The organism is Tropheryma whipplei str. Twist (assembly GCF_000007485.1).
Classification (GTDB): Bacteria; Actinomycetota; Actinomycetes; order Actinomycetales; family Microbacteriaceae; genus Tropheryma; species Tropheryma whipplei.
The window spans coordinates 807,403-922,745 of the sequence record NC_004572.3 but is presented as its reverse complement, the minus strand read 5'-3'; the positions used below and the strand labels follow the sequence as shown (position 1 = coordinate 922,745).

Below are 115,343 nucleotides of genomic sequence, written 5' to 3'. Positions count from 1 at the left end.
ACCCTCACTGGGGTGTGCTTTTTGGTTTCACGTGAAACTGGGCTCACGTGAAACTGTGCTTCATAGGGGGTGTGCTTAGTAGATGTGTCAAGCAAATCGTGCGCTGGACACCCCCGCGCTGGACACCCCCATTGCAAACGAAGTGGCCGAGCTTCGCGTTCGTCGCAGGCGAGCCGATGCCCTTCCATACCCCTTGCCCCGCTCAACGAGAATTATTGCCGTGAGCAACCAAAAGGGTGGTGTGGGTAAAACAACAACTGCCGTTAATGTGGCCGCCGCCCTCTTGAAGTCGGGTGCGCGTGTTTTGTTGATTGATTTTGACCCACAGGGCAATGCGTCTATGGCGGCTGGCAGCACAAACAACCCCACCTCGGGCAGCATCTACGATGCTATGCTGGGCACTAAAGACCTTGACGAACTGGTGCGTCATGACGCTCTCGACTATATTCCCGCAAATATAAGCCTTTCTGCCGCCGAACTCGAACTCGCAGGCCTGCCGCGCGGAGAATTTCGATTGAGCGACGCGCTGTCGGAATATTTTTCATCTCACCCGGGCAGTTTTCACTATGTCATTATTGACTGCCCACCGTCCCTTGGGATGCTGACAGTGAATGCCCTCTGCGCCGCAACGGAGCTGTTGATCCCGGTTCAGTGTGAGTATTATTCCCTCGAGGGCCTCCGGCAACTTTTGAACACAATAGGTACAGTTCGGTCAAGGCTAAACTCGCGGCTTGCCACCTTCAACATTGTGCTAACTTTGTTTGATTCTCGCACAAAACTTGCCAGCGATGTTGCCAGTGAGGTTTGTAAACATTTTTCCAATAGGGTGTTAGCAACAAGAATTCCGCGGACAGTTCGCCTTGCCGAAGCTCCGGGATGGGGAAAAACAGTTATAGACTTTGATGGTAATTCCTTGGGGGCGATTGCATATCGGGAGCTCGCCTCGGAGTTAGCTTTGCGCGATCCGGAAAAAAATGACTTCTAGGCGCAGCGGTTTGGGAAAAGGTCTTGACGACCTTACCTCTTCCGCGCCTGCAGATCGTGGGCCTATTGAGGCATTTTTTCCATCGAATTCACCGTTTCGTTTCTCGGGGGTCATTAATGTTCCCATTACGGACATTTCTCCAAACCCAAGACAGCCGAGAAAGGTTTTTGACCCGAACAGCCTGTCAGAACTTGCATCAAGCATAAAGGAAGTCGGGTTCATTCAGCCAATTGTTGTCAGAAAAACAAAGCTTGGCTATGTGCTTGTGATTGGAGAAAGAAGACTGCGTGCCGCCAAAATGGCCGGGCTCAGTCACGTACCAGCCATTGTAAAGACCCTGGACAACAGGGATATGCTCAGGCAGGCGCTTTTCGAAAATATACACCGTGCCGAGCTAAACCCGATTGAAGAAGCGCTTGCTTACAGCGAGCTTCTCAGAGAATTTGATGTAAGTCAAGACGAGCTGGGTCAGACCCTGGGGAAATCGCGGCCATATGTAACAAACACAATCCGTCTTCTTCGCTTGCCTCCTGAGGTGCAAGATCTTCTAACGAAAGGGAAGATAACTCCGGGCCACGCAAGGCCGCTGTTAGCTTTGGAGAACAGGGCAGAAATGATTAGACTTGCGAAAAGAATAGCCGATGCGGGTTTGTCTGTGCGTCAGGCCGAGGCTCTTATAACAACAAGCTCCCCGAAACGGCTTTTTGTGGCGGGCTCTGTCCGAAAGGGCTTGGATGCCGCCGCCGCGTCCCTCGGTCGAGAGTTTGACACTAAAGTTAGCGTAAACATAGGGCAACGCAAAGGCAAGATTGTTATTGAGTTTACTACGGTGGCCGACCTTAGGCGGATTCTTCTTAAAATGGGTGTGCCACCCTCGGGCCTGTGATTTGCCCCCTGATTTGCCCCCTGATTTGCCCCCTGATTTGCCCCCACGCGAGCCCGCGCCGTGGGATTGGGGTGTGCTACCGCCTCTCAGATTTCCACCACAATAAGAGCTTTCTAGCTGATTCCTGTTTGCCAATGGGTCCATTGTCCAGCCTGAGGTCGAGAAGGTATTTATAGGCCACCCCAACTTCTTTGCCAGGCTTTAGATCTAGGAGGCTCATAATCTCTTCACCATTTAATTCAGGTCTTATCGCGTCTAACTCTTCTTGTTCTCGAAGTTTGGCAATTCGCTCTTCGAGGTTGTCATAGGCGGCCCTGAGGCGCCGAGCTTTATTCTGGTTTCTGGTGGTAACATCGGCGCGGGTCAGTATATGTAGGCGCTCCAGTTGGGGGCCAGCATCTCTCACATAGCGCCTCACAGCGGAGTCGGTCCACGATTGGTCACCGTAGCCAAAAAAACGAAGATGAAGCTGAATCAGGCGAGTGACCGCAAAGATAACATTCTTGTCAAAACGCATTGCCGCTAGGCGCTTCGAGGCCATTTTTGCACCAACCGTATCGTGGTGATAAAAGGTCACAGACCCGTCCGGATGTTTACGACGGGTTGCAGGCTTGCCAATATCGTGCATGAGCGCCGCCAGACGCAGGACCAGGTCGGGCCCATTACGGAAGCGCTCCTGTTCCAATTTGATTGCTTGGCGGAGAACAATGAGGGAATGTTCATACACATCTTTGTGGTGGAAGTGCTCATCAATTTCCAAGCGCAGAGCGGATATCTCTGGCAAAAAATGATTAATCAAACCGGTATTGACGAGCACCCGTAAACTGCCCGTGGGATCTGCACAGCAAAGCAGTTTTTCAAACTCACCCCTTACACGCTCTGCCGAGACGATTTTTAACCTCTTGGCACAGTCTTTCATGGCAAGAAGGCTGTTCTCCGATATTTTGAAACCCAATTGAGAAGACAATCGAGCAGCCCTCAACATGCGCAGGGGGTCGTCTGCAAAAGATAGTTCCGGTTTTATAGGGGTCGCAAGTCTTTTGTTGGCAATGTCTTGAAGACCGGAACTTATATCAACCAGTTGCCCGCTAGGCACCCTGAATGCCATTGCGTTGACCGTGAAGTCGCGCCGAATTAAGTCTTCTTCAAGGGAGCCTCCAAAACTTACCTTAGGTTTGCGGGTATTCGCCGAGTAGTTGTCGCTTCGATATGTGGTTATCTCAACCACCCTGCCCTTCACGCGAGCAGAAACGGTTCCGTAGCGTGCCCCTGTTGTCCAACAGCCCGAGGAAATGGGTTTTACAAGCCTCAGAGTCTCCTGCGGCGTTGCGTTTGTGGCAAAATCAAGGTCAACAACCGGCCTGTCAAGGAAACAATCTCTAACCGGTCCACCGACCAGGGCAAGCTCATAATTCTTGGCACAGAATGCCGCTGTAAGAGCAAGGACCGAGTCTTCATGTGACAGTTTTTGCAGGCGCGATAGCGCTAATTTAAACATGCTTGTATACTTCACAAGAGCGCTCCAAAACAACCCGTTTGTACTTCATTTGAAAAAAAACCTGATTTCCCGGCAGCGGGTTATAACAAGAAAATACGAGTATATTGGCAGCATAACCAGTGCTATCATCACAACGGTTATGATGGAATTCACCGGATTCTGGAAAAAAAATCCGGTAAGACCTACAGCCAATCCAATCCCCACAAGGGAAGCCAACAAACCACTAAGTGTGTATCTAGCAAGCTTTTGGCCTATTTCACGGACGGAAAACCCACCAAGCTTTACCCTGATCGCCAAGAAGGCGAGCGCACATTGAAGCACACTCGAAAGACTGACTGTAAGCGCAAGGCCCGGAGCGATATATTCCGCGGGAAGCAGGGCGCACAGCAAAGCGCCGATAATGATAACCCCCGAGCATATGGCCGCGAGAAAGAACGGTGTGCGCGTATCGCACAGTGCATAAAAAGCTTTTTGCAATATATAGAGCGTGCTAAACGCAACAAGCCCCAGGGAGTATGCAATTATGGTCAGAGCCATTGAATGCACAACATGCTCCTGGGTGGCGAAAATACGCGCGAGCGGAAAGGCTGAGACCATTAGAACAGCTGTGCCCCCCACCAGTGCGAGGCATACGATTCTTATAACCTCTGACAGCGAGGTCCTGTAACCGTGCATATCTTTGTCAACAGCTTTCTCGCTAAGCTTGGTGAAATACGGCGTCATTATACTTACGGTCACCAGTGAGTGCGGAAGCATAAACAAAAGCCATGCTCTTTGCATGACCGCAACAGATGCGTTGTGATTGCCTGCAAGGGTTGATATATTCGTTTCCACCAGGCCCGCTATTGTAGTTATCACCACCATGAAAAATGTCCAGGAGAATATTTTTCCGAGATTTGTTATCTGTATACCGCGCCAGTTAAAATCCGGCTTGAACCGGAGTCCTGCGGATTTCCAGAAAATCAAGAGAAAAAGAGCTTGACATGCTATGCCAAGAGTTGCAGATCCCCCCAGGATTGCAATGGCAAACGGGGGCCACGCACCCCTAGAGCCCTCGGGGTCAGCGCCGAATACAAGGATGAACAACAAAATACCGGAGATAAAGACAATATTGTTTATAGCTGGAGTCCAGGTAAATGGCCCGTATACTTTGCGAGCATTGAGCACCTCTCCAAGGACGCTATAGATAGCGTAGAAAAAGATCTGCGGTACACACCAATAAGCGAATGATATGGCCACAGCGGTGGTTTGCTTATCGAACCCCGCCCCAGCAGTGATTTTTACGAGGGTTGGCGACAAGAAGGCGGCTACTAGGGTTATAAAGGCGAATAGCACAATAGCCAGAGTTGTGATTTTGTTTATATACCTCTCATTTCCCGATGCAGAGAACCGAACCACTTGAGGAATCAGCACCGCATTAACCGTTCCTCCGGCAACAATGGCGTAGATCATGTTTGGTAAATAATTTGCAACGGCAAATGCGTTTGCCCCGCTTCCGATAGATCCTGTAGCATAGGTGAGCAATATCATGCCAAGAAACCCAATCACCCTCGATACCAGTGTTCCGAGGGCCATTACTGCACTTGCGCGTCGGGTATCCATACAGGCACTACATTACTTTATGTTTTTAGGCTATGGGGCTACCGCCTCTCTGATAATTGGTGTACGTGGCTAGTCTGTTTACATGTGAAAGCCGTGCGCTGTTTGTTGCAGCGCATCCCGATGATGAGACCCTCATGTCTGGTGGGCTTATGGCAACACTTGCGGATAGGGGTGTTGACGTGAGCCTTATATGTGCAACACGTGGCGAGCAAGGAAGTATATTCGGCGAGACCGGTGATGTTAGCTCTGTTCGGGTTTCTGAGATTGGCTGTGCCGCGCAAGCTTTGGGGGTTAGGCGTTTCTGTTTTTTGGGAGAGGGGTTTGCAAAACGCGCCAACCTGCCCGATCGGTTTTATGAGGATTCTGGGCTACAGGATGCCCCGTCCCATACGGGCAGAACTCTTCTATCCTCGTTTTTAGAAGCAGTTGACGACCTAATGCACGCAATAACCGAGTTGCGCCCACAGATTGTTGTCACCCATAACCAATATGGGGGGTACGGGCACAGAGACCACGTTGCGGTACATAATGCTGTACGTCAGGCCGTGCGCAATGTAGCGAATGCCGATATGAGCCTGTGGGTTGCAAGTACGGAGCCGTATGGTGGCCAATCAGATGGTCAACCAGATTTTGTGTGTGATTCAATGTTTTTGGTAAAACTTGCTGCTTTGCGTTGCTATAAAAGTCAGTTTCGTATTCTCCATACAAATTCAAAGAGGGCAAAAATTCAGGTCGTATCCGGGGAAGGGTACTCAGTTCCAGATTTGGAGGCGTACAGGTGTATTGCCTAACCGCCTGGCGCGCCTTATACGAACTGGTGGTAAAGACTTAGTATTTGGGCCGCTGTTTTTGTCCAGTCGTGGTCTTGTGCATGCCTGACAGAGGACCGTGATAAAGACTTGTGTCTGTTCTTATTCATAAGCAGATTGGCAATATTTTTTGCCCAAATATCGGGATTTCGCTCGGCAATGAGAATTCCAGTTATGTTCGGAACAATCGCATCAATAAGTCCATCTGTTAGACTTGCGACAACCGGCGTCCCACTTGCAGCGGCCTCCAGAGTTACGAGACCAAATGTTTCCGAATGCGATGGAACGAGGAGAAGTTGTGCGTTTCGCATAACCATAGCAACCTGCTTGCGGCTTATGACTCCGGTAAAATGCACAAGATCCTCAACTTGTAGGTCCAATGCCATGCGCCGCAGCGATGCAGCATAGTTGTTGTATTTCTCAGATTGATCACCCGCAATGATCAGGCTTGGGCATTTATCAAACATGATTTTACGCAAGCTCGCCAAAGTGCGGATAGCCAGGTCTTGCCCTTTTAGTGGCTGGATTCTGGAAAGAACAGCTAAAAACCCCGCTGGATTGGTCGCAACCGGGGCCCAAAGATGATTACCCCCTTCATTTTCTTGAGTGCAATTTCCCTTCGGGTAAAAAACTGTAGTATCAACACCCGGCGATACAACCGCAATATTTTCGAATCTTATTCCGTAATATCTCGAAACAGCCGACGCTTCGGTCAGGGTGGATGTGATAACTTTTGAGACCTTCCTGGCCAGGCGTTTCTCGCTCTCAAGTCGAATGGGGGGTTCTGGATCATCGCCCTCTGCTAGCAGGGTGTTTTTGACAGCACCTATTGTGTGCATGTTCAGAATATGTGGCGTATCAAGCTGCGAGCTCACTATATCTGAGGCCATGCCGCTCAGCCAGTAATGTGAGTGAAATATATCGTACGGCTCATGCTCGAGAATTTTCTGCGCAAAGCCCGGAACATGATTCAACATATCAACCATCTGTGGGCCAATCCGTCCTGACGGTTTGATTCCAATTAGTCTAACGCCACGAAAAATATCTTGTGAATAATCCTCATTAGATAGGGTAAAAAGATCAACCATGCATTCAAGTTCAGCAAGACGCTTTGCAACCTCGGTGATATAAACATTCATTCCCCCAGCATTACTGGTTCCAGGCTGCGCAAGGGGGTGGCTGTGCATTGACACCATGGCAATGCGAAGGGTCACCGCTCAACTCGCATACGCAACATGTGTTTTAGTCTCCATTTCTTCAGCGCCTGCTGTCTGTACATTTCGATTCGGTGTACTGCGTATGGCCTGGCCCTGCATTCCGCCGATATATCTGCAAACACTGATATAAACTTGCATTGTGCACTGTCCAGATCTCTGGGTGGCTGGGGTATCGTGAAAATAATCATCGACGTAATGCCAAAGCCCGGCTTGCTTGACCCGCAGGGCCGGGCCATAGCGTCCGTACTCACAGAGCGTGGATGGGATAATTCTACCCGCATTAGGGTTGGAAAAAGATTTGAGTTATGTGTGGACCCTGTTTCAGAGACGTGCGAATTGGATTTTATCCGTGATCTTGCCAATGACCTGTTGATCAACCCGGTCATAGAGGATGTTGTTGATATCAGGATCGAGGATGACTGAAACTTGGTTAGAGTTGGCGTAGTTACATTCCCGGGATCGCTTGATGACAAGCAGACCTTGCGTGCCCTTTCTTTTGCTGGGTGTGCAGCTGTTCAACTTTGGCATGCAAGCGATACGCTGTCTTCGGTTGACGCCGTTATCCTCCCAGGGGGTTTTAGTTATGGCGACTATCTGCGCCCCGGCGCACTCGCAAGCCGCTCAAGGATTATGGTCAGGATTATTGAAGCTGCACATCAGGGTATGCCTGTTTTGGGGATATGCAATGGCTTTCAGCTCTTGACTGAATCAAGATTGCTTCCGGGGGCATTTGTTGCAAACAAAGCATCACGGTTCGTATGTCTGGAACAGAGTCTAATTGTGGAGAATAATTCCACTCCATTTACCATGAATTTCTCTAAAAATCAGAATGTTATTATCCCGATAAAAAATTCGGACGGATGTTATTTTGCTCAAACCGAGGATCTTGATCGTATTGAAAATGAGGGGCGGGTTGTTCTTCGGTATGCTGGGTCTAACCCAAGTGGTTCGTCAAGAAATATTGCAGGTATTTGTAATGAACAGGGGAATATTGTTGGCATGATGCCACATCCAGAGTATGCTGTTGAACCTGGCTTTGGTCCACCCGGGCTACACGGTGCCCCTGTTTTTTCTGCCATTTCTTCATGGATTAACAACGCCCGATAGGCATTGCATGATTTGTGTTAGACAGGAGAATAGCTTTTGCCGTATACCGCGACCGCTCCTCGGCCAACATTGTTTCTGGTCTATGAGCCCGACTGAGGGTAGTATGAAAACATGTGGACTAGCCCCGGGTCCGCGCTGGCATCGTATTCGCGTGTTTGGGTTTCACGTGAAACATGTTGTCTACTGAAAACATGTTGTCTACTGAGGGGTCTTGATTTTGGAGCAATGTTATCCCATGTGGAGCTTCATGCGAAGCATTGATCGGAGTTTTGACCAAAATTGGTTTATGTTTTATACCTCGGATGAGAGTGGCGTCGCTTACCGCAATCCAATCGGGTTATACAACCACCGGATATGGGGTATTGTGATCGTTTTGCGCTCCGCCCTGACCCTGCAATCGCCCGGTAAGCCCTGCGGCATATGCTGTCTTTTACCCCAAGGATTGGCAGTCGCGATTACAGTTGCGAGGCAGGCTATTCGGTGAATATGAGCCTGCCAGCAGATCGAGATACCGCAAAAAAGCCTAGCGCGCAAAAGCCTAGCGCGCACGCACAGAACGCGACTGCCGCCGTGGACGTCACAGCACTTGGCTTGACGGAGTCTGAGTATACACAAATTTGCTCGCTGCTAAAACGCTCTCCAACAAAAAGTGAACTCGCGATCTATTCTGTTCTATGGAGCGAACATTGTTCCTACAAGTCTTCCCGTAGACACTTACGACAGTTAGCTGACCTAACAGAGGTAACAAAAAAACATTTGCTTGTTGGAATTGGTCAGAACGCCGGAGTTGTTGATATCGGTGGTGGCTGGGCTGCAGCCTTCAAGATAGAAAGCCACAATCACCCGTCTTTTATTGAACCCTTCCAGGGTGCCGCAACGGGCATTGGCGGTATCGTGCGTGACATTATTGCCATGGGTGCAAAACCTGTTGCACTAATGGACTCGTTGCGTTTCGGCGCTGCGTCCGATCCAGACACACAGAGGGTTGCTGATGGCGTTGTCTCTGGGATCTCATTCTATGGAAACTGTCTCGGTGTGCCCAATATAGGAGGAGAAACGGCATTCGATCCCGTATATCAAGGCAATCCTTTGGTGAATGTTTTGTGCGTTGGGGTTATGCGACGGGAAAATATTCGCTTGGCGAATGCCAGCGGACCGGGAAACCTTGTAGTTCTATTTGGTGCCCCCACGGGAAGAGATGGCATTGGCGGCGCTTCGGTCCTCGCCTCAGATTCTTTTACATCCGATGCCAAAGCTAATCGGCCGGCCGTACAAATTGGAGATCCGTTTGTAGAAAAACTACTTACCGAATGTTGCCTTGAATTGTATGCCGCTGATCTTGTGGTTGCTATTCAAGACCTTGGTGCTGCGGGTATATCTTGCGCGGCGAGTGAGCTGGCACACAACGGCCGCGTCGGTATCCGTCTGGACTTGTCTGCAGTTCCTCTCAGGGATACAACACTAGCACCTGATGAAATACTTGTATCAGAGTCTCAAGAGCGCATGATGGCCATTGTGCATCCGGACAATTTAGAAGCATTTTTTGAAATAACAAACCGTTGGGGTATCTCAGGGGCTGTTATTGGAGAAGTGGATAATTCACAATATCTGACCGTTGTGCATGAAGGCAAAACACTGGTTAGGCTGAATCCAAAAACACTTACCGGCCCATCGTATAACCGTCCTGTCAAAAAGCCAGCATACCTCATTCGCAGGAGCGCAGCCAATAGACTGCCTGTTACAAATGACCCACACCTACTTCGAGAAGATATTTTGCAGGTTATTTCTTGCCCAAATCTATCTGATAAAAGTGTGATTACCAATCAGTATGATCGTTATGTCCAGGGCAATACCGCACTTTGTCATCCTGATGATGCGGGGGTAATCAGGATGTATAAGAATACCGGGGTTGCACTTTCATGTGATGGTAATTCGCGATACTCTTATCTTGATCCACACGCGGGGGCCCAGCTTGCAGTTGCGGAAGCTTACCGCAATGTATCGGTTGTTGGGGCCACGCCCCTTGCGGTAACAAACTGTCTCAATTTTGGTAACCCAGAAAACCCAGAAGTTATGTGGCAGTTTAGGGAAACCTGTAGAGGGCTTTCTGATGCCTGTAAGCGGCTTGAGATTCCAATTACGGGGGGTAATGTTTCCTTTTACAACCAGACCGACGGTAAAGACATATTTCCCACTCCGGTGGTTGGCATTCTTGGCATTGTAGATAATCTGACCCAAACACTTACTTCCGGATGGAATGCGCCAGATCTCTTTATTTATCTTCTGGGTGTTACGCGACCCGAGTTTGGCGGAAGCGTTTGGGCTGATACCATGTACGGCCACATTGGCGGGGTGCCACCTAAGCTAGATTTAGCGAGAGAAAGTCGCCTGTCTAATTTGTTGGTTGCGGGTGCAAAGAAACGGGTTTTTGAGTCTGCGCATGACCTATCGGAAGGCGGTCTTATCCAGGCAATAGTTGAAAGTTGCCTTCGTCACGGTTTTGGTGCTGATATCGCTCTTGATACAATCCGTGCAACGAGCCTAACAGAGGCACTTTTTAGTGAAAGCGCTTCGCGTGTTCTTGTGTCTTGTAGATCTCAGGAGGATTTGCGTGACCTTTGCAGGAGAAATAGTTATGAATACACCCTAATTGGCACAACACGTCACACCGGAGAGCTTACGATTTCCGAGATCGGCAAATTCACTCTGAATGAGCTCAGTGATGCTCGCCAAAAGGTCACTCGTGTCCTGTTTAGGGGATAAGGGTAGGTTTTCCCGGAAGATACCTTTATGCACTGGCCACTAAACGGTGCGCTGTCGGCGTTTTGTTTCCGATATGATCGTCTCGAACAGGGAGCGTACAAACCCTGACTCAAGGTCCAGCTCTTGCGCTAGGCCCTCCAGTCGGCTGTATAGATATTGCTCGCGTACAAGATCTTCGGCTTTAAGACAGTATTTTTTCTTCAATGCCCCTATTTTGTCGGCCTCTCTAAGACGATCTCTGAGTAAAATTAGGATCTGGCTATCGATTGCATCGATTTTATTCCTTAGTTTCGCAAGCTCCCTGGGCAGGTTCCCGCAATTCTCGCTCATCTCACTATTTAACCCAGCGCTCCGCACATACCCGCCGAGCAGCTAAGGCCACCTGTCCCACGCACACTATCCTGGGCAGAACATCGGCGGTATTGCCCTGGATAGATCCTAACACTCTCGATGCGCTTATCTAGAAGATGCCCAGCGGGTGCCTAATGATTATATTTTCCCGCTCTGGACCTGTTCCAATGACTGATATTCGTGCCTTTATAAGATCCTCCAGGGCCAAGACATAGCCCCTTGCTTCCGGAGGAAGACTGTCAAAACTTTCGCATTCGGAAATATTGCACTGCCATCCGGGCAGATCCTCGTATATGGGAACTGCGTGGTGAAAATCACTCTGCGAGACAGGCATTTCCCGAAAGACAGAGTCTCCAACTTTATACCCGACGCAGATAGGTATTCTGTCAAGGCCCGTCAAAACATCGAGTTTTGTCAGAACGTAGTCCGTTATCCCGTTTATACGAGTCGCATAGCGGGCGACCACACCGTCAAACCACCCACACCGCCTCTTGCGTCCTGTAGTTGCTCCTACCTCATAACCTCTTTTTTGTAGCCACTCCCCATATTCGTCATGCAATTCAGTTGGAAATGGCCCTGCGCCTACCCTAGTTGTGTACGATTTGGCCACTCCGATAACTTTGTTCACACGAGTTGGGCCAATCCCTGCCCCTGTTATTGCCCCTCCGACCGTTGCATTGGACGAAGTGACAAATGGGTAACTTCCATGATCGACATCAAGCATAGTCGCCTGACCCCCCTCGAATAGGACATGTTTTCCGCAATCCAAAGCATTATTTAGCAAAAGTGATGTGTCCGCGATCATCGGCCTCATACGCTCAGCAAAACTAAGTAAATAATCCAGCATTTCCGTTACAGACACAGATCTGCGGTTAAAAACTTTTACGAGCATATGATTTTTATTACTCAAAGACCCCTCAATTTTTTGTCGCAGTACGCTTTTATCAAATAAATCTTGTACCCGTATACCAATGCGGTTTATTTTGTCTGCATATGTGGGGCCTATTCCTCTTCCTGTTGTTCCCAACTGTCTTTTGCCCAAGAAACGTTCCGTCACAAGATCTATAGTTCTGTGAAAGGGCGCAATAATATGAGCGTTGGCGCTTATAACAAGCTTGTCCGTGTTTACGCCTCGTGAATTTAGAGTAGCAATTTCATCAAAAAGCACCTCCGGATTGATTACAACACCATTTGCAATGACCGGCACGACATTCTCATTGAGTATCCCGGAAGGCAGAAGGTGCAGAACGTACTTATCACCGCCTATAACTACGGTGTGACCCGCATTATTACCGCCGTTGAATTTGACGACATAATCTATATCTTTTGCAAGAAGGTCTGTGGCCTTTCCCTTGCCTTCATCCCCCCACTGGGCACCAATAAGAATTGTTGCTGGCAAATCTATTCCTCCTCAGGCTTGAGCAACCGAAAGCTTGCCATAGTTTTGCAGGCAAGCATTTTCACCCAGCACCTGAGCTATTTTTGGTGCCCCCAGTGCCAATGCTATTTTTGGTGCCCCCAGTGCCTGAGCTATGTGCCTGCACCATGCGCTCTGCCAAGCCAGTATATTTGCTTGGTGTTAATTCTAAAAGTCGTTTTTTTGCATGCTCGCTTAGGTCCAAGTTAGTTATAAATTCATCGAGAGTGTGTTTCGTAATTTTCTTGTTTCGTGTGAAATCTTTGAGCCTTTCATAAGGGTTAGCCTCATTGCTTTTACATGCCAGTATTTCGGCGCGGATGGTTGTTTGTACCGCCTCCGCAATTACTTCCCAGTTGTTATTGAGGTCTTCAGTTAGGCGATTTTTATTCAGGCGAATACCAGCAAGACCTCTTTTCAAGTTATCGATCGCTACAAGTGAATGCCCCAGGGCGACACCTATATTTCTCTGGACACTGGAGTCGCTCAAGTCCCGCTGAAGCCTGCTTGTAGACAGACTTGCAACAATGCATGAGATTATTCCGCAAGCCATTTCCAGATTTGCCTCGGCATTTTCAAAGCGGATGGGATTGACCTTGTGTGGCATAGTTGAGGAGCCAACAGATTCTGATATAAAGCCTTGCTGAAAATATCCGAATGAGATATAGCTCCACATATCGGTTGCCAGATTGTGGAGGATTCGACAGATATGCCCCACTCTCTCAAGCAGCTCGCATTGCCAGTCATGTGGCTCAATTTGAGTGGTAATGGGGTTATAAATGAGGCCAAAACTGTTCACAAATTCTTTTGCCCACTCTTGCCACGGGTAATTTGGGGCGGCTACGCAATGAGCTGAAAATGTCCCGGTCGCACCAGAGAATTTCCCAAGAAATTGCACATCTTCTAGATTTTTCCGTTGCCTTTTCAGGCGGTAGACAAACACCAATAGCTCCTTTCCAAGAGTTGTTGGTGTTGCGGGTTGTCCGTGTGTGCGCGCGAGCATTGCATCTCCCGCATATTTCTGAGACATCTTTTCTAGGTGTCCTATAAGTTCATCAATCGAGGGCAGGATGACTTCTGAGAGAGCTGCCTTCATGTTCAGTGCGTACGCCAGGTTGTTTATGTCTTCACTTGTGCACGCGAAATGTAGTAGCTCGACTATATTGCCCAGACCCTGCTGCGTAAATCTCTCTCGCAGGAAGATCTCGACGGCTTTCACATCGTGCTGTATCCGCTCTTCAATCTTCTTGACCCGCGGTATGTTTTTATGCGCATCATGCACTATCGATGAAAGAAACCTCTCATCTTCCTTTGTGGGTTCTGCAAGTCCAAAAACCGCTTTCCTCCACAAAAAAAATACCCAGCCGATTTCAACCCTAATACGCTCGCGAATAAGCGCACTCTCAGACAGAAAACCGCGCAATGCTCGCACAGCTGGGCCATACCTGCCATCTAAGGGAGACAGTGAATCATATTCATCCTCTGACACCCCTACATTTTACTTTTATTTGTCATGTGTTCTTATCTGTAATGTTTTCTACATCTTCCTTAATGGGGATTTTACGGATTACGGCAACTGTAGAGTAGTCTTACAGGTGCCCGAGGTGTTACGCGTGGGCTGCGCTTGGCGATTTTTATGCGGGTGGTTTTCCGCTTTTGTAGAGACAGACCCGCTGCCCGGGTGGGTTTCCTGGAGGCGAGTTGAAGGACAAAGGATATCCTGTCGTGCAATTTTTGCGCCCTGATGGATCATTTTGCCCTTCTGAAACTGCCGAGCCCTTTTTGAGCCATGCACAGTCATTGGATGTCGAGGATATTCAGCGGTTTTATCGAGACATTATCCTGGTTCGGCAAATTGACCATGAGGCTGCCCTCCTGCAGCGCCGCGGCGAGCTGGCGCTTTGGCCGCCGGTTTATGGACAAGAGGCCTCACAAATAGGTGCAACCTATGCGTGCAGCGAAAACGATATGATCTTCCCTTCTTACCGCGATCATGCCGTGATGCATGCCAGGGGGATTGATCTTGTGCATATTGCCAAATTATTCAGGGGAGCGAGCAATAACGATTGGGATGTTAGACAACATAAGGTGTGGGGGTACACCCTTTGTATCGGTGCACAGGTACTACATTCCACCGGTTATGCAATTGGGATCGTATTAGAACGCCAAATGTCATGCACTGATGATAACTCGGGGTATCCCGAAGCGGTTATGGTGTGGTTTGGTGATGGAGCGAGCAGTCAGGGGGATGTTAGTGAATCAATGGTATTTGCCGCGCGATATCAAACACCCCAGGTATTTATGCTGCAGAATAACCAATACGCTATTTCCGTACCTGCATCCGTTCCCTCTGCCGCATGTCCCCTTTATAAACGCGGTTATGGTTTTGGCATTCCGGGTATTAGGATTGACGGCAATGATGTTATCGCAGCCTATGCTGTGGTTCGCGAATACATGGACCGTGCGCGATCCGGAAAAGGACCCCATCTGATTGAGGCTTTTACATATCGCCTTGGCGCTCATACAACAAGTGATGATCCAACGAGGTACAGGAGCGAGGATGAACATAGGGAATGGTTGGCCCTTGACCCGATTATCAGGCTCGAGCGGTATCTATTTAGTCTTGGGGTAGAAAAGACCTGGTTTGACCGCATCCGCGCAGATATTCAACTCTCTGTTATAGGTTTTAGGAATGCCGTCTTATCAATCCCCCAGCCTGATACGAAAAAGATATTTGATAACGTTTATTCCGCTTATCACCCATTGGTTTCTTCACAGAGCGCCCACCTCCTTGGCCTCACGGAATCGCGATGAGTACGCCATCTTGGAATCGCGATGTGGATTCCCGTCGTGAGGCTGATCTGACACTGGTCTCGGCTCTTAATCTAGCTCTCGATGACGAGTTAGCTCTTGATCCAAAATTGCTGCTTATGGGAGAGGACCTTGGTGCACTTGGTGGGGTTTTTCGCGTTACAGACAGATTGTGTAAGAAGTATGGTAAGAATCGTGTGATTGACACCCCGCTTGCTGAGTCTGGAATTGTCGGTACTGCAATTGGATTGGCTGCCAAGGGGTTTAGGCTTGTACTTGAGATCCAATTTAATGGGTTTATTTTTCCTGCATTTAACCAGATAACAACCCAGCTTGCTCGGCAAAACTTTCGAAACAAAATTCCCATGCCGGTAGTCATAAGAGTTCCACATGGGGGTCATATCGGGGCCGTTGAACACCATATGGAAGCCCCAGAAGCTTACTTTGCACATACTCCTGGTCTGCGAGTTGTGAATTGTTCGACACCGTCGGACGCGTATTGGATGTTACGTCAGGCAATCCGTTGCCCGGACCCCGTCATTTTCTTTGAACCCTTGTCCCTGTATTGGAATAAGGGAACAGTGAGTTTTTCTTCTCCTGATTTGGATTTGCACGCGGCCTCCATTGTACGTAAAGGGAATGATGTGACCCTATTGGGTCATGGTGGCATCACGCGCACTCTTATTGCCGCTGCCGAGCATACCCGAGATGTAAGTGTTGAGATAATTGACCTTCGTTCTCTTTCTCCCGTAGACTACGAAACAATTCTTGCCTCGGTCAAGAAAACCGGAAGATTGGTTATAGCGCAAGAGTCGCCGGGCTTTGTTAGTTTGGGTAGCGAGATTGCCGCTACAGTTTCAGAAAAGGCCTTTTACCATCTGGAGGCACCTGTTGCGCGTGTTAGCGGGTACGACACCCCCTTTCCTCCGGCAAAACTTGAGAAGGTCTATTTACCGGATGTTGATAGAGTCTTAACAGCAATTAAGGGTGTTATGTCCCATTAGGATGAGAAGAACCTAATATGCCAGAAGTTACTTTCCTTTTAACCGATCCGGGCGAAGGCTTGGTCGAGGCCGAAATTGTCTCCTTGAGGGTTACCGAGGGTGATGCGGTTGATGTGAATCAGATTGTTGTTGAGGTGGAAACAGCAAAGTCTCTTGTTGAGCTCCCGTCACCCTTCAAGGGTGTAGTTAGGAAACTGCTTGTCGCTGTGGGTGAACTTGTCAAGGTGGGCTCGCCGATAATGCTGATCGACACAGACGAAACCCCGCCTGCCGGGCTACCGAAGACCGGAAAGATGCCTGTTTCTGATGTGCGTGATGGCGGGCATGATACTGCCAAAAACACTCATCCCCGCGATACAGGCTCATCTAAGGATATTCACGATGCATTCGGGAAAGAGGATGGTCGTGAGATTGATTTCGGGCGGAATGTGCTTGTTGGGTATGGCCCGTGTGAGGATAATGCTAGGGTGCGAGGTGATGATATTACCGGGAGACCTTCACTTGATGAAACCCTAGAAAGGCCAGTCGCTAAGCCTTCGGTCAGGAAATTTGCAAAGGAGCTTGGTGTCGATCTTTACGGTGTAAAACCGACCGGTATTGGTGGCACCATAACACGACGAGATGTTCTTAATGCTACTTCCACTCAGGAGGAAGCCACCACTCGGGTTCCTGTGAAAGGCCTGCGCCGACAGACAGCGCAGAATGTTACGCTCAGCGCATTTAGCGTTCCGCATGTAAGTGTATTCGTAGATGTTGATGTGACCCGCACAATTGAACTGGTTGATCGCCTAAAAAGAGATCCGCTGTATGAACAGGTTAGAATCTCCCCGCTTCTTATCTTGTCTCGTGCCGTTACCTGGGCTGTCAAGCGGAGTCCAATTGTCAACTCAACCTGGAGCGAACAGGAAATTCTTCTTCATAAGAGTGTCAATTTGGGAATTGCAGTTGCAACAGACAGAGGTCTTGTTGTTCCCAATATAAAAAATGCGCAGTGCCTCTCAATGCTGGACCTTGCAAAGGCTATAGAGAGTTTGGTTGATGATGCAAGGTCATCACGCATTCGGCCCGAGGATACCCTGAATGGCACAATAACAATTACCAATATTGGGGTCTTTGGGGTGGATTCGGGTACTCCAATTTTGAATGTTGGCGAATCGTCCATTGTTTTTATTGGAGCCATAAAGCCCAGACCTTGGGTGGTTAATGGCGAGATTTCCGTTCGGCGCGTTGCAACTATCGGGGGCAGTTTTGACCATCGTGTAATGGATGGTGACACCGCAAGTCGTTTTCTCGTGAATGTTGCCTCGATTCTTGAGGAGCCGGCACTTCTGGTCGAATAGCGGTGCGCCTGGCGACAAATTTCATAACAACAGTGCATCCAAAGCTGCGGTATCCTCGAAAATTGTGTTCAGACGCAAAACGGGTATCGTGCGCTAAATTGCCGTCTTGCCTGATATTTGTCAAGTAACCTCAGCGGCTTACACACAGGCAGAACATCTTGTACTCGACAAGTACCTCCACTATTCAATCAGCCGCAGTCAATCAGCCGCAGTTACTGTGAAAGCGGTCATAATAGAATTTAACTCGAGCGAGTGACGGGAATCGAACCCGCGCCGTCAGCTTGGGAAGCTGAAGTTCTGCCATTGAACTACACTCGCACGTGGCATAAATTCTACCGGAGGGCAAAATGCTACTGTCAGATGTTGACATACAAGCCGCACTGGAAGACAAGCTGATACAGATCGATCCATTCGATCCCCAGATGTTGCAACCGGCCAGCTTAGATATCAGACTCAGTAGGTATTTTAGGCTTTTCAATAATCACACGTATGCCTATATAGACCCGGCAGAGCCACAAGAAGCGCTAACGCGTCTTGTGGAAGTTGCCGAGAATCAGGCGTTCGTGCTGCACCCAGGCGAGTTTATTCTTGGCTCAACCTGTGAAACGGTATCTCTTTCAAATGATCTGGCCGCGCGATTGGAAGGCAAAAGCTCCCTTGGCAGGCTCGGTTTACTAACACATTCTACGGCCGGCTTTATAGATCCCGGATTTTCGGGGCAGATTACGCTCGAGCTTGGTAATGTTGCGACTTTACCCATAAAACTGTGGCCAGGAATGAAGATTGGCCAATTGTGTTTTTTTCAGTTATCTTCACCGGCAAAAAATGCTTACGGTTCGCCCGTATGTGCCTCTAGGTACCAGGGACAGCGCGGCCCAACCGCGAGTCTTTCGCATCAGCATTTTTATCGCGCACGTTTTACAGAAATAGGATTATGAGCATTATTAGATCTGAGCGATATTCGGCAATTTTTCTTCTTTGCTCGGCAGCGCTAGCAATTATATTTGCTAATGTTCTTGACCCGGACACATGGCATGCCGTGCACAGCGCTGTAAGCGAATACCACATCTTTGGACTGATAACCCCCCATGACATAGTTGCAGATTTCCTTCTTGCAGTTTTCTTCTTTGCTGTTGCAATTGAGCTAAAACACGAGCTTGTAAAGGGCGAGCTGAGTAGCTTTTCCAAAGCAATAATCCCTGGGGTGTGTGCAGCAGGTGGGATACTCGTTCCAATATCTATTTATTTGTCCGTTGCAAGTGTTTTGCCAAACGGATGGCCTGTTCCGACGGCCACAGATGTTGCATTTTCTCTTGGCATTTTGGCTATTTTTGGCTCTTCACTTCCTTCTAAGGTGCGAATATTCTTATTGGCTCTTGCTGTCTTGGATGATCTGGCCGGAATAGTGATAATTGCCACGGCATTTAGCGTCTCGATAAGTTACTGGTGGATTATTGTTGCGTGCATTACAGTTGGGCTTTTTGGGTTTTGCAGCTATAGGCTAGCCAGATGCAAGACCTCAAAGACATTTCTGATCATCCCTGCAATGTTGCTTTGTGCGCTCGCGGCATGGGTTTCTGTTTACCAGTCCGGTATTCATGCGACTATCGCTGGCGTTATGCTTGGCATCATGCTCAATCGTAAACAGGGTGCGGCTATTGAACACGCTCTTGAGCCGTATATAAACGGGATTATTCTGCCCGCGTTTGCTTTTCTTGCTGCAATGGTTCGGGTACCACATTTACCTCTGGATGAGATAAGTCCGGCGCTATGGGGAATTCTGCTTGGTCTGTTATTTGGCAAACTCCTCGGAATAAGCGTTTTTGGCATAATAGCCCTGAAGTTCTTCAGAAAAAAGAGTATTTCATTCTTCAACTTGCTTGTGGTAAGTGCTCTTGGCGGAATTGGATTTACGGTGTCTTTGCTCATGAACGAGCTAGCTTTTTTGGGAACCCCTGTTCATGAACAGGGGGTTATTGCCGTTTTGATTGGTTCGCTTTTGTCTGCCATATTGGCAATTATTCTCATGAGGTGTTATAAAGGCCGTAAATCTAAGTCATTGCCAGGTACAAAGGGCCGGGTCAGCCATTGAAGATTGTTCCTCCGCGAGGCATGCAGGACTTTCTCCCGCATGAGAAAGAACATCGCGATCGTATTACTGAGGTCATATATAAAAGCTACATATCGCACGGCTTCAACCCAATCGAGACACCCTCTCTCGAAAATATTGAACGTTTGGCCTGCGGTGTCGGTCAGGAAAATGAAAAACTAACCTACAAGATCATTCGGCGTGGTCTTACCGGCGCACAAACTGTGCAGCACCCGGATGAGCTTATTGATTTAGGGTTGCGATTTGATTTGACTATTCCTCTTGTTAGGTTCTGGAATACAAACCGGGCGCGTCTTCCCAAGATATTTCGCTCGCTTCAGATTGGCCATGTCTGGCGCGCTGAAAAGCCACAGAAGGGCCGCCGCCGGCAATTTATTCAGTGCGATATAGACATAATTGGGCAGCCAGAGATATTGGCCGAGATTGAGTTACTTGTGGCAACCCTTTCTACACTCGAACAGCTTGGCATACGAACACCGAAACTTCATATAAATGACAGAAGAATTCTTTTTTCTATGCTCAATAACCTTGGCGTTCCGCACAGTTGTCATGTATATGTTTCTATTGTTCTTGACAAATTGCGTAAAATTGGCCTCGATCTTGTCAAACAAGAGCTTTGTGAATTCCCTGCACTTGTTGCGTATCTGGCTTCTTCTGTCAATTCAAATACCGGTAGTACGGATCTTTGTTTTGATGTATCAAGTACAAAGGATATTACACATATCAGACGTACGATTCAGTCAGCCCTCCCGCACGGTTGTAAATTTGACTGTGAGGATTTGTGCAGAATAATTGCTTCGGTCAACGAGTTTACACAAACTGGTGTATTTTTTGACCCGCTCCTTGTACGAGGCATGGGATATTACACGGGTCCTATTTTTGAGATATTGCATGATGATTATTCCATTGCTGGAGGTGGAAGATACGATGGCCTGGTCGAACGCCTCGGTGGGTTACCAACTCCGGCATGCGGGTTTTCAATAGGTTTTGAGCGTGTACTGGGCCTGATCAAGGAATCAGTGTCTTTGGATCCGAAAAAAATGATTCTTTTGTATGACCCCAAAGTTGATCCGAACCTGGTTGTATCCGTCAAATTGGAGTTCATTTCGAAAGGTTTTATTGTCCGTCCAGAGCTTGCATCCCGCAGTCGACGTAATCAAATCGAGCTTGCCAAACGAGAGGGCTTTGGTGCGTTTCTCTACCTTGATCCCCTATCGCCACCCGATGGCCTTTTAGCAAAAGTAAAGCCGATCTTGTGATTATGATTTTGTGCAATCGCACGGCGCTGGGGGCTATAGATGACACAAAGGGTATGCACGACGCGCCTCATTCGGGAGGTTCATGTCCACTTGCGCTGCTACTGGCTAATGCTCGCTCAGTCTGCACCAATCGTGTTCTGTTAAAGCGTACAGTTCTGTTAAAGCGTACAGTTCTGTTAAAGCGTACAGTTCTGTTAAAGCGTACCTTGGTCGATTGACGTAACAGCTTTGAGGGTGCGACTCTCTCAGTACACCCCTCGCGATATACTGAGAGACATGTGTATTCATGCACGGGCTTCTCACGCCGGGTGTGTACGTGGTGGAAATCTGTCATGTGTCTAATAGATTCTGTACATGCAAGGCAGATCCTCGACTCTAGAGGCACTCCGACCGTGGAGGTTGAGGTAACTCTCGAAGATGGATCTATGGGAAGATCCGCAGTTCCATCTGGAGCTTCTACCGGTGCGTTTGAGGCGCACGAATTGCGCGATCAGGATAATAATGAATACCTCGGTAAGGGCGTCACGCGGGCTGTTCGTTCTGTTAATTCCGAGATAGCACCGGTTCTTATCGGTTTTGACGCATTCGATCAGGTTGGCCTTGACCACCGTATGATTGAGCTAGATGGGACTAACAACAAGAGTAGGCTTGGCGCAAATGCCATTCTTGGCGTTAGTTTGGCCTCCGCGAGCGCTGCGGCACGCGCCGCTGACCTGTCGCTTTTTAGGTATTTAGGCGGTCCATCCTCGCGCATATTGCCGGTTCCAATGATGAATATAATAAACGGCGGTGCGCACGCTGATACAGGTGTTGATATTCAAGAGTTTATGATTCTGCCGGTCGGCGCACGTAGTTTTTCGGAATCCTTGCGCTGGGGCTGTGAGGTGTATCACTCTTTGAAGGTCCAACTTAGAGAGAGCGGACTTTCGTCTGGTTTGGGTGATGAGGGGGGTTTTGCCCCTGCTTTGCGCAGCAATCGCACGGCGCTGGATTTGATTTTATCTGCTATTGAGAAAGCTGGTTTCTCCCCGGGGATCGATATAGTGCTTGCCCTTGATATCGCGGCGAGCGAGTTCTGTAAAGCACCTGGACACTACAGATTTGAAGGGAAAGATATAACATCTGACGAGCTCATTTCATACTATGAGGGCCTGTTATCTTCATATCCGCTTGTCAGCATAGAAGATCCGCTTGATCAAGACGATTGGGAGGGGTATCGCACCCTAACCACCCACATTGGTGATAGGGTGCAAATTGTTGGCGATGATCTCTTCGTAACTAATACCTCGAGGTTATCCAGGGGGATTCAGTCTGGTGTGGCAAATTCTATTCTTGTTAAAGTAAATCAAATAGGTACTTTGACCGAGACGTTTGACGCAGTCGATATGGCAGCTAAAGGGGGATATACCGCAGTTCTGTCTCATCGCTCGGGCGAAACCGAGGATACAACTATCGCAGATATGGCGGTTGCAACAAACTGTGGACAGATAAAGACTGGCGCGCCCGCTCGCGGCGAGCGTATTGCAAAGTACAACCAGCTCTTGCGAATTGAGGAAAAGCTTGGAAGGTCTGCTCGTTATGCTGGGTGGCTATCGTACCCACGATGGCAAGGCAAATGAATAGCGTCAGACGCTCTAATATCAGGGTCTATTTAATTATCCTGATCATTCTTGTCCTCGGCACTCCGGGCATATTTGTTACAATCTCCCAGATATATAGTCAGCACCAGTATGTTTTGCAACTCACAGCTGCAAACAGTGCCTTACGCAAGGAAATCGATAGCCTAGAGGCGTTGAGACGTAATTGGGATGATCCTAATTATGTCTCAACGCAGGGAAGAAAGCGGTTTTATCTGCTAAAACCGGGAGAAGTTGGATTTTTACTAATCAATGATGTTCCGCAGCTAGCTGATGAAAAGCGTGTGGTAAACAAGGAAATTGTTCTCAGTTCTGTGAATTGGGGGCGCATGTTTTTGGAAAGCATAATAAATGCGGGCCCCTCTAACGCTCATTATGTTCCGAAATAAAGTGCCCACGCGAATTCGGGGAGTTTCAAAGAGTGATGTTGATGCTCTCACTCGGCAACTGGGTCGCGCACCAAGGGGGGTAATGGCTGTTATCCTGCGATGCGCCTGCCATGCACCGGCAGTTATAAAAACCGCCCCGCGATTGCCTGACGGTCAGCCCTTTCCAACACTGTACTACCTGACGCTCCCAAGGGCTGTTGCAGTTTTTTCTCAACTTGAGTCAGAAGGTTTTATGCGTACCATGAATGATGAGCTTGACAATAACGCCTCGCTCAGGAAGCAGTACATGGAGGCGCATCTGAGTTATATCTCGCTGCGCAATGATGTAAGAATAGTACCCGAGATTGCAAATGTGTCTGTTGGTGGTATGCCGTATAGAGTAAAGTGTTTGCATGCCCTCGTGGCACATGCCCTCGTGACAGGTGCCAATCCCGTTGGTAATATGGCTTTATCAGCGGTTAACTGGTCGTTGCGTTACTGTGACTGTTAGGTACAGTAACGCTTGTGTGTGTGCGATGCAGACGGTGAGGTTTGCTCGCCGCGATTTTGAGAGGTAAGAGTTTTAGCTCATGGCAGAAAAAGTATTGATAGTTGGCGGCGGTTTTGCGGGCTTCGGGATTGCCCGGATTTTGAGAAAAAAACTCAGATACTTCGAGGTTTCACTTGTGGACCCGCTTCCGTATATGACCTATCAGCCATTTTTACCGGAGGTCGCAGCCGGGTCGATTGAACCCAGAAATGCTGTCGTGGGCCACCGCAGGCATTTAGCGGGGGTTCGCATTATTAGTGGGAGTGTCACTTCTGTTGATCATACGAAGCGAGTTGCGCTTGTTACTCCGCGCTGCGGCGAGCCGTGGGAGGAGGCATATGATCAGATAGTTATAACCGCCGGTGCTGTGTCGAGAACTTTCCCTATTCCGGGCGTATCAGATTGCGCAGTTGGCCTAAAGAGCATAGAAGAGGCTGTGTTTGTGAGAGACACTCTGTTGAGTAATTATGAGCACGCGGCGGTTTTGCCCCCTGGCCCGTTGCGTTCAAAGCTTTTGACGCTTACGGTCATAGGCGGCGGTTTTGCGGGCATTGAAGCAATTGCAGAATTAAGGTCATTGGCCACTGCCAAGGTCAAAGGCAGCACGAATATAGACCTCAGTGAGACCCGTTTTTATCTTGTTGAGGCGGCGAATCGGATAATGCCAGAAGTGTCTTTAAAGTCCAGTAAGTGGGTTATTGATAACCTAACGCGCCGAGGTGTTGACATTCGTCTTGAGACCCAGCTTAAGTCTTGTGTCGATGGCAAGATTGAGCTGTCAGATGGCCACTCGTATGAGTCTGGTCTGATACTGTGGACAGCGGGTGTTATGGCAAATCCGGAAGTCGCAAAGGGAAGCTCTATGCCTCTTGATAATCGTGGAAGGATTACCGTATTGCCAACGCTTCAGATATGTGATGGGGACAAATTGATTCCACATGCCTGGGCTGCTGGTGATATTGCCGCTGTTCCAGATATGTCTGGTGGTGGCGTACAGGGCTTCTGTGTACCTAATGCGCAGCACGCTGTGCGACAGGCAAAATGTCTTGCAAAAAATCTGTGTCTTATGCAGTCCGGCCGTATGCCGAGGAACTACCTGCATGTTACAAAGGGGAGTGTTGCCGGGCTAGGCGTTGGCGTAGGTGTCCTTCAATATGGCAGAATTGCCGTGAGAGGCTTTTTCGGCTGGTTCGTGCACAGGGCATATCACAGCTTGGCTGTCTCTGTCGTGGAGCGCAGAGTGCGGATCACCCTTGACTGGTTCTCGGGTTTTGTATTCAAGCGCAACACAGTCGGACTAAGGAACCTAGATAGCCCCCGCGCAGGCTTTCAGCGCTGGGCGGCAAAAGGCGGAAAGAAGCCCTCGTAGCCCAATCGGCAGAGGCAGACGACTTAAAATCGTCCCAGTGTGGGTTCGAGTCCCACCGAGGGCACGTCTTGGCTAGTAAGGCTCGGTGGGTAGGAAGGACATAAATAACACTAGGGATGCAATGTACAGCAATACACCAATGATAGCGATAATCAATCCAGCCTTCGAGAGGCTTTTGGGCAGGCCCTCATTCTTTGCCTTAACAAGGCCAATAATTGACAGCACAAGACCAATAATAAGCAAAGGCCAGAGAAGGAAACCAATAATTGACAGCACAAACCCCGCCGTCCCAAGAGGGTTACCGCCCTTATTTTCATACCCTGACATATACACAACTCCAATCGAATAACCCGAGTAAATCCTGACTCTACCTTATCAGAGCAGGAAAAACAACTACAAGGCGCGCGATATTAGTTTGTTGATGCTGGCGAAGTGTTTGTGCCACTGTTTGATCGCTCGGGCGCCCCTGAAGGATTTGAGCTTTCTCGGCTCATGTCTTGTTCTTTGTCGCTAGGGGTTGTGCGAGTATTTTGACTGTTACTCGTCTCGGTAGGCAGTTTTTCTACTGAGCTCGACGATGTTGCACTCGAGGAAGATCTGCTTGGGCGTGATGTTGCACGCGGCGCTGTGCTTGCAGTGGTGTTTGAAGTACTTGCCCCCGAACAGGTCTCCAGCGTAATCTCAGTTTCCTGTGGCACAATCGATCCGCCTGCGGGCTTTTGCGCGTTTACGGTATCCCCAGAGCAGATCTTCTTTACCTCGAGACGCAGTTCAGCAAGTCCTCGACGTGCCGCTTCAAATCTGGCACCCACAAAATTTGGCAGCTCAAGCATTCCGTCAGATAGGCTAATTGAGACTTCGGTATCACTGTCTACAACCGCTCCTGACTTGGGGGATGTCCCTGTAACATAGCCGACTGGCATTGTCGCAGAATGCTCTGTGTTTATTCTGAATTTTACCCCCAGATCATTCAATTTCTTTATTGCCTGCTCCTTGTCTATTCCTATAAGGTTTGGCATTGACAAGTTGCTTAACGGTGCACCGACCTGCGCCTGTTTGTTATCAGGCAGATTTGTTGTAATTAGCGCTGCACTTACGGTAATGACTGCAGCAACAGCACATATTGCAAGAGCGATAAACGCAACCGCATTGCTATGCTTACGCTTCGGATGGCTTGACTTGTGGGGCAGATTAACCTGCGCAAGGATCTCGTCCTTTATACTGAGAGGGTCAATTTTCTTCTTAGGTTCTATCGCCTTACGTAAGGCATCACTCATCTCGACTGCACTCGAGAATCGACTCGTAGGCTCTATTGCAAGCGCCTTTCGCAAAACACAATCTATTGCCTCATTTGTGTCTGACCTATACCGTGTGGTGCACACTTGTTCGCCCGTAATATAAGTTGTTCCTGTAAGCAACCAGTACAACAGTCCGCCCAGAGAGTACACATCACTTCTATATGTGATCTGTCTTGGTTCTGCTTTATAGGCATTCAGAGATCTGTCAACCAGTAACTCGGGTGCAAAAAATGCCTTACCATCTTCCAGCGGAAGAGCTGCATCATTGACAGAAGTTGCAATCGCAAAATTGATAACTTTCAGAGACCCATCATGACACGTAATATTTTGTGGACTTATACTGCCATGGGGTAAATTGCCCTGTCGCCCCGCTTCCAAAGCAAGTGCAACCCCGTCTATTACTTCGGCTATGAGTCTTATGCTTTTACTGATGGTAATGAAACACCCCTCAAGGGATTTTTCTTCGTGATGGGTCGATTCGCTCGCGATAAATTGTCTTATAGAATCGGAAAAATAATCTTCCCCGCCATCAAAGATGGTTGCGATATGGGGACTGTCAAGTTTTACAGCCTGACGCACCCTAGTATCCAGAGCCAAGGAAAATTCCTTTTTATCAGACACCTCAGTGTCAAACAGGACCACATTTACGTTTCTCTTAAGTCGCCTATCGTAACCTTGATACATTTTGTAGTACCGGGCAACCCTCAGGCACTTTACAAGCTCATAGCGGTTGTTGTGCGGCATGGGTGTGGATATATCTGACAAAGCGCTATCCGGAAGATGCGATACTTGGCGTATGTGAGCCGTTCGTACTTATTTTCAGGACGTCAGAAAACCCGGAATTGAATGTTTGATTTTTTCCGGGAACACTGCAGTCTGCACTGTATTTTACAGACGCCTCATTTTGTATGAGGAGGAGTTCTACCTGAGTTGTATCTGCCCCTACGGTGCCTGGCCCTTGAAGCACTGCGCCATCGACTGAAATCCTATAGAGGGTAACTTGACTGCCAGCTGGACAGGAAGTGTAAACCGGCCAGGAAACATATACACTGCCCCCGATTTTTGGGGTACCGATCAGTCTTGGTGCAAATGCAGGCGGAGTCATAACCGGTGGGCCATAGACCTTCACATCGATTACTGCAGGAATTGTCAGGGTCCCAGTTGGCGAAATAGATTCAACCAAGCCTGCTTTATCAGCCGATGGCGCAGGGCCGGCACTTAGACGTTTTATCCCTACCCCGAGAGCAAAAAGAGCCTTCTGGACACCATCAAATGAAAGCCCAACATACTTGCCGGGATCTATAACAACTGTATTGCCTGCGGGCCTTGTATTCGGTGATACGATTGTTGGGATATATGATGCAGCCGTCTGTGTGACATCGTGCGTCGAAACTCCGGTCTTTGTCTCGGTAAGCCCCCCGCGGTTTCCGGTTACAATAATTGCCAAGGCACCACCCCCAACAATAACCGCTAAAGCCGTGATTGTGCCCACAACCGGTAAAACCCACTTGCCCCTTGCTGGCTTAGATTCACTACCACCATTGAACTCCATGGTCTGTCCAAGCAGACGTGTGTCGAACTGACCAAGTTTGCTGTACAGGCTAGTAGTTGTTGATATTGCTTTCGTTTGATTATCAAGCACTTGCCCGGAGCCGTTCTGTTCACCGGACGCCGCGAGTGGCGGATAAGCCCTTGCGGCCTCTGCAAGGTCATCTTTCAACAACGCACTTGCTGCATCGGCTAGATTTCCTGCTGATTTTGGTCTCCGCTGTGGCTGCTTCTCAAGACATCCAAGCACGAGTCTCGCAACTGGCCTTGGAATATCTTTCGGTAAATTGGCAGGGGTATCTCCAACATGGGCTACCGCTATGGCAACTTGCGAGTCCCCAACAAAAGGACGCTTGCCAGTCAGACATTCATACGCCACAACCCCAAGTGAGTATACGTCGGTCATTGCATCAGCTTTTTTGCCAGCCGCCTGCTCTGGTGATAGGTAGTGAACCGTGCCCATTACCTGCCCAGTAGTTGTAAGCGGCACCTGGTCTCCGATTCTTGCAATTCCAAAGTCCGTTATCTTGACAAGACCGCTTTCTGATATCAATATGTTGCCGGGCTTTATGTCCCTATGAACTAAGCCAGCAGAGTGTGCTGCCTGCAAGGCGCGTGATATCTGAACCACTATCCTCAAGACTTCTTCCACCGGCAGCATGCGTTCGCGCTCTAGAACAGCCGACAGGGGTTCACCATCAACGAGCTCCATAACCAGATAAGCAATGCCCTTCTCCTCGCCATAGTCAAAAATATTAGCTATGCCGACGTGATTTACGATTGCTGCATGCCTAGCTTCTGTTCTGAAGCGTTCTATGAAATCGCGGCTACCAACGTATTCTTCCTTTAGGATTTTTATCGCTATATGCCGCTGAATAACCTCATCATGGGCCTTCCAGACCTCGCCCATGCCCCCGATCGCAATCCGAGCAATCAGTCTGTATCTCTTGCCAAGCACCGTACCGGCGTCAAAACTCACTGTCTACCTCTCGTTCAGAGCTTCTTCTATAAGTTTTTTGGCAATCGGTACGGCAATCGTACCGGCGTCACCCTTTTGCTCCTCAAGAACAATGCTAACAGCCAGAAACGGTCTGTCAACCGGGGCAAAGCCGGTAAACCACAGGGTGTTTCTTCCTGTACCATCCTCCGCGGTACCCGTTTTTCCCGCAATCTGTATTCCTCTAATTTTGCCCCTCCTAGCCGTACCGTATTCCACCACTGATTCCATAGCCTTTGAAAGTTTTTTTACAGTCTCCTGGGTTGCCACCCGACCCAGCATCTCTGGGGTAAATTCTTTTATCGTATTTGCATCGGGACCTTTAACACGTTGCACAATATTCGGCTTCATAAGCTTTCCATTGTTTGCAATGGCAGCACTTATCATGGCGATTTGGAGTGGGGTTGCCCAGATTTCCCATTGACCAAAACCGCTTTGGGCGAGTTGTGCAGAGTCACCTGTTACAGGATATTCAGATGCCTGAAATGGTATCGGAATAGTAATTTTTTTCCCAAAACCGAATCTTTCAGCCATCTTGCTAATCAACTCACCACCCAGATCGGTGGCTATTTTTCCAAAAGTGGCATTACACGAAAATGCGAGGGCTTGTTCCAGGTTAATTTTGTTTCTCCCGCTACACGCTCCTGAGTTTTCTATAAAAAATCTGCGACCCGGAAAAGTCAGGAGGTTACTATCCGTTACTTCTTTGTCTAGGTCGTAGCGTCCGGTCTCAAGCGCTGTAGCCATGGTTATTATTTTGAAAACCGATCCAGGATGATACAAGCTTGCCGCTCTGTTTATAAGAGGCTTAGCCGGGTCTTTAAGGAGCTTCTTGTAAGACTCTTCTACATTCGTGTCATTTGAGAGTTTGTTTGCGTCAAATCCAGGACGGGATACAAGGGCCAGAATTTTCCCGCTTGATGGTTCAATAATTACAGCAGACCCTCTAAACCCCTCCAGTGCTCGCCATGCAATTTTCTGCAACTTTTCGTTTATCGTAAGAAGAACGCTTCTTCCGTTTTCAGCACCTTCAAACATTCTGCTGAGTCCCACAGGATTTGCGCCAGACAGTTCTGAATTGAGATATTTCTCCAGCCCCGACCTGCCATGCACATTGTTGAAGTATCCCGTTATTGCCGAATAGAGTTCCGGATGAGCATAAAACCGCTTGTAGGACTTTCCTCGCTTTTCGGAATATGCCACCCTCTCATTTCCAACAAAAATCGGCCCGCGATAAACGCGTTCGGCCGCGTACAACACTCTCGAGTTGCGGGGATCTTTCAGGAAGTTATCAGCAAAAAGACCTTGAATCCCGCTTGCAGACAGCATTATCATTAGGAACATTGCGACAACGATATAACTTATAACCCGTAGGGCCGGGTCGATTGCGCGCCCGTCACGGTTTTTTTTGTCTACATGTTTGACCGATAGCATGTTGGACATATTGTTACTACCTATGCCGCCAGGGTTGTTGTATCTGGACCTTCATGTCTTCCATTCATTCAACGCGGGAGAGTTGCGCAGGTTATCGGATATACGGATAATCAGGCTAACAATTATCCAGTTCACGAATAAGCTTGACCCTCCCGATGCTAAGAATGGCGCGGTAAGTCCCGTAAGCGGAATAACGCGTGTTATTCCGCCGGCGACTATAAACACTTGTACAGCTATGATGCACCCTAAACCCGCGGTGAGGAGCTTTGCAAATTCATCATTTGCCTCCAGAGCTACTTTTATAGCTTGAAAAAAAATTGTCATATACATAATCATTATTAGGCTAAAACCGGCTAATCCAAGCTCCTCACCCAGGCTAGCCAATATGTAGTCGCTTTGTGGTAACGGGGTTATGCTTGGATAGCCTCGCCCGAGACCTGTGCCAAGTAATCCACCGAAAGCCATCCCGAATATTCCTTGTACGAGCTGGTAGCTTCCACCAAAGGCGCGTTCGAATACAGACTGATCAAACGCATTGAGCCAAACATCAATGCGATATCCAACATAGGTCATAATTCTCGCCGCAAAAAATGTTCCAGCAAGCAACATTACGCCGCCAATGATTAATAGCCGCATCCTGGAAAGGGCCAGATATGTCAGGATAATAAACAATGCGAAGTAAAGGACCCCCGTCCCAAGGTCTCGCTGGACTGCGATAATCAGAACACACAGAATCCATACGGAAAAAATTGGCGCAAAATTGCGTATTTTGGACAGAAAGATTTTGGCTGATTGTTTTGCAATCAAAGTCTCGCGATGTGAATACAGATAGCTTGCAAAAAAGATTGCCAAAGTGATCTTTACCAATTCGCCCGGCTGGAACGAAAGACCGCCAAGCTTTATCCATATTCTTGCACCGCTGACAGATTCGCCAATCCCCGGCAGGATTGGCAGCAAAAGCAATGCGCATGACACAAGCCCCAGTAAATATGTATAGCGCTGCAGAACTCGATAATTCCGTATGGTAACAATAACCACCGATGCGACCAGGAGACTAAGTATTGACCAGATAATTTGCTTAGTGCCGTAAGAGGTTTTATTCTCAATATCAATTCGGTATATCTCTGCGATTCCGAGGCTGTTTAGCAACAATGCGATTGGAAAGATAAAAGGTTCTGCATTTGCGGCGTAGAATCGGATCACGGTGTGCATGATTATGGCTGCGCAGTAAAAAATCCCCGCGAAGATAAACACATTAGCGTGCAGGCTTTCCGACACCCCAAGCTCAACCAGTACCAGACATGCATTACCGATGAGAATGACGATTATTATCAGGGCCAGCTCGATATTTCGTCTTTGACGTATTAGTTTTGACATACCCAAATAAAGCCTATACATACTCTGTTGAGTGCTCTATGCGAGCTTGAAATTCCACACGAATCAATGCCCCGAATGCGGACTCCATTGGGTGAGAATAGGCGCGTAAAATCTTGTTTCACATACAGCCTGCACGCGCTGACTTATATTGCATTGTCGTGATTAGAGCACGCATAGACCCGTTCAGGACAATCTGATAGCGCTGCTACCGATTTTAAGCTCCTCACCAATCCTCAGGGTAATTGCCTGCCCTGATGGAATTCGCTTCCCGTCAACAAATGTCCCGTTACTGGAACCAAGGTCGCGAACTTTCCATCCAGATTCCGTGAGAACTAATTCTGCGTGGTGCCCAGAAGAGAAACGATCAGACAGAGCTATTTGACAGTCAGGGGTTCTACCAATTAGCATCCTCGGTTGCTTGATTGGTATCTTTTGTTCCGAGCATTCCGTTTTGACAGTCACCATTTTTGCCCCAACGCTTGGGGAAAATTTCTTACTGCTTATCCGGGGTGTCGCGAGATTATCCCTCCCCTTCGGCAGGCTTTTGTACAAAATAACAATTGAGCACAAAACAAAGATCCACAGAAGCCCCAAAAATCCGACTTTTAGTGTAAAAAATATAAACTCGTTCATTATCTAAACCAGATGCCCAGCATGCCATAGCATGTGACCTGGCACGAACCCCATGTTTATTTGTTGTTTAATACCTAAATTTCGTAGCGCAGATCTCCAGGTGCTTGCCCTTTCTAAGGATAGTCCATGCTGCTTTTCAATACCCAAAGCAGACAATGTCGCAGTCAACAATGTCGCAGTCAACAATGTCAGATGCGCTATTGGCACTGAGTTTACTAATCAAAGATCGGCAGAAAAACAAATAGAATTTTTTGCCTGCCAAGATTTATTAGTGAGTTATTTTTTAGCGTAGCCTTGGTGCACCTTTTGCCATTTACTTTGAATCCATTAGATGAACCTATATCAACAATCATTGCTTTTTCTCCGTCAACGTCTATCTTGGCGTGCTGCCTGCTAACAGACGAATCTGCAAGGCGAACATCAGCACTTAATCCCCGGCCTATGATGACGGATTGTTCTATTGGATATCTCTTATCACCGATTATCAGGAATGCTCGCCATGCAACAGACCGGTTTACCACCTCGATCGTAAACCCTCTTGAAAGATTCTTGCTCGGCACGACAGTTACGTCTATTCCGCCGGGATACCTGTAACCTTGCACCCTGACATGCTCTTTCGCGAATTCACTGAGCTCTTTGGCAAGCTGGTCAGCGCGTGACAGGATGTGCTCGCCACCTCGTGGACTCACCTCAATCACATAATGACTGGGAGCATCAGACGATCTTCTGTTGGGCACAAGGCACGCCGTCGAGTCTATTTTATGCTTTAGAGCGCTCGTCAGCTCTGTGGGCTGAATCTGGGAACGAAAAGTTTTTGTAAAAACTAAGTCAACAATTTTCGCTATACTCTGCTCAATTCTTTCTAAAATCCCGATACCCACACGCATGCTCCATTCCTGCGGGTCTATTGTATTGTTTACTATTGCGAACTTATTCCGAGGGTTGATTTGGCCCGCGCGAGTGGCGGAATTGGTAGACGCGCACGGTTCAGGTCCGTGTGTCTGCGAAGACATGGGGGTTCAAGTCCCCCCTCGCGCACAGCAACAGACTTGCAGCACCGGCGCATATTGACCCTTATGAGACACTTGACTGGGATCAACAGGCGCGCCCAGCGACGTATAAGTGAGATTCACTGCCCAACACCAGATAATCCAGGTTTTGTTAATACAGCTTTGTGTACCTGACTGGATTTTCTGACAGACTCCGATCTATTCTCAATTTCATTATTTTCACGGCTTGAGGACTGTTGTCAATCAGAACAAATTTACGACCCAATTTGCCCGCAACAATCCCAGTGGTTCCGCTGCCAGCAAAAAAATCAAGCACCCAATCATTTGGACGGCTGCTTGCTTGAATTATACGCCTCAAAACCCCCTCGGGTTTTTGCGTTGGATACCCAGTCTTTTCTTTTCCGGTTGGTGACACTATTGTGTGCCACCAAACGTCTGTTGGTAATTTTCCACGTTTCGCTTTATCAGGAGTTACAAGCCCTGGGGCCATGTACGGCTCCCGATCAACATTTTCGCTATCGAATAGATATTTTCGTGGATCTTTGGCGTATACGAGGATATTGTCATGCTTTGCGGGCCATCTCCTTTTTGTCTTTGCTCCGTAGTCATACGCCCAAATGATCTCGTTTATAAATGAATCGCGCCCAAAGATGGAATCCAGTAGGATTTTTGCATAGTGCACCTCCCGGTAATCAAGATGTAGATAGAACATCCCTTCCGGCTTGAGGAGCCGCCATGCTTCGTGCAGTCGCGGTTTTAGGAATCCCAGGTAATCATCGAACATATCTGCATATTCGGTCCTACTCTCCGAGAGTATTTTGTACCTGTTTCCGCAAAATCCGATCTGTTCACCGTAGGGTGATCTGACCATCTTGCTGCATTGTCTGGTTTGTCGTTTACCCGTGTTGAATGGTGGGTCTATGTATATGAGTTGGAAGGAGTCATCAGGTAATTTGTGAAGGAAGTCAATGTTATTACCTTGCACCACAAGGTTGTCTCCGTCTGGACTCCAGCAGGTACCACCGTTCCGCACCCGATCATTCTAGTGGAGGCGCTTCTTTAGCCCAGCGTGAGACATACGAAGATTGATCTGACAGACCCATTGAGCATGCCCGTTATGTGCCACTGTCTTATGTCCATACAGCCGAGCGTGTTCTGCGGAGGATAGGGGATTCGAACCCCTGAGGGCTTGCACCCAACGCGCTTTCCAAGCGCGCGCCATAGGCCACTAGGCGAATCCTCCATTGCACCCGCAATCGAGTTTACTGCAGATTGGTAAGGTGAAAGTCAGACCAGCTTAGTGCAGGGCCTTAAAGGGGGCTAAGCAAGGCGGAAGTTAGCTGTTCTACATCATCCACGACAAACTTTTCCTTTGCCAATTCCTCTTTGCTCGCGTACCCCCACGAGACCAGTATCGCGGGTAAGCCGTTTGCCCTAGCACCGTGGGAGTCATAGCATCTGTCGCCAACCATAACAGCCCGACTGGTGTCAACGCACATATTATTCAGGGCTCCTAGCGCATTCCCAACAACAATCGCCTTTTCTCCATCCTCTTCATTTGGCTTGCCGCCTTCTATGGCACAGAAGTAAGGAGTTATTTGATGGTTGTCAAGTATCCGAACGGCCAGGAGTTTGGGTTTGGATGTTGCGACCGCAATTGGCATCTTGGCTTCTCGCAAGCTATCTAACATCTCGCAGATACCCGGGAATAGCGGATTGCACGCAACCCCGATATCAAAATTTTCGCGATACACCTCAACGGCTTTTTCTGCATCTTTACGGCATAGCCCCAAGATATTTGTGAAACTCTCAATCAAAGGCGGACCAACAAACGACCGCATGGTTCTGTCATCGGGAACCGGCAGGCCAAAGAACTCAATTGCACGCTTCAATGAGCTCACTATGCCCTCTAAAGAGTCAATTAGCGTCCCATCGAGATCAAATAATACACAACTGTATCTCCGCATCACCGTATTCTGCACCTGTCTCTTATGTTCACCACTTTCAATAGGGCCCGTAAGTTCGACGGCCCCAGAGACGGCATGAATCGATAAGAAATCCGCATGCACACCCTTAAAATTGCCGGTCACGCCAGACTCGTAACCCAAATACCTGCGAAATTCTAGCACGCGGCCCAGTGTATGCGCCGCCACTTATCCCATGAAAAATTGCCTTGCGGGCTCTTAGGTGAGGTAGGATATCCGATTGTGAAGCCCTTCGTTAATGGTCAATCCGGGTTTGACTGCTCTCCGCGTGATGATCTTTATCGCCATGTAAACGGGGAATGGCTAAAGACAGCGCAGATTCCAGGGGACAGGTCGACTTACAGTTGTTTTACCGTTCTTGCGGATGAGGCGTTGGCCCGCGTTAGGGGCATTCTTGAAGAGTGCGTGGGTGGTGCAAAATTCTTAGGGGAAGATACTAATACCCCCGACGCGGATGTTCGACACAAGATCGGCACTCTGTACGACATGTTTATGAATACAGAAGAGCTCGAGCGACTTGGCCTCTCTCCCCTTGTAGATATGCTGGACAAAATAGAGAGCGTCGAGACTCAGCAGGACCTATTCCGTACTTTGGGGTGGTTGACCCTCCAGGGTGTTGGTGGTATTTTCGATTCCGCGGTTTTTCCTGACCCATTCAACCCAGAGCGCAATGTCCTTACATTTGCTCAGTCTGGACTTGGGTTGCCCGATGAAAGTTACTACCGCGAGACGCATTTCGCTTTCGTGCGCGATCAGTACCGCATCTATCTTGAGCGGGTTTTCAAAATTCTCGGGGCCCAGCCCGATGACGCAGCAGCTGTGTACGACTTTGAGTGTAAGGTAGCGAAATTCCATTGGAATGTCGTTGATTGCCGGGACGCAACCAAGACGAATAACCTCATGAGCTGGGATGAACTGAAGAGTTCTGTTGTCTCTGGCCTTGACCCGTCGCTTCAGGAAGGACTGAGGGATGCTCGTGATCTGATGGAAGTTTGGCGTGAGTCTTCCGGTCTTCCCCATCCGCAGGAAGTGATAGTCAATCAGCCGGATTTTTTCTCGAATCTTGGTGAGTTACTTGCAGGCACACCGATCTCCACCATTCGTTCATGGTTACGCTCGAAGGTGTTTGCATCGTTTGCTGTATTGCTCAATGCTGAAGCTTATTCTACTTACTTTGATTTTTATGGGCGTGTGATAGCGGGTCTTCAGTCTCACCCCCCCCGGTGGGAACGCGGTGTCAGGTTTGTGAGTTCTGTAATGGGCTTTGCAATCGGCAAGATCTACGTGAGCAGGTATTTCAACTCGACAGCAAAGGCTCGTGTTGAACGAATTGTTTCGAACCTTCTTCTGTCGTACCGTCAGAGCATTCTCTCTCTTGATTGGATGACCGAGACAACAAAAGAGAAGGCCCTGGAGAAGCTTGACATGTTCTCTGTGAAGATTGGGTACCCACAAAAGTGGTTGGATTACTCGTCCTTCTGCCTGAAAGATGGCCTGGTCGATAGCGCAAGGTCAGGCGCCGCCTTTGAGATTCTTCGAGCCAGAGAGAAACTGTCCAAGCCGGTTGATAAAACTGAGTGGTTCATGACACCTCAGACTGTCAATGCCTACTACAATCCTCTCGCCAATGAAATTGTCTTCCCCGCTGCGATACTGCAGCCACCCTATTTTGATGCAGAGGCTGATGATGCCGTGAATTATGGGGCAATCGGCGCAATAATAGGCCATGAGATCGGACATGGTTTTGACGATCAAGGCAGTAAATACGATGGCCGGGGGGTTCTGCGTAATTGGTGGTCAGATCAGGACCGAGAGGCTTTCCACGAGAAAACAAAAAAACTGGTTGATCAATATTCCGCAATTACGCCAGAGTGGGCTAATGGTCAGTCAGTAAATGGGCAACTCACGCTCGGTGAAAACATAGGTGATCTCGGTGGACTTTCAATTGCCTGGAAAGCTTATCTACGGTCCCAAAATTATTCGGGCCTGGATAGCGTTGACCGAGGTGTTGCAAGGAAGTTTTTTTTCGCTTGGGCGGTGATGTGGCGACAGAAGAGTAGACCAGAGCACGCGGCGAAGCTTCTCGCAATTGATCCGCATTCCCCGAGTGAATACCGCTGTAATCAGGTAGTACGCAATCTTGACGAGTATCATTGGGCCTTTCAAACCGAAACAGCCGACGCTATGTGGCTCCCGCAGTCTGATCGTGTATCAATTTGGTAGTTTTGCATTTTCTGCATCCCTAGACCATCTTTCGTTTCTCACTCCTTCCGTTCACCTATCTTTGCTTGATTTTTGTGAGTCCTGTGCTAGCCTGTGTTATACAAACGCAGTGTGGGGGTTCATGTGAAGAAGGTGCTTTTTCTTGCAGGTCTCCTTGTCGGCTACATTCTTGGTACCCGTGCTGGCAATCGTCGTTATGTTCAGATGAAGGGTGCTGTTGAGAGAGTGTGGAAGACCGATACAGTCCAGGCCGGTGCCCGCAAGGCGAGGGATGTCTTCGAGGGCACTGTTCCGCGATTGGTCGATGGAGTGAGTCAGTTTATCGTAAACTGCTTGGATTTTGTTGGCGCTTTGCCTTCATCGAAGCCCACGACTAACCCGAGGCCTCGCAGATCGCGCCCCTCCGCACCAACCTCCTCGGCCACTGAGCGTACTCGCTCAACCACCCCGCGTCGCCCATCTTCTGGGCTTTCTGAGTCCAGTTAGTCGAACGCAGCCGTGAGACGTAGGCGTTCGCTATTTGCTCTGATTGGCGGTTTACCGCTTCAGGTGCTTGAGCTGGTAAAAGCAGAGGTGTTGGTGGTGCGCGCCGTCTTGTTTCACCGCTTGCGCCTGGTTCTGTCTTCATTGTTTTTTCTCGTTGCAGGCTTTGTTTTGGCAGGCCTGACACTTCAGGCATTTCTTGCCGTCGCAGTTTTGTTGTTATCGCTCGCCTTGCCTTTGTGGGCGGCATTTCTTGCCGTCGCAGTTTTGTTGTTGATTCTTACCTCAGTCAGTATCGCACTCGCTATGCTTCTACTCTCCAGAGCCAGAGGCCCCGTACCCGAACAGCTTCAAGCAGAAGAGACAATAATGGGTGCCGATCAAGATGGGCAGCCGAGTCATGACGCCCCCGGGCAAAGATGTAACACCGGTGTGCGTGATAGTGAACCGCAGGTGTGATAGTGAAAAATACTGACGATGTGTACGAGGAATGGGAAGATGCTGATTCAGATAACCCGTGGATCAGGTCATATTTGGCCAGAAAAAAGCTTTCGGACACATTGCGTGACATTCGCTACAGCGTCAATCTTCCCGCGCGCCTTGCTGACACATCTTGCTTTACAAGACTCAGTCGCCTTATGGGTAATAGGCTGTTTATTTTTACGCTTATCATCCTCCCGATAGCTGTTGTTGTGTCGCTGTTTCTTCGCAGCCGAATTTGCAACAAGCGAACTTCCTCTCGCAAATCCATCAAGCAGCACAGTTAACATGTCGAATAGCGTGCCCAACCCTTGTAATACACGGCACTGTACTTTAGTTGATATGCCCAAAAGACTCTTACTAAGCTGTAATTATTTGCGCAAGGCGTGTTCGCGCTCCATAGCATGCACCTCTCCCCTCAGTCGTCTTGTCGCCGCGTGCCATTCTCGCACAACGCAAAGCCTGGGTGCCGCTGTGTATTCCCATGTTTGTTACGCGTTGTACCTTGCGGGGGGCTAGTTGCACGATCTGTCACGGCATCCGGTCATTATCATCCCAACCTACAATGAAAGGGAGTCCCTACCCAGGATAGTTGCCGACATACGGTCTGTTCTGCCGGATATAAATATCGTAGTTGTCGATGATAATAGTCCAGACAGAACAGGCGTTTTGGCAGATCGACTAGCGGAGTCTGATGACCGTATGTCTGTTGTGCATAGATCTAAAAAGGCTGGCCTTGGTGCAGCTTATCTACACGCCTTTTCCAGGGTTATAGAGTCCGGAGCGAGAGTTATTGTCCAAATGGATGCTGATGGCAGTCACAGCCCCAGGGATCTGAAAAGACTGTTATCGCACTCGCAAGATTACGATGTTGTCATAGGTTCGCGATGGATTACTGGTGGCGTTGTTGTTAACTGGTCCATGCGACGCAAGTTACTGAGTAAAATGGGGTCGTTTTACAGCAGAATTCTGCTTCGTATACGGGTTAGGGATGTTACATCCGGCTTCAAGGTGTGGAAAGCGGAAGCCCTAAGAAAAATGGATTTTTCTTCACTAAATAGTAGGGGGTATTGTTTTCAGATAGATTTGCTGCGCGAGGCAATAAGGTCTGGGGCTTCAGTAAAGGAGGTTCCGATCCGATTTGCTGATCGAGAGCGTGGTGCCTCGAAAATGACAGGTTGGGTTATTCTTGAGGCTTTGTTACGCGTGACGGCGTGGGGGTTATTAGATGCGGTTAAGTGTTTGTTCGGGTGGCTCCGGATTGACCCGCGTAACGATACGCGTCCAGCCTGCAAGAGGCGACCGACGAAGAGGGCAAAATAAGTAAAAATAGGAGAATCACGCAGTCAAAACAAGCCCTTAGCCCCATGTCTTCGCTCGCCATAGGTGGTGTGCATATGGCTACTGTGTGTCCTGCGTATTGTGTGCCCTGCATGTGCCCGGCGGTCTGCTTTTGTCATACATAAACCCACAGACATACACACACGCTGCTGAGCAAACTAAAGAGGCAAGCCAGCAACCTGTAGACCTACCGGGACGTGATATATGGCTCCCCAAGCACATATCAACCACTGAACAGGCAAAGGCCTTTGCAGCATACTTCACAGAGAAAACCCACCTACCCACACATGTATCTGGCACAGATGTATACGTAAAAACATATGCAGGACCAGACAAGATAACAGGAACCATATCCTTTACCTCCTCCTCATCTACGACACCAGCCACCGGTAAATATCCATCAGCTGTTAGCTTTCTGAACTCAGGTGATCACAAAGGATGGCTAAAGGTCAGTCCGGGAAGCCTAACCAGTGACGTATCTGGGACATATACAGCCACTGCCGAATATAAGTCAGCTGATTCATCCACAGTGCTCTCTGCATCATATACCTTCCATGTATATGATGAGTATGCGGTAACCCTTGTTACACGCGGTGAAGCATCCCTAACATCTGCTCTAAAGACCCAATACTCAGGCGGTTTATCTCTCTTTGGTACCGTTTCCCAAAGACCACCTGCATGTCGTGGTGTGGACTGCGTGCATAACAATCAACTGAGCATTCCTCAGGGTCTACAACTCGTCAACCCCGTACAGGGTATTCTAGGTGGCACTGTTACAGCCGCACCCGGATATTACACCTTTGGTCTAGTGGACTCCACAAAGAGATCAACCGCAACAATAAATGACATTGTTGCAGTAGTGGAGATGATAGTCCAGGAACATCCCACCCTTGACTCTGCTGATATATCTGTTGGCCCCGGCTCACAGGTCTCATATGACCAGCGCCCCTTTCCCGGCAGAACCCTGGGTGGTCCAGATGTTACATACACCCTAACCGACCAAAAGCCTGATAAAAAGCCCGGCCAAGAGATAGAAGAAGGTAAATACACTCTACCCAGTGGACTTTCCTTTAACTCCACAACAGGGAGAATCTCAGGTACTGTCTCAAAGACCCAGCAGGCCCACACATACCCCCTAACAGTACGCACCCATCAGAACTATGGAGAACTTGCCAAACTATTTGATCTCAAACCCTCTCAGGCCATAGCCACCATAGTTATCTCTGTAGTAACACCACCACGTGTTACCTATGGAACAACAACCATAGACTCAAGCACAGGCACAATAACCTCTGCTATACCAACTAACCTGGATTCCCAGGCCCTCAAATTCTCCATCAGGACTAAGCCATATGGCCTTGATGCCCTTTCCATCGATCCCTTTACAGGTGCTCTGCGTGGCAATATTGATTCCGGTAATCGTCTATATCCTGTTCCACCAGAGGGTGTATACAGGGTGGTTGTAGAGGCTAAGAATCAGCTGGGCCAGTCTGCCTATTTTGATGCACCCGTAACTGTTGGTGAGCATGTAAGCTTCGTTGGTCGTCCGATTCCATCTGACCCACTGGATAAGAACAGAACACATGTTGTGGCAGGTGTTGCCTATAGCCTATCCCCTGCGTCTGGTAATCAAGATAACCCCCTCTCTCAACCAACCAGTGTCTCTTACTATCGCCTGGCAGACGGAACAAATCAGAATGCAACAACACCAGGATCTAATAGTCTTCCCAAAGGGCTAAGTCTTAATCCCAATACAGGTACCATATCTGGCACTGTTGCTTCAACGGGTGATGAGATACCCGCTTCTGGCACATACTCATTCAGAGTTATTGCAGTTTCTCTCGGCGGAGAAAAAACAGAGGTTACATATACTCTCCGAGTAGAGCAACCCTTTGTAGCAGGTAACTCTACCGTATATGTCAGCACAGACCAGACCCTGGATAAGACAACAGGTGTTCTAACAGGTATAGTCGGTGGCACAGATGTTACAGTCTCTCTTCCGCAGGGAACAAATCAGAATGCAACAACACCAGGATCTAATAGTCTTCCCAAAGGGCTAAGTCTTTCTGTCTCAGGCACAGGTGAATCCTCTACAGCATCTGCCAGATCAGTACATCTAACAGGTAAGCCTGATGGATCTGTTGCACCGGGAAGATACCTAACCCGTCTATCAGTAACAAGCGGGGGTGTAACAAAAACTGTTGTTCTTGTCGTAGTAGTAACAAAACTTGCTCTCAAGGATAAGGCTCGTGCAGAACTTGAGACACAGAATATCTCTGTTTATCACCAAGAGGGCCAACCCTCTGACCCTATCTATGTGTCCCCTCCTGCCCTAACAGGTGTAGATGGTGAAACTGTTATATACACCCTAAAGAGTGGCAGTACACTTCCCGCAGGTCTCAGTCTAGGCCATGAGGGAAGGCTGACAGGCAGACTCTTAGGTGCCACAGGTGTCTCACAGTTCACAGTTACCATAAGCACCAGACACAGCAAGAGCTCTATCGACCTAACCTATAAGATAACCCACCTGCCCGTATCTCTCGGTAAACAGACCGTTACGACATCCCAGGGCGGAACAATTGTTCTACCTCCATCAGTTACCGGTCTTACCACTGCCGGCACTTATTCCATAGGTGAACCAGATACCAAGAGTAAGAAAAAGAAACCCGAAGAAGGTGCAACATCACCTGACACACACGATAAACTGCCCAAGGGTTTACATCTGAGTCCTGAGACAGGAACCATATACGGCGTAATAGATAAGACTGTCAAAACAGGCGTGTATAGCTTCCCCCTAACACTCACCTATGGGGATGATAAGAATAAGAAATCTGTTTCTGCTGTAGTAGAGATATATGTAACACAGGGTGATCCTATTATCACACCCAAGAATCTTGTCTATTACAAAGGTGATACTAATCCTGTCAAGGTCAAGACCCTAGACGGTCAGGACTTTTCAGGCCTACCTATAACCCCAACCGCAACAGACACTAATACATATACATGGTCTCTCTATGACTCTGGTAGCACTGAGGGCACAGGTATCATTCCTGCAGATAGTACTCTGCCCAGGGGTCTTAGTCTGGATAAAAGCACAGGTAAGATAACAGGAACTATAGATTCTTCTGTTGAGTATGGAACATACACCTTTAGGCTAAGGGCAACCAATGCAACAGGTGGCTATGGTGTAGCAGATATATCACTGATATATGTAACAAAGCCACACACCACACCAATCAGTCCTGTTACTAATCCTGTATATGCAGCACCTGGTGGGCGTGTCAGCATACCTCAGTTGGATGGAAAGGGTGGATTCAAATACACTCTCGTAGATGCCCGTAACCAGGCAGAGACAGTAAAGAAGAGTGACGGACCTGTTCAGTTTGGGTTACCAACAGGCCTAAGCCTGAATCCTGAAACAGGATATGTGAGTGGCACTGTCGGAAAAACCGTTCTCCCCGGGACATATGTCTTTGGTGTGAAGGTGTCTGCTGACAGCCTGGATACAGGTCGCTTCCCCGGCTCATCAGAGACCATTTATTATGCACTGACAGTTACAACACGTCCTGTTCTTGAGTCAGTAGATGGACCCGTGTATAAGTCTCATCACGTTACCATCCCGGCTAACCTGCTCAATGCGGGGACTGGCACAACCTTCTCCCTATCAGGATCATCCAGTATCGATCCGGGTGTCAATAGATATCCACAGGGTCTTTCTATAGATCAATCAACAGGCACCCTAACAGGCTCTGTCTCATCTGCTAATCCCGGTTCCTATACATTCAGAGTTCTTGCCACAACAGATGGTGTCTCAACTGAGGCCCTATATCATCTAACGGTAAAGACCCCACCGCCATTTCCAACCACAACATACTCTGTTGTTGCCGGTTACACACCCCATACAACCGGGAGAGAGCCTCTAAAGGACAGGTTCTCTGTTTATCTGGATCTCTCCAGGAAATACCCTTCCTATACATGGACCTTTGGTAGAGATACAGTCCAGGGCACAACTCCGGGTGAAAATACTGTTCCTCTAGGCCTTGTCCTATACAGCTCTGAAGGTGCTCTTATCGGTAATGTTGATAAGTCTGTTAAGCCAGGCCTTTATTCATTCGATCGGGTTGCTCTAGACAATGAACAATATGTCTCATCTCTAAGAGTTGAGATAACTGTCTTTGAATTAGATGCAGTAGAGTATCCTGAAAACCACCTTGTAAAGCCCGGACAACAGGTCTCCATAACTCCCAAGGTCCCAACTGATCTTGATCAGGCACGCAAGCTAACGATTACCGCAGGCTCAGGCGCTGTTCCATCTCTAAAACCGGGTGACGGGAGACTCCCCCTTGGCCTTACCATTACAAAGCCATCCCTGACATCCTCATCTAAAACATCCGATGGCCTCGGTGCAATACAGGGCGTAGTTGATCCCCGTGTTGAAGCCGGCGAATACGCAGCACATATCGATGTCTTCCAGGCAACAGGAGAGCAGATACCTGTTGGTGCCAGAAGAACTGTTCTGGTAAAGATACGTGTTGAAGGGCAGGCAACCCTGCTTTCCCCAACACAGCTTGTTGTGACAAAGCAGGGTGCATCTGTCTCGTTCTTCCCACATATAGCAGGAGGTCAAACCTTTGCCTTTGCCAATGGAACATCATCATCCATAACACCAGGACCCAACAGAGTCCCCGCAGGCCTAGGTATAAACCCTGATACAGGTCTTGTCCAAGGCACCCTTGGCACAGATGTAGAGGCGGGGAGATACACCTTTGGCATTACAGCAACAGGCTCCCAAGGCACCTCACCTGTCACCTTGCAGGTTACTCTCCTTGTCTCAGCTATTGAGAGCAGAAACTACTCTGTAGTAGCCGGGCGCCCCGTTCCTGTAAATAAAGATACAAATACAACCGGATACACCTATGCATTATCATCTTCTTCCTATTCCTCTGTAGTAGCCGGACAGGGAAGAATCCCACGCGGAATTACCCTTGACAGGACAACTGGTAACATAACTGGCACAGTAGGCAGAACAGTAGCAGCTGGTCTATACACCTTTGGTGTTGATGTCTTCTCAGCAAGAGGATCACGTATCACAACTGTTATGTACTCTGTCTCTGTAACAGATGTATTTGGAACAAAACCCTTCTCTGCTGCTGTTACGCTAGGAACACAGGTCAGCCTCCCATCAGGTCAGGATGATGGAGGATCAGACTTTTCCTTTGTGAATGCTGCCTGGTCAACAACACCAGGACCCAACAGAGTCCCACGTGGTGTCTTCCTGGATCCATCAACAGGTTCCCTAAAGACCCTGAACCCACTCTCAGGTGTTCAACCCGGGATCTATACATTCACTCTTTCCTTTGGCCCACGTGGTAGAAGGTCCTCCTATCTATACACCCTTGCTGTCCTACCACCTGTTACCCTCTCTGCCCTACAGGGTGATCAGATAACAGATGAAATAGCTATTCCTTCAGGAATCACACTAAGTGGCCTGCCGAAGGAGTATGGCATAGTCGTTGGTGCAGATGGGTCTGTTACCTCAAAGGCAATAACACAACCCCCAGGCATCTACAGCCTGCCATACACAACCAGGTATTACGGTCAACCCCTATACACCTCTGCACCATCTACCGCAACCCTAACAGTCTCATCTGTTTCCCCACTATCGGCAGATGTAAATGACGTCAATGCCCTGTTTGACAAAACCCCAGAAGAATCCCTAAAGGAAACTCTAACCTTTGCCTTTGCCCGTGGAACATCATCATCAACAACACCAGGACCCAACAGAGTCCCCGCAGGCCTAGGTATAGCAGGACCAACAGGACGTGTGGCTGGATTCTTCAAGACTGGCATACAAAATGGTGTCTACACATTTACAGTTGATATCTCAACTCAGTCAGGCAAATACCTGGGATCAAGGCTATACACAATAACAATAGGTGCCCCTGGAATAGATGCCACAGTGAATCTGGTAAAGATAGCTGGTATATACCAGTCAACCTCCCCCGTAATCTTCTTTCCACCAACACAAGAGGGAACCTACAGCCTGTCATCAACAGCTACCTATAGTGCAACACCAGGACCCAACAGAGTCCCACTCGGCCTACTCCTGGGACGTGCAGATGGATCACTAACAGGTTCGGTCTATGGCTCCTCTCCAGGTGTCTACACATTCCTAGTAGAGAGCACCTATGGACAACAGCTCTACCGACTAACCCTAAAAGACACAACACCACCACCATCACACACCCAATCTGCCAAACCCACAGAAAAACCTAAAGAAGAAAAAACACCTACAGAGAGTAAAGGAGGGGGATTCTGGTCAAAAGTAGGTAGTGGTATAGCTGCGCCATTTAAATGGATATGGCATGGCATAACATGGCCATTCAGAAAATTATTCGGTAGTCGCTCTGAAGCCCCTTCTTCAACCACCAATGCTCCTGCTGAACCCCAGCTCCCTTCCTTTCTTGGGGTTGCCGTTAGTGAATTCTTGAGGTTCCTCCTCTTTGTGTAGGCTGGCTCGTGGGCTGATTTACTCTTTCCGACAGTGCCACTCACATATCCTGTTTCAGGATTCAGGCTTAGGCCTGTTGGTAACCCAAACTGAACAGGTCCGTCACTCTTCTTTACTGTCTCTGCCTGGTTACGGGCATCTACGAGAGTGTATTTGAATCCACCCTTTCCATCCAACTGAGGTATGCTGACACGCCCACCAGGTGCTGCATATACAGGATTAGTAACAGGACTGATTGGTGTGGTGTGTGGCTTTGTTACATATATCAGTGATATATCTGCTACACCATAGCCACCTGTTGCATTGGTTGCCCTTAGCCTAAAGGTGTATGTTCCATACTCAACAGAAGAATCTATAGTTCCTGTTATCTTACCTGTGCTTTTATCCAGACTAAGACCCCTGGGCAGAGTACTATCTGCAGGAATGATACCTGTGCCCTCAGTGCTACCAGAGTCATAGAGAGACCATGTATATGTATTAGTGTCTGTTATACGAATACGTATATGAACGTCTATGAGATGGTGATTTTTGGAAACATAGGAGGTATCAGACTTACCTTGTCTGACAATTTCCCGCCCCAGGCGGAGCGTATATTTTGCTGACTAACACCGCCATCTGCTCCAAATGCACTCCATAGCTTGTTCGTTATCCGAGGCATGATGGGGGAGAGTAAAATTGTGATAGTTGAAAGAGCCCGGAGGGCTGTGTAAAGAACGCAAGCTAGGCGCTCATCATCCTGCTTTTTGTGTAAACTCCAGGGTTGTTGCCTGGTTGTATATGTATTTGCACGGACTGCAAGAGACCAGATTTCAGCCATAGCGATGTGTGGAATGAGTTCATCTATTGCTTTACAGGCCCTATCTGACACATCTTTACAAGCCTGCAGCAAAGATTCGTCTTCTTCAGAATAAATCTTTGGCACGATAACGCGCCCATTCAGATATGTGGTGTACATGGAACTTAGTCGACAGGCAAGATTCCCGTAGCCATCTGCTAGCTCCGAGTTGTAGCAGGCTGCAATACTCTCAATGCTGAATGAATAATCCTGCCCAAAAACAGGCTGTCTCAAAAAATAGTATCTCACTGCGTCAACGCCAAAAATATCTGTTAAATCTTGCGGCTTAATACCTGTCAGCTTTGACTTTGACATCTTCTGCCCGTCAACTAACAGCCAACCATGAGCAAATATTTTCTCCGGCACAGGCAGTCCTGCGGCCATCAGCATAGCAGGCCATATGACGGCATGGAATCTCAATATGTCTTTACCGATTATATGGCTAGCTGGCCAGTATTTTTTGAACGGAGAGGTCAAAGCTGCATTGTCGGCACTGGTACTTAAAGTATGGGATAGCCTATCGCTTTCTGCTGATCCTCCAGGTCCTGGAATACTTGATTCAAGTGTATTCAGATTGGAGTGTGTGCAAAATTCTGCACCCCCAGGGGTGGTACCATCGATCGGAAGCTCTTCCTTAGCAGACATTACGGGTGTCAGATAGTTAATCAATGCGTCGAACCAAACATAGACCACATGCCCCTCATCCCAGGGCACCTCAATGCCCCAAGTAAAACTTGACCTGGATATCGAGAGGTCAGATACTCCATTCTTTACAAACTGTACTACTTCGTTATATGCAGACTTGGGTTCTATAAAGTCCGGATTTTTCTTATAAAGATCAAGTAATCTGTCTGTAAATGCGCTCAACCTAAAGAAATAGTTCTTTTCGGTGAAGTGCTCGAGCTGGCACCCGTGCACTTCGCAGAAATAATTTTGTTCTTCACCCTGCGGCAGGCTGCATGTACGAGGGTCTTTGCCGAGCGTACCATTAACTGACTCATCATTAGGCAGCGCACTTTGTGAAACGGTTTTGAATTCTTCGCAACTGACACAATAGTATCCGCTGTACTGTCCGCTGTAGATGTATTGATTTTCTCTGAGTCTATTTATAAACCATTTAACACGCTCCCGATGCCTTGATTCCGTTGTGCGAACAAAATCATCATTTGAAATGTGCATTAGGTCGAGGAGTGGCTTCCAGGCAGTTTTCAGCATCAGGTCAGCCCATCCCTGTGGGGTCATGTTCTTCTCTTCTGCAGCACGCAGCACTTTCAATCCGTGCTCATCTGTCCCTGAGAGAAAAAATGTGTCTTTTCCGCTCTGTCGTTGCCATCGCGCGAAAACGTCGGAAACGACTAATGTATACGCATGACCTATGTGAGGGATATCATTTACATAAAACACCGGGGTTGTAATATAAAAACCCATAAGCCCCCATATCCGGATTGCACAGCCCTACAGGCAGGATAGCACTGTCGGTCTAGTTCGGATAATTTACTTTCGAATCTTGCGAGATATGGTCAGTCCCCTTCTTTTCGGATGCATTGTAATGCACGCAATAAGTTGAGGCATAGGCCACTCAATCGACGGACGTGCGAGAAGTAGTCATTGAAGATCCGGGTTCCTGAAATTATTTTCGCGGGCTTAAAGTGGGTTTAGGGAAAGGACTATCCAGGCATTACCCCTGCTTTTATGGCTTGTAGTCCAAATATTGCAATAGCCATTCGTAGCATACACAAAGCACACGCCTTGTCTCTAGGGCATGTATCTGGTTCAGACGCAAGACAGAGAATCTGCAGTCCAGCTCATATTGCAACAGGCAAAGATATGCCATCACGGCTTTGGCGTATTGCCAGAATGGCAATCAATGTTAGAGAGGTGTCTTTCAACACCTACAGAGAGTAAAGGAGGGGGATTCTGGTCAAAAGTAGGTAGTGGTATAGCTGCGCCATTTAAATGGATATGGCATGGCATAACATGGCCATTCAGAAAATTATTCGGTAGTCGCTCTGAAGCCCCTTCTTCAACCACCAATGCAACCGGTAACACCAGCGGCAAAACGCGCGTCAAACGAGATACGCCAAAATCACCAGAACCAGACCACCCTCTCAAGTCTGTTAATGAGCAGATAAAAACTGTAACCGGTGCTGTAAATAACTTTCAAAAATCTGTTCTAACCTCTCTAAAGAACTTCTTCACCTACCTACCAGCCAAACTCAGCTTCCTAGAATCAAGCCATATACACTTGGTTCTCTCACACTTGCACTCCAGTCCACAACACAACAAGCCAAGGTCTCCTTGGTGCTGTTGCAGTTTATTGCTGCCACCCTTATCAGCTTTGCCAGTCACCCTTGCAGGTCACATTTGCCACCGCTTCCCACCCGGCACCGTCCCACCCGGCACCGTCCCACCGCAGTAACAACACTTGTTAATGCCTACAGTGCTTTTTACTCCCAGTGCTTTTTACTCTGCAGTATGAAGTTTTAGATGCATGTTATGACTGGAAAAGCTATGCCTATCCAGCAGCAAGTCGGTGTGGTTCTTGTTGTTGCTATGTTGGTCATACCGGGCGTCTCGGCAAGTCTGCTTAGCAGAAAAATATCAAGAATGTTTATCATATCTCCCGTCATGGCTGTTACAACTTCTGTAGCTGGTGTTTACATAAGCTACACATTTGACTTACCACCGGGATCGGTGATTGTCTTGGTTATGGGATCAGTGTTCGTTCTCACATACACTGTAACGAGTATCATGTCAATGATTGTGAGCAATAGAACTCTGTTGAGGACAAGACACGGGTAACACTGGTGTTCTAGTATTTATGGATTGCGTCATGCAATGAGGTTTGCTATGCTTGTCACCGGTTATTTAAGAGGGAATGGGGTGATTAGTTAAATTGATGAATGGAAAGATACTAGGCTCGGTGACACCTTGTCGCGTTTTGGCCCGCGTGGCCCTTCTTCTCCTCCTATCATCCCTACAATATGAAACAGCCTTTGCCAGACAGACACCTCCTGCTCTATCCCTCCTATCATCTGTTTCATCTACATCTGTTTCATCTAATACCAAATACACAAGAGTAAGTAATACAAATACACAAGAAGTATGTGTAACAACTAACACAAATGTATCTCTCCTAATAGATCCTGTTACAAGCAGTACAAAACAAACCCTGTCCTGCACCCCATCTCTCTTACCCCAACCACAGACACATATATATGTCCCATACACAGATACATCCTCATACCTATATGTCCCATATATAACCAACACACATATATCTCTCTATTACACAGATAAGAAAGCAGATCCATCATCTTTCCTAACCTTCCCTCATACAGACATAGCAACCCCATACGGAGATGAGAAAGTAATCTCCATAACAAAGACAACAACCAATCTCATAGCTCTCCTAACAACCCGTAACATCTTCTTCTTTGACATACATGTAACAGAGAAACCAAAGATAACTGTTCCCATACACAAACAGATAGATAACACATATCTCTCAGACATACCATCACTCAGAAACTCCAGATACACCTTCTCTCTAACACACCCAAACAAAGACATAACCATAGATAGATACACCGGACAGATACATCTCTCATCCCTACCAACATCTCCCATAACAGCCATAGCCATAAACAGAGACACAACCACCCATATCACCTATGCAATAGATACACAATATAGACAAATTCATCTTGATCCTCCTAAGAAGCCCCGCAAGAGAGATGTGACACCTGTGACTAATACTGGTGTCTGTGCTGCTCAGACCTATTCCCCTACCTATGCAACAGAATCTCTAGAGGATATGGCCATTCGTGTGACAAATCCAAGCTGGAAGGCTTCCTCTTATATATCATCCTCATACACCTGGTCTGTTCCTCCTGACACCACAGCACCCATTCCTCCCTCTCCATGTGGTCCAACCAAGAAATGGTCACCGGGTGACTGGACACCTACCTGGGTTACCCATCCAACTCCTGTTGACTCCTACGCAACAGAGTCTCTGGAAGATATGATACGTAAGTTTAAGTCACAGTTAGAGAGTCCAACAAAGAAATCCTTTAGTGCTATAACAGGAAAAACCTTTGACACAAAACCTCTCCTGCGTGGTGGTGCATACTTCCCAACATCATCCAAGACAGTTGGGTTCTCCACTACGGTTTGGATAACAGCACCTTTGTCTTCCATTGACCTTAATGTGCCTCTTACCAATGGTATTCAGACGGATGTATTTGTATATCTTGTATCTGGCACATTCACCTATACCTTCCCCACCATCGGTGCATTCTTTACAACAACCCCAAGCAAGGGAACCATACGGATTGCCTGGGTCCTTCCTGCCTATGACCCAACCTGGCATGTGCCATTTACAACAGGTGGTATGTATGCCATATTTGACGGGTCCTCAGCAACATTTCGTGATCTTCTGAATGCATATTCATCTCTATCGGCATCCTTTACGACCGATACAACCTTCTATGCCTCTAACTCTGGGGATATAACTGTTACAGTGCCTCTTACCAATGGTATTCAGACGAATGTATTTGTGCATCTCTCCTCTGGAGGATTATCGACAGTTGTTCCGCTCATGACTGCATACCTTACTGCTTCCTCTGAAATCAGTAAGGGAACTATCGCAGCTGCATGGGCCGCTCCTGCCTATGACCCAACCTGGCATGTGCCATTTACAACAGCTGATCTGTATGCCACTTATGACGGACCAACAGGTGAACTGGTTGGTGTGTTTTACACCCCATATACCATAAATAGGACAGTATCGCGTGGTCAAACTGTAAGTCTTAGTCCTCTTCCTACCGGAACCTATTCATTTCCAACATATGTGTCTTATGCAACAAAGCCTGGAACTAATCGAGTGCCTGCCTATTTATTCATGAATCCTACCAATGGTGCGCTGGTTGGTTCTGTGTATCCCTATGTTGCCCAGGGTCAGTATCAGTTCCCCGTTGCTGGTGCTGTATATAACCTGCATGTTACAGGTAAGAATAAGCGTCCTAAGAGGGAAGCTGCTGCTCCATGTAGTCCAACCAAGAAATGGTCACCGGGTGACTGGACACCTACCTGGGTTACCCATCCAGCTCCTGTTAACTCCTATGCAACAGAGTCTCTGGAAGATATGATACGTAAGTTCAAGGAGAGTCTCAAGGCTGCTTCATAGGCCAGAGTAGCTGTGTAATCCAGAGAAGAACACATTCACGATTGTAAAGTTGAATATAATCGTTGTAAATCCTATCAAGGAGAGCACAGAGGAACGAGTTCCCCTCCATCCTGCCGTTGCCCTGGCGTGTATGTAGGCCGCGTAAAGAATCCAGATGATGAAGGTCCATATTTCTTTTGTGTCCCATCCCCAGAATCTTCCCCAGGCCTTTTCTGCCCATATCGCACCTGCAACAAGTGTAAAACTCCAGAATACAAACCCAATTACGTTTAGCTTATATGCTATATTTTCCAGAAAATCCACATTCGGTATGAGCCTAGACTGTGCGAAGAAAACATTTCTGGACAGTTGCAGCCCACTCAGAAGTGCACCGAGCATAAAAAACCCTGTTGCAAGTATGGCGACAAGTATATGTATTATCAGCCAATATGAGTGTAAAGCTGGTGGAAGCGGTGAGATCGGTACATACACTAGAGTCAATCCGGAACCGAGAAAAATAACGATTAATCCGAAAAAAAATGGAGCAAGGAAATTGAGATCCACCTTTCTTGCAACTGAAAGAAAGACAAGAACGCAAACAAATGTGCTCGTGAGGGCAAATTCATACATATTCGCCCAAGGCACTCTACCGGCCGCAATACCTCTTAGAATGACGGATGTGCCGTGCAAGACGACCCCGATAAAACTCAGAACAGTTGCGACTCTAAACAGTTTATGAGTCTTGCCAAATAGATTTGCAACTTTAACAAGAGTGCCTACCTTATTTGCGTCACCATAAGCCACACCGGTGTTATGCGTACGTGTATCAGGCGAATTACCAATACCGGAATGAGATGAAACCCCAGCTATCGACTGGACAAACGCGACAGTGTAGGCAATAAAGCCAAGGGTGTAAATAGGGAGAGCAGAGGCCAAAAAAAACAGGGAATAACGATCAAAATCCATAAAAACCTATCCAGTATGCGACCCCCTAAGTCTAACATTTGCTGATTCTAGCTGAGCGAGAAATTTGCCCATAAATGCCTTCACAAATTTATCTGGAATTGCCTCATCACCCCTTGTTAGTCCAGCAATCTCTACGGCATTGTTAGCAACGCGAACCCACAATCTCCGTCTTTGTATAAATAACGCCGGAACGAGCGATCCAAGTGCTAAAAGAGCCGCAAGAAATATGTATCCATTGAAAGGTGCAAAGTGAATATCAAGCCCAACAAAACGCGCAACAGAGTTTTTATATCCGTATGGGTCCGGAGCTATGTTAACAAACTCAATTCTGCCAAGATCGCCCGGTAGTTTATCTGACTGTCCAGGCATAAGGGTTATAGACTTTTTACCGCTGTTGCCTCCAGCAATTTCTTTTAGCGAATCTGTATTAAGGGTATATACGGAGTCCCCCTCGCTTAGTTTTCCCTCATAGATATTTAGGGTCAGAACTGGATACGTCAAATCTGGATATATCGAGAAAAACGGCATTGTCTTTGCCCCTTGTGTGGGGTAAAAGAAACCGATCATACCGAGCTGCTGCGCTAGCCCCTGGTGTATTTTTATCACCCCGAGGCTTGTCATATTTCTATCCTGGGGGATAAATGGCACCTGCTCATCGAAAACGACTTTACCTGAGGTATTACGCACACGTATACGAGGCGCATATCCCTTACCAAGGAGATAAATATTTTCACTACCGATCCGCAAGGGATCGTTTACTCTTATTATCTTTCTCTCTGTATTCCCGTTTTGCCAGATAACTGAAACATGAGCCTGATAGTCAAGCGGGGCGCCAAATTTGTTTATATCTCTCGTATCTTGGCTATATTGCACGGTAAATTTATCCAGTACCATTCGGTACTTTGGCAGTAGTGAACCATCGAATAGTCGTCCAGGATGCAATGTGTCAAAGTCCCCGATTATGTTTGCAAAACTGTTGCCAACAGTTACTATGCGCTGGCCTCTAAATCCGTATAAGCCACCAAAGCCAACCAGGATGACTAGCAATAGTAGGGCCATATGAAAGGTAAGGTTTGCAACTTCCTTGAAATACCCTTTTTCAGCAGAAACGCTATTGCCATACACTGACACCCTGTGCAGGGATTTTTTCAAAACTTTCTTGGCGATCTCCAGGATTAGGGTGGACGTCTGATGACAATGACATACCTGAGACTCCGACTCATGGGATTCAGCCCTCCCGCGATGACATTCTGTGGAGTGTGTGACGGTGTACCGGTATTGGTGAAAGACGGGCATTCTGTCGAGCCGTTTCGGAGTCTTTCCCGGGGGTATCTTTAAGGTTTTTATATACACCCCCGTTCTTGCCACTATGCACCCTATAAGCGACACAAAAAGCAGAATGTATATACTTGAGAACCAAACCGAACTATAGACGTCGAATAATTGAAGAAAATTTACTATGCCAATAAGCTCAGGATTGTTCTTTTTGAAACGCGCAACCCCGTTTGGGTCAGAGTCTGTTTGCGGTATGAGGGAACCGGGTACAGCTGCCAACGCAAGCATTAGCAACAGAATCAGCGCAACCCTCATACTTGTGAGTTGCCTCCAAAGCCAGAGACTAGAGCGGAGCATCGTAGCCGAATGATTCCTGGATTAAGTGCATCAGGATAGCCCACACACCTGTCAGCATGAAAATTCCGGTTATCAGGAGTAGCAGTCCGCCAAAAATATTAATTATTTTTGTGTAGCGATATAAAAACTTAAGTGCATTCCAACCCGTTGCAATCAGCAGAAACGCTAGGCCCAAACCAATACAGTAGAAAACCCCAAGTAGAAAACCCCTCCAAACGGAAGAATTGTTACCCGACAGAGATAACGCATTCACAGCCACTAAGACTGGCCCCATGCACGGGGTCCAGCCAACGCTGAATAACAGGCCAAGCAGAAAGGGATTCGTTCTCTGCACGGCAGGTTTTATTAAGAACTTTGTTTTGATAACCCCCATATAAATTAAGCCCATGATGAATATGACAACACCTGATAGGCGGATAATTATTTCTTGGTATCTGACCAGAAAATATCCTGTAGCTCCACTGAAGGTGTTTAGAGATATAAAAACGGAACTGACTCCAAATGCGAAATAAATCGCTGTTGAAATCGGTTTATTTGAAGAGCTTATTGCACCAATGTATCCTGTCACAACAGGCAAGATGCATGGAGAAGCAAGAGAGAGAAGACCGGCAAGGGCCGCTATAAAGGCGGCAACAGCCACACTGCCGGATACGGCGATATCTTCCGGATTCACGTTTACTGCTTTCCTGCAAGTCGCTCTGTGAATACCAGGCTTGATGAGGCTGAGGCGAGACAGAAGGTAAAATCAAATTGACTAATCACAACACTCTTATAACCTTGCGGCCAAACAATTAGCAAAGATGTTCTGACTCCGCGTAACGCGCGCTGCCGTTGGGTGTTGATTCTCTATTCTCCTTGCCTAACACACATACATCATAGACTTCAATGTCGCCAGTATCAGGTACCATAGGTTTTTTTATCTGTCTCAGCTGACACATCACGTATCAAGGTTGTAAGGATACTCTTTGAAGTAATCCTCCCAAGGATTCTGACTGCTATAAACCCTTTTTTATCCAGCACGTACGTAACTGGCACCCCATTCGGGGGAATTTGCCCAGCAAATGCAAGCCGCACAGACGCGTTTTGCACATCTATGATTGATGGAAAAGTGATTTTAAATTTTCTCGCAAATGCCTTTATGACATCTGCATTATCACGAATATTGACGCCGATAAACTGAACATTTTGAGTTTTGAATTCGCTCCACACCTCCTCCAGAATTGGCGCCTCTTCACGACACGGAGGGCATGCGGCATACCAGAAATTTACTACTTGCACCTTTCCTGCGTATGAAACGGAATTATAAGTGCTCTCCTGTCCATCTGGATCAATAGCCTTTTCGGAGAATTTAACCCGTGTGACACGATTCTCTGGGGCTACAACCTTTACCACCCCGGCAAGATATTCACCAGAGTCTGTCTGGGTCTGTGTGTCGGAATAAAAACACCCAGACAAAATTACCGAAGAAAGAACCAACAGAAGCGATACAGAAAACAGGACACAATTCCGGGGATTACCCGAAAGACACAAACTGGCCGGATGCCGAGGTCGATACTCATTACGCCTGCTATTTATTCGTCGCACACTTTAATCCACACTCGACATAACCCGCTTCAACCAGGCTATCATCTCTATACTCGAAGCTAGTGATACTGGAAACTGTGCATCTGCGGGTCTTCGGATTGTGGAATAACGGCTTTGCAAGTTGATGCAAATGCACTATCCAAATGGGAAGCTGATGGGTGACCATTACAACATCATGCTCGCTATCCTTTGCCTCGGAGATAATTGAGAGCATTCTTGACAGAATACTCTCGTAAGGCTCACCCCAGCTCGGACGGACAGGATTTCGTAATAAGTGCCAATAGCGTGGTGACCGAAGAGCACTGTTTGAACCACTGACGATTTTGCCCTCAAAATAGCTATACGGCTCAATCAATCTATTGTCCGTTTTTATCTCCAGATTCAAAGCCTCTGAAATAGGTTTTGCAGACAATTGAGTTCTCAGGAGCGGAGATGCGTAGAGCGCAGATACCTTCCGTGAAGAAAAAAAATCGGCAACCCTTCTCGCGTCACATTCACCAGATTCGGTTATGCGATAGTTAGGGAGCCTCCCGTACAGAATGCCGGTTGGATTGTTTACTTGCGCGTGGCGGACTAAGTGAATCATGGTCACTTATACAAGTCTAGGGTAGTATTTCGTAGGTGTGTGACAGAGAGATAGTAAATTCGAGTTGGTCTTCAGAGATGCCAAGTGTTTTGATTGCTCATTTATCGCAGTATCAGTCCTCACAGGCGGTCCAGGTGCGCGGGTGGGTTGAAGCCGTGCGTGACCAGAAAAATATTCAGTTCGTCATAATACGCGACGAGTCTGGGGCGCCTCTCCAGCTGTTATACGTGCGGAGCGGTAAGAGCGACTGTATTGCAGAGAAAATTTCATCGCTATCTATCGGATCTTTTGTAAGGGCTTCTGGTGTTCTGAAGCATAATGAACGCGTTAAGCTCCGCGGGCTGGAAGTTGAAATCAACAATCTCGATGTTGTTAGTACGGCCTTGCCGAGCCCTATTGCCCACGATTCGTCGATTGATAAAAGACTTGACTGGCGCTTTCTCGACCTGAGGAATGAGCGCAATAATTTAATTTTTCGCATCCAGACATACTTTTTACATGCGCTTCGTACTTGGTGGGTTAGAAATGGTTTTATTGAAATCAATACACCCAAACTAATGGCATCATCAAGCGAGTCTCGAGCAGAGTTATTCAGTCTCAAATATTTTGACAGGATCGGTTATCTTGCCCAGAGTCCTCAGTTTTTCAAACAAATGTCCCAAGCTGCCGGGTTTGGCAAGGTGTTTGAAATTGCACCTGTTTATCGTGCTGACCCATCTTTTACGAGTCGCCATGCAACTGAATATACGAGCATCGACTCCGAGCTCAGTTGGATAGAAAGCCACGAGGATGTAATGAATATGCAAGAAGAGCTTTTGACATATTCTATATGCGACGTTTTGGAGAGGCACTCAGAGGAAATTAGGGGAGTGTTTGGTTTGAATCTCTGCCCACCCAAACGTCCCTTCGTCCGGGTTACGCTTGAGCAAGCACTCAACATCTCTGCCAGGTCAGGTCATATTTCACAAAGACATGATCTTGATCCAGAGGCAGAGCGACGAGTCGGAAAATGGGCATTAGATAATCACGCGTCAGATTTTGTATTTGTTACTAACTATCCGGTTTCTGTAAGGCCTTTCTACCATATGCGAGAAAATGAAAATATAACAAAAAGTTATGACCTTCTGTTTAGGGGAATTGAAATAGCCACCGGTGCGCAGCGTGAGCACAGATATGATGTCCTAGTAGACCAAGCGCGAGAAAAAGGGTTGGATCTCTCAGAGCTTGGGTATTATCTCGATTTTTTTCGCTATGGCATGCCACCCCACGGTGGGTTCGGTGCTGGGCTTGCAAGGATAATCATGGCACTCTTGCGTTTGGGAAGCATTAAAGAGAGCACTTTTCTGTTTAGGGGTCCCAACAGGCTTTTGCCGTGAGGCATAGCGCGGGCTTAAGATCACTTACGCTTTCGCTTGAATTTCCTCTTACTAGGTCCTGTTGACGAAGGACCCCTCGTTGCCTTTATAAGTTCAATACGGATCTCATCAAGCGCCTTTTGGGCCTTCATAGCCTTGAGAATATCGGCAAACAGCCGCTCGCGATTGACTTTCCAGTAGCAGTTTTGTCGACCATTCAGGAATAGAACCGGTATTTCCTGATGAAACCTTGCCTTCAAATCTTGATTTTCTTCGATATCACGCTGCACAACCCTGATCCAGTCATCCACGTTGCCAAGCATTTCACTGACAATATAGCTCTGCTTTAGACGTTCAATAACCGACACAACTTCCAAAAGCGCTTCATCGCACAGGCAGCACCCTCTGCGGCCCAAAAGAGTTATCCAGACCTGAACAGCAGGATTTGTCGTGCTAGTATCCGTGAAACAGGGAGAGGATAGGATATCAGAGCCGGACAGGATTCTTGGAGCCGACGATATCTCTCCGGAAGCTCGATCCTGCACTAGCTACTTCCGTCTCTGCCAGCGAGTTTTACGCAAGAGCTTACGATGTTTCTTCTTAGACATCCGCTTGCGACGCTTTTTAACAACCGATCCCATAAAGCCTTTTCGTGTTCCCGAGCTTTGCTATGGTAGCAGACTTTGCGACCCTGTAACTTAATATTCTGCCCGAGAAGTCCCGTCAAGAGGCTTCATAAATTGTCGTACATGCCGGTCAATCATTGGTCAATGATTCCATCAAGCAGCTCGCTGTCTTGCTCAATGCTCGCCAAAAGCACCTTGTATGTCACGCTGCCGAGATCTGTTCTATCTAAGCACTTTACTACAGCACTTCTTGGCCCTCTTGGAATAAGACGTAACAAGCCCTTTGCTGTTGTCTTGTGTTTTAACACAACCTGCGCATATCCGATCCATGCGGTCTCAACCGCGGCTTGTGATATATCCCTTGGCAGGCCAAGTTTCTCTGTCGCTTCTTTTATTTTTGTTAGCATGTACAGCATATACACAGGATAGAATCCGGTGATGGCGGACACAATGGTTAGATGCTCCTCGGATAGCATTGTGCAGCGCCCAAGCAATTCAAATAACGTGTATACGGCCTTTACATCTGAGGGCAGTACATGTTTATTGCACGACAGTCCGGTAAAACCGTGCCTTACCGTAATCGGTAAATTTGTTGCACATCGCACAATCGCAGTCCCGGAGGGCAGCATAGCTGCAAGATTGGAAAGATTTACATCTTTTGCAAGACTGACTATTAGTTTCTTTCTGTCTAATGCAGGACTTATCGAGTTCAGAACATGCTTAATGTGTTCAGGCCTTACTGCAATGATTATAAGATCTGACCGCTGTGTGACCGTTATGTTTGCGTCGGGATCATCCTGAATGTAAAGGACAACCGATTCAGATGTAATAACCGAATTGCGTTCAAATTTGTATTCCCTTTTTGTGCAATAGAATTGCCCTCGGGGAATTTCTTCGTTCATTGCTTTGCGTGCGCGAGCAATTCCTTCGGCAATAGCAGCACCCATAGTGCCCAGACCTATGACCGCTATAGTCCTTCCTATCAGGTCATCGAGGGGTTTGCTCTGCGGCAACGAACGGAGCACTTCTATTTCCTTTCCGTGAGCTGTATCAGATTATGCCTAAGTTCGGTTTTCCATGGATAAACGCCTTAGGGTCATTCTCAACAAGATCAGCCCTCCAAACCTAAGGGAAGCACCTATCTCAAATCTGCAAAAAACTTTGCCAAAACACCTTCACACTCTGAAATAAGAACCCCTGATACAACCTCAATATTTGTGTTTAATATCTCATCTCTCAGAATGTCAATCCTGCTACCGACTGAACCTGTTTTGTTATTGAATGCCCCAAAAACGACTCTACTAATTCGCGACGTAACAATGGCCCCAGCACACATCGTGCATGGCTCCATAGTTACGAATAGCGTTAGCCCGGACAATCTCCAGTCTTTAAGCATTTGGCTCGCTTTTCTTATAGCAATTATCTCCGCGTGATCGGTTGGGTCCTTGCTTTCCTCCCTTTTGTTGAATCCTTCAGCTATTGTTTTGCCGTTCACATCGGCAATCACCGCCCCAACTGGGATTTCGCCCTTTTCACCAGCGGCATGTGCAAGACAGAGGGCCTTGCGCATTATTTTTTCGTCGGGTGTGTCACGAAAAGAGCCTCTATAAAGATCTTTATGTTCCCCTGTTATCTTCACCGTATGTTCCACAGAAAGCTTTACGACCTCATTCTTGAAAAAGAATAGGCTATTGTAAGCTCTAAAAAATATCTACTAAAACTTGACATGTAATGACTCAAGATGTAATAATTGAGTCATATCGACTCATGTTACAGGCAAATTTCAAAATCGCCGGACTTTGCATCTTGTATCACGAGGAGTATACACAGGTTTTGTGAAACAAATTTTTAGCAAGGAGAAACATGTCAAGAGCTGTTGGGATTGATTTGGGAACAACGAATTCTGTTGTGGCTGTTCTCGAAGGCGGTGAGCCAAACGTTATTGCTAACGCTGAAGGCTTGCGTACAACCCCGTCTGTTGTTGCGTTTTCGCGTGATGGCGAAGTTCTTGTTGGGGACACAGCTAAGCGGCAGGCCGTTACAAACGTTGATAACACTATATCGAGCGTCAAACGGCATATTGGCACAGACTGGACAAAACAAATCGGAGATAAGAAATATACTCCCCAAGAGATTTCTGCACGCATACTATCCAAACTGAAGCGAGATGCAGAGCAGTACCTTGGCGAAAAAGTTACCGATGCAGTAATAACTGTGCCTGCCTATTTTAATGACGCAGAACGTCAAGCCACCAAAGAGGCTGGAGAGATCGCTGGACTTAACGTCCTTCGTATAATCAATGAACCAACTGCGGCGGCACTTGCTTATGGTCTTGACAAGGGTAAGGAAGATGAACTTATTCTTGTTTTTGACCTGGGTGGTGGAACATTTGACGTTTCACTCCTAGAGGTTGGTAAAGATGATGATTTTTCGACGATACAGGTTAGAGCGACTTCAGGCGATAATCGCCTCGGAGGTGACGACTGGGATCAGAGGATTATTGACTGGCTTGTAGATGACTTTAGGAAAACCACTGGGGTAGATTTATCCTCAGACAAAATTGCCATGCAGCGCTTAAGGGAAGCTTCTGAACAGGCCAAGAAGGAGCTTTCGAGTGCAACCAGTGCTAATATCCAGTTGCCGTACATATCTCTTACGGAGTCCGGTCCTGTGAATATGGACACGACAATTACCAGAGCTCAGTTTGAGAAAATGACTGAGGATCTTTTGGAGAGAACTAAGAACCCCTTCCGTGATGTTCTAAAAGAAGCCGGGGTCTCGGTAGATAAAATCTCACATGTCGTTCTGGTAGGCGGCTCGACTCGTATGCCTGCTGTATCCGATCTCGTTAAAAGGGAGACGGGTAAGGAGCCGAATAAGGGCGTTAATCCAGATGAAGTGGTTGCTGTTGGTGCCGCGCTCCAGGCTGGGGTTTTGCGCGGGGAGCGGAAAGATGTCCTCTTGATAGATGTAACCCCTTTGAGTCTGGGAATTGAAACCAAGGGTGGGATTATGACAAAACTAATTGAGAGAAACACAGCCATTCCAACTAAGCGAAGTGAAGTATTTACAACTGCGGAAGATAATCAACCCTCAGTCTCAATACAGGTTTTTCAGGGTGAAAGAGAGTTGACTCAGGACAATAAGAATCTGGGCACATTTGAACTAACAGGAATAGCGCCCGCCCCGCGTGGACTTCCACAGATCGAAGTAACTTTTGATATCGATGCCAATGGAATAGTACATGTTTCTGCAAAGGATAAGGGAACAGGAAAAGAGCAGTCTATGACCATAACGGGTGGGTCTGGTCTGAGTCAGGATGAAATCGACCGCATGATCAAGGAAGCCGAGGAGCACGCGGCAGAAGATAAGAATCGCCGCGCAAGGGTTGATCAAAAAAACCAGGCAGAGCAAATGGTTTACACTGCGGAGAAACTAATAGGCGATAATGCAAAGGTCAACGAGGAGGCAAAAAAGGAATTGCAAGCTGACATAGACAGCCTCAAAAGTGCAATACAGGCTGATGATCACGACCTTATCAAGGCTGGAACGGATAAGCTGCTGGCAAGTCAGCAGAAGTTTGCTCAGTCTGTATATGAGACTACGAAAGATGATCCAAAGGAACAGGTAGTTGATGCAGAGGTTGTTGATGAGGATTCGGGATCATCTAAATAGTGAAACTCTTAAACAGGAGCGATTGTGACTAAGTCAAACGAGACTGAGCGCATGGAAGAGTCAGAAGAAACACACAGCTCAGATATTCGCTCGGCTAGTGAAAGTGATCACGCTAGTGGCAGTGATCACACTGAATCAGCTGACGAGATACCCACTGCCGATGCGGAGCAAGGGGAGCTTGAACAGCTTGAAAAGTTGAAAGATGATTTGGCCCGTGAACGCGCGGCATTTCACAATTTCCGCATGGCACGCGCCAAACAAGCTGAGATTGAAAGAGATCGCACTAGAAGTGAGGTCATACGTGTGATCCTACCTGTTTTAGATGATTTTGCGCGCATTGAAAAACATAGCACCCTGGACGATCCATTCAAGGCTGTTGTAACTAAATTACGCTCTGCCATGGAAAAAATTGGTCTGACAGCTTTTGGAAATCCGGGTGATCCGTTCAACCCTGAGCTGCATGAAGCATTATTTCAGAACCCAAGCCCAGACGTTCAAACTGAGACGGTGCAGGATGTTATCGAAGCTGGATATTGCTTGGGTGAAACTGTGATCAGGGCTGCAAAAGTTGTTGTACAGGTTCCGAATGGTTAGTCAAGACTGGCTTGAGAAGGACTTTTATGCGGTTCTTGATGTTGATAGCGGGGTAAGCGGGAGTCAGATTAGCAAAGCATATCGCAAACTTGCCCGTAGATATCATCCAGACTCGAATCCGGGGTCTAAAGAGGCCGAGGCTCGTTTCAAAGAAATAAGTGAAGCGTACACAGTCCTTTCCGATCCGGTACAGCGAGAGGAATATGACCAATTACGGAATCAAAAGGGCGCGTTTACGACCGGTGATTTTGGTGATATATTCAGTAATCTCTTCACGGGCCATAGAAGCCATTTTGCCCCGTCAGGTGGTGATATTGCGGCTTCCGTGAAGGTATCCTTAGAATCGATTGTTCTCGGTGATTATGTGAATATGCAACTTTCTTCTGGTGAGACTTTAAGGGTGAAAATACCGAGTGGAATAGGTAACGGTGAACGCTTTCGTGTTAGGGGAAAAGGGGCGCCATCACCATATGGTGGCCCGAGCGGAGATCTCATTGTAACCGTAAATATAAGACCCCATCCTGTTTTTGAACTTGATGGAAAAGATTTGCGCATGAATCTTCCAATAACGTTTGTTGAAGCATTTAGTGGGGCTGTTATAGAAGTTCCGACTATGCAAAAACAGACGGTAAAGATAAAAATTCAGCCTGGTACGCTCAGTGGTATGACTCTCAGAATAAAGGGCCGTGGTGTTCAATCTGCACAACAGCCAGGAGATCTCCTGGCTGTTGTGCAGATTGTGCCACCGAAAAATACTGATGATGTCAGAAAGATTATTGAGCAGCTTGCTGCAAAGACTGCTGGAGATAATCCAAGACGTGATGTGCTGGAATGCGTTAGAGACTCTGACCCTTAAGGTATGAAATGGGTACTCCTCAATTCTTTACTGTAACAGTAGCGGCAGCCCTATCGGGCATGCACCCACAGACACTTAGAAAACTCGACCGCCTTGGGCTCTTGTCCCCGAAACGTACTCTTGGTGGAGACAGGCGCTATACCGCTCAGGATGTTGAGGGGCTTCGTGCAATTTCCAGTATGGTATCCTCTGGCCTGACCCTGGAGGGAATAAAGCATATAGCACGTCTTGAGAAAGAACTTGCTTCGCTGAAGGCTGAAAATCACCTTCTGAGGCAAAAACTGAAAAATGATCGTCAGGGAAGAATTTTTGCGGCGGGTCAGGAGATAGTAACTTTAGAATACGGCACAAGGATAAAGCGGGGAAAGGCCCTTATTGTGTGGCGGGAGTTTCATGTCTGAATCACAGTCTGAATTAGACAAGTACGGCACGAACCTCACAAAGACTGCGGCAACAAACAAGCTCGATCCGGTGATAGGCCGCGATGCAGAGATCCGGCGGGTGTGTCAGATTCTCTCCAGGCGAACTAAGAATAACCCCGTTCTGATAGGGTCAGCAGGTGTTGGTAAAACTGCTATAGTTGAGGGCCTTGCGCAGCGTATTGTTGCAGGGGATGTTCCTGAGAGTTTGCGGAACAAGGAAATAGTTAGTCTCGATTTATCGGCCCTGCTTGCTGGTGCATCTTACAGGGGAGAGTTCGAGAAACGTGTCAAAAATCTTTTGGAAGAGATACAAAAGTCTAAGGTAATAATCTTCATAGATGAGGTTCACACACTTATGAGTGCCGGCGCAGCAGAAGGTGCAATTGCGGCGGGTAATATGCTAAAACCCCTTTTGGCTCGAGGGGAACTCAGGCTTATTGGCGCGACCACTCTGGATGAATATCGTGAGCATTTGGAAAAAGACCCTGCACTGGAAAGACGATTCCAGCAAGTGTTTGTTGGTGAGCCAAATCTTGAAGACTGCATAGCGATTATGCGGGGCTTGAAAGAGCGTTACGAGGCTCATCATAAAGTGAGTATATCCGACACAGCACTTGTGACTGCCGTTGAGTTGTCGAGTCGATATATAACGGGCAGGCAACTTCCTGATAAGGCAATCGACTTGCTCGACGAGGCAGCCAGTTCATTGCGCATGGAAATTGATTCATCACCGGTTGAGCTTGATCAGCTTCGTAGGGAGGTTGATCGGTTGCGACTCGAGGAGTTGGCATTAAAGAGTGAGAATGACCCTACGAGTGAACAACGTCTAAGATCTATAACTAACCAACTTTCTGGCAAGCAAGAAATGTTGAATACATTACAGGCAAGCTGGAACTCCGAGAGGGCGCGTCTGAATCAGATTGGCGCTTTGAAGGAGCAGATTGATATTGCGAAACAATCTGCAGATATTGCCCAGCGCGAGGGTCGCCTTGAAGATGCATCACGACTTCTTTATGCAACAATTCCACAATTGCAGAAAAATTTGGCGGAGAAGTTGGAAGAACAGGACTCTGCCCCGCTTGTCAGTGACCAGGTAATGCCGGAAGATATTGCGTCTGTTGTTGAGGGATGGACAGGTATTCCTGTAAAAAAGCTTATGCAAAAAGATGCCAAACAGCTGCTGCATCTTGAGGAGGATTTGTCCAAATCTGTTATAGCCCAGAAGGTAGCCATAGGTGTTATTGCGGATGCAGTACGGCGTTCGCGCGCGGGACTGTCGGATCCAAACCGACCTTCCGGAACTTTTTTATTTCTCGGCCCAACGGGGGTTGGAAAAACACAACTGGTTAAAGCTTTAGCATCTTTGTTATACGATGGTGAAATTGTAAGAATTGACATGTCGGAGTATTCAGAAAAATTCTCTATCTCACGTCTTATTGGCGCTCCCCCGGGGTATATCGGTCATGAAAGCGCTGGACAGCTTACTGAGTCTGTTAGGCGGCGGCCATATTCAGTTGTATTGTTTGATGAAGCAGAAAAAGCGCATCCTGAGGTTTTTGATATCCTACTGCAGGTTCTGGATGAAGGACGCCTAACAGACTCTCATGGTCGCACTGTTGACTTTAGAAACACGATTATAGTTTTAACTTCTAATATAGGCTCGCGTTACCTATCAGACATTTCCCTTGAGGCTACTACAGCGCACGAGTATGTTAATGATGAGGTTCGCAGAACCTTTCGTCCAGAATTTTTGAACAGACTCGATGAAATTGTTATTTTTGAGCCATTGTCGCAAAGTGATATTTGTCAAATTGTTGACCTGAATATAGAATCCCTGAATAAGCGGATCAAGGATAGGCGGATTGTTGTGACAGTCAGTGAGGATTTAAGGCGTTGGCTGTCAAAGAGCGGCTATGACGTGATTTACGGCGCGCGGCCATTGAGGAGGCTTATTCAGCGTGAGATAGAAGATAGACTTGCAAAGTTGATTATAGAGGGTCTTATACATGACGGACAGACTGCGTCTTTTGACCTGTCTGGGGGCGCTGTGAATGCCCAGGTGTGCTCCTGAGTAATCTGCGTCGCGTATCAGATGCTTCCGGAAAGGGCCGAAATGCATTGCGTTTGTTCTGCCCTCGCGGGCGTTTTTTCAGAAATACTGCCTGCATTGCACCCAATCTACTTAAGGTTTCACTGATAACTGCTTTTTATTGCATCGAGCAAATTCCGTGTATATTGTTAGCCTTTTTTAGGAGTCTTCCTGACCTTCCGGCTCGGACCACACATTTATTGGTAAATCTTCTAAAAGTTCATGCGACATTTGTTTCTCTTGTAAAAAAGATAGTTGACGCGCCGCCAAGGGCTATTACCCCATCGCTTATCGCGGTTTTACTATCTTTTTCTTTCTGGCTATTATTCGCCTTTTTTGGCCCCCTGGATCCGTATCAAGACAAAGTCGCGTTCTTGACAGGCCTTGTTACACTCCGACTAAATGGATTTGCGTTTATTTTTCTTGCAATTCATATTTTTCTTGAGATTTACTTGTGGCTTGGTCTACGCGTTGCGTATTTTCGGGGATATTTATTGCAGTACAGGTCGCTAAGGGCCCTGGCGCTTAGCGCGACAGGGCTTCTGTGGATTAGTTTAATCCTTTGGATTGCGCTACTTGTCTCCTCTCTTATCACTCCCCCGGTTATCCCCGCGAGGGATGTTGCGATGGCCGTTTTGCTCTTTGCGCTCGGTCTGCGACATTTTGTCATAACGCCTCTCTTTTCCGGAAGGCTTGTCATTAAGAAGCGGGAGAATCCTCCCAAGGCCTGCCTTGAAGCAGATAAAACTAACGCAGCTCGATCATAACGGGCACATGATCGCTTGGAGTTTTACCCTCATCTCCTTTTCGTTGCTCGTGATGTATTTTTGCAAACCTTACGCTGTTCGCAATTGGGTCGGTTCCCAGTATATGGTCTATTCTTAGGCCTTCATTTTTCTGAAAACGCCCCGCTCGATAGTCCCAGAAAGTGAAGCCCTCTGGTTCTGTTGGCCTTACAAGGTCCCTAAGGCCCAAATCAAGCAGGTTGTAGAATGCCTGCCGCTCATGTGGTGTGCGAAATACATCAGTGTCTGTCTGTACGCGAGGGTCGTTGCTATCACTATCAAATAGTACGATGTTAAAATCCCCGGCAATCACCAGATTCGGCTCGGTGTTTATCACCCCTCGAATATGAGTCGCGAACCCTTCAAGCCAGTCGAGCTTGTATAGGTAATGTGGGCTGTGTACATCCCTACCGTTTGGAACGTACACACTGTACAGCCTTACACCCCCAACAGTTGCTGCAATGATGCGTGCTTGTACATCTGATTTATCCTGTTTACCTGTATTCCGGTCATCATATCCGGGAATCCCTTCCACGTCTGTTGTTATGTCTTGTGGCTCTGATTTACTTACTATTGCCACGCCCTCTCGGCCACCAAGGCCGTGGGCAGCACAAAAATACCCGTGCTCCATAAAAACCTCTGCCGGAAAAGCATTGGTCCTGCATTTTATTTCCTGAAGGGCGAGAATGTCAATTTCGTTTTCTGTCAACCAGTGCAAGACTTGACTCAATCGCGTTTTTATTGAGTTTACATTCCAAGTTGCGATTCTCACAATCCCAGTAAAGCAGATAAGTGCAAAGGATTTTAGATTTACGCCGGATTTATGCGTTGACTGTAGATCCGCGTACCCTTCATGGGTCCGTTTGGAAGGTAGACTTTAAAGTGGTGAGACAGGAACTTATACGATACATAAAAGATTTAGCGCTCTTTGAAGGTGAATTTATTCTAAGTAGTGGTCAGAAATCTTCTTATTATATCGATTTGCGCCGGGTCAGCCTTGACTGTCGCGCGGCCCCGATAATTGGCAAAGTTATGTTTGACCTGATATGTGACTTACAGGATGTAGATGCAATTGGCGGGCTGACCATGGGGGCCGATCCCATTGCCTGCGCCATAATGCATTATGCAGCTTCTGTTGGGAGGTCATACAATGCGTTTGTGGTGCGAAAGCAAAAGAAAACTCATGGCCTTGCAAGGCTGATTGAAGGGCCTGACATACGTGGCAAACGCGTTGTAATTGTTGAAGATACCTCAACAACTGGTAATAGTCCGATAACTGCGGCACGGCGCGCTGAGGAGACCGGGGCAACTGTTGCTGCAATCGCGGTAATGGTGGACCGCGAGACCGGGGCAAGACAGGCTATAGAAAAGGCCGGGTACTCCTATTATGCAGCTCTCAGGGTAACAGATATCCTGGACAGAGGCACCGCAGATTAGGCCTGCTCGAGCTGCTCGGCAAGAACATCTACTCCGTCCAGTATCTCATGAGGGCGATACGGATACCGCAGGACGTCTTCGCGGCTGCAAATCCCGCTTAAAACAAGTATTGTATGTAGGCCTGCTTCAATTCCGGCAAGTATGTCCGTGTCCATGTTGTCGCCTATCATGCACGTACTTTCAGAATGTGCCCCAAGTCTGTTCATAGCTGAGCGAAACATCATTGGATTTGGCTTGCCGACAACATACGGATTGCGGTTTGTAGCCTTAGATATTAGGGCAGCAACCGAGCCGGTTCCGAGTTGTATACCCTCGATTCCCGGACTTGTCAGGTCCGGACTGGTCGTAATAAATCTAGAGCCGTCAAGAATAAGTCGTATTGCTTTTGATATATCCTCAAAAGAATACGTGCGCGTTGCTGACAGGACAACATAATCTGGATTATGGTCTGTGAGTATGTATCCAGCCTCATGCATTGCAGTTGTGATTCCCGATTCTCCCAGAACGAAGGCAGAGCCATTAGGTGTCTGCTGACTGAGAAATTCTGCTGTAGCCATCGCGGATGTCCATATTGATTGTTCTGGGACATCAAGTCCACAGCTTTTCAGACGTGCGGAAAGATCGCGCGGTGTAAATATCGAGTTATTTGTGAGCACCAAAAACGGGATATCATTTTTTGCCCAGTACCGCGTCAGTCTATTTGCACCGGACAGTGCCTGCGATCCCCTCACGAGCACACCATCCATATCGGTTAGCCAAGCGCTTATCTGCCTTCTGGTCAATTCCCCCCTTTTATCGCAATCTGATTCTCTTGGGACGGCATTATCTTTGCATACATTCTATAGTTGAGATATCAATACAAACGGACAAATGGCAAATCTGTCAACGGCCATAATACTATCTTTGCCGAATGCGCTATGAGATATATCAAAGCAGTGCTTTGCTGCCGCAAAGCGCCCGCCAGCCAATATCGATACCTGATAAATAGCCACCGCTGCATAGTGATCTGTGCAGAACCTCACGAATCTTGCGATCACTGAGCGCAACACTGTGTAATTGCAACGGGATGCATCGCCGCAGAGAATTAAGAACCCTCAAGACTTTTCTTGCGAGCGATAAGAAAAACAACAATCACAGCAAGCACGACAAGAACAAACACCAGTATTACAGAAAGAATAACGTAGATGCTAAGAGACGATTGTTCATCAGCCTTTTTACCATGCTCAACGGCTGCCCTAGCGCTCTTACCTGCGTCCACCATGCGATCCGACAATTCCTTGTTGCACTTCTGTTCACCCGCAAAACCTGCAGCCTGGAGTGCATTCTTTGGTGGGACGTAGTCAAATTTGTAAGAACCATTGTTGGTGTGACCATCACCCGATTTCACAGACCACCGAACGGTGTATTTGCCACCCGCGCCCATAAAAACAGGCGCAATAACTGTATTACCCTTTACATCAACACATCCGGTACCAAAGTGCTTTCCAGTTGGTCCAACAAGGTCAATTGTCGTTCCCTCGCCAGACACGGGGTTTCCAGAAAAAACCAGTTTAATCTCTGAAATCAGGGCAGTTACGGTCGACTCAGGCTTTGGTGATGAGTCAATAACAGAGATGTGTGCAGACGCAGGAGATGCAAGAATAAACAAAACCGCAACGACCATAAGGCACCTAGCCAGCTTTGCGATCACTTTGAAGTCCCCACCTGAACCGATTGTACACCATGTTGTTATCTACCGCTTTTACGGTCTTTATTCGAATCAAAATTGATACTTATGGTCAGGGTTGAGATAATAACGAGGGTAACTATAAAAGCTACCCCGCCGAAAATTAGAGCATACCGTATTTGCCTTGTTGTTATGCAAGCGGTAAATGCAACAAATAATCCCATTACACCTGCCAGACCTACAAGTTCAAGTGGGCGTATATATTCCCTGGATTTTTTCAAAATTTTCCCAAGTTGATTTATCGCATGTCCTGACGTGGCAGGTCAGCGAAGCGTGAGTATTTGCCGTGAAATGCGACCGGTATATTATCCGTCGGTCCGTTGCGGTGTTTGGCGATTATAAGATCACCTTCACCCGCTCTGGCATTTTTGTCGTAGTATTCATCGCGGTGGAGCAGTATAACGAGATCCGCATCCTGTTCGATTGAGCCTGATTCTCGCAAATCAGCCATGGCAGGGCGTTTGTCGGCTCTCTGTTCGGAGCTTCTGTTGAGCTGCGACAGGGCTAATACCGGCAACTGCAGCTCCTTTGCCAAAAGTTTTAGTGATCTGGAAAACTCACTGACTTCCTGTTGTCGCGTCTCTACTCTCTGGCTACCAGAGAGTAGCTGTAGATAGTCGATAATTACGAACCCCAACCCCTGCTGTTTCAATCGTCTACACTTTGCACGTATTTCAACGAGATTTACATTTGGAGAGTCATCTATAAAAAATGGTACATCCGCCAATTTACCTTGTAGACTGCCTATTGCCCCCCAATCACCGGGGGACAACTTGCCATGTCTTATGTTTTGCAGGGGTATACCAGTTTCTGCGCTCAGAAGTCTCATCGCAATATCTTGCCTGCCCATTTCAAGGCTGAAAAACACAGTCGGAACACGCTGTTTTATAGCAGCAGACCGTGCAAAATCAAGTGCAAGGGTTGATTTTCCCATGGACGGCCTTGCGGCAATGATTACCATTTGCCCCGGGTGCAACCCGTTTGTTAGCGAATCAAAGCGTGTGAACCCTGTTTCGATACCGCGCAGAACATCTTCATTCGTATGTGATTCATCGAGACCCTCACAGGTTTCTTTTACAACAGCATCAAGCCGTATCAAATCATCATCACTTTCATCAGTTGTTACTGAGAAAATATCGCTCTGCGCTTTATTGACAATTTCTTCCACATCATGCACGCCATCCATTGCCATGTGGAATATGTTCACCCCTGTTTGTGCCAGATTACGGAGAATCGCTTTTTCCATAACGATATTCACGTAGAAGTACACATTGGCCGGCGTGGGAACCATTTCTGCAAGGCCGTTCAGATACTCAAAGCCCTTAGTGTGCTCCAGCCGGTGATTTTTCCTAAGAGATTCGCTCACACTCACCATATCGGTTGGCTCAGATGCGGCATATAGATCAAGCATGACCTTATATATTTCTTTGTGAACCTCATAGTAAAAATGGTTTGGCTTTATGCGATCAAATACCTCTGCCGCTGCGTCTTTACTGAGTAAGACACTGCCAAGCAGTGCCCGCTCGGCATTTATGTCACATGGTGGTTGTTTTGTATCAGACATACAAAGCTTCTCTCAGTCGGAAAGATCCTGAAAAAGGGCTCTATGGGCTGCCCTAATTCGTCGATGCCACCATACCACGTGCCTTTTATCGGCCGCGTACCTGTTAAGGAGTTTTTTGTTTACCTCAATCTTTCTTGGGGTTATGTACCCTTTGTTTGGCAAAAGTGGGTCATCTGTTATGTCAGCATCCAACAGACCTGCGGTTGCAAGTCCTACTGGCAGGGTAATATTTGGCAAATTGAGAGCAAGAGCTAGGCCCATTTCTATACCGAGCGAAGTTTCCAAGGATGATGATACGGTATATCCAACATTCACCTTGATATTGTTTTTTATACTCTCGAGTAAATCCGCCACCGCGCGCATTCCACCCATGGGTTGTAACTTCAAAACCAGCATGTCACACGCTGATAGGGTTTCGCGAAGCTCTGTTGTGTATGTTATACCCGAGTTGTTGCTCCATTTACGATTTTTCTGCCAATGCAATAGCAGATCTCTAAGGCTTTCATCGATCGCAATTTTAGTTACATATCCACGGGTATCCATCTTCTGCTTAAGTGTAATAAGCTCCCGTGTAGTTCTGCACGGTTGTTCGATGTAGGACACATTTTCAAGAAGGTCATTATCTTCTAGTACATCCAGATTGTTGAGCGTTTCTGAAACATTCCATTTGCAATTTGCGTCCAGCCTGAGCATTGTATCCGCTCCCATAAAATCTAGGACCGCACGTATTCTGTGAATATCTCGATCTTGAAAATGCTTTCCGACCTTTATTTTTACGCATTTGCACCCCTGCAGATCTTTGCCGAGAATCTCTGACATCTTACTCGCAGGAATATCTGGAAGGATTGCGTTAACGGGGATCTCTCGGTGGTTTTTGGTCTGTGTGTAAAACCGTTTGTTGTCAGAATGGTCCTTATTACTCGTTTGAGGATTTGCTATGTACCCGTATTTTGATCTACTCGCAAAATTAGTGTTGTCCAAATCTAGATTTGGCACAGAAAGCACATTGGTGTTACCCCAGCCATATTCAATTGCAGACGCAAGCCACATCCTTGTATCATTGCACCCCATGAACGGGGAGTACTCGGCCCAAGAATTGGGTCCTTCAAACAGAACAGCTTGACGTTCGCTAAGCCCCATGAAAGGGTACTTCATGGGCAGAGTAACAATATGGGCAGATTCTAAGAGGGTGTCGATTGACGGATAATCCATCAATCGAAAGATTTCCCGCAGGATGATTGATATTGTGTGCCTTCCGTACAATCTGTCTTTACATCAAACAGTATTTCCATAGACTCGGCAAATTTGTGTGACTCCCCATTTGCAGCAAGCTGCTTACAGCGCGTCAGGGGTATATGAATCAGCGAATTTACAAAATGCTTGAGGGCATGTTGGGCGTGTTTACAATTATCAGTTCTGCGTAAAGATGTTTGGGTAAGACTCTCGAGGTAATTACGAAAAGATACGATCACCGGGGTGGCCTCGTGCTGCTTGCAGTCGTTTACAAACTGACTTGAGCTCTCGATTGCAAGCTCGTGGGCCATTTTTTCCGCGGCCAAATTGTCGAATGGAGCGTGAACTCTTAGCATATCAAGATCAATTAGATCAGCGGTCGGAAGGTCTGAAATGGCAGGATCGAAATTCCGTGGTAATCCAAGATCTATCAAGACATGTCGTGAGCGGTTTGACGCTTCAATTGCCGTAAGGTCTGTTGAGGGGCGTCCGACAGGCCTTACGCGTGACGTTCGTGAACCGCTTGCCTGTGCCGTTTCGATATCTTGCTTTGTTATGACGGGTTTATCAACCGAGGAACAGCCCACAACAAGGTCACAGCCAGAAAGGGCAGTTTGGAGGTTGAATATATTTCTAACACCCTCCGTATTGCAGATATTATTTACATGCCCAGACGGGGAATAAACGCTTATATCAACAACGCCACGCTCTTTTAGCAGGGCAAGCGCCTTTGATGCATATTTACCAGTTCCAACAATTATTGCCCTCACCCCAGACCAGTCGCCTATCCTACTGCTTGCGAGGTCCAGAGAAAGACTTACAAGCGACTGCCCAACCTCATTTATCTTTGTCGATTGTCTTATATGTCTGTTAACAGCAGACGCTCTCTGAAATAACCGCTCGAGCTCGGGCGAAGTTGTCCTGCATTTTTGTGCGTAGGTCAAAGCCCTCTTTACCTGACCTGCTATCTCTGTCTCACCAATTATCATTGATTCAAGACCGGTCGCTACAGAAAACAAATGCCTGGAGACCTCACAACCCGCCAGAAAAGATGTTTGCTCGATTATAGTTGACGGCGATATATTGCAGAGCTCACCTATGCGGTTTTGCACAAGGAGGCCTGTTTTGCACACATCATCCTGGTCACCTTTCTGTATCGCATCAATATAAACCTCGAACCTGTTACAGGTCGACAAAATTGCGGCTCCATCGATATCCTCTGCTTCTACAAGCTCTGAAGCAAAGTCGGGACTAACGCGTGCAAGCTGCTCGAGCACAGTAAAGCTAGTCTTCTTGTGATTGGCGCTGACACATAAAAGCACTTAAGTTATTATAGGTCTGGTGACTGGTGCTTCAGGAGTTGAGGGCACACGCATTCCCTTACACAGCTTGTCTTGCAGGCCGAGTGCCGGTCGGTCTGCAGGTTCGTTTGTTAACACAGGCATTATGGAGGCATTCAGGGGCACACGCCCGGGGTGTTTGCCTGTTTGGTTCATGCGTCAAGCCGGGCGCTCTCTGCCAGAGTATAGGGCTGTAAGAGGCACAAATACTCTGCTCGAGGCGTGCTTAAATCCGGATCTCGCGTGTGAAATTACTTTGCAGCCAGTCCGGCGCTATTCTGTTGATGCGGCGATACTATTCAGCGATATCGTTGTCCCCCTGAAATTGGCGGGTGTCGGAGTTGACATATTACCCGGAACTGGACCGGTTCTGAATAACCCAATCGATACTCCAGACAGGGTTAACACATTGCTGGCAAAAACCGCAGATTCAATTGACTTTGGGATTATCGCGGAAATAACCAGACATACCGTATCTGTGCTAAATGGGATCCCACTAATTGGATTTGCTGGGGCACCCTACACACTCGCGTGTTATATGGTTGAGGGCGGGCCATCTAAAACCCATATGAAGGCGCGTGCAATGATGCACGGTGACAAGAAAACTTGGCAAAAGGTTATGATGCTTGCCGCCCGTCTTTCCGGGCAATTTTTGGCTGCGCAAATTACATCTGGCGCACAAGCGGTGCAGATTTTTGACTCATGGGCAGGTTCACTTTCGCGGAAGGATTACGTAGATAACGTTGCACCGTTCTCAAAAATGACAATCGATCTCGCGTGTGGAATCGATGGTAATTCTGACTTGTCCAAAACGGGCAAGTCACTCTGGCCCAGAGTGCCAGTACTTCATTTTGCAGCAAATGCGGGTCATCTTTTAACCGCTATACGTGATATTGGGGTTAGCGTGATGAGTGTTGACTACACAAAGCCGCTCGATGAGGCTAGCGAACTGCTCGATGATTCCATGCCCTTACAAGGTAATATCGATCCGGCAATGCTGTTCGCCCCGTGGGAAGTTTTGAAGCGACACGTCCTGGATATCGTGCAGCGTGCATCTCGCGCACCGTCACACGTTCTAAATCTCGGCCACGGGGTGCCCCCTGATGCATCGTGTGATCAGCTTGCCAGGATTGTTGATCTGGCGCACAGTATGGTCTAAACAACAGAGTCGAGTAGATACTCTATTTCTTTCGGATGCTAAAACAATCTGCGTTAGATACCTGTAGTTGCGAGCCTGAGAGTGCGTATCGGACGAGATATTCGTTCTTGACAGGTGTTAGAATCGAGGTGTGCTCGGAGCTCATTATGCCCTGTTTGTTGTCTACAAAAATTGTGAATCAGGGGTCAATGCGGGATCCGTTGCGGGCCCCCTAGGGGATTATTTCTCTTCTTCTGCCGTTGTTTTACGCGGTGTTTATGACCCGTCTGCCATGTCTGCGGATGCGAACCTTATGCTATGGCTTCACTCGGAGTCAGCGGTGGATCTTCAAAAGGCTTTTAGATATCTCGGAAAAGTTTTTTGTAATATGCGTGTTCTATGGTCTGCGATGGGTGTTCATCGCGACGCGGAGTTTAACAAGTCGCATGTTCCAGCCTTTATATCCGGAGAGCCACCGAAGGACTGGCTGACAATTTATCCATTTGTACGCACCCCGGAATGGTACCTTATTCCAGATGAAGAGAGAAAGGATATGCTTGCCGAGCATGGTGATAGAGCGCGTGCTTTTATGAGTGTTAAGCCAAATACATTAGCAGCTTTTTCTCTTGGTAACTATGAGTGGCTCTTGCCGATGGAGTCCGATAGCTTGATCGATTTGGTTGATCTCATGCGTGCCCTGCGCTATACCCGGGCGCGGCGGTATGTTTTACTGGAAACCCCTTTTTACACGGGGCGGCGTATAGGTATAGCTGATGTCCAGGAAGTTTTATCTACGTGATACGCCGTAGCGCAGTGTCACGTGTCGTTGCTGAGGGTTCGGCTATTGCCTCGGATTCTGGGTTCGCACTCGGTGCTTCGCAATACGATGCGGTTGTTCTTCTAAGTTTTGGCGGCCCAGAAGGTCCAGAAGATGTTGTCCCTTTCCTGAAAAAGGTGACAAGCGGTAGAGGTGTGCCAGATGAGCGCCTCTACGAGGTCGCAGAGCATTACAATCATTTTTCTGGCATAAGTCCAATAAATGATTGTAATAGGCGACTGAGGGGTGCATTAGAAAAAGAGCTCTTTAGCAGGGGGATTAGAATTCCTGTGCTGTGGGCCAACCGTAATTGGCAACCGCAACTGGAAGAAGTGCTGCGAGAAGCTTATGACAGGGGCTTTCGGGCTTTTTTGACACTTTTCACAAGTGCCTATAGTTGTTACTCGAGCTGTCGACAGTACAGAGAAGATATTGCCCATGCGGTAGAACGTGCTGGGCTTTCCGGAAGGATTATTGTGGACAAGCTACGGCAGTTCTTTGATCACCCGGGGTTTGTTTTACCATTTATCGAAGGGATTCAAGATTGCCTGGAACAGGTTAAAGAGAGAGGATTCAAGGTCTCGCGTACGGCAATTCTTTTTAGCACTCATTCGATCCCCGAATTGGATGCTGCATTTTCGGGTCCTGAAGATGCGCATTTCGGAAAGTATGGTGCATATGTTTCGCAGCACAAGGCTGTTGTTGAGGTTATTATGTCAAGACTGCGTGTAACTGACCCGGACTTGCAAAATTATCAGTTGGTCTATCAGTCGCGCAGTGGGGATCCAAGCACTCCTTGGCTTGAGCCTGATATCAATGATGCAATCAGGGTTTTGAGGGGTTGCGAAGCTGTTCTTATTGTTCCTCTTGGTTTTATCAGTGATCATATGGAAGTATTGTGGGATCTTGATAATGAGTCCATGCAGACCGCCCGGGAATGTGGGTTATTTGCTATTAGAACCCCCACTCCGGGGACTCACCCCCTGTATATTTCGGGTATGGTTGATCTCATTGTAGAAAGACTTGAAGGAGTGCCGAGGAGCGCTCGCCCGGCCATGACGGACCTTGGGCCTTGGTTCGATGTCTGCCAACCGGGGTGCTGCAAAAACAGTCGCTCCGGGTTCAAGCCAGCGTACGGCGGTGTAGCGCCCTAGATCTGCTTTTATGTATCCGTTACGCATTGGCACGCGTTCGAGCCTTCTTGCGACCGCACAGACGGCACAGGTACAAAAAACTATGCGCGATGTATTTTTGCTTGATACGCAACAGGTTCTGATACAGACTGGGTCGGTGCGCCGTCGTGATGGGTCTTTTGTTGCCGCCCTGCGGACTGCTCTTTTAGAAGGTGAGTGTGACCTGGCGGTTCATTCTCTAAAAGATATTCCGATTGCACCGCATGAAGGGACGCTTATAACAGCTGTTTTGCCGCGTGAAGACCCCTGTGATGTGCTGTGCGCCAGGAAAGACCTAACGCTAACAACTCTTCCGTCTGGGGCAAAAGTAGGCACAGCATCAGCACGTCGTCGTGCTCAGATTCTGAATTTTCGTCCCGATTTGGATGTTGTAAGTCTTCGAGGAAATATAGATAAGCGCCTTATACATCTTGATACTTTGGATGCCATTGTTTTATCTGCTGCGGGTCTCAAACGGATTGACCGGGAGGATGCAATTACAGAATCATTCGACATACACGATTGGCCGACAGCTGCTGGTCAGGGCAGCCTCGCTATCGAAGTATGCAGAGCGCAGTTGGACGACCCGCAAAACCGCGTCGCGGTGACCTACCGGCTTGATAACCCAATGGCACGTGTCACAACTACGGCCGAGCGAGGTGTTCTGTCTCTTTTACAGGCTGACTGCTTTTCACCTATTGCCGTTCACGCAGTTTATACGGCAAATGATAAATCCTTAGGATTACATGCAAAGGTTTTTTCTCGCGACGGGAAAATTTTCTGTGAAAGTATCCGTTTTGCAAGGCTTGTAAAGCAATTGACCGATACAAATCAAAATCACACAAAAAATTCTGGCAGTGATGATATTGGTAATGCTTTAGAAGTTGCAATGACTCTTGCAAAGACCGTTGTTGACGAACTTTTGTCAAAAAATGCACGAGAAATCTTGAAACAATGAGACACTCTTGCCACCATGTATGGATTACCCGAGGCGGGCAATGGGCGCGCGAAATTGCCGGTATGCTCAAAGTCCGGGGGGTAACGAGTGTTGTACATCCCGTGATTGATTGTGTGCCAGTAATGGGCTATGAAAATGAACTCCAGAAAATTCCATTTTTTGACTGGCTTATTGTGACAAGTTCGACTACTGCAGGATTGCTCAATACCCCTATTCCTCAGTCCGTCAAGGTGGCTGCAGTTGGGAGGGAAACTGCCGAGTCTCTGATCCGTGCTGGGCACAGAGTTTCTTTGTGCCCCGAAAATGATTTTAGTTCAGATGGGCTTGCAAGCGCCATACAGGCCCATCTGAATTTTCCGCGCAGAACGTGTGACAGTGTCATTTCGCAGCGTATTCTGATTCTGACATCGGATCTTTCTGAAGGTTTCCTAAAAAGTGCACTCGAGCGTATGGGACATAAAGTAACAGTTCTGGTTATATATAAAACAGTTATCTTGGATATTCCGCCAATGCCGCAGTTAGACAACATCACTGCAGCGTTTGTGACAAGTGGAAGTATCGCGCAGGGCATAGCCAAAACAGGCCTGTTTTTTGATTTGCCACTTGTGTGTATAGGTCACAAGACAGCCGAAATTTGTCAACGCAGCGGGCTGCGAGTTGCTTCAATTGCAAGGACTAAGAATAAAGAGGGTCTTGTACAGGCGCTTTTTGAACTGAGTTAGATTGGGTTTAATGTTTCAAAAAATACGCACTCGGCGTCTTCGTCTTTCGGAAGCAATGCGTAGATTGGCTTCTGAACATGTTTTGGTCCCCCATAAACTGGTTCTGCCCATCTTTGTCGGTGAAGGCCTTCAGCCACGACCGATTCCGTCAATGCCCGGGGTTGTGCAACACAGCATTGACAGCTTCAAGCGTGAGCTTCAAAAAGCCGCTTGTGCAAAGCTTGGGGGGGTTATGCTGTTTGGCATTCCTGATTCTAGATCCGAAGGGGCTGAGGATGCATTCAGGCCGGACGGTATTCTGAATAAGGCTTGCAGTATTGCAGTCCGTGAGGTTGGAGACTCACTTCTCATACAAACTGATTTGTGCCTTGATGAGTTCACACAGCATGGACATTGCGGCGTTGTCAGCAAAGATGGATCTATTGATAATGATGCAACATTAGAAATGTACGCTGAGATGGCACTTGCGCAGGCGGCTGCGGGTTCACAAATGCTCGGGTTATCTGGATGTATGGATGGGCAAACGGGGTTTGTTCGCGAAGTGCTTGATAGTAACGGAAATCACGATGTTTCTCTCGTTGCCTACTCTGCTAAGTATGCATCGGCTCTGTATGGTCCATTTAGGCATGCAACAAACTCACCCTTTTCTGGGAGTCGTAAAACATACCAATTGAATCCTGCCAATTTACGAGAGGCCATTAGAAAAATAGAAGTTGACATTTCTGAGGGCGCAGATGCATTGATCGTGAAACCTGCAGGGTACTATTTGGATGTCTTACGTTGCGCTTCGGAAATAAGTCGTATTCCTGTTATGGCGTATCAGGTGTCTGGTGAATATGCAATGATAAAGTCTGCAGCAGCTTGGACTGATACAAAGCAGCTTGTTATAGAAAGTCTCTTGTCTATACACCGCGCGGGTGCCGATGCAATTCTTACGTACTGGGCGCTGGATGCTGCGTCATGGCTGTCAGAGACTTTCTAAGTTATGCGAACGAATTTTGAATGGTTTGAAGAGGCCAAGCGCTTCATTCCTGGGGGGGTGAATTCACCTGTTAGGGCATATGCTGCCGTCGGCGGGACGCCACGTTTTTTAGCCAAGGCCCAGGGTGCATATGTAACGGATATTGAAGGTAGAGAATATGTTGATCTTGTGTCTTCATGGGGTCCGCTTATTCTGGGTCATGCGCACCCCAAGGTGATTGATGCTGTTATAAATACCGCCCATAGGGGCATGTCTTACGGAGCGCCAACCACACTTGAAGTAGAGTTAGCAGAGCTTGTGTGCAATCGCATTTGCAATGCGCAAGGTATCAAGCCGGTTGAACGACTGCGTCTTGTATCAACTGGCACTGAAAGTTGCATGACCGCTATACGACTTGCAAGATGTTTCACAGGTCGTGATCTGATCGTTAAGTTTTCCGGACATTATCACGGACATGCTGACCCATTTTTGATAGATGCTGGAAGTGGTCTTGTGGGTCACCCGTCATCCGGCGGTGTTCCCGAATCTGTTGCAAAAAATACTTTAGTTGTTCCGTACAATGACTTGGCTGTTCTTGAATATTTATTTGAAGCTTATCCCAACCAGATTGCATGCATCATAACAGAAGCTTGCCCTGCCAATATGGGAGTTATTCCGCCCGATCCGGGTTTTAATGCACGTGTTGCTGACCTTGGGCATTCGCACGGTGCTCTTATTATTTTTGATGAAGTCATAACCGGTTTTAGAGTTGGATCTGGTGGGTTTTGGGCCCTTGAAACTTCACTTGCTTCGCAACAGCCCACCCAAGCCGTTTCAGAAGGGTCTGTTAGCGATTCCGCCTACAGTGCATATGTTCCAGACCTTTTTACCTTTGCAAAGGTCCTCGGCGGTGGGCTTCCGATTGGAGCTATTGGTGGCCGAGCTGAAATTATGGATTTACTATCCCCATCAGGTCCCGTGTATCAGGCAGGTACATTGTCTGGTAACCCGCTTGCAACCGCTGCAGGTCTTGCGACTCTACGCCTGGCAGACTCGAATATCTACGAACACATGAATCGGGTAGCACGCGCACTAATAAACGAGATTCAATCTGCTTTTCATGACGCAGGTGTACCATGCACAGTACAGAGCGCGGGTAATTTGTTCGGCATTTCTTTTAGTGCAATCGCGCCACGGGATTTTACTCAGGCAACAAGTCAAGAACACTGGCGATATAGTAACTTTTTTCACTCCATGCTCAACTCGGGTGTTTTATTGCCTCCAAGTGTTTATGAAGCGTGGTTTGTATCTGCCGCATTCGATGACCGTGCTATTGAAAGGGTCGTAAACGCGCTGCCCGATGCCGTCAGGGCTGCAGGCAGCGCCCCCGCGCGCCCGAAGGGATTCGAACCCCCAACCTTCTGATCCGTAGTCAGATGCTCTATCCGTTGAGCTACGGGCGCATAAGATAAGCACAAACAACTCAGCGGAGACGGTGGGATTTGAACCCACGGTACCCTTTCGGGCACTCCACCTTAGCAGGGTGGCGCACTAGACCTGGCTATGCGACGTCTCCAAAGTCTGAATAATGCTAACACACTATTCCCCGTAGGGAACGACGCAGCTTTCATCCTCACCAGTCTGGCCAATACTTTGTATTTCTACCCCGATTGGAGAGGTTGTTGCAGGGATAGATTCAGTCTGCTTGGTGGGTGACGACGGTGTTTCAGAAATTGCAGATGGAGTGGTTATCTCAACACCCAAGCGATTATTCTTACCTCCAAGGAGTGTTATCGGCCTGTCTTCCAAAAGTGCCTCATTGAGAGCCTTTGCTTGTTGCAAAACCGGGTAGACCACATTACCCACGACCCTAGTTGGATAACGAAGGAATACAAAATTACCTGGCTTGACTTTCAGTGTTGCAAGCAACATACCGCCCAGCTTTTCAAGGCTGTTTAGCGAGGTGGATAATGTCGTATTGGAGAGAATTGTGCGGAATATTGAATACGCTTTCAATGGTTCTGCTACGAAATTTATCTTGCGTATCTTGCGAAGCATAGAAGACAAAAACCCCTGTTGACTGCGTATACGTGAAAGATCGCTACCATCACCAATAGAGTGACGTGACCGCAAAAACGCTAATGCTGTTTGGCCTGAGATATTGTGCAGCCCTGCAGGGAGATCAAGCCCTGTATATTTATCTTTAATCGGACCTTTTAGACAAACAGGCACACCGCCAATTGTCTCGGTTATGCCAATAACACTATTGAATTGCAAGAGCGCCGCGTATTCTATATTCAACCCTGTAAGCAGTTCCGCAGTTTTGACCGTACAGCCAAGTCCCCCACGAAACAATGAGCTGTTAAAACGTACCTTCTTCTGCGCTGCTAGCGACGTCCCGTTGGCGCCCGTACATTGCGGGATATCGACTATCGTATCGCGGGGGATACTCACAGCTTCTGCATGCGTCCGATCGGCGCTGACATGCACAAGAATTGTGACATCGGCGAGATTCTCCCCTCCACGCTTGTACCTGGGATCCCCACCGCCCGAGTCACTCCCGACTATGAGGACATTAAAGGCACCTTTATAGTCCTCCGGAAGCTTCCGGCCTCCAAGATCAACGGCCTCATTACGCTTTATCGCGCGACTGAGATCGACATAAACATACGCTGCGATACCTACTGAAACCAAAAGCAGAAAACAGAAAAAAACTATAAAAACCCGAAAAAGCTTTCCGGGAAGGCTGGGCTTTTTTGACACTGGAGATATTATAGTCCAAGTCTTTCTGTCTCTTAATGGAGAGTAATGGGTAGCTTACCAGGGCAGGAAAAAGCGGAGGGCGTGGGATTTGAACCCACGGAGCATCTCTGCTCACCGGTTTTCAAGACCGGCTCCTTAGGCCGCTCGGACAGCCCTCCATACAAGGCAAGAGTAGCATGCACACCTCTACGGTTTTGTAAACCTTCTAAAGCTTGGCTAGCTCCTTAGCCAGCCCACCATCGTACACAGTTCCAATTACTTTAAGTGCTGCCTGTTTAACCCTTGCAGGGGCCTGACCCATTGCAAAACTCCGCCCACCAATACTTTTTGTCCATTCAAGCATTTCAATATCGTTAAAGCCATCGCCCGCTGACACGACCATGTCACCGCTAACACACAGGCTTTGCTGAACAAAAGATAGCCCGGTTGATTTGTTAACCCCGGGTGGCATTATGTCCCAATATCCCCATGCATTGTTGAAATTTATACACCTGCTTTCAAAGCGTTTGGCAATTTCTGAGGCGTCTATACTGGCTTCGTACACGACAACCCTTGCTGGGGGTGTATGCACAATTTCGCTAACGCTGGAAAGAATTCTCTTGTCATGCAGATAGTCGAGCGGAAAATTTGATGTGTGCATGTATACGCCATCACATCTCTCAACTGCTAGTTCAACTCCGGGAAGGGTGTTTATTATGTACTCTAAAGTGCGCGAGGCATCGAAACTTATAACCCTGTGTCTCACATACTCGTTATTCTCCATCTTGAGGGTAACGGCACCATTGCAACAGATGATAAATTGCGGCATTGCACCCTGGGTAAGGCCAAGGCTTTCCAAGACAGGCAGTGTGTCTCCGGTAGATCGCCCACTCGCAAAAACGAGATAATGTTCTCTTACGAGCCGAGCCAACTGAGCCACGATACCCTCACTCGGAGTGTGTCCGTCGTGGTTCAGAACAGTTCCATCAATATCAAGAGCTATAAGAAGCTTATTCATACTATTCCAAGAATTTCCGATACTATCTCTCTATTACATCCTGACCCAGGAGAGGTCTAAGGGCTTCTGGCACCCTGATACTCCCATTGGAAGTCTGATGATTTTCCAGAATGGCAACTAGGAATCTTGTAGTTGCAAGAGTCCCATTAAGAGTTGCAACATACCCTGTCCTTCCTGACTCGTCTCGATATCTCACATTCAGTCTGCGCGCCTGAAAGGTTGTACAGTCACTCGCACTGGTTACCTCTCGCCATGTATTTTGACTGGGTATCCATGCCTCTAGATCATACTTTCTAGAAGCGCTTGTCCCCAATTCCTCTGCAGCAATATCAGAAACACGGTACGGAATTTCGAGTAGATTTAGCATCTTTTCTTGCATTGAGACAATGTGCTCGAGTTCTCTGGTTGATTGCTGCGGATGAACATAGCTAAACATCTCCAGTTTGGAAAATTGATGCACACGCATAATTCCACGTGTGTCCCGCCCGTGAGACCCCGCCTCTCTCCTGTAACAAGAGGACCATCCAGCATATCGTATTGGCCCAGAGGAGATATCCAATATCTCATCGCTATGATATCCCGCAATGGCAACTTCGCTGGTTCCGGTCAGATAATACCCGCTTGGCAGTCGATACACCTCACCCTCATGTCGACCTAGAAACCCGGTTCCCAGCATTATTTCTGGTTTTACAAGCGTTGGTGTTATAAGCAATGTAAGTCCAGACTTAAGCGCCAGATCGAGCGCCAAATTCATAACCGCAAGCTCAAGCCGGGCGCCCCATCCTTTCAGAAAATAGAAGCGAGTACCCGAAACCTTTACCCCTCTTGACACGTCGATTGCATCCAGCTGCTCTCCGAGCTGTAGATGGTCTGCCGGTTCAAAGTCAAACTCTGGAATATCACCAACAGTTTTCATAACTGCGCATTTATCTTCCACACCGTACGGGGCTTCTGATGAGACTATATTTGGTATCTCAAATAATAATTTTTTCCACTCACTATTTGCCTTTTCCTGCTCTTCGCGAGCGTTTTTAACACGCTCGGCCAACAGATTTGCCACTCTCATAAGTTCAGGCCTATCGCTATCTTCTGAGCCAGCGATTTTTTTGCTAAGAACGTTTTGCTCTGCCCGCAAGGTCTCGAAGTTATTTATTGCTGTGCGTAGATTACGCCTTGCTATAAGTGCATCTTCAACAATAGACTGGCTTTCCCCACGCTTTTTCTGCGAAAGCCTGACGATATCTGGGGTATTTACCAATATTTCTGGGTCAATCACGGGACAAGTTTACCCTGTCCATATCTCTGATACCCTTCAGGGCGCAACAACCAAAGACACTTACCAAAGTCCTTTACATCAAAGATGGCAAACCAATGATTTTGTTTTTATTACCCAAGTGGATTGGTTTCCATAAACTCTTCCTCTAGGGCTATGTCTCTTCTGAATTGTTTATTTGTTATAGAAATCTGGTCAACGGCCCTATAGGCCTTTTCTCTTGCTTTTGCAAATGTTTTATCGAGAGAAACGATGTTCATTATTCTCCCGCCATGACTGTGCAGTATATCGGGTTCGTCCGGATAATTCCTCCTTGCTCCGGCAAATAAAACTTGCACATCACCCGTACCATTTAGCCCAATAATTGGTGTATCCCCGGCAGGTATTTCGGGGTAACCCCCGGATGCAATAACAACACACACCGCGGCTTTGTTATTAAAACTCGGTTTCGATATGTTACGTAGATCACCTTTTGCAGTTGCATAGAGTAGCTCCGACAGTGATGAGGTAAGTCGTGGGAGAATAACCTGAGTTTCGGGATCTCCAAAACGTGCATTAAATTCAATTACTTTTGGACCATCATCACAAAGTGCCAGACCGCAATAGAGCAGCCCGCGAAATACTATTCCGCAAGCGGCCATCTGTTTTATTACCGGGTAGGCAATTGCCTCTTGCACTTCTTCGACAAAATTTGCAGGAAGGTCGGTAACGGGAGAATGCGATCCCATGCCTCCAGTGTTGGGTCCAGTGTCGGATTCTCCTAGCCGTTTATAATCCTTGGCAGGACTCAATGGTACAAGCACTCTGCCATCGCATAGAAAAAAAAGCGAGACCTCTCGGCCTTTTACATATTCCTCAAGCAACACCGGACCCTTGCGTATCCAATAACTTCCGTGCCGATACGCAGCATCTCTATCACCTGTAACAATCGCACCCTTACCGGCTGCAATGCCATCGGCTTTAACAACATATGGCCTTGAGCTGGCTTTCAATGCCCGTGAAAGATCATCTACGTTATTCACAAGCACAGATTTTGCAGTCCTTACATTTGCGTTGGCCATTATTTCCTTCGCAAAGTGCTTGGAGGTTTCTATACGAGCAGCGGCCTGTGAAGGACCAAATACAGTTGCCCCACTCGACTTCAACCGGTCTACAAGCCCGCCGGCAAGCGGTCCTTCGGGGCCTATTACAACAAGATCAAAGTTCTTTGCAATACTGATTAGATCGGCGTCGGACGTTGTTTGGACACAGTTTATTGTTTGCGCTATACCAGCATTCCCTGGTGAAACACATACTTCGTGAGACCCTTCCGAGTCTATTGCTGCGGCTATTGCATGCTCTCGGGCACCGGAGCCGATAACTAAGATTTTCATTCCAAGATAATCCTATCTTCAGCGGAAGGCCCAGGTAAAAATCTATGAGCTGTATCATTAGGTTGGATTCGGTGCTGCTTGAGAAGCGTGTATGGAGCCTAGTTGAACAGTTGTGATTCGGAGGTAAGTAAACTTTTCACAGCCCACCTGTCCCGCACTCCCCGTGTTGGTGTTTTTTTGTTTCTTGGTGTGGCATGCGGGGTGTTGTCTGTACTATTTCTTGGATTGATTTTCCCAGGTTTTGAAAACACATCTCCTGTTGCCTGGATATCTCTGACCTTGCTTTTTATCGGGTTCGGGCTGGCAGTTTTCGGTTCTTTGTATCTTTTGCTTGGGTTTCTATTTCGCAGGGTATATACCGTAAAAGTTACCCGACAACATTTTTCACAGGAACAGACAGATAGGTGTGGCAGTGCTCGTGTCTGTTGTAAAAACACCGATGGTGTCAAGGGAAAGGATTGTGCTAGGAGTACCGAGTGTTGTAGAGCAAGGCCCCCGCAAGACATGCAACACAATCGCAAATAGGGCGCATTGTATTTGTGCGGCGGGCATTTGTGTGCTGAGAGTCAACATCATGTATGAGTGATGCAAGATATACAAATGGTTGACCGGTGTTTAATCTGGAATATACTGGCCGGAATATACTGGGGTTGAACAATGATGGATCCTTATGCCGCAGCCGGAGTTGATATTGTGGCCGGGCAGCTCGCTGTGGAGGCCATGCGCCACGCAGTTGAAGCGACACACAACTCTCGCGTGCCAGAGGGACTAGGTGGTTTTGCCGGACTTTTTGATATATCGTTTCTTAAACGTTATAGATCTCCTCTGTTAGTCACTTCCACAGACGGTGTTGGAACAAAAGTCGTGATTGCCCAGGAGCTTGATAAGCACGATACTATCGGTCAGGACTTGGTTGCTATGGTTGTCGGAGATATAGCTGTTGTTGGCGGCAAGCCTCTTTTTATGACCGACTACATAGCCTGTGGAGAGCTTATTCCCGAGCGCATTGCGCAGATTGTTGGAGGTGTGGCACGGGCATGTCAGGAAATTGATTGCGTCCTGTTGGGCGGGGAAACCGCTGAGCATCCGGAAGTGATGGCGCGGAATCAGTATGACCTTGCCGGCGCTGCAACGGGTGTCGTCGAGGCAAGTGATTTATTAGGTAAAGACAAAGTAAAAACTGGAGATGTGCTGATAGGTGTCGCATCCTCAGGACTGCATGCGAATGGCTTCTCACTTGTGCGGAAAATATGCAGGGATGTATCCTTTGCAGAATATTGCCCAGACCTGCAAACGACGTGGGGTGAGGCTCTTCTTGAGCCGACTCGTATGTATGTAAACCTGATTCGGGATCTGATCAAGACGGGTAAATTGCATGCTGCGAGTCATATAACCGGTGGTGGGATACCGGGTAATTTACCGCGTATTCTGCCAGAGGGGCTAGGTGCTAGACTTCATCCATGGCCAATTCCCGATCTCTTCAAAGTACTCTGTGAGTTTGGTAGCTTGTCCCTGTCAGAGGTGAAAAATGCTTGGAATTTGGGAATAGGGTTGATTATTGTCGCATCGAGCACCTCTATCCTTGAGGATATTGATGACTCGTGGCAAGCCCGTTTAATTGGAGAGGTTATTGATGGTGAAGCAATCCAGTGGACGGGTAGTCTGTCGTAAACGGGTCGTCAGTCGTAGATTCTGGCAGAAACTAGCTTTGCTGACAACAAAGAGTTGTGAATTTGGAACACTATTCGCGGGACAGTGTCCTGCGAGGTGATGGCGCAAAAATGTGTGGCATAGTCGGGCTAATCGGTTCAGAGCCAGCCAATCAGGCTATATACGACAGCCTCTTGCTTTTGCAGCATCGCGGCCAGGACTCAACCGGAATAGCGACCGATGAATCAGGAATATTGCACCTCAGGAAAGCAAGAGGTTATGTTCGTGAAGCTTTCCGCACCAGGCATATGCGATCCTTGCTTGGCCGGGTTGGCCTTGGGCATGTCAGGTACGCTACTCAGGGAAGTGTATCAAGCGAAGAAGAGGCACAGCCATTCTATGTAAATGCTCCGTATGGTATTGCAATGGTGCACAATGGCAATCTAACAAATGCAAGCAAGCTCAGTAAAGAGCTGTTCCATACAGATCGCAGACACCTTAACACGTCGAGCGACACAGAGGTTTTAATAAATGTTTTTGCCAACGAACTGCAACAGAGTGTCTCAGGTTTTGAATTGTCACCAGATCAAATTTTTAGTGCCGTTTCGCGCGTGCATAAACGAGTCGAGGGGTCGTATGCGGTTGTTGCGCTAATAGCTGGCACCGGAATTTTGGCTTTCAGAGATCCGTTCGGAATAAGACCTTTGGTATTGGGAGCCCGCGAAAGCAAATTTACTTCCAATACCGAGTGGATAATAGCGAGTGAATCAGTTGTCCTTGAGGCGCAAGGATATAAACTGCTAAGAGATTTTGCTCCGGGTGAGGCTGTATTTATAACGCAACAGGGCGAGATTTTTATGACCCAATGCGCCCAAAATCCACAACTAAATCCCTGCGCCTTCGAATATGTTTATCTAGCGAGACCCGATTCCGTTATGAATGGCGTATCGGTTTATGAGGCACGCTTGCGCCTTGGTGACACTTTATCTACAACTATCAAACAACAGATGCCTTGCGGGAACATTGATGTTGTTATGCCCATCCCAGATTCATCGCGCCCAGCGGCGTTACAGGTCTCAAGAAATCTTGGCATAGAGTATCGGGAAGGGTTTTTAAAGAACCGATACGTTGGCCGAACTTTCATAATGCCAGGACAACTCCAGCGCAAGAAAAGCGTTAGGCAGAAGCTGAATGCCATGGGTCTCGAATTCCGCGGTAAAAATGTCCTGATTGTTGACGATTCAATTGTGCGTGGTACAACCTCAAAGGAGATTATTCACATGGCTCGCAGTGCTGGGGCAAATCAGGTATTCTTTACTTCTGCCGCGCCGCCTGTTCGATACCAAAATGTTTTTGGAATCAACATGCCAACAAGCTCTGAGCTTGTTGCGCACAACCGGCAACTACAAGAAATTCGTCAATACATAGACGCCGACCGCCTCATATACCAAAGTATTGAAGATATGCGACGCGCGATCATGCATGGTGGTGAGTTCAAGCGACTTGAGGATTCGTGCTTTTCAGGCGAATACGTGACAGGGCGAGTTACCCAGGAGTACCTGGACTGGGTTGAAAACACGCAGTCCAGCTAAATAACAGCTAGTCTGAATCCTCTGTTTTTGAGATAAGCTCCTTCTCCAGTTCCCCGAGATCCGTGCTGTCCACTCTATACTTCAGCTGTCTCGCAATCCTGGTATTTTTGGCCTTCTGACGACCGCGACCCATGCTCCCACCTCCGCGATAATGGTAACACGCAAGTAATTTTCATGGCTGTGCGGGTATTCAGATAGGCTTGTCTTGTTACTCCCGGGGAGGTTCGTGAACTTGCCCAGTATGGAGTGCATATAGTGCATGGATATGTACAGTGTTCTTGCGCGCAGCCTTACAAGGGTTCGCTTCAAAAGGATTTAAATGCTTCGTATTCTGCGCACTGATCCCACAAATTTTGTAGCCTAGAGGAGGTGCTTTGACTCAGAAAGTGGAATTTCCACCGCGGCATGTCACAGAGGAAAAGCTCATGGAGTTTGCCAGGGCAGTGCATACTCAGAATAAGATTTACCACTCCACAGCAGCGGCCACATCATCGGGCTACCCAGGGCTCGTGGCGGTGCCGACTTTCGGCGCAGTGTGGGTTGGGCAGATCCTTGAATATATAATTTCCTCTGACCTAAACATAGATTACAGCCATATAGTTCACGGAGAGCAGCACTTTCTGTACAAAAGGCCGATCTTTGCAGGTGACATATTAAGACCAATACTCCGCATCAAGCGTGATCGCGCATTCGGTAACGCTCGGCAAATAGTTTTAGAGGTTACACTTCTCTCCGAGGGCTCGAATGATGATGTCTTGGTAATGACGATAACCCTCATAGTTAGAGGCAAAGCATGATGTATCCGGTTGTATTTATTAGGGCGCTCACGTAGGGGATCTTATGGGGAGATCTTCGTGGGCTGCCTATCAAGGAGAGGAAATGAGTGGGGTAAATCCACAGACCGGACCAAATTGCGCTCTGCCAGAAGGGATGTCAAGTTAGGTGCTCGATTTATTCAAAATGCCCTTGGGGTCACAAATTTTCTCTGACACAAAACTTGTTTCGCGCGACGATCTCGTACGTTATGCTGCTGCAAGCGGTGACTTCAATCCAATTCACTACCGTGATGACTTTGCCAGGGCCGTCGGGCTTCCTGGTGTTATATGCCATGGAATGCTGACAATGGCTTTGGCAATTGCCCCTCTTATGACCCAGCTGGGCACCGATGTCTCTAGACTGTCTTCCTATGGCGTACGCTTCTCAAAACCTGTTCCCGTCCCAGTCGGTAAAAACCCACTTGATGAACAATCCGTCGGAGCCTTGTTATCGATAAAAGCTTTTCTGAGAAAGCGGGAGGATAGCAAAGCTATTATTGAGCTCATTGTGTCTCTGGATGATGAAACCGTCCTCACAAAGGCCTTTGCGGAAATATCACTAAAAATATAAAAACCTGCGAAACACTATATATAGTAGTTTGACTTCTGCGTAGGCACATTATATACTGATAATCAGATGCGCTCGTGCCCTGTTTTTGGGGCTTGTGCGTCTTTTGTTTATTGCTGTTTGTTCGAATTACGGGTCCTTTGTTCTGGATCCCGCGAATGAGAGGGAGTGCTTACGTGGAAGAGCTTAGTGACAATATCGATGGCTTCCAGGTTCCGATTGACCCTATGGAGCTTTTGCAGTGCGATAGCTGCCAGTAATCCTGGCAGCTTGTCTCGTGAATTTCTTTGGTTTCTTTTTCTGAGATTACGACCCTCGGCGTCGGTGGCTCAATTGCTTGTTTTATTGAGTGTTCGCCGGATGAGTTTGTTGAACGCGCGCCCGGACTGTTTCGCCCCGGTCATCATGTTCTTGTAGTTGGTGGCGGGAGCAATCTTGTTGCTTCTGATTGCCCCTTTCCGGGTACGGTTGTTAGATTAAAGAGCCGCGATACTATCGTCTCTGACGACGGCGACTATACAAGGTTCAGCATTTCGGCTGGTACATCTTGGGATGATCTGGTTAGCTACTCGCTTGATTTGGGCTTTGATCAGCTCTCGCCCATGTCTGGCATACCTGGGACTTTTGGCGGCGCGCTTGCCCAGAATATCTCTGCCTACGGTGCAGCTGTGCGCGATGTACTAGGCAGTGTGGAGGTATATGACGCTTGTACGAGTGAGGTTGTCACTTTCGGCCTTGAAGATATGAGGTACGGATATAGAACATCAGCTTTAAAAAATGTACGCAATAAGGTTATTCTCGGCGGCACATTATTGTTAAAGCCTGGCCCAACTCCGGTTTTGCATAGGCAATTGGCTAATGCACTAAAAGTAGACCTTGGAACTTACTGTTCAGGAAAACAGGTAAGAGACCAAGTATTGCGTATCAGGGCTGAGAAGGGAATGCTCCCCCGATACCTTGTGCCTAAAGGATTTGACGTCTGTAACACATCAAGCGTTGGGTCATTTTTTGTCAACCCCATTGTCTCAAAAGAACATTTGAGCAGGCTTAGGCGCCTTGTCCCACAGGGTGCGCTGAACAGTTCTGTTATTCAGACTGATGAGATGGGAGGGGTGAAAGTAAGCGCTGCGTTTCTGCTAGAGCAGAGTGGATTTGAAAAGGGATTTTGTATTTCCGGATCACAAGCGGCGATTTCAACTCAACATAGCCTTGCGATAGTAAACAGGGGTGGTGCAACTGCCGCCGAAGTGATTGAACTTGCAGGACTTATTACACGAACCGTCTCAAGAAAATTCGATATACACCTCATTCCTGAGCCGGTTTTTGTTGGTCTCGAACTGTAGACTCAAAATACCTTCGTCATGTCGGAGTTCGCTGTATCAAAGAATTCCACAAGCCGTCCTGTTCCCTCCAGCAAACTTGTTTCATCTAGGGCGTATGAAAGCCTAAGGTGCCCTTTTGTTCCAAAGGCTTCACCAGGAACAGTCGCAACCAGAGTCTCACTAAGAACTAGTTCAGCAAGCTCAAAAGATGAATGAATCATTCTGCCAGTAATTCTTCTTCCAATGAACGCTGATACATCAGGATATATATAAAATGCACCATCAGGTTTTGGGATGGATAGACCCTTTATTCTCCCCAGCTCGCGAAGCATAAGGTCCCTGCGTTTTTTGAATTCATCTCTCATATAGGCAACACAGTCCTGTGGTCCGGTCAGAGCCTCCAAGGCGGCTTGCTGCATTATATTGGAAACATGTGAGCAAATGTGTGATTGTAATTTCACAGAGGCATTTATTATGTCCTGTGGTCCAATCATCCACCCAATGCGCCACCCAGTCATTGCATAGGTTTTGGACAACCCGTTGACCAGAATAAGTTGATCCTTTATCTCGGGAAGAGCCTCTCCAAATCCCGGTGCCACCCTTCCCGAATAATAGATATTTTGATAAATCTCATCAGAAATAATCCATATACCGTGTTTTTTGGCAAATCGTGCAATGTCTCTTAGTGAGTCCAAGGAATAAACAGCACCACTGGGGTTAGATGGCGAAGACAAGATAATTGCTTTTGTTTTGTTGGTAAGCACCGACTGTAACTGATCAACTGTTACGTAAAAACTATCAGTTGCAGGAATTACAACCTTTGCCCCAGCTGCGCGAATACTTTCTGGATATGTTGTCCAGTACGGTGTGGGTAGAATGACTTCATCATTCGGATCCAGAATAGTTTGGCATGCCATATAGACCGCTTGTTTGCATCCGTTCGTAATGAGAATCTGTGATTCTGACACTTTTAGGAATGAATCGGCTAGGGTTTTTTCTGCAATTGCTTCGCGCAGTTCAGCCAGTCCTGCAGTTTCTGTATAGACATGATTACTTCTTGTGGCAGCGGCAAGCTGACAGCGACTGACAATGTGTTCAGGTGTTGGAAAATCGGGCTCTCCAGCAGCATAGCTTATTATCGGCTTTCCTGCCTTCTTCATTCGTTTGGCTTTTGAGTCTATTGAAAGAGTTACAGACTCGCCCAGTTTGGAACACCTTTTCGATATGCGCTCTGACATGGTAGCATTCTACAAACTTTATTTTGTTGGCCTATTATCCTATACTCGAGTATGTTTTTTGCTTCGGTTTTTAGGGCGGTGGCTCAATTGGTAGAGCAGCGGTCTCCAAAACCGCAGGTTGCAGGTTCAAGTCCTGTCCGCCCTGCGTGCAGGTTCAAGGTTGGTTTATTTTGAGTGAGAAGGCTGCGCGGCGCTTTTTCGGTCGGATTGTAAATTTTCTTCGGGAGGTTTTTCAGGAACTGTCGAAGGTAACGGTTCCGACTCGTAGGGCTGTTGTCTCTTTCAGTTTCATGGTGTCCATTTTTGTTATTGTTGTTATTGGTCTGGTTGCTTTCGTTGACTGGATTTTTGCTTTACTCTTGACTCTTGCCCTCGGGTCGTCCAGTTAGAGAGATTTATGTGATGGAAAAAACAGATACTGCACATGATCCCTATGAGGAATTTAAAGTACATTTGCGCTCATTGCCGGGCAAGTGGTATGTTGTTCACTCACCTGCAGGTTTCGAACGGCGTGCTAAGGCAAATCTCGAGACGAGAGTTGTGTCTATGAATGCAGACCAGGCTATTTATCAGGTAGAAGTTCCTATGGAAGATGTTGTTGGCATAAGGAACGGTCAGCGAAAGATGATTACAAGGGTCAGGATTCCCGGGTATGTCCTTGTGCGGATGGATTTAAACGAATCCAGTTGGGCGGTTGTGCGAAATACACCCTGGATTACCGGTTTTGTCGGTAATATGCATCAACCTGTGCCTCTTAGCTTCGAGGAAGTTTTCGATATGCTCAAGACGACGGTCTCTGTTTCACAGACAGCAGCTCGGCAAAAAAGGTCGGTTACAGTCTCTGATGTCGACCTTGAGGTTGGTGAAACTGTTGTAATCAAAACAGGCTCGTTTGCCGGATTGCCGGGTACGATCAGTGAGATAAAGCCAGAAAATGGACGTTTGACAGTTTTGATCTCTCTTTTTGAAAGGGAAACACCTGTTGAGCTTGCCTTTGATCAGGTTGAGAAGCAAGCTTGATGCGCGCTCTTAGACTTACACGCTGAAAGGGATTTTATGGCTGATAAAAAAGTGGTTGGAGTAATAAAACTGCAAATCCAGGCTGGTGCTGCAAATCCGGCGCCACCGGTTGGGCCCGCTCTGGGGCAGCACGGTGTTAACATAATGGAATTTTGTAAGGCGTACAACGCGGCAACCGAATCACAGAAGGGTAATGTTATTCCGGTTGAGATCAGTGTTTATGAGGATAGGTCATTTACTTTTGTCCTAAAAACCCCGCCTGTGGTTGAGCTTATCAAGAAAGCTGCGCGTATTTCCAAGGGTTCGCCGACTCCCCACAACCTTAAGGTTGCTCAGATTACCCCTGAGCAAGTCAAGAGTATTGCAGAGGCTAAGATGGTTGATTTGAATGCAAACGATATTGATGCGGCATCAAAGATTGTTCGGGGAACCGCACGTTCTATGGGTGTGACTGTAGCATGACGAAAAGATCAAAAGCTTATAGATCAGCTGTTACGAGTATTGCATCTGACAAGCTCTACCCTGTCGAGGATGCAATTGGTCTTGTAAAAGAGACTGCGTACGCGAAGATTGATTCTGCCTTTGAGGTCGCTCTGAAACTTGGAATTGATCCGCGTAAGACCGATCAACTCGTGCGCGGCGTTGTTATGCTGCCCCACGGTACAGGTAAGGCCGTTCGGGTTGTTGTATTTGCAACGGGTCCTTCCGCGCAGGCTGCCCTGGATTCAGGCGCGAGTGAAGTTGGTGGCAGTGACCTTGTGGCGCGAGTTGCAGATGGGTATGTCGATTTTGATGTCGCTATATCGACTCCAGAGCTCATGGCCCAGGTTGGTCAGCTTGGCAGGGTGCTTGGACCCAGGGGACTTATGCCGAATCCAAAAACTGGCACGGTGACTGCTGATGTTGGAAAAGCTGTTAAAGATGCTTTGGGCGGCAGGATTGAGTTTAAAACCGACAAGCATGCAAATATCCATTTCGTAATTGGAAAAACGAGTTTCTCTGTCGAGAGTTTATCCGAGAATTTATCTGTGGCCCTTGATGAAATAAACAGAGCGCGTCCGCAAAAGCACAAGGGCCGGTACATAAAAAAAATGTTCTTTTCAAGCACCTTTGGTCCATCGGTGCGTGTCGCGCTTGCTTGACTTATTGCCCTGTGAGTGCTAGGATCATACGGCCTATGACCGTAGGTTTTGTTTTTTAGAAAACAAAGTAAAGGCTTTCGCCGCCCGCGCAGGTTTGCTTCGTCAATGCGGGTGTATGTGTTGTTGGGGGTGTTTTGACGAAGCAGGAAACCGTTAAACACTTGGTTGGTGTCCTTTCGGATGCGCAGGCCATTGTGTTCACCGAGTATAGGGGTCTTTCTGCAGCCCAGCTTCGCGCTTTGCGCATTCTCCTGCGTGGAGATGCCAGTTATCTTATTGCGAAGAATACACTTGCTAGAATTGCGGCTCAGCAGGTCGGTTTTAACGATTTTGCCGAGTTTCTGAGGGGCCCTACTGCGATTGTTGCAGTAGATGGTGATATCGTTTCAGTAGCCAAAAGCTTGAGGAAGTTCGCGGAGACTGACGGGCTGCTAAAGATAAAGGGCTGCTTTGTTGATGGCCAGGTTTTTGGCTCTGAACACGTGAAACGGCTTGCTGAGCTTGAGAGTCGCGAGGTTATTCTCGCAAAAATTGCGAGTGTCACTAAGGGAGCTTTGTCGAGTGCACTCGGTCTTGTGTCTGCGCCCTTGTCGAGTGCTGCGAGAGTCTTTGTTGCTATGAAGAATACCTTTTGAAGGAGGATGGGATGGCAAAAATTACAACTGATGAGCTGATTGAAAGTTTTAAGGAAATGACTCTTATCGAGTTGAGCGAGTTTGTTTCCAAATTCGAAGAGGTTTTTAAGGTAACAGCTGCTGCGCCTGTTGCTGCAGCTGCTGCGCCTGTTGAGCCTGCGGCGGAAGCTGCACCGGAAAAAACTACTTTCGACGTTATTCTCGAAGCTGCGGGTGACAAAAAAATACAGGTTATCAAGGAGGTACGGACAATAACCGGCCTGGGTCTTGGTGAGGCGAAGGCGCTCGTGGACGGTGTCCCATCGAAAGTGCTTGAGGGGGCAAATAAGGATGCTGCCGATGCTGCAAAAGCTCAGCTCGAAGCTGCTGGTGCACAGGTGAGTGTGAAGTAACTGTCGTCGAGACGTGCATCTACTGCACATCGCTTTGCATTGTCATAGGAACTGAAATATCCTTGTCTATGTGAAGTTTGTCGCCCTGTTTTTCTCTGCCCTTTGTTTTCTCATCGCGGTTTCGGCGTTTTTTTACGCTTTCTATGTAACTGGCTGGGAGTCCACCGTTTTTGGGTTCGGTGTAGTTATGATGTCTATGGCAATTTTCTTGCCCATCCATGTTTTGAAGACACATGATGAGGAGTGAGCAGGCTCTTTATAGGCGTTATCGACCCGAGGTGTTTTCTGAGATGGTCGGGCAAGACGGTGTTACCGGCCTGTTATCTTCTGCCCTTGATAACAATCGTTTGGGTCATGCCTATCTTTTTAGTGGACCAAGAGGCTGCGGGAAGACTACCTCTGCCAGAGTTTTTGCACGATGCCTTAACTGTGTAAATGGTCCAACTTCTAGTCCGTGTGGAAAGTGTCAAAGTTGTATTGATTTAGGTCGAAGCGGTAACGGGTCACTTGATGTGATTGAGATTGACGCTGCAAGTCATAACGGTGTCGATGACGCCCGGGCCTTGCGTGAACGGGCCATTTTTGCTCCGGCGCAGAGTCGGTTTAGGATTTTTATACTTGACGAGGCGCATATGGTAACAACTCAAGGGTTCAATGCGCTTTTGAAGATTGTCGAAGAGCCTCCGGCGCATGTAAAGTTCATCTTTGCCACCACTGAGCCTGAAAAAGTGCTCGGAACAATACGATCAAGGACGTTTTCTTACCCATTTGCTCTTGTTTCCGCAAGTGTTATGCAGCCATATATTGCGGATATATGCAATAAAGAAAAAATAAGAGTAGAAGATGGGGTACTGCCACTTGTAGTTCGTGCTGGCGGGGGTTCAGTAAGGGACACATTGTCAATACTTGATCAGCTCATGGTTGGAAAGTGCATTACCTACGAAAGTACGGTTGGGCTTCTGCGTCTGGCACCAGATATTCTGCTCTACGACCTGTTTTTGGCAATTGCAGAGGATGATGGAGCGACTGCTTTTGCATCTATTGAAAAAGTTGTGGAAGCCGGGTATGAGCCCGTACAGTTCATCGAAGATCTAATGTCCTGGGTAAAGGATATGACTCTTGCTGTTTGTAATGCAGAAGGTGTATTTGACTCCTATGCTCCCGAGAAGGTTGAAAGAATATTTGCACTATCCAAGCGATTTAGCCTTAAGGATCTTGATGCTATGGCGGAGATTTTGTTTTCTCGGTCGAACAGGCTGTCGGGTCCAATTTCACCAAGACTTTTATTAGAGATTATGCTTGCCAGTTTATTACTGGCCGTTGGTAAAAGTAAACTGCAGGTCTCTGATAGAGTTTCCGACACGCAGCGTCAAAAGGGTTACCCTGGTAATCTCTTGCATAATTGGTCAAGGGTCTTAGACGCTTTAAAGAGCGAAACTGCAAATATGCTGCAACACTCAAAGCCCTTGCGATTGACTGGAAGTTCATTGACAATCGGTATGCCCCAGGAGATTTTGTCTCGGTTTGTTGCGAATAAAGCTGCTATCGATGACCTAAAGAGTGTTCTTTACAAGATAACGGGTGTTCAGCTGCGCCTGTCAGGAAAGCCCATTGATGATCCGGATAACACCGTTAAAACCCCGAGTTCCTGTCTAGATAATGGCACTGTAACTGATAATAGCGGACACAAAAACACTGAGGTTGACGATGCAGAAACAAAGGAAAAACCTGATAACCCAATTACGGGGGAGGCTGTTCTGGTGCAGGCTGGTGCAAAACTTATCTCAGAAGAGGAGCAGTAGCTTAGAGAATGTATGTTCGCATAGTTCAGGATCTAATACGTGAGCTTGGCAAGCTACCCGGCATAGGTCCGAAGTCTGCACAGCGCATTACCTTCTTCATTTTGCAGAACCCGAGTTTTGATATCGACAGGCTATCTGAGACTCTCCAGTCTGTTAGAAAACAGGTGCAGTTCTGTAAGGTTTGTGGCAATTTCTCGGAAGAAGATGAGTGTGTAATTTGCTCGGATCCGAGGCGTGATAGGGGGGTAATTTGCGTTGTTGAAGAGCCAAAGGATGTTGTTGCAATAGAGAAAACGCGCGAATTTTCTGGCCTGTACCATGTTCTGGGGGGTGCAATCAGCCCAATAGATGGGGTAGGCCCTGATGACCTTAACATAAGGCAGCTTTTACAGCGGCTGGCCGATGGCACAATAACAGAGGTTGTTCTGGCGACAGACCCAAATATGGAAGGCGAGGCGACGGCAAGCTATATAGCAAGGGTCATTTCAGCTATGCGAATAAGAGTTTCTAAACTTGCCTCAGGCCTCCCGGTTGGAAGTGATCTTGAATACGCGGACGAAATTACCCTCGGTAGGGCACTCGAGGGTAGGCAATATATAAATTAACCATTTACGATGTACAATTAGTTTGCCTCCGCGCGGCGTTACCCGGGTGAACTCCCCCAGGTTAGGAATAAAGCAAGGGTAGCTCGGCTCTGGCGGGTGTGCGGGGGTCTTGCGGGCTCCGTTCGAACGCATCGCTGTTCAGATTTTGTTTTATTAGCAAGTCGGACTTTAAGATCCTTGTAGTTTGGAGAACTGTTGAGCCTGATAGTTCAGAAATACGGCGGGTCATCGCTTGCCAGTGCCAATAACCTCAAGAGAGTCGCCGAACGTGTTTCTTGTGCGTATTACGGTAACAATCGGCTGGTTGTTGTAGTATCTGCGATGGGGAGTACTACCGATAGGCTTCTAACTCTTGCTCATGAAGTTTCTGTTGAGCCAGAGAGACGTGAGTTGGATGTCTTACTCTCAACGGGTGAATGTGTGACGGCTTCGCTTCTGGCGATGGCCATAAACTCTATTGGCCTTTCTGCCCGATCTTTTACGGCCGCTCAGGCTGGGATTGTAACAGATGAGCATCATTGTAATGCGCGAATTATCACCATAACACCTACCCCGATAGAAGATGCGCTTAACGCAGGGGAGATTGCGGTTGTTGCTGGCTTCCAAGGCGTTAATCGAAAAGGTCAGGTAACCACCCTTGGTCGTGGGGGGTCAGATACGACTGCCGTGGCTCTAGCAGCTGCACTGAAAGCTGACAGATGTGAGATATATTCTGATGTCGAGGGGGTATTTACAGCAGATCCGAGAATAGTGCCTAAGGCACGGTTGCTCGAATCAATACCAATCGACCATATGCTCGAGCTATCAACTGCTGGTGCACGTATTTTAAGTTTACGTTCAGTCGTTTTTGCAAAGAGACACAATGTTTCAGTCAAGGTTGGATCAACGTTTTCTGATACATCCGGAACAATACTGTGTAACGAAGGAGAAGCAATGGAAGAGCCTGTTATAACCGGTATTGCAACAGACACAAGTCAGGCAAGAATTACGATTGTTGGCTTGCCTGACATTCCAGGAAGTGCAGCTGAGGTATTCTCTGCTCTGTCTGTTGCAGAGGTGGCAGTGGATAACATAGTACAGAACTTTTCCTCAAGTAATACAGGTTTTATAGACTTATCCTTTACATCACCTAAGGCCCAAGGTCCAGCGGTTACGAGCGCCCTTCGAGAAAATCAGACGCGAATCGGGTATAAGGATCTTCAGTACGATGATGAAGTTGGCAAAATAACCGTTGTGGGTTCTGGAATTCAACATTCTGCTGATATATCCGCTCAGCTCTTTCGGTTATTATCTGATGCCAAAGTAAATGTAGAAATGATATCTACCAGTGAGATGCGAATCTCTTTTGTTGTAAGGGCCAATGTTGTAGCAGAGGTTGCTCGTTTAATTCACACTTCCTTTGGCCTCGATGCTGACCTGCGTGCAGTTGTGCACTCTGAAGGCCGTGTATGACATCGCTGGCAATTATCGGGGCTACGGGGCAGGTTGGTATCATCCTGCGCTCACTTATCGTCGAAAGGCATTTTCCGGTTGATTCAATCCGCTTCTTTGCATCCTATGAAGGTAGAACTCTAGATTTCTATGGCAAGAAAGTACCGGTTGAAACACTTATTGATAAGGATTTTTCGGGAATAGACATTGCCATTTTTTCCGCGGGTGCAAATGTATCACGTAATTTTGCCCCGCAATTTGCAAAGGCTGGCGCACTGGTTGTTGACAACTCTTCAGCCTTCCGTATGGACCCCGGCACCCCGCTGGTTGTCAGTCAGGTAAATCCCGATCAGATCCTGCAAACAAAAACTGGTATTGTTGCGAATCCGAATTGTACAACCATGATCAGTATGCCGGTTCTAAAACCCTTGCATGATGTATTTTCCCTGAAACGTGTTGTGTTCTCTACTTATCAGGCCGTCTCGGGGTCAGGGTTTGCAGGTATAAACGAACTTATCACACAAACCCTTCATGTCGCCCCAAAGATGTCTGATCTTTTATATGGAGGGTGTGACTTCCCTGCCTCAAAGGTATACCCTAATCCGATAGCGTTTAATGCCATTCCGGTCGCTGGCAGCATTGCAGGCGATTTTGAGACAGAAGAAGAAAAAAAGTTACGTGATGAGTCAAGAAAAATACTCAATATTCCGGATTTACTGGTATCTGCAACATGCGTTCGCATTCCGGTTTTTACAGGTCATTCTCTTGCAATTCACGCCGAATTTGAAAACCCAATATCACCCGGACAGGCAGGGCAGATCCTTTCTAAAGCTGACGGTGTTGAACTTTGCGATGTACCAAACCCGATAAGTGCAACAGGCAAGAACGTTACGCTTGTCGGTAGGCTACGAACGGATCAATCAGTTCCCCATAATATGGGCCTTGTTATGTTCATCTCTGGTGATAATTTGCGTAAAGGTGCCGCGTTAAATGCGCTTGAAATAGCTGAGTTTGCCCTAAAATCACAATAGACAAGAAGCCTCTCGCCGGAACTTAGAAATGCCTTCTGTATTGACTTTCAGTGATGCAGTGGCTTTTATCAACGTCGGGGTGGCGGGATTTGAACCCACGACCTCCTCGTCCCGAACGAGGCGCGCTACCAAGCTGCGCCACACCCCGAAATAAAGAACAATGCGACTTAATTTTACTTTTGAAGTTTGGGTCTATTGGCTAGATACACATACCTCCTAGAGTTAGACTTACTCAGCCCATGCAGTTGGGCAAGAAAATGAGTCAATACTGGGTAAATAACTGGGCAAGGCGGCAATTCCGGGATATCAGACCTCTGTATTTAGACGATAAAGTAAGCCATATGGCCGTTTGATACTAAACAAGCTCTATCAATGACGCTTCAGGTTTACATGCAAACCGAAACGGGGCGTAAACCGATGTTCCAACACCAGCGGAAACGTGCAGCCACGAGGTGCTCGTTTCAGAATGCCATCCGCTCAGGCCCTTTGCCTGGAATCTGGGTAAGTCACAATTTGTAGTTAGTGCCCCAAACAGGTTTACCTGCCCGCCGTGTGTATGACCGGCAAAAATAACATGAACACCCGACTTTGCGTACGCGTCAAGCACCCTTCTGTATGGTGCGTGCGTAAGCCCGAGTACAACATCAGAGCTGCCTCTTACCGGCAGCACTTCCTCAAGTTTGTCGTAACCACAGTGCGGATCATCAACTCCAATGAGCTTTATCACGGAACCGTTTATCCTGATGTGTGATTGCCGATTATTTAGATCTATCCATTTCATCTCGCCTGTCAAGAACCCGCGCAGTCTATCCGTATCAAGTGCCTTGGCAGATGCCTTAGTCTTACTGTGTCCAAACAGATAGGCAAATGGATTCTTAAAATACGGCTCGAAATAGTCGTTTGATCCATTGACAAAGGCTCCCGGTATTCCGCAGAAACTGCGCATTGAGTCGCAAAATATCCCAAAGCCTTGTGCATGACCCAAGTTATCACCTGTATTGATAATAAAATCAGGCTTGAGCTGCGCAAGGGACTGAAGCCAATTTTTCTTACCCCCCTGACATGATGTGATATGAATATCAGACAGGTGCAGTATGCGAATGGGCTTACTACCCTTTTTCAGAACCGGAATTCTAAAATGCCGAAGAGTAAACAGATTCCGCTCGAAACAAATAGCCCATATTCCCGCAGCACCCAGCCCCAGGGTAGCTGCCTTCAAAACTATCTTCTTGTATCCCATTGCATAATTTCATTGACTATTTTAGTCTGCGGATACTTACGGCACACAAGCATCCTATAAACCCTGAAATCTTGCCCGAACAACACAAATAGCACAGGTATCACTAGTCTCGCTTACCAACAGTTATTGTTATCACTGAATTAGAGCTAATTGATGTGCCAACCCCGGGAAGAACAGAGATTACCTTGCCTGCCAAGGTTGGGCTAGAAACCTTTATTTCGCTTATATTTAGCTTCTGCCCCGAGAGCAAGCGTACCGCTTCTTCTTTGGTCATACCTATTACGTTTGGAATGGTAAATGACTGATCTGATGCATACATTACGGTAACGCTTGTGCCCTGAGGGACAGAACTGCCAGGCGATGGATCTGTATTGGTCACAGTCTGATCATTTGTGACCTCCTCCCCAGGCTTTTCCTCGTATACCAACCCGATTTGCTCTAATGCAAGTTTCGCTTCTTCTTTGGTCATACCTATTACGTTTGGAACTATTACGTTTGTCATAACCAGATACTTTGGGTCAGGAGCTGGAAATCTTGACCCCGGATATAAGGAATCTGCGTAACGCATAACCTCCCGCCAAATAAGATATCTGACGTTATAGAAAGGGTACACACCTGCTTTCCCTCTCAGGTACCTACCGTATTGCGAGAAGTTTGCTCGGTTTGTTGTTACGCCGGTCCATATTGCTGTAACGGCCTTTGTGCTGCCCCCTATGATCCATGAATCAGCCGCATTGTCTGTTGTGCCTGTCTTTGCTATATGTTCAATACCATCACGCGGATTAGCCTGAGTTGCCGTGCCGCCGGTTATTACTTGTTTTAATGCCCATGCAGTTGCTGCATTGACGTCTTGCGATATCACGTCTTTGCAGTCAGTCCTCGGTATTGGCACCTCTTTACCATGTCTATCGAGAATTTTTATTATTGCTCTTGTAGGACAATGTCGTCCCCCTGCTGCAATTGTCGCATAAGCCTCAGCCATTTTGAGTGGAGAAATTTGATTTATGCCAAGAATGGATGAAGGCGATGAAATAAGATCCTCCCCGGAAGCTATGTTCGCCGGCGCAAGCCCCGTATCCAAGGCTGCTTTCTTAACGTCGCAAAGATCAAGCTGAAGCGCCATTGCCATGTAGGCGGTGTTAACAGACTGTTTGGTGGCATTCATTACAGTAAAATTTTTTGTCCCAGCTGCGTTTTTCACTTCATATGCTCCCCTGTATGGCTTGAGAGCCCCGGGGTCTGTGCAGGTATTTTTGAAATCTCCGAGCGAAAACGCTTTGGACTGTTTGTTTCTGTCGTATGCAGAATCAACCACCGTATTCAGACTCTTTCCAGCTCTAAGCCAAGCAATAAGGGTAAATAATTTGTAGGTCGACCCTACTTGAAATCCGCTTGATCCACCGTAATCAAAGTCCGTACTCAGGTTTACCGCACTGTAGCTCGGGTCTTCGAGAACAGCGGGGTCCTGACTGTATTTTGTATTCTGAACCATTGCAAGAAGGTTACCTGTCCCCGGCTCAACGGTTACCAGTGCGGCACCCGCAGAAAGACCCCTTACAAATGAGGGAAAATAATTACTCATAGCTTCTGCAGCTTTATTTTGTAGGGCAATATCCAGGGTTGTATATATCCGATATCCACCACGCATCAGACTGAATTTACGTTCTGCACGGGTTTTGCCGAATGCACTATTATCCAGAATAAGATGTTGGATATAATCACAGAAAAATGCAGCGTTACCCGCCGGTGCACATCCGTACTCTGGGTAAGTTATACGAGGTTCAATCTGGGTTTTCTCAGCTTTCTTATACTGATCTTCTGTTATCTTTCCGATAACAAGCATCCTTTTTAAGACGTAGTCTCGGCGAGCCTTTGCTTGCCGATAACCATTTTTTTTGCCATTATTCGGATTATCTGGCCTATCTATACGGAGGACGGAGGGGCTATTTATTATGCCAATCAGTGTTGCTGCCTCGGGAAGGGTTAAATCCTTGGCATGCTTACTGAAATAGTACCTACTGGCCGCCTCTATTCCATAAATGGAGCCTCCATAATTCACGATGTTAAGGTAATTTCTAAGAACAGTATTTTTACTTAGATTCCTATTTACCTGCAATGCAAGAAATACTTCACGTATTTTTCTCTGTAGGCTTACGCCAACAACATCACGTATACACTTAGAGCGCCGAGCAACATCAGTATTGTATTTTTTCAAAGCTCGTGCGTATATCTCTTTGTCCCTTTCGGAACTTTTTACCTCGGGCTTAGATGGTTTTACTGGCGATATAATTTCACACCTCTGAAGGAGCATATTCTTCACATATTGTTGCGTAATGGACGAGCCACCTTGAATCGAGCCACCGCCACTCAGGAGGTTTGATAACAACGCCCTGAATGAGCCGGTTAAATCAACCCCGTGATTAGTGTAAAAACGGGGATCTTCCACAGCAATTGCCGCGTCTCTTACGAAGAGTGAAATTTCATCAAGCGACACGTCAATGCGGTTTTGAGTGTAGAAACTTGCAATCTCCACGGGTTTGCCAGTTTGGCGATTTATCCCATAAATAACAGATTTCTGAGATAAATCGTCTGCATCAAGAAAGGATGGGAGACTCTTGTTAACTTCTCTGCTGATCGCAAAGGTCGCGAAAGCTAGTGCCGGTACCATTCCTGACGCAAGTACAACCCCGGAGATAGTACAAATCCAAAGAAGTCTAAGCCAGTGTTTGAGCATTTTCTCTTACAAAATTATCCAGCACGACGGAAGCAATCCAGTTTGGCCATACCTAGATTCTATAAAACTTATTTCAGTAGAACACGATGGGAGCGTGAGTTAAGTGAGGCCGTGTGCTTCAATGGCAAGCAATTGAATTCAGCAATACACTATGGCATATACAGAACAGGTGTAATCGATCCTGTATGGACTGCGTTCATCTTCAAATGGGTTTATGCTTTTAGAGTCAGGATCTGGAGGACGTTTTGTTGAAATGGGAATATTGCACAACCCCACTGATAGTGCACAATACACAGGCAATATTGAATACATGGGGTCAGCGAGGATGGGAGCTTGTCACCGTTGTAACAAATAGCGAAGGCGGACTTGTTGCGTACATGAAGCGTCCGCTTTCCGCTTGACATTTGGTTGATTGAATGATTTTGACCCTCTATCGAAATGTATATTCCTTCTGGGGCGCCTATTTGATGCATGGACATACACCAAGAGAGTTATTTTGCAATGCACGCCACGGATGGTTATTGCAAATAGTCCCCTGAATAGAATTAGTCCCGTGAATAGAATGGTGGTTATTGATTTATGGGAAATTTTGAAGAAAAGTTACAGGCGCTTGGCAAAAAGTTACCAGATCTTGCGCGCCCTGTTGCTGCCTATGTGCCAGCTGTTTCATGTAGAGGTTTTGTGTTCACCTCTGGACAACTCCCGTTTGTGAACGGGGTTTTACAGCAAGAAGGTCTTGTTGCCGATAGCGTTTCTATTGCTGATGCACGTGATCTAGCTGAGATATGCGCATTGAATGCACTATCTGCGATAAAACACCTAATAGGTGATCTCGACTTGATATCTGCCATTGTAAAAATTACGGGATTTGTTGCCTCAGCGCCAGGTTTTACAGGCCAGCCACAGGTTATTGACGGTGCTAGTTGCTTGCTGAGTAAAGTGTTTGGGGCAGGCCATGCCCGCTCTGCTGTTGGTGTATCAGCTCTGCCACTGAACGCGCCTGTTGAGCTTGAGCTCATTGCTAGCATCGTAGACTGACCATTTCGTTTTCCACAATTTTCCAATAACATATCCTGCTTCACCGCGGGTCGTGTACCTTGCGATGCATGAACAAATTCTTTCTCCCAACGCCGAGCTCCCGGGCACAGAGGCTTCTGGACAGCATGTGCAATCTGGAACCATCGTTTCCGGTATCTCAGACTGCCCGTCGAGGGATGAGCGATAGTAGTTGGGGGCAATTATCACCACTGATAAGTGACCCAACTGTAACCGACATATTTGTAAATGGCGATCGCGGAGTTTGGGTTGATCGAGGGTGTGGGCCCGTTAGGGAAGATAAGTTTTCCTTTACCTCACAACAGATACATGAATTGATCATCCGCTTGATATCTCTCGGCAATCGTCATATTGATGAAGCAACACCATGTGTTGATGTTCGCCTTCATGGTGGTGTACGTGTTCATGCTGTTTTACCTCCGGTGTCAACTATCGGCCCACTTCTTTCTGTGAGACTGCCGAGTCTAAAACCAATAACTTTGGAAGATTTAAAAAACAGCGGATTTTTCAATGGTAAGTCTATGGATTATAGCGATTGGCTTACTCGCCAGGTTCTTGAGCGTAAAAATATTCTTATTACAGGTGCAGCCGGGACAGGTAAAACAACACTTTTATCGGCGCTTTTGCGTGAGGTTCCGGAAAACGAGCGAATTATTGTGATTGAGGATGTTGCAGAGATAAACATTGTGCATCCGCATGTAATTTCGTTGGAAGCGCGACAGGCAAACTCCGAAGGTGCCGGCGAGATAAGCCTTATCACCCTTCTGAAAAATGCTCTTAGAATGCGCCCTGATCGTCTCGTTCTTGGCGAGTGTCGTGGTGGGGAGATACGCGAGCTTTTCTCGGCCCTCAACACTGGACATAATGGCGGTTCTGGTACGCTACATGCAAATTCCTTACTCGATGTACCGGCTCGCCTGGAAGCAATGTGTGCTTTGGCAGATATGACTGCTTCATCAACTGCTCGCCAGGCATTCAGTGCGATAGACATTATTGTTCATCTTGAACAATCACATGGGGCAAGAAGAATAAGCGCAATCGGTTGTTTGGCAATTGAGGATAATCGCCTGAAGGTAAATGAGTTGTCATGCACAGAACTTTAGAAAACAGAAAACTGCCCCTGGAAGAGATTGCATCCATAACCTGCACTCTTGCAGTGCTGCTTGATGGGGGTATTACGCCCGCGAGTGCATGGAAACATGCTAGCCACACGACGGATAATTATCCGAAACAGTTTACTGCTGCATGTTTGGCCGCGGGGTCTGGGCGAGATATCGCGGCCGGCATAAGAGAAAGTGATTTTAGCGGACTTGAGTCTCCCGAAAAACACGCGTGGTTCGCACTTGCAGCTGCTTGGTGGGTTGGCACACGCTCGGGCGCAAATATGGCCAACTCATTGTTGTCCCTTTCCCGGGCGTTCAGTCATATAGCCTCTGTCCAGCGCGAAGCGCAGGTTGCCATGGCAGGCCCCAGCAGCACTGCCAAAATTGTTGGATTTTTACCAATCTTTAGCCTTGTACTGTCAGCTGCCCTGGGATTTGGGGCGCTCAATGTACTTCTGTTTTCCATTCCCGGACTCTTATGTTTATCCGGGGGGTTGCTTCTAATGTTTATTTATAAGCGGTGGACCGGCTCAATGATTACGAAATCTGCTCCACAGGATAATTCTCCCGGACTTGACTATGAACTGTGCATCATAGCTGTATCTGGCGGCGGCGCAATAACCCTTGCATGGGAGTGTGTAAGAGATGCAATGCGTCACTTTAATCTGCCAATTGTCAATGCAAAACGCATAGATCAGATTATTTCCCTTTCCTTTTCATCGGGAGCACCCGCCGGAAAATTGCTGCGTGCCGAGTCTGAGCTTGCTCAGCTGCAAGCAAGAACAGAGGCCCAAAAACAGGTTCAACGATTAGCTGTAAAACTTATGCTACCCCTCGGGCTATGCATTCTACCCGCTTTTATGCTAATCGGAATTGTCCCACTGGTTATCTCAATGATTTCGGGCGGGATACTGTGAGAAACAAAGAAAAAGAAATGGAGGAATATGTTTAAAAAACTTATTAAAAACAAAAATTTGGGAGATATAAGAAAATTTATCTCATCCGATTCGGGTGCCATTACGGCTGAATACGCCATTATAGTCGTGGGCGCAGTCGGTTTTGCAGGGCTACTAGTTGTCGTCTTGCGAAGCGGGGAAGTGCATAAGCAGCTGAGAGATATAATTCGTGGAGCGCTGTCCTGGAGAGGCTAGTGTGTTGAAAATATCTCGTGAAGTGACCGTTCGCAGCCGGATATTCTCTGAGCGTGGCAGTATTACTGCAGAAGTAGCGATATCGTTTCCGATAGTGTTACTTGTTTCTGCGTTTTTGTACTCTGGAATTCAGCTTAGTGGAAAACAGCTGCGTCTTCAGGAAGCATCAGCAGTTGCTGCAAGGCAGCTCTCTCGAGGTGAAGCTGTAGATGTAAGAAGAGTTGCCGGTGATGTAAAGAATATTGTGAGTTATCACAACGGCGCCTATGTCTGTGTGCAATTAAAAGACAGCGCAAAAGGTTTACTAAATGGCATAGAGGTTAAAGCAAGCAGCTGCACCCTTGACAAAGGTCATTGAACGGGGTGGATGTTTTGCACGTTGCGCGAGTTGTAAAAATCCCCCTTTTAAAGAGGGAAATATTTCCCTCTTTAAAAGGGGAAGGTGGCTCTGGGTCAATACTCACTATTTCCTGCGCAACTATCGTATTCATAGCCGGGATTGCTGTATTACTGCTTGGCCAAATACTGTTTACATATGGAAAAATGTCCTTAGCTGCTGACCAGGCAGCCCTGACAGCCGCAGATATACACAGAAATATTGTCGAGGGTGTTCCGTGTGATGCTGCTTCGGAGGTATCAAAACAGCATGGCGTTGCAATGATTTCGTGCAGACTAAGCGGTGAGACCGCAACGGTAGTTACATCTACAAATATTCTTGGAATTGAAATACGAGCAACCGCAAAAGCCGGCGCACCGCCTTCTTAAAGACTCTGAGTATCCTTGTCATTTGCGAATCTGCTTGAGAGTAATATTAGATAGGTTTTTATGAAAAAACTTGTTATAGTCGAGTCGCCAACCAAGGTATCGTCGGTTGGTCGTTACCTTGGTGACGGTTATGTTGTCATGTCGTCAGTAGGGCATATTCGTGATTTGCCCGCCCCTAGTGGGCTTACCCCAGATCTTAAGAGGTCCGCTCATGCCCAGTTTGCAGTTAATATTGAAAACGATTTTGAGCCCTACTATGTCGTCCTGGAGAATAAAAAGAAGGTAGTTGAGGAGCTACAGTCGGCCCTGAATAATTCGGACGAGCTCCTTATAGCGACAGACGGTGATCGGGAAGGTGAGGCGATAGCGTGGCATTTGGTCCAGGTTCTGAAGCCTACTGTGCCGGTGAGGCGATTGGTATTTCACGAGATTACTAGGGAAGCCATCGCGTATGCACTACAACATCCGAGGCCGATTGATGAAAACCTTGTTGACGCGCAGGAGGCTCGGAGAATTCTGGACAGACTCTATGGTTACGAGCTATCCCCGGTGCTCTGGAAAAAGGTAAGGCCCGGGTTGTCTGCCGGTAGAGTTCAGTCTCCCGCTACCCGACTTCTGGTGGATCGTGAGCGTGAACGGATCAACTTCAAGTCGGCTGAATATCAAGCGGTAACGGCTGACTTTCAGGTGGATTCCGACGTATTCTCAGCTTCTTTGACGCTTTTCGGTGAGAGGAAAATCGCCACCGGGCGTGACTTTGACAATTTGGCAAATCTCAAAACAGATGCTTTAGTACTAGATAAAAATCTAACCGATCGCATACTCGAAGAGCTCAAAAGTAAGGGTGCTTTGGATGTTGAAGCAATCGATTCAAAGCCGTATAGCAGAAACCCTTATGCTCCGTTTATCACTTCCACCCTGCAGCAGGATGCCGCACATAAACTGGGGTTCTCAGCTAAACGAACAATGCGCACTGCCCAACAATTGTATGAAAAAGGGTTTATCACGTACATGAGAACGGACTCACCACGTCTGTCTCTACAAGCGATTTCCGCCGCGAGAGCTCAGGTTGAGCTTCTCTACGGAAGGGAGTTTCTACCGGATTCCCCAAGAACCTACGGGGCAAAGGCAAAGAACGCCCAAGAAGCGCATGAGGCGATAAGGCCTACTGGCGAGGTGTTTGAAAGGCCTGAGTCGATAGAATCTGTTTTATCGGTTGACTGCATGAGGCTTTACGACCTTATATGGAGGCGAACGATTGCTTCCCAGATGGTATCTGCTAGGGGTGAAACTGTCACCCTGACCCTCTCTGCCAGAATTCCGGAGCGATCTATTTTTGTCCTGTCCGGAACTGTTCTGCATGAAAAGGGTTTCTTGAAAGTGTATGAAGGGTTGCAGGATCTCAACTCTAAGCTATTACCAAATTTACAGGTCGGCGATCAGGTTACCCTTGTTGATGTTCGTGCGGTCGGGCACACAACCCTTCCGCCCCCACGATACACCGAGGCTAGCCTGGTAAAGGTCCTAGAGGAGTTGGGGCTGGGTCGCCCATCAACATATGCGCTTATTTTGAGCACAATTCAGGAGCGCGGCTATGCTCATCTCAGGAACAGGATGCTTGTTCCTGATTGGCTTGCTTTCTCTGTTGTCAATCTTCTTGAGAACTTCTTCTCTCGACTAATTGATTACGATTTTACTGCGAACCTCGAGGATCAGCTTGATGAGATCGCACTCGGCTCACAGAATAGATCGGACTGGCTTCGTAAGTTTTACTTTGGTGATGACAATCTTCCTGGATTGAAGGAGATAATTTCAGGCGCAAAAGACATAGATGCACGAGCAATCAATTCGATCCCAATGGTCGGGGCGACTCTTCGGGTAGGGAGATATGGCCCGTATCTTGAAGTTGGGGATAAGAGATTCAGCATTCCGCATGATGTATACCCCGATGCCTTGACTCCCGAAAAAATACATGAGCTGGTTAATCAGCCAGAATCCCCGGTAAGAGAACTCGGCGCTCACCCGGAGACCGGAAAATTAGTTGTCTTAAAGTCCGGTCGCTTTGGCCCATATATCGAGGAAGTTTCGGATGAGAAAAATGTCAGACGATCAAGTCTGTTCAAGAACATGGATCCAGAGGAAGTTAACTTAGATGTGGCTGTTAAGCTGCTGGAAATACCCAGAGTCATTGGGGTCAACCAAGAGAACGGAGAAAAGGTTATTGCTTGTAACGGTCGCTTTGGGCCATATATAAAATGTGGTAAGGAGACACGTCCCCTAGACAGTGAAGATGACATTCTCTCGGTGACGCTTGACGAGGCATTAGCCATCCTGTCCGCACCGAAAGTTAGGCGGTCACGTGTTCTTATGGAATTTCCAACGGATGATCCGGTCACAAGGCGCGCAGTGCAAATCAAGTCCGGTCGCTTTGGGCCATATGTAACAGATGGCGTTACAAATGCAACTTTGGACAATACATCGTGGGAGGATGTGACGTTTGACGAAGCTGTGTCCCTGCTCGCGGAAAAGCGTCAACGGGTTGATGGTGATCTTGATCAAGAAACTGCAGAAAAGATCCATGTGTAGGATTTTACATATCGGATACACCGTCAGTTATTCTCGTATGGCCTCAAAGAGGGTTTTGCTTGTTTGTAACCTTTGAGGGTATTGATGGAAGCGGGAAGACGGCCCAGCTGACCGCGGCTGGAGAATTTCTAAAAGCGTCAGGAAAACAGGTTGTCTTAACGAGGGAGCCGGGGACTATTTCTTGTATAAGGGATTATGTCCTTGCTTCTGATATGGATATCCGCACAGAGGCTTTACTATATTCGGCGGATAGAGCAGAGAATATAGCAAAAAATGTTATTCCGGCACTAAATGCCGGCAAGGTGGTCTTGCAGGACAGATATCTGGACTCATTTCTGGCTTACCAGCTCGCAGATAATAAGCTAGTTGAGACGGACATTATGCGTCTTTTTGAGTTTTCCAGTCAGGGTCTTAGGCCCGATCTTACCTTATTGTTTGACCTTACTCCGGCTTGTGCGCAAGAAAGGTTAGAGAATCGGGATCGAATCGAGAGAAAACCGATTGATTTTCATTCTAAGGTCCGTAATATATACCTCAAACTATCGGCAGATAATACGGATCGTATCAGGGTTATTGATGCGAGCCAATCCTTTTCTAAGATCCACCAACAGGTTATCTATCACATAGAAAGAAAGTTGGGCGGAACGCACTCAGCTTAAGTTCTAATCACAGGTGTCTATCTAAAACAGAGCAGTGCCAATTTGGATGTACTGAAATTGATATGCACTAGCTTTGTAACTTGCGCGGAATTTGATGTTCCTGACCATCCGGAAAAATATTCCCATGATTTACTTCGTTTGTCTATGAATACAATGTTTAACAAATGCCAAGTGGTAAGTCGCGTGCAAATACTAGCAACTCCCGCAGTGCGATGCGCGCAGTGCAGGAGCCTAGCGTAGCGTCAGGCTCTACCGCTAATGCGCTTCCGCCCGCGGATGTATGGAATGACATCGCATGTCAGGATCGCGCAGTGCAGGAGCTAAAAGGAACAATTATAAATCCTAAAAGGATGATAAATAGCTGGCTGTTTTATGGACCATCACAAAGTTTTGCGCTTGCACTAGCCTATGCATCTGCACTGCTTTCCCCGAATGCAATGAAGGGCGAACCGACTGGAGATAAAGAAACACACTCAATGGTGTCAGCGAGAACTCATCCCGACCTGCGCATCTTGACCACTGAAAATGTTACTGTTCCAATACGAGAGATACGCGAGCTTGTAATGAAGGCCCAACTCGAGCCATCACTGGCGGATAAGACGGTGTTTATTGTCGAGGATTTAACCCGAGTTCCGCGCAGAAGTCTGAATGTCCTGCTAAAACCTCTTGAAGAGCCACACGCACATGTTGTTTGGATTCTATGCGCACCGAGCATAAGGGGCGTTACCCCAACGATTCGCTCAAGACTTAGGGCAATCTACCTTAATGAGCCTAGTATCGAAAATTTAGCGGGGTACCTTACAGAAAGACGCGGCATAGAAAAATCCTTAGCTTGTGAAATAAGTTATGCCTCTCTCGGCAATGTAGACGATGCGCTCTATCTAGTCGATAACGAGTCAACCAGGCTTATGCGGAAAAAGGCCCTGGATCTGGTCTTTTGTAATCGTGATTTGGCCGAGGCAGTTTGTTCGGCTCAGACAATACTGGACCTTGTATCGAAAGAGGCTGAGAGTGTGGTTCAAAAAAGAGATTTGCAGCTTCGTGAGGGTTTTTTGAAAAATTTTGCCTTCAAACAAGGTGATGTAATTCCAAAACAATTGCAGCATCTACAACCACGGCGGGATAACAAACAACAAGTTTCCAGACAGGTTAGAGATGCATTGGACGGGATTTTTCTATCCTGCCTCTCGGTGTGTAGAGACGTGCTTGCCATAAAATCTGGCGCAACAAACTGTTTGTATAACCCGGGATCACGCATACTTGACAAACTGTCAAGCATGCCACCAGAGAAGATTCTACGCAACGTAAAAGCTCTAGAATATGCTCGTGATGCCCTAAAGAGCAATGTTATGCTTTTACTTCTACTTGAATCAATTTTGGTGCAAATGGTAGAGATGTGATTTACTAGGGTCTTATAAGACGGTTTCGGGCACTTTAAAGAAAATACGAGTCCGCTGTAGTTTACAAGGCTTGTGCCTCATTCCGTTGCGAACTCGTTGCCAATATCTCAGTACAAAGCGGGAATTTTAGGGAGTTAGGATTGTCTACCTTTTATAAAACAGCCGCTGGGCTTGTTGTCTCTGCTCTATTGCTCTCCGGGTGTTTTTGGACACCTGCGAAAAACACCTCTTCTGTTTTGTCAGGTCCGCTTCATGAAAAAGACGTCCCAGAAGCGCTTCGGTCCTATTATGACCAAACTCCTGTATGGAGCGCATGTTATGTCGGGCTTGAGTGCACCAGAATAAAAGTACCGCTTA

Annotated in this window: 108 protein-coding genes, 9 tRNA genes, 1 other RNA gene and 2 pseudogenes (1 of these 120 running past the window's edge); 73 read left to right on the top strand and 47 right to left on the bottom strand. The window is 47.5% G+C overall.

What is annotated here, in order from left to right:
• The first annotated feature begins 82 nt into the window (after positions 1 to 82).
• Together TWT_RS04470 and TWT_RS04465 are read left to right on the top strand one after the other, a co-directional pair.
• Positions 83 to 985 (top strand): ParA family protein, encoded by a 903-nt coding sequence (locus TWT_RS04470; protein WP_011102793.1) that lies wholly within the window; start codon positions 83 to 85, stop codon positions 983 to 985.
• On the top strand, positions 975 to 1,871 hold the full coding sequence (locus tag TWT_RS04465; RefSeq protein ID WP_011102792.1) for a ParB/RepB/Spo0J family partition protein: 897 nt from the start codon (positions 975 to 977) through the stop codon (positions 1,869 to 1,871). The genes TWT_RS04470 and TWT_RS04465 overlap by 11 nt, the downstream gene beginning before the upstream one ends.
• A gap of 76 nt (positions 1,872 to 1,947) precedes the next feature.
• On the opposite strand, the gene TWT_RS04460 is transcribed toward TWT_RS04465, so the two are convergent.
• Both TWT_RS04460 and murJ read right to left on the bottom strand, forming a co-directional pair.
• Positions 1,948 to 3,369 carry a CCA tRNA nucleotidyltransferase gene (locus TWT_RS04460; protein ID WP_033800036.1) on the bottom strand — a complete coding sequence of 474 codons (1,422 nt, stop codon included), beginning with the start codon at positions 3,367 to 3,369 and terminating at the stop codon, positions 1,948 to 1,950.
• Between the two features lie 45 nt (positions 3,370 to 3,414).
• Positions 3,415 to 4,971, bottom strand: coding sequence for a murein biosynthesis integral membrane protein MurJ (murJ, locus tag TWT_RS04455; RefSeq protein ID WP_011096746.1), 1,557 nt, complete (start codon positions 4,969 to 4,971; stop codon positions 3,415 to 3,417).
• 65 nt (positions 4,972 to 5,036) lie between these two features.
• Between murJ and TWT_RS04450 the strand changes: the two genes are divergently transcribed.
• Entirely contained in the window at positions 5,037 to 5,762 is a 726-nt protein-coding gene (locus TWT_RS04450) for a PIG-L deacetylase family protein (protein ID WP_011096745.1), read from the top strand.
• A 14-nt stretch (positions 5,763 to 5,776) separates the two neighbouring features.
• On the opposite strand, the gene TWT_RS04445 is transcribed toward TWT_RS04450, so the two are convergent.
• Positions 5,777 to 6,994, bottom strand: coding sequence for a glycosyltransferase (locus TWT_RS04445; protein ID WP_011096744.1), 1,218 nt, complete (start codon positions 6,992 to 6,994; stop codon positions 5,777 to 5,779).
• Positions 6,995 to 7,171: 177 nt separating this feature from the next.
• Between TWT_RS04445 and purS the strand changes: the two genes are divergently transcribed.
• The 3 genes from purS (at position 7,172) to purL (ending at position 10,867) form a co-directional block, all read left to right on the top strand.
• Positions 7,172 to 7,420 (top strand): phosphoribosylformylglycinamidine synthase subunit PurS, encoded by a 249-nt coding sequence (gene purS, locus TWT_RS04930; protein ID WP_011096743.1) that lies wholly within the window; start codon positions 7,172 to 7,174, stop codon positions 7,418 to 7,420.
• Between the two features lie 3 nt (positions 7,421 to 7,423).
• The gene (purQ, locus tag TWT_RS04435; protein WP_011096742.1) at positions 7,424 to 8,104 is read left to right on the top strand and encodes a phosphoribosylformylglycinamidine synthase subunit PurQ; all 681 of its coding nucleotides are present in this window, start codon (positions 7,424 to 7,426) and stop codon (positions 8,102 to 8,104) included.
• A 420-nt stretch (positions 8,105 to 8,524) separates the two neighbouring features.
• On the top strand, positions 8,525 to 10,867 hold the full coding sequence (gene purL / locus TWT_RS04430; RefSeq protein WP_011102788.1) for a phosphoribosylformylglycinamidine synthase subunit PurL: 2,343 nt from the start codon (positions 8,525 to 8,527) through the stop codon (positions 10,865 to 10,867).
• A gap of 39 nt (positions 10,868 to 10,906) precedes the next feature.
• Here purL and TWT_RS04425 read toward each other — a convergent pair whose 3' ends face one another.
• From TWT_RS04425 to purB, 3 genes are all read right to left on the bottom strand, one after another.
• Positions 10,907 to 11,197, bottom strand: coding sequence for a chorismate mutase (locus tag TWT_RS04425; protein ID WP_230440509.1), 291 nt, complete (start codon positions 11,195 to 11,197; stop codon positions 10,907 to 10,909).
• Positions 11,198 to 11,327: 130 nt separating this feature from the next.
• Entirely contained in the window at positions 11,328 to 12,617 is a 1,290-nt protein-coding gene (locus TWT_RS04420; protein ID WP_011096738.1) for an adenylosuccinate synthase, read from the bottom strand.
• A 61-nt stretch (positions 12,618 to 12,678) separates the two neighbouring features.
• Complete coding sequence (purB, locus tag TWT_RS04415) at positions 12,679 to 14,124, bottom strand: adenylosuccinate lyase (RefSeq protein WP_011096737.1); 1,446 nt, start codon at positions 14,122 to 14,124, stop codon at positions 12,679 to 12,681.
• A 212-nt stretch (positions 14,125 to 14,336) separates the two neighbouring features.
• Between purB and pdhA the strand changes: the two genes are divergently transcribed.
• The 3 genes from pdhA to TWT_RS04400 are packed head-to-tail and all read left to right on the top strand — an operon-like array spanning position 14,337 to position 17,790.
• Positions 14,337 to 15,449 carry a pyruvate dehydrogenase (acetyl-transferring) E1 component subunit alpha gene (pdhA, locus tag TWT_RS04410; protein WP_011096736.1) on the top strand — a complete coding sequence of 371 codons (1,113 nt, stop codon included), beginning with the start codon at positions 14,337 to 14,339 and terminating at the stop codon, positions 15,447 to 15,449.
• Positions 15,446 to 16,450 carry an alpha-ketoacid dehydrogenase subunit beta gene (locus TWT_RS04405; RefSeq protein WP_011096735.1) on the top strand — a complete coding sequence of 335 codons (1,005 nt, stop codon included), beginning with the start codon at positions 15,446 to 15,448 and terminating at the stop codon, positions 16,448 to 16,450. The genes pdhA and TWT_RS04405 overlap by 4 nt, the downstream gene beginning before the upstream one ends.
• Positions 16,451 to 16,467: 17 nt before the next feature.
• On the top strand, positions 16,468 to 17,790 hold the full coding sequence (locus tag TWT_RS04400; RefSeq protein WP_011096734.1) for a dihydrolipoamide acetyltransferase family protein: 1,323 nt from the start codon (positions 16,468 to 16,470) through the stop codon (positions 17,788 to 17,790).
• A gap of 247 nt (positions 17,791 to 18,037) precedes the next feature.
• Here TWT_RS04400 and TWT_RS04395 read toward each other — a convergent pair.
• Positions 18,038 to 18,108, bottom strand: a tRNA-Gly gene (locus TWT_RS04395).
• Between the two features lie 29 nt (positions 18,109 to 18,137).
• On the opposite strand from TWT_RS04395, the gene dcd reads away from it, so the two are divergent.
• The 8 genes from dcd (at position 18,138) to TWT_RS04355 (ending at position 25,147) form a co-directional block, all read left to right on the top strand.
• The gene (gene dcd / locus TWT_RS04390; RefSeq protein ID WP_011096733.1) at positions 18,138 to 18,728 is read left to right on the top strand and encodes a dCTP deaminase; all 591 of its coding nucleotides are present in this window, start codon (positions 18,138 to 18,140) and stop codon (positions 18,726 to 18,728) included.
• The gene (locus TWT_RS04385; RefSeq protein WP_011102787.1) at positions 18,725 to 19,882 is read left to right on the top strand and encodes a Na+/H+ antiporter NhaA; all 1,158 of its coding nucleotides are present in this window, start codon (positions 18,725 to 18,727) and stop codon (positions 19,880 to 19,882) included. Before dcd ends, TWT_RS04385 begins: the two co-directional genes overlap by 4 nt.
• The gene (hisS, locus tag TWT_RS04380) at positions 19,879 to 21,159 is read left to right on the top strand and encodes a histidine--tRNA ligase (RefSeq protein ID WP_011096731.1); all 1,281 of its coding nucleotides are present in this window, start codon (positions 19,879 to 19,881) and stop codon (positions 21,157 to 21,159) included. Before TWT_RS04385 ends, hisS begins: the two co-directional genes overlap by 4 nt.
• 332 nt (positions 21,160 to 21,491) lie before the next feature.
• A complete protein-coding gene (gene eno, locus TWT_RS04370) occupies positions 21,492 to 22,778 on the top strand; it encodes a phosphopyruvate hydratase (RefSeq protein WP_011096730.1) in 1,287 nt (428 codons plus the stop codon).
• Entirely contained in the window at positions 22,775 to 23,185 is a 411-nt protein-coding gene (locus TWT_RS04365) for a septum formation initiator family protein (RefSeq protein ID WP_011096729.1), read from the top strand. The genes eno and TWT_RS04365 overlap by 4 nt, the downstream gene beginning before the upstream one ends.
• Positions 23,172 to 23,675, top strand: a complete 504-nt coding sequence (locus TWT_RS04360) for a DUF501 domain-containing protein (protein WP_042491359.1) — start codon at positions 23,172 to 23,174, stop codon at positions 23,673 to 23,675. The genes TWT_RS04365 and TWT_RS04360 overlap by 14 nt, the downstream gene beginning before the upstream one ends.
• A 79-nt stretch (positions 23,676 to 23,754) precedes the next feature.
• A complete protein-coding gene (locus TWT_RS04735) occupies positions 23,755 to 25,083 on the top strand; it encodes an NAD(P)/FAD-dependent oxidoreductase (RefSeq protein WP_011096727.1) in 1,329 nt (442 codons plus the stop codon).
• A tRNA-Leu gene (locus tag TWT_RS04355) sits at positions 25,074 to 25,147 on the top strand. Before TWT_RS04735 ends, TWT_RS04355 begins: the two co-directional genes overlap by 10 nt.
• Positions 25,148 to 25,155: 8 nt before the next feature.
• On the opposite strand, the gene TWT_RS04350 is transcribed toward TWT_RS04355, so the two are convergent.
• The 7 genes from TWT_RS04350 to TWT_RS04730 all read right to left on the bottom strand — a co-directional run bounded on the left by TWT_RS04350 (position 25,156) and on the right by TWT_RS04730 (position 33,257).
• Entirely contained in the window at positions 25,156 to 25,410 is a 255-nt protein-coding gene (locus TWT_RS04350; protein ID WP_033800034.1) for a hypothetical protein, read from the bottom strand.
• An 83-nt stretch (positions 25,411 to 25,493) separates the two neighbouring features.
• A complete protein-coding gene (locus TWT_RS04345; RefSeq protein ID WP_011102781.1) occupies positions 25,494 to 27,146 on the bottom strand; it encodes a PASTA domain-containing protein in 1,653 nt (550 codons plus the stop codon).
• A gap of 4 nt (positions 27,147 to 27,150) precedes the next feature.
• Entirely contained in the window at positions 27,151 to 28,908 is a 1,758-nt protein-coding gene (locus TWT_RS04340; RefSeq protein WP_011102780.1) for a protein kinase domain-containing protein, read from the bottom strand.
• A 3-nt stretch (positions 28,909 to 28,911) separates the two neighbouring features.
• Positions 28,912 to 30,360 (bottom strand): peptidoglycan D,D-transpeptidase FtsI family protein, encoded by a 1,449-nt coding sequence (locus TWT_RS04335; protein WP_230440508.1) that lies wholly within the window; start codon positions 30,358 to 30,360, stop codon positions 28,912 to 28,914.
• Positions 30,361 to 30,411: 51 nt separating this feature from the next.
• Entirely contained in the window at positions 30,412 to 31,758 is a 1,347-nt protein-coding gene (locus tag TWT_RS04330; RefSeq protein ID WP_011096723.1) for an FtsW/RodA/SpoVE family cell cycle protein, read from the bottom strand.
• Between the two features lie 162 nt (positions 31,759 to 31,920).
• Positions 31,921 to 32,370, bottom strand: a complete 450-nt coding sequence (locus TWT_RS04325) for an FHA domain-containing protein (protein WP_011096722.1) — start codon at positions 32,368 to 32,370, stop codon at positions 31,921 to 31,923.
• Positions 32,371 to 32,585: 215 nt separating this feature from the next.
• Complete coding sequence (locus TWT_RS04730; RefSeq protein WP_038104415.1) at positions 32,586 to 33,257, bottom strand: FhaA domain-containing protein; 672 nt, start codon at positions 33,255 to 33,257, stop codon at positions 32,586 to 32,588.
• A 67-nt stretch (positions 33,258 to 33,324) separates the two neighbouring features.
• Here TWT_RS04730 and TWT_RS04315 point away from each other — a divergent pair.
• Positions 33,325 to 33,408 (top strand) — tRNA-Leu (locus tag TWT_RS04315).
• A 123-nt stretch (positions 33,409 to 33,531) separates the two neighbouring features.
• On the opposite strand, the gene TWT_RS04310 is transcribed toward TWT_RS04315, so the two are convergent.
• The 3 genes from TWT_RS04310 to TWT_RS04300 form a co-directional block, all read right to left on the bottom strand.
• The gene (locus tag TWT_RS04310) at positions 33,532 to 34,413 is read right to left on the bottom strand and encodes a DNA-methyltransferase (protein WP_011096720.1); all 882 of its coding nucleotides are present in this window, start codon (positions 34,411 to 34,413) and stop codon (positions 33,532 to 33,534) included.
• A 125-nt stretch (positions 34,414 to 34,538) separates the two neighbouring features.
• Positions 34,539 to 34,623: transfer RNA gene (locus tag TWT_RS04305), tRNA-Ser, on the bottom strand.
• A gap of 67 nt (positions 34,624 to 34,690) precedes the next feature.
• Positions 34,691 to 35,509, bottom strand: a complete 819-nt coding sequence (locus TWT_RS04300; protein ID WP_155115593.1) for an HAD hydrolase-like protein — start codon at positions 35,507 to 35,509, stop codon at positions 34,691 to 34,693.
• A gap of 78 nt (positions 35,510 to 35,587) precedes the next feature.
• Between TWT_RS04300 and TWT_RS04295 the strand changes: the two genes are divergently transcribed.
• The 6 genes from TWT_RS04295 (at position 35,588) to TWT_RS04270 (ending at position 46,403) form a co-directional block, all read left to right on the top strand.
• Complete coding sequence (locus TWT_RS04295; RefSeq protein WP_230440507.1) at positions 35,588 to 37,588, top strand: M13 family metallopeptidase; 2,001 nt, start codon at positions 35,588 to 35,590, stop codon at positions 37,586 to 37,588.
• A 123-nt stretch (positions 37,589 to 37,711) separates the two neighbouring features.
• Positions 37,712 to 38,074, top strand: a complete 363-nt coding sequence (locus tag TWT_RS04290; protein ID WP_011096717.1) for a hypothetical protein — start codon at positions 37,712 to 37,714, stop codon at positions 38,072 to 38,074.
• A 12-nt stretch (positions 38,075 to 38,086) separates the two neighbouring features.
• A complete protein-coding gene (locus TWT_RS04285; RefSeq protein ID WP_011096716.1) occupies positions 38,087 to 38,530 on the top strand; it encodes a phage holin family protein in 444 nt (147 codons plus the stop codon).
• Between the two features lie 2 nt (positions 38,531 to 38,532).
• On the top strand, positions 38,533 to 38,838 hold the full coding sequence (locus tag TWT_RS04280; RefSeq protein WP_038104933.1) for a hypothetical protein: 306 nt from the start codon (positions 38,533 to 38,535) through the stop codon (positions 38,836 to 38,838).
• 232 nt (positions 38,839 to 39,070) lie between these two features.
• Positions 39,071 to 39,874, top strand: a complete 804-nt coding sequence (locus TWT_RS04275) for a polyprenol monophosphomannose synthase (RefSeq protein ID WP_011096714.1) — start codon at positions 39,071 to 39,073, stop codon at positions 39,872 to 39,874.
• A 112-nt stretch (positions 39,875 to 39,986) separates the two neighbouring features.
• Entirely contained in the window at positions 39,987 to 46,403 is a 6,417-nt protein-coding gene (locus tag TWT_RS04270; protein ID WP_237696845.1) for a putative Ig domain-containing protein, read from the top strand.
• A gap of 17 nt (positions 46,404 to 46,420) precedes the next feature.
• Here the strand turns inward: TWT_RS04270 and TWT_RS04725 are convergent.
• Positions 46,421 to 46,894, bottom strand: a pseudogene (locus tag TWT_RS04725) (putative Ig domain-containing protein); the annotation flags it as partial.
• A gap of 20 nt (positions 46,895 to 46,914) precedes the next feature.
• A complete protein-coding gene (locus tag TWT_RS04265) occupies positions 46,915 to 48,666 on the bottom strand; it encodes a methionine--tRNA ligase (RefSeq protein ID WP_011102771.1) in 1,752 nt (583 codons plus the stop codon).
• A 264-nt stretch (positions 48,667 to 48,930) separates the two neighbouring features.
• Here TWT_RS04265 and TWT_RS05030 point away from each other — a divergent pair, with 264 nt between their 5' ends.
• The 4 genes from TWT_RS05030 to TWT_RS04720 all read left to right on the top strand — a co-directional run bounded on the left by TWT_RS05030 (position 48,931) and on the right by TWT_RS04720 (position 52,426).
• The gene (locus TWT_RS05030) at positions 48,931 to 49,143 is read left to right on the top strand and encodes a hypothetical protein (RefSeq protein WP_038106154.1); all 213 of its coding nucleotides are present in this window, start codon (positions 48,931 to 48,933) and stop codon (positions 49,141 to 49,143) included.
• Entirely contained in the window at positions 49,106 to 49,657 is a 552-nt protein-coding gene (locus TWT_RS04260; protein ID WP_166806563.1) for a hypothetical protein, read from the top strand. Before TWT_RS05030 ends, TWT_RS04260 begins: the two co-directional genes overlap by 38 nt.
• A gap of 77 nt (positions 49,658 to 49,734) precedes the next feature.
• On the top strand, positions 49,735 to 50,040 hold the full coding sequence (locus TWT_RS04255) for a metal ABC transporter permease (protein ID WP_237696844.1): 306 nt from the start codon (positions 49,735 to 49,737) through the stop codon (positions 50,038 to 50,040).
• Between the two features lie 97 nt (positions 50,041 to 50,137).
• Positions 50,138 to 52,426, top strand: coding sequence for a WND domain-containing WiSP protein (locus TWT_RS04720; protein ID WP_080502106.1), 2,289 nt, complete (start codon positions 50,138 to 50,140; stop codon positions 52,424 to 52,426).
• On the opposite strand, the gene ccsB is transcribed toward TWT_RS04720, so the two are convergent.
• From ccsB to TWT_RS04225, 5 genes are all read right to left on the bottom strand, one after another.
• Entirely contained in the window at positions 52,421 to 53,371 is a 951-nt protein-coding gene (gene ccsB, locus TWT_RS04245) for a c-type cytochrome biogenesis protein CcsB (protein ID WP_011102769.1), read from the bottom strand. The two genes, TWT_RS04720 and ccsB, sit on opposite strands and share 6 nt — an antisense overlap.
• Before the next feature lie 6 nt (positions 53,372 to 53,377).
• Complete coding sequence (locus TWT_RS04240) at positions 53,378 to 54,961, bottom strand: cytochrome c biogenesis protein ResB (protein ID WP_155105151.1); 1,584 nt, start codon at positions 54,959 to 54,961, stop codon at positions 53,378 to 53,380.
• A 28-nt stretch (positions 54,962 to 54,989) separates the two neighbouring features.
• The gene (locus TWT_RS04235) at positions 54,990 to 55,676 is read right to left on the bottom strand and encodes a cytochrome c biogenesis CcdA family protein (RefSeq protein WP_011096706.1); all 687 of its coding nucleotides are present in this window, start codon (positions 55,674 to 55,676) and stop codon (positions 54,990 to 54,992) included.
• A gap of 224 nt (positions 55,677 to 55,900) precedes the next feature.
• Positions 55,901 to 56,587 (bottom strand): TlpA family protein disulfide reductase, encoded by a 687-nt coding sequence (locus tag TWT_RS04230; protein ID WP_011102767.1) that lies wholly within the window; start codon positions 56,585 to 56,587, stop codon positions 55,901 to 55,903.
• The gene (locus TWT_RS04225; RefSeq protein WP_033800031.1) at positions 56,571 to 57,173 is read right to left on the bottom strand and encodes a histidine phosphatase family protein; all 603 of its coding nucleotides are present in this window, start codon (positions 57,171 to 57,173) and stop codon (positions 56,571 to 56,573) included. The genes TWT_RS04230 and TWT_RS04225 overlap by 17 nt, the downstream gene beginning before the upstream one ends.
• A 77-nt stretch (positions 57,174 to 57,250) precedes the next feature.
• On the opposite strand from TWT_RS04225, the gene aspS reads away from it, so the two are divergent.
• Entirely contained in the window at positions 57,251 to 58,549 is a 1,299-nt protein-coding gene (aspS, locus tag TWT_RS04220; protein WP_033800126.1) for an aspartate--tRNA(Asn) ligase, read from the top strand.
• A 20-nt stretch (positions 58,550 to 58,569) separates the two neighbouring features.
• Here the strand turns inward: aspS and TWT_RS04215 are convergent, their stop codons facing one another.
• From TWT_RS04215 to tadA, 4 genes are all read right to left on the bottom strand, one after another.
• On the bottom strand, positions 58,570 to 59,073 hold the full coding sequence (locus tag TWT_RS04215; RefSeq protein ID WP_011102765.1) for a glutaredoxin family protein: 504 nt from the start codon (positions 59,071 to 59,073) through the stop codon (positions 58,570 to 58,572).
• A gap of 3 nt (positions 59,074 to 59,076) precedes the next feature.
• Entirely contained in the window at positions 59,077 to 59,169 is a 93-nt protein-coding gene (locus TWT_RS04715) for a 30S ribosomal protein bS22 (RefSeq protein WP_080502108.1), read from the bottom strand.
• A 119-nt stretch (positions 59,170 to 59,288) separates the two neighbouring features.
• The gene (locus TWT_RS04210; protein WP_011096701.1) at positions 59,289 to 60,179 is read right to left on the bottom strand and encodes a pyrroline-5-carboxylate reductase family protein; all 891 of its coding nucleotides are present in this window, start codon (positions 60,177 to 60,179) and stop codon (positions 59,289 to 59,291) included.
• 113 nt (positions 60,180 to 60,292) lie between these two features.
• Positions 60,293 to 60,793 carry a tRNA adenosine(34) deaminase TadA gene (gene tadA, locus TWT_RS04205; RefSeq protein WP_230440504.1) on the bottom strand — a complete coding sequence of 167 codons (501 nt, stop codon included), beginning with the start codon at positions 60,791 to 60,793 and terminating at the stop codon, positions 60,293 to 60,295.
• A gap of 224 nt (positions 60,794 to 61,017) precedes the next feature.
• Between tadA and dnaK the strand changes: the two genes are divergently transcribed.
• Genes dnaK through TWT_RS04175 form a run of 6 tightly spaced genes read left to right on the top strand, consistent with a single transcriptional unit; the run spans position 61,018 to position 67,557 of the window.
• Positions 61,018 to 62,829, top strand: coding sequence for a molecular chaperone DnaK (gene dnaK, locus TWT_RS04200; RefSeq protein WP_011096699.1), 1,812 nt, complete (start codon positions 61,018 to 61,020; stop codon positions 62,827 to 62,829).
• Between the two features lie 24 nt (positions 62,830 to 62,853).
• The gene (locus TWT_RS04195; RefSeq protein ID WP_011102764.1) at positions 62,854 to 63,423 is read left to right on the top strand and encodes a nucleotide exchange factor GrpE; all 570 of its coding nucleotides are present in this window, start codon (positions 62,854 to 62,856) and stop codon (positions 63,421 to 63,423) included.
• Positions 63,416 to 64,279: a DnaJ C-terminal domain-containing protein gene (locus TWT_RS04190; RefSeq protein ID WP_011096697.1), complete on the top strand. Its 864-nt coding sequence runs from the start codon at positions 63,416 to 63,418 to the stop codon at positions 64,277 to 64,279. Before TWT_RS04195 ends, TWT_RS04190 begins: the two co-directional genes overlap by 8 nt.
• 8 nt (positions 64,280 to 64,287) lie before the next feature.
• Positions 64,288 to 64,680 carry a MerR family transcriptional regulator gene (locus tag TWT_RS04185; RefSeq protein ID WP_011096696.1) on the top strand — a complete coding sequence of 131 codons (393 nt, stop codon included), beginning with the start codon at positions 64,288 to 64,290 and terminating at the stop codon, positions 64,678 to 64,680.
• Positions 64,673 to 66,772 (top strand): ATP-dependent Clp protease ATP-binding subunit, encoded by a 2,100-nt coding sequence (locus tag TWT_RS04180; protein WP_011096695.1) that lies wholly within the window; start codon positions 64,673 to 64,675, stop codon positions 66,770 to 66,772. The genes TWT_RS04185 and TWT_RS04180 overlap by 8 nt, the downstream gene beginning before the upstream one ends.
• Positions 66,763 to 67,557: a hypothetical protein gene (locus TWT_RS04175; RefSeq protein WP_011102761.1), complete on the top strand. Its 795-nt coding sequence runs from the start codon at positions 66,763 to 66,765 to the stop codon at positions 67,555 to 67,557. Before TWT_RS04180 ends, TWT_RS04175 begins: the two co-directional genes overlap by 10 nt.
• On the opposite strand, the gene TWT_RS04170 is transcribed toward TWT_RS04175, so the two are convergent.
• A complete protein-coding gene (locus TWT_RS04170) occupies positions 67,538 to 68,347 on the bottom strand; it encodes an exodeoxyribonuclease III (RefSeq protein ID WP_011096693.1) in 810 nt (269 codons plus the stop codon). The genes TWT_RS04175 and TWT_RS04170 overlap by 20 nt on opposite strands.
• Positions 68,348 to 68,367: 20 nt before the next feature.
• Between TWT_RS04170 and pyrE the strand changes: the two genes are divergently transcribed.
• On the top strand, positions 68,368 to 69,012 hold the full coding sequence (gene pyrE / locus TWT_RS04165; RefSeq protein ID WP_011102760.1) for an orotate phosphoribosyltransferase: 645 nt from the start codon (positions 68,368 to 68,370) through the stop codon (positions 69,010 to 69,012).
• Here pyrE and TWT_RS04160 read toward each other — a convergent pair.
• The 6 genes from TWT_RS04160 to TWT_RS04130 form a co-directional block, all read right to left on the bottom strand.
• Positions 69,009 to 69,794, bottom strand: a complete 786-nt coding sequence (locus tag TWT_RS04160; RefSeq protein ID WP_011096691.1) for an HAD-IIA family hydrolase — start codon at positions 69,792 to 69,794, stop codon at positions 69,009 to 69,011. The two genes, pyrE and TWT_RS04160, sit on opposite strands and share 4 nt — an antisense overlap.
• Before the next feature lie 302 nt (positions 69,795 to 70,096).
• Entirely contained in the window at positions 70,097 to 70,702 is a 606-nt protein-coding gene (locus tag TWT_RS04540) for a copper resistance CopC family protein (protein WP_011102758.1), read from the bottom strand.
• A 38-nt stretch (positions 70,703 to 70,740) separates the two neighbouring features.
• Complete coding sequence (locus TWT_RS04145; RefSeq protein ID WP_011102757.1) at positions 70,741 to 70,959, bottom strand: hypothetical protein; 219 nt, start codon at positions 70,957 to 70,959, stop codon at positions 70,741 to 70,743.
• A 17-nt stretch (positions 70,960 to 70,976) separates the two neighbouring features.
• Positions 70,977 to 72,302 carry a replicative DNA helicase gene (dnaB, locus tag TWT_RS04140; RefSeq protein ID WP_011096689.1) on the bottom strand — a complete coding sequence of 442 codons (1,326 nt, stop codon included), beginning with the start codon at positions 72,300 to 72,302 and terminating at the stop codon, positions 70,977 to 70,979.
• 12 nt (positions 72,303 to 72,314) lie between these two features.
• Entirely contained in the window at positions 72,315 to 73,514 is a 1,200-nt protein-coding gene (locus tag TWT_RS04135) for an o-succinylbenzoate synthase (protein ID WP_148224281.1), read from the bottom strand.
• A complete protein-coding gene (locus TWT_RS04130) occupies positions 73,514 to 74,857 on the bottom strand; it encodes a glutamyl-tRNA reductase (protein ID WP_011096687.1) in 1,344 nt (447 codons plus the stop codon). Before TWT_RS04130 ends, TWT_RS04135 begins: the two co-directional genes overlap by 1 nt.
• 19 nt (positions 74,858 to 74,876) lie before the next feature.
• On the opposite strand from TWT_RS04130, the gene hemE reads away from it, so the two are divergent.
• From hemE to hemL, 7 genes are all read left to right on the top strand, one after another.
• Positions 74,877 to 76,034: a uroporphyrinogen decarboxylase gene (gene hemE / locus TWT_RS04125; RefSeq protein ID WP_011096686.1), complete on the top strand. Its 1,158-nt coding sequence runs from the start codon at positions 74,877 to 74,879 to the stop codon at positions 76,032 to 76,034.
• Between the two features lie 130 nt (positions 76,035 to 76,164).
• Positions 76,165 to 76,812: a hydrogen peroxide-dependent heme synthase gene (gene hemQ / locus TWT_RS04120; protein ID WP_011096685.1), complete on the top strand. Its 648-nt coding sequence runs from the start codon at positions 76,165 to 76,167 to the stop codon at positions 76,810 to 76,812.
• Positions 76,809 to 77,984: a ferrochelatase gene (locus tag TWT_RS04115; RefSeq protein ID WP_011096684.1), complete on the top strand. Its 1,176-nt coding sequence runs from the start codon at positions 76,809 to 76,811 to the stop codon at positions 77,982 to 77,984. Before hemQ ends, TWT_RS04115 begins: the two co-directional genes overlap by 4 nt.
• Positions 77,985 to 77,994: 10 nt before the next feature.
• Positions 77,995 to 78,960, top strand: coding sequence for a hydroxymethylbilane synthase (gene hemC, locus TWT_RS04110; RefSeq protein WP_011102755.1), 966 nt, complete (start codon positions 77,995 to 77,997; stop codon positions 78,958 to 78,960).
• A gap of 62 nt (positions 78,961 to 79,022) precedes the next feature.
• A complete protein-coding gene (locus tag TWT_RS04105) occupies positions 79,023 to 79,682 on the top strand; it encodes a uroporphyrinogen-III synthase (protein ID WP_230440502.1) in 660 nt (219 codons plus the stop codon).
• Between the two features lie 10 nt (positions 79,683 to 79,692).
• Positions 79,693 to 80,664, top strand: a complete 972-nt coding sequence (gene hemB / locus TWT_RS04100; protein ID WP_011096681.1) for a porphobilinogen synthase — start codon at positions 79,693 to 79,695, stop codon at positions 80,662 to 80,664.
• A 3-nt stretch (positions 80,665 to 80,667) separates the two neighbouring features.
• On the top strand, positions 80,668 to 82,068 hold the full coding sequence (gene hemL, locus TWT_RS04710; RefSeq protein ID WP_011096680.1) for a glutamate-1-semialdehyde 2,1-aminomutase: 1,401 nt from the start codon (positions 80,668 to 80,670) through the stop codon (positions 82,066 to 82,068).
• Here the strand turns inward: hemL and TWT_RS04090 are convergent.
• From TWT_RS04090 to purD, 7 genes are all read right to left on the bottom strand, one after another.
• Positions 82,034 to 82,106: transfer RNA gene (locus TWT_RS04090), tRNA-Arg, on the bottom strand. The genes hemL and TWT_RS04090 overlap by 35 nt on opposite strands.
• A 24-nt stretch (positions 82,107 to 82,130) precedes the next feature.
• Positions 82,131 to 82,219: transfer RNA gene (locus tag TWT_RS04085), tRNA-Ser, on the bottom strand.
• 23 nt (positions 82,220 to 82,242) lie between these two features.
• On the bottom strand, positions 82,243 to 83,406 hold the full coding sequence (locus TWT_RS04080) for an LCP family protein (protein WP_011096679.1): 1,164 nt from the start codon (positions 83,404 to 83,406) through the stop codon (positions 82,243 to 82,245).
• Positions 83,407 to 83,479: 73 nt separating this feature from the next.
• A tRNA-Ser gene (locus tag TWT_RS04075) sits at positions 83,480 to 83,564 on the bottom strand.
• A 47-nt stretch (positions 83,565 to 83,611) separates the two neighbouring features.
• On the bottom strand, positions 83,612 to 84,403 hold the full coding sequence (locus TWT_RS04070) for an HAD family hydrolase (protein WP_011096678.1): 792 nt from the start codon (positions 84,401 to 84,403) through the stop codon (positions 83,612 to 83,614).
• 22 nt (positions 84,404 to 84,425) lie between these two features.
• Positions 84,426 to 85,679 (bottom strand): serine--tRNA ligase, encoded by a 1,254-nt coding sequence (serS, locus tag TWT_RS04065; RefSeq protein ID WP_011102753.1) that lies wholly within the window; start codon positions 85,677 to 85,679, stop codon positions 84,426 to 84,428.
• Between the two features lie 110 nt (positions 85,680 to 85,789).
• Positions 85,790 to 87,049, bottom strand: coding sequence for a phosphoribosylamine--glycine ligase (purD, locus tag TWT_RS04060; RefSeq protein WP_011102752.1), 1,260 nt, complete (start codon positions 87,047 to 87,049; stop codon positions 85,790 to 85,792).
• A 657-nt stretch (positions 87,050 to 87,706) separates the two neighbouring features.
• On the opposite strand from purD, the gene purM reads away from it, so the two are divergent.
• The gene (gene purM, locus TWT_RS04050) at positions 87,707 to 88,720 is read left to right on the top strand and encodes a phosphoribosylformylglycinamidine cyclo-ligase (protein WP_011096675.1); all 1,014 of its coding nucleotides are present in this window, start codon (positions 87,707 to 87,709) and stop codon (positions 88,718 to 88,720) included.
• A gap of 110 nt (positions 88,721 to 88,830) precedes the next feature.
• Positions 88,831 to 90,291, top strand: coding sequence for an amidophosphoribosyltransferase (purF, locus tag TWT_RS04045; RefSeq protein WP_033800121.1), 1,461 nt, complete (start codon positions 88,831 to 88,833; stop codon positions 90,289 to 90,291).
• A 7-nt stretch (positions 90,292 to 90,298) separates the two neighbouring features.
• Here purF and TWT_RS04705 read toward each other — a convergent pair whose 3' ends face one another.
• Positions 90,299 to 90,424, bottom strand: a complete 126-nt coding sequence (locus TWT_RS04705) for a DUF3073 family protein (protein ID WP_011102750.1) — start codon at positions 90,422 to 90,424, stop codon at positions 90,299 to 90,301.
• A gap of 241 nt (positions 90,425 to 90,665) precedes the next feature.
• Between TWT_RS04705 and TWT_RS04040 the strand changes: the two genes are divergently transcribed.
• From TWT_RS04040 to TWT_RS04030, 3 genes are all read left to right on the top strand, one after another.
• Positions 90,666 to 91,088, top strand: a complete 423-nt coding sequence (locus TWT_RS04040) for an FAS1-like dehydratase domain-containing protein (protein ID WP_011096673.1) — start codon at positions 90,666 to 90,668, stop codon at positions 91,086 to 91,088.
• Positions 91,089 to 91,233: 145 nt separating this feature from the next.
• Complete coding sequence (locus TWT_RS04035; protein WP_011096672.1) at positions 91,234 to 91,677, top strand: MaoC family dehydratase; 444 nt, start codon at positions 91,234 to 91,236, stop codon at positions 91,675 to 91,677.
• Positions 91,678 to 91,961: 284 nt separating this feature from the next.
• On the top strand, positions 91,962 to 93,017 hold the full coding sequence (locus TWT_RS04030; RefSeq protein ID WP_011102748.1) for a UDP-N-acetylmuramate dehydrogenase: 1,056 nt from the start codon (positions 91,962 to 91,964) through the stop codon (positions 93,015 to 93,017).
• A gap of 2 nt (positions 93,018 to 93,019) precedes the next feature.
• On the opposite strand, the gene TWT_RS04025 is transcribed toward TWT_RS04030, so the two are convergent.
• Positions 93,020 to 94,234 carry a pyridoxal phosphate-dependent aminotransferase gene (locus TWT_RS04025; protein WP_011102747.1) on the bottom strand — a complete coding sequence of 405 codons (1,215 nt, stop codon included), beginning with the start codon at positions 94,232 to 94,234 and terminating at the stop codon, positions 93,020 to 93,022.
• Positions 94,235 to 94,306: 72 nt separating this feature from the next.
• Here TWT_RS04025 and TWT_RS04020 point away from each other — a divergent pair.
• The 13 genes and pseudogenes from TWT_RS04020 (at position 94,307) to TWT_RS03970 (ending at position 102,292) form a co-directional block, all read left to right on the top strand.
• A tRNA-Trp gene (locus TWT_RS04020) sits at positions 94,307 to 94,379 on the top strand.
• 25 nt (positions 94,380 to 94,404) lie between these two features.
• Positions 94,405 to 94,623 (top strand): preprotein translocase subunit SecE, encoded by a 219-nt coding sequence (secE, locus tag TWT_RS04015; RefSeq protein WP_230453652.1) that lies wholly within the window; start codon positions 94,405 to 94,407, stop codon positions 94,621 to 94,623.
• Positions 94,624 to 94,660: 37 nt separating this feature from the next.
• A pseudogene (gene nusG / locus TWT_RS04010) lies at positions 94,661 to 95,254 on the top strand (transcription termination/antitermination protein NusG); the annotation flags it as partial.
• Between the two features lie 36 nt (positions 95,255 to 95,290).
• A complete protein-coding gene (gene rplK, locus TWT_RS04005; RefSeq protein WP_011096668.1) occupies positions 95,291 to 95,716 on the top strand; it encodes a 50S ribosomal protein L11 in 426 nt (141 codons plus the stop codon).
• A complete protein-coding gene (gene rplA / locus TWT_RS04000; protein WP_011096667.1) occupies positions 95,713 to 96,396 on the top strand; it encodes a 50S ribosomal protein L1 in 684 nt (227 codons plus the stop codon). The genes rplK and rplA overlap by 4 nt, the downstream gene beginning before the upstream one ends.
• A 134-nt stretch (positions 96,397 to 96,530) precedes the next feature.
• A complete protein-coding gene (gene rplJ / locus TWT_RS03995) occupies positions 96,531 to 97,031 on the top strand; it encodes a 50S ribosomal protein L10 (RefSeq protein WP_011096666.1) in 501 nt (166 codons plus the stop codon).
• 11 nt (positions 97,032 to 97,042) lie between these two features.
• Entirely contained in the window at positions 97,043 to 97,423 is a 381-nt protein-coding gene (rplL, locus tag TWT_RS03990; protein WP_038104345.1) for a 50S ribosomal protein L7/L12, read from the top strand.
• Between the two features lie 70 nt (positions 97,424 to 97,493).
• Entirely contained in the window at positions 97,494 to 97,670 is a 177-nt protein-coding gene (locus tag TWT_RS05025) for a hypothetical protein (protein ID WP_155115554.1), read from the top strand.
• Complete coding sequence (dnaX, locus tag TWT_RS03985) at positions 97,657 to 99,225, top strand: DNA polymerase III subunit gamma/tau (RefSeq protein ID WP_011102743.1); 1,569 nt, start codon at positions 97,657 to 97,659, stop codon at positions 99,223 to 99,225. Before TWT_RS05025 ends, dnaX begins: the two co-directional genes overlap by 14 nt.
• 8 nt (positions 99,226 to 99,233) lie before the next feature.
• Entirely contained in the window at positions 99,234 to 99,830 is a 597-nt protein-coding gene (gene recR / locus TWT_RS03980; protein ID WP_011102742.1) for a recombination mediator RecR, read from the top strand.
• Between the two features lie 22 nt (positions 99,831 to 99,852).
• Positions 99,853 to 99,943: signal recognition particle sRNA small type (gene ffs / locus TWT_RS04700), an RNA gene on the top strand.
• 82 nt (positions 99,944 to 100,025) lie between these two features.
• Positions 100,026 to 101,282: an aspartate kinase gene (locus TWT_RS03975; protein WP_011102741.1), complete on the top strand. Its 1,257-nt coding sequence runs from the start codon at positions 100,026 to 100,028 to the stop codon at positions 101,280 to 101,282.
• A complete protein-coding gene (locus tag TWT_RS03970; RefSeq protein ID WP_011102740.1) occupies positions 101,279 to 102,292 on the top strand; it encodes an aspartate-semialdehyde dehydrogenase in 1,014 nt (337 codons plus the stop codon). Before TWT_RS03975 ends, TWT_RS03970 begins: the two co-directional genes overlap by 4 nt.
• Before the next feature lie 74 nt (positions 102,293 to 102,366).
• Here TWT_RS03970 and TWT_RS03965 read toward each other — a convergent pair.
• From TWT_RS03965 to TWT_RS03955, 3 genes are all read right to left on the bottom strand, one after another.
• A tRNA-Pro gene (locus TWT_RS03965) sits at positions 102,367 to 102,440 on the bottom strand.
• 207 nt (positions 102,441 to 102,647) lie between these two features.
• The gene (locus TWT_RS03960) at positions 102,648 to 103,532 is read right to left on the bottom strand and encodes a metallophosphoesterase (protein WP_011096660.1); all 885 of its coding nucleotides are present in this window, start codon (positions 103,530 to 103,532) and stop codon (positions 102,648 to 102,650) included.
• Positions 103,533 to 103,635: 103 nt separating this feature from the next.
• Positions 103,636 to 106,200, bottom strand: a complete 2,565-nt coding sequence (locus TWT_RS03955; RefSeq protein WP_237696843.1) for a transglycosylase domain-containing protein — start codon at positions 106,198 to 106,200, stop codon at positions 103,636 to 103,638.
• 54 nt (positions 106,201 to 106,254) lie between these two features.
• On the opposite strand from TWT_RS03955, the gene TWT_RS05020 reads away from it, so the two are divergent.
• The 12 genes from TWT_RS05020 to TWT_RS03905 all read left to right on the top strand — a co-directional run.
• Positions 106,255 to 106,518 carry a hypothetical protein gene (locus TWT_RS05020; RefSeq protein ID WP_011102738.1) on the top strand — a complete coding sequence of 88 codons (264 nt, stop codon included), beginning with the start codon at positions 106,255 to 106,257 and terminating at the stop codon, positions 106,516 to 106,518.
• Positions 106,515 to 106,667, top strand: coding sequence for a hypothetical protein (locus tag TWT_RS05015; RefSeq protein ID WP_166806541.1), 153 nt, complete (start codon positions 106,515 to 106,517; stop codon positions 106,665 to 106,667). Before TWT_RS05020 ends, TWT_RS05015 begins: the two co-directional genes overlap by 4 nt.
• A gap of 178 nt (positions 106,668 to 106,845) precedes the next feature.
• A complete protein-coding gene (locus TWT_RS03950; RefSeq protein ID WP_011096658.1) occupies positions 106,846 to 107,304 on the top strand; it encodes a RidA family protein in 459 nt (152 codons plus the stop codon).
• 176 nt (positions 107,305 to 107,480) lie between these two features.
• A complete protein-coding gene (locus TWT_RS03945) occupies positions 107,481 to 108,425 on the top strand; it encodes a TadA family conjugal transfer-associated ATPase (RefSeq protein ID WP_011096657.1) in 945 nt (314 codons plus the stop codon).
• The gene (locus TWT_RS03940) at positions 108,410 to 109,342 is read left to right on the top strand and encodes a membrane protein (protein WP_011096656.1); all 933 of its coding nucleotides are present in this window, start codon (positions 108,410 to 108,412) and stop codon (positions 109,340 to 109,342) included. Before TWT_RS03945 ends, TWT_RS03940 begins: the two co-directional genes overlap by 16 nt.
• Positions 109,343 to 109,369: 27 nt before the next feature.
• Positions 109,370 to 109,576: a DUF4244 domain-containing protein gene (locus TWT_RS03935; RefSeq protein WP_011096655.1), complete on the top strand. Its 207-nt coding sequence runs from the start codon at positions 109,370 to 109,372 to the stop codon at positions 109,574 to 109,576.
• Between the two features lies 1 nt (position 109,577).
• Positions 109,578 to 109,934 (top strand): TadE/TadG family type IV pilus assembly protein, encoded by a 357-nt coding sequence (locus TWT_RS03930; RefSeq protein ID WP_011096654.1) that lies wholly within the window; start codon positions 109,578 to 109,580, stop codon positions 109,932 to 109,934.
• Between the two features lie 5 nt (positions 109,935 to 109,939).
• Positions 109,940 to 110,341 (top strand): Rv3654c family TadE-like protein, encoded by a 402-nt coding sequence (locus TWT_RS03925; RefSeq protein WP_230440506.1) that lies wholly within the window; start codon positions 109,940 to 109,942, stop codon positions 110,339 to 110,341.
• Between the two features lie 60 nt (positions 110,342 to 110,401).
• A complete protein-coding gene (gene topA / locus TWT_RS03920) occupies positions 110,402 to 112,927 on the top strand; it encodes a type I DNA topoisomerase (protein ID WP_011102734.1) in 2,526 nt (841 codons plus the stop codon).
• Between the two features lie 59 nt (positions 112,928 to 112,986).
• The gene (gene tmk / locus TWT_RS03915) at positions 112,987 to 113,586 is read left to right on the top strand and encodes a dTMP kinase (RefSeq protein ID WP_011096651.1); all 600 of its coding nucleotides are present in this window, start codon (positions 112,987 to 112,989) and stop codon (positions 113,584 to 113,586) included.
• Positions 113,587 to 113,750: 164 nt separating this feature from the next.
• Positions 113,751 to 114,986 carry a DNA polymerase III subunit delta' gene (locus tag TWT_RS03910; protein WP_011102733.1) on the top strand — a complete coding sequence of 412 codons (1,236 nt, stop codon included), beginning with the start codon at positions 113,751 to 113,753 and terminating at the stop codon, positions 114,984 to 114,986.
• A 140-nt stretch (positions 114,987 to 115,126) separates the two neighbouring features.
• Positions 115,127 to 115,343, top strand: the start of a protein-coding gene (locus TWT_RS03905; RefSeq protein WP_011096649.1) for an alpha/beta hydrolase. Its footprint extends 1,322 nt past the window's final position; the window shows 217 of its 1,539 coding nt (coding positions 1-217); its start codon is at positions 115,127 to 115,129; the stop codon falls past the right edge of the window.

Bases quoted from the DNA above. Each gene is read 5' to 3' on its own strand.
- TWT_RS04425 (WP_230440509.1), bottom strand. From the start codon at position 11,197: ATGAGCGAGAATTGCGGGAACCTGCCCAGGGAGCTTGCGAAACTAAGG.
- TWT_RS04360 (WP_042491359.1), top strand. From the start codon at position 23,172: ATGTTCCGAAATAAAGTGCCCACGCGAATTCGGGGAGTTTCAAAGAGT.
- rplA (WP_011096667.1), top strand. From the start codon at position 95,713: ATGACGAAAAGATCAAAAGCTTATAGATCAGCTGTTACGAGTATTGCA.
- murJ (WP_011096746.1), bottom strand. From the start codon at position 4,971: ATGGATACCCGACGCGCAAGTGCAGTAATGGCCCTCGGAACACTGGTA.
- rplK (WP_011096668.1), top strand. From the start codon at position 95,291: ATGGCTGATAAAAAAGTGGTTGGAGTAATAAAACTGCAAATCCAGGCT.
- TWT_RS04465 (WP_011102792.1), top strand. From the start codon at position 975: ATGACTTCTAGGCGCAGCGGTTTGGGAAAAGGTCTTGACGACCTTACC.
- TWT_RS04400 (WP_011096734.1), top strand. From the start codon at position 16,468: ATGCCAGAAGTTACTTTCCTTTTAACCGATCCGGGCGAAGGCTTGGTC.
- TWT_RS04350 (WP_033800034.1), bottom strand. From the start codon at position 25,410: ATGTCAGGGTATGAAAATAAGGGCGGTAACCCTCTTGGGACGGCGGGG.
- TWT_RS05030 (WP_038106154.1), top strand. From the start codon at position 48,931: ATGGCTTGTAGTCCAAATATTGCAATAGCCATTCGTAGCATACACAAA.
- dnaK (WP_011096699.1), top strand. From the start codon at position 61,018: ATGTCAAGAGCTGTTGGGATTGATTTGGGAACAACGAATTCTGTTGTG.
- TWT_RS04365 (WP_011096729.1), top strand. From the start codon at position 22,775: ATGAATAGCGTCAGACGCTCTAATATCAGGGTCTATTTAATTATCCTG.
- eno (WP_011096730.1), top strand. From the start codon at position 21,492: ATGTGTCTAATAGATTCTGTACATGCAAGGCAGATCCTCGACTCTAGA.
- TWT_RS04180 (WP_011096695.1), top strand. From the start codon at position 64,673: ATGTCTGAATCACAGTCTGAATTAGACAAGTACGGCACGAACCTCACA.
- TWT_RS04260 (WP_166806563.1), top strand. From the start codon at position 49,106: ATGTTAGAGAGGTGTCTTTCAACACCTACAGAGAGTAAAGGAGGGGGA.
- TWT_RS04325 (WP_011096722.1), bottom strand. From the start codon at position 32,370: ATGAACGAGTTTATATTTTTTACACTAAAAGTCGGATTTTTGGGGCTT.
- TWT_RS04255 (WP_237696844.1), top strand. From the start codon at position 49,735: ATGACTGGAAAAGCTATGCCTATCCAGCAGCAAGTCGGTGTGGTTCTT.
- TWT_RS04720 (WP_080502106.1), top strand. From the start codon at position 50,138: ATGAATGGAAAGATACTAGGCTCGGTGACACCTTGTCGCGTTTTGGCC.
- TWT_RS04225 (WP_033800031.1), bottom strand. From the start codon at position 57,173: ATGATTCACTTAGTCCGCCACGCGCAAGTAAACAATCCAACCGGCATT.
- dnaB (WP_011096689.1), bottom strand. From the start codon at position 72,302: ATGTCTGATACAAAACAACCACCATGTGACATAAATGCCGAGCGGGCA.
- TWT_RS04070 (WP_011096678.1), bottom strand. From the start codon at position 84,403: ATGAATAAGCTTCTTATAGCTCTTGATATTGATGGAACTGTTCTGAAC.
- TWT_RS04735 (WP_011096727.1), top strand. From the start codon at position 23,755: ATGGCAGAAAAAGTATTGATAGTTGGCGGCGGTTTTGCGGGCTTCGGG.
- hemL (WP_011096680.1), top strand. From the start codon at position 80,668: ATGCGAACGAATTTTGAATGGTTTGAAGAGGCCAAGCGCTTCATTCCT.
- TWT_RS04265 (WP_011102771.1), bottom strand. From the start codon at position 48,666: ATGGGTTTTTATATTACAACCCCGGTGTTTTATGTAAATGATATCCCT.
- TWT_RS04460 (WP_033800036.1), bottom strand. From the start codon at position 3,369: ATGTTTAAATTAGCGCTATCGCGCCTGCAAAAACTGTCACATGAAGAC.
- TWT_RS04330 (WP_011096723.1), bottom strand. From the start codon at position 31,758: ATGTATAGGCTTTATTTGGGTATGTCAAAACTAATACGTCAAAGACGA.
- TWT_RS04105 (WP_230440502.1), top strand. From the start codon at position 79,023: ATGCTCAAAGTCCGGGGGGTAACGAGTGTTGTACATCCCGTGATTGAT.
- purD (WP_011102752.1), bottom strand. From the start codon at position 87,049: ATGAAAATCTTAGTTATCGGCTCCGGTGCCCGAGAGCATGCAATAGCC.
- ccsB (WP_011102769.1), bottom strand. From the start codon at position 53,371: ATGGATTTTGATCGTTATTCCCTGTTTTTTTTGGCCTCTGCTCTCCCT.
- topA (WP_011102734.1), top strand. From the start codon at position 110,402: ATGAAAAAACTTGTTATAGTCGAGTCGCCAACCAAGGTATCGTCGGTT.
- hemC (WP_011102755.1), top strand. From the start codon at position 77,995: ATGTATCCGTTACGCATTGGCACGCGTTCGAGCCTTCTTGCGACCGCA.
- purL (WP_011102788.1), top strand. From the start codon at position 8,525: ATGCTGTCTTTTACCCCAAGGATTGGCAGTCGCGATTACAGTTGCGAG.
- dnaX (WP_011102743.1), top strand. From the start codon at position 97,657: ATGATGAGGAGTGAGCAGGCTCTTTATAGGCGTTATCGACCCGAGGTG.
- TWT_RS03910 (WP_011102733.1), top strand. From the start codon at position 113,751: ATGCCAAGTGGTAAGTCGCGTGCAAATACTAGCAACTCCCGCAGTGCG.
- TWT_RS04385 (WP_011102787.1), top strand. From the start codon at position 18,725: ATGAGCATTATTAGATCTGAGCGATATTCGGCAATTTTTCTTCTTTGC.
- TWT_RS04025 (WP_011102747.1), bottom strand. From the start codon at position 94,234: ATGTCAGAGCGCATATCGAAAAGGTGTTCCAAACTGGGCGAGTCTGTA.
- TWT_RS04405 (WP_011096735.1), top strand. From the start codon at position 15,446: ATGAGTACGCCATCTTGGAATCGCGATGTGGATTCCCGTCGTGAGGCT.
- TWT_RS03945 (WP_011096657.1), top strand. From the start codon at position 107,481: ATGAGCGATAGTAGTTGGGGGCAATTATCACCACTGATAAGTGACCCA.
- TWT_RS04715 (WP_080502108.1), bottom strand. From the start codon at position 59,169: ATGGGATCGGTTGTTAAAAAGCGTCGCAAGCGGATGTCTAAGAAGAAA.
- TWT_RS03940 (WP_011096656.1), top strand. From the start codon at position 108,410: ATGCACAGAACTTTAGAAAACAGAAAACTGCCCCTGGAAGAGATTGCA.
- hemB (WP_011096681.1), top strand. From the start codon at position 79,693: ATGTTTCAAAAAATACGCACTCGGCGTCTTCGTCTTTCGGAAGCAATG.
- TWT_RS04730 (WP_038104415.1), bottom strand. From the start codon at position 33,257: ATGCGTGTGGGTATCGGGATTTTAGAAAGAATTGAGCAGAGTATAGCG.
- recR (WP_011102742.1), top strand. From the start codon at position 99,234: ATGTATGTTCGCATAGTTCAGGATCTAATACGTGAGCTTGGCAAGCTA.
- TWT_RS04185 (WP_011096696.1), top strand. From the start codon at position 64,288: ATGGGTACTCCTCAATTCTTTACTGTAACAGTAGCGGCAGCCCTATCG.
- dcd (WP_011096733.1), top strand. From the start codon at position 18,138: ATGCTACTGTCAGATGTTGACATACAAGCCGCACTGGAAGACAAGCTG.
- TWT_RS03935 (WP_011096655.1), top strand. From the start codon at position 109,370: ATGTTTAAAAAACTTATTAAAAACAAAAATTTGGGAGATATAAGAAAA.
- TWT_RS04190 (WP_011096697.1), top strand. From the start codon at position 63,416: ATGGTTAGTCAAGACTGGCTTGAGAAGGACTTTTATGCGGTTCTTGAT.
- TWT_RS04335 (WP_230440508.1), bottom strand. From the start codon at position 30,360: ATGCTATCGGTCAAACATGTAGACAAAAAAAACCGTGACGGGCGCGCA.
- TWT_RS03960 (WP_011096660.1), bottom strand. From the start codon at position 103,532: ATGGGATACAAGAAGATAGTTTTGAAGGCAGCTACCCTGGGGCTGGGT.
- rplL (WP_038104345.1), top strand. From the start codon at position 97,043: ATGGCAAAAATTACAACTGATGAGCTGATTGAAAGTTTTAAGGAAATG.
- TWT_RS03950 (WP_011096658.1), top strand. From the start codon at position 106,846: ATGGGAAATTTTGAAGAAAAGTTACAGGCGCTTGGCAAAAAGTTACCA.
- aspS (WP_033800126.1), top strand. From the start codon at position 57,251: ATGCCAAGTGTTTTGATTGCTCATTTATCGCAGTATCAGTCCTCACAG.
- purM (WP_011096675.1), top strand. From the start codon at position 87,707: ATGATGGATCCTTATGCCGCAGCCGGAGTTGATATTGTGGCCGGGCAG.
- TWT_RS03955 (WP_237696843.1), bottom strand. From the start codon at position 106,200: ATGGTACCGGCACTAGCTTTCGCGACCTTTGCGATCAGCAGAGAAGTT.
- TWT_RS04705 (WP_011102750.1), bottom strand. From the start codon at position 90,424: ATGGGTCGCGGTCGTCAGAAGGCCAAAAATACCAGGATTGCGAGACAG.
- purF (WP_033800121.1), top strand. From the start codon at position 88,831: ATGTGTGGCATAGTCGGGCTAATCGGTTCAGAGCCAGCCAATCAGGCT.
- TWT_RS04240 (WP_155105151.1), bottom strand. From the start codon at position 54,961: ATGAGGGTTGCGCTGATTCTGTTGCTAATGCTTGCGTTGGCAGCTGTA.
- TWT_RS04135 (WP_148224281.1), bottom strand. From the start codon at position 73,514: ATGGATTATCCGTCAATCGACACCCTCTTAGAATCTGCCCATATTGTT.
- TWT_RS03970 (WP_011102740.1), top strand. From the start codon at position 101,279: ATGACATCGCTGGCAATTATCGGGGCTACGGGGCAGGTTGGTATCATC.
- TWT_RS04470 (WP_011102793.1), top strand. From the start codon at position 83: ATGTGTCAAGCAAATCGTGCGCTGGACACCCCCGCGCTGGACACCCCC.